We start from the raw sequence: 115,343 nt of genomic DNA, 5'->3' as shown, positions 1-115,343 counted from the left end.
CTGACGTTGCAGCCTGCCGACGGCGCGCGCACGTATATCCCGGGCAAGGACCTGCCGCTGGAGCAGACGATCGCGAACATGTCGGCCCTGCTGGCGGGGCTCGGCATCAAGATCGAGATCGCGTCCTGGCGCAATATCGTTCCCAACGTGTGGTCGCTGCACATCCGCGATGCGCACTCGCCGATGTGTTTTACGAACGGCAAGGGCGCGACCAAGGAAAGCGCGCTGGCGTCCGCGCTGGGCGAATACATCGAGCGCCTGAGCTGCAACCACTTCTATGCCGGCGCGTACTGGGGCGAGGAGATCGCCAACGGCCCGTTCGTCCATTACCCGAACGAGCGCTGGTTCCAGCCCGGCCCCGACGGCGCGCTGCCGGCCGGCATCCTCGACGACTACTGCCTGGCGATCTACGACCCCGACGGCGAACTGCAAGGGGCGCATCTCTATGACACCAACTCCGGCAACGTGGCGCGCGGCATCTGTTCGCTGCCGTTCGTGCGGCATTCCGACGGTGAAACCGTGTATTTCCCGTCCAACCTCATCGAAAACCTGTACGCCAGCAATGGCATGAGTGCCGGCAATACGCTGGCCGAAGCGCAGGTGCAATGCCTGTCCGAGATCTTCGAGCGGGCGGTCAAGCGTGAAATCCTGGAAGGCGAACTCGCCTTGCCCGACGTCCCGCAGGACGTGCTGGCGAAATACCCGGGCATCGTGGCCGGCATCCAGGCCCTGGAAGAGCAGGGGTTCCCGGTGCTGGTCAAGGATGCGTCGCTGGGCGGCATGTATCCGGTAATGTGCGTGACGTTGATGAATCCGCGCACCGGCGGCGTCTTCGCCTCGTTCGGCGCGCACCCGAGCTTCGAGGTGGCGCTGGAACGCAGCCTGACGGAATTGCTGCAGGGGCGCAGTTTCGAAGGCTTGAACGATTTGCCGCAGCCCACCTTCGCAAGCCATGCGGTGACCGAGCCCAACAACTTCGTCGAGCACTTCATCGATTCGAGCGGCATCGTGTCGTGGCGCTTCTTCAGTGCCAGGGCCGACCACGATTTCGTCGAGTGGGATTTTTCCGCGCAGGGCGACGACGCCAACGCCGAGGAAGCCGCGACCCTGCTCGGCATTCTCGAAGAGCTGGGCAAGGAAGTGTACATGGCGGAGTACGACCAGCTCGGCGCCGTTGCCTGCCGCATCCTGGTGCCCGGCTATTCCGAGATCTACCCGGTGGAGGACCTGGTCTGGGACAACACGAACAAGGCATTGCTGTTCCGCGCCGACATCCTGAACCTGCACGGCCTGGACGATGCCGCCCTGGCCGCGCTGCTCGACCGCCTGGAGAACAACGAGCTGGACGAGTACTCCGACATCGCCACGCTGATCGGCATCGAATTCGACGAGAACACGGAGTGGGGCCAGTTGACGGTCCTCGAGCTGAAGCTCTTGATCCACCTCGCCCTGCAGCAACTGGAGGAGGCGCACGAGCTGGTGGGTGCCTTCCTGCAGTACAACGACAACACCGTCGAGCGCCGCCTGTTCTACCAGGCACTGAACGTGGTGTTGGAAGTGCTGCTCGCGGACGACCTGGAACTGGACGACTACGTGGTCAATTTCCGCCGGATGTATGGCGACGCGCGCATGGACGCGGTGCTGGGATCGGTGGACGGCACCGTGCGCTTCCACGGGCTGACGCCGACCGGCATGGCCCTGGAGGGGCTCGACCGGCACCAGCGCCTGCTCGACAGCTACAAGAAACTGCTCAAGGCGCGGGCGAAGGCCGTTCAGCCGCTGTGACGGCGGCAGCGGGGCGGCTCGCGCGGTCCCGTGCGCCATCCGCCGTGCGTATTCGTTATATTTAATTCAACAGCCGGCAGCCGCCGGACGACTGTCTGGATGAATGTAGCGAGGACATGAGGGTATCGAACGACTGGTACGCGCGCCGGCGCCTGCACGCGGCGCTGCTGCTGCCGCTGCTGCTGGCGGCCGGCGCCGCCGGGGCCGCGCCGGCCGCCGCCGACGATCCGCTGGGTACAAAAGTGCCGGCCAGGAGCGACGGCGACCGTCCGTACGAGAGCTATGGCGCGGCCGCGCTGGAGATCGTCGCTTTCCAGGCCGCGTTGAACCGTGTCGACCATGCGTTCGTCCGTCCGGACGACTATGGCGTGAGCGTGGGATCGGTCCGCCGCAACCTGCGCAGCAGCTGGGTGGTCGACCGCGACCCGTTCGAGATCAACCAGCTGGGCCATCCGTACCAGGGTTCCATGTATTTCGGCCTCGGGCGCAGCAACGGGCTCACGTTCTGGGAATCGCTGGGCGCCGCGTTTGCCGGCAGCGCGGTGTGGGAGCTCGCCGGCGAGACGACGCCGCCGTCGCGCAACGACCAGATCACCACCAGCTTCGGCGGCAGCTTCCTGGGCGAATCGCTGTACCGCATGGCGAACCTGGTGCTGGAGCAGGGTTACGGCCTGGCGCCGCCATGGCGCGAAGCCGCGGCGGCGGTCGTCTCGCCGCCGCTGGGATTCAACCGCTACGTCCGCCCGGGGCACGGGTCCGGCATCTGGAACAGCAACGACCCGGCCGTGTACGCGCGGCTGCAGCTGGGCCTGGGCGGCATCTCGCGCCGCATCGTGGGGCCGTCGCTGGCCCCGCGGCGCAACGAGGTCGCGGCCGACTTCGCGCTCGACTACGGCCTGCCCGGCAAGTCCGGCTATACCTATCGCCGGCCTTTCGATTATTTCCTGTTCCGGCTCAGGCTGTCGAACGTCCAGGGCGTCGAAAGCCTGGCGTCGCGCGGCCTGCTGTTCGGCGCCCCGTATGCGGCCAGCCGCGACCTGCGCGGCATCGTCGGGTTGTACGGCAGCTACGACTATCTGGCGCCGGAGGTGTTCCGGGTCGCCAGCACGGGCCTGTCCCTGGGCAGCAATGCGCAGCTGTGGCTGGCCGACGGCGTCGCGCTGCTGGGGCACGCGTCGGCCGGCGTCGGCTATACGTCGACCGGCACCGTCCGCGCCAGCACGGGCGGGCAATACAATTACGGCTTCGCGCCGCAGGCGATGGCGACGCTGCGCCTGACCGGCGGCGACAGGATCGCGCTCGACCTGGCCGCGCGCGAGTTCTTCGACGGCAAGCTGACCAGTCCCGAGACCGCCGGCACCGACCGCGTGTTCCGGGGCGACGCCTCGCTGACGTACCGGCTGGCCGGCCGCCATGCGCTCACGCTCAAGTACATCACGTCGCGCCGGACGCTTGCGTTCACGAACGTCCCGGAACGGCAGCAGCGGCGCGATACGGTCGGCCTTTATTATTCATACCAGCCCACGCGCGGCTTCGGCGCCGTGGACTGGTGAGCATCCCGTCCGGAACGGCGTGCCGGCGCGCATGGGCGCCTATAATGCGGCGATGAAAGACAATCTATGGGAACTGCTGCCGGCGCGCCGGCAGGTCGGGTTGCGCCGCCTCGAGGCGCCGGGTCCGGATGACGCCGCCCTGGCGCGCATCCTGCACGCGGCCGCGCAGGCGCCCGACCATGGCCTGCTGCGGCCGTGGCGCTTCGTGCTGATCCCGCAGGGCAGGCGCGCCGACCTCGGCGCCGCCTTCGAGGAAGCGCTGGCGCGGCGCGATCCCGGCGCCGACGCTGCCGCGCGGGCCGCCGCCCGCGAGAAGGCGCAGCACGCGCCGTGCCTTTTGGTGGCGATCCTCGTCGACGCCCCCGCCACGCCCATCCCGACCGCCGAAAAACTCGTGTCGCTGGGCTGCGCCGTCCAGAACATGCTGCTGGCCGCGCAGGCGCTGGGCCTTGGCAGCGGCCTCGCGAGCGGCGGGGCGCTCGACACGCCGGGCATGCGGCGCCTGCTGCGTCTCGAGGCGCACGAGCAGGCCGTCTGCTTCATCGGCCTCGGCACGGCCGCCGTCACGAAACCGCCGCGGGAACGTCCGCAGCCGGAACAGTTCTTTTCGAGCCTGTGACTTGGCCGCGCGGCCGCGCCGGCGTCGGCCGTGACAAATGTGACATCGCCTGACGGGCGCCGGGCCGCCAAGTGTCTTTGTTATGACACAGTTCCCGCAAATAAGACGAACATTCCGTGCGGCAATGTTTTATAGTCTAAGATGTAGAGCTTGATTTTTCTAAAGCTTCCGTCGAGTATTTCGGGTCACTGCCATGAATGCAGCCAAATCACAACATGCCGCGTCCGCGGACCACGGTAGCGCGTACCGGTCGGCCAGGTCCGGCGCGGTTGTCGTGCCGCCTTGCCCCGAGGGTTACGTGGCACTGGAATGGCTCGAACATGCGCCGGGCTTCGTCGCCTGCCTCGTCGGTCCGGATCTCGTGTTCGCCCATGCGAACGACGCCTACAAGCGCCTGGTGGGGCGCGAGGAACTGGTCGGCCTGCCGTTCCACGTCGCGCTGCCGGACGTGGCCGAGCAGGGCGTGTTGCCGCTGTTGAAGTCGGCCCTGGCGACGGGCGAACGGCTGATCCAGTCCGCCCGCCCGGTGCGCCTGGCCAGTTTTGGCGGTGGCACGCAGCTGCGTTACGTCGATTTCGTGGCCCAGCCGATTCCGCACGTCGAGGGCGGCGGCGGCCTGCTGATCCTGGGCAGCGACGTGACGATGGAAACGGTGTCGCAGCGCGACCTGCAGTTCAGCCTGACGCATGACGTGCTCACGGGGCTGCCGAATCACGCGCTGTTTCGCGACCGGCTCGAACACGCGCTGCGGCGCGCCGCACGCGCGCAACGGCCGTTGCAGGTGGCGGCCCTTCACCTCGACCTGTTCAAGCGCGTCAACGCGCTGGTCGGCCACGAGGGTGGCGAGCGCATCCTGCGCGAGATCGCGGGCCGCATCGAACGCGCCGCCGGGCCGGACGTGACGGTCGCGCGCGACAGCGGCGACAAGTTCCTGTTGCTGCTGGAAGGCGACCCGCAGCCGAACGCGGCGGCCAGGATCCAGGACGTGGTCCGGGCCGTGGCGGAACCGTTCGAGCATGCCGAACATGCCATCTACGTGACCTGTTGCGTGGGCGGCGCGGCATTCCCCCTGAGCGGCCAGACGGCCGACAGCCTGTTGCTGGCGGCCGACCGCGCGCTGGCCTGCGCGCAGGAAGCGGGCGCCGGCATGCAGCGCTGGGACGATACCTTGCCCGACGACGCCGGGCTCACGCGGCTCCAGCTGGGCTTCGCGTTGCGCGAAGCGCTGGCGGGCGGCGGCCTGTCCGTGCATTACCAGCCCCGGGTCGACCTCGTCAGCGGCGAGATCTGCGCCGTCGAGGCGTCGGTGTGCCTGGACGGGGAGGGCGCGGCCGTATCGTCCGCCATGTTGAACGGCATCGCGGAAGAATGCGGCTTGAGCGCGGAACTGGGCGACTGGGTGCTGCGCGCCGCTGCCGCGCAAGGCGCGCGCTGGCACGCGATGGGCTATACCGGATTGCGGGTCGCCGTCAACCTGTCGGCGCGCCAGTTCGGCATGCGCGACCTGGAAGGGGCGATCGTGCGTGCGCTGGCCGATGCGGGCCTGCCGGCGTCCTGCCTGGATCTCGGGCTGACCGAGAACCTGCTGGTGGAAGACGTCGACCGCGTGGTCGAAGGCCTGCACGCGCTGCGGCACCTCGGCATCCGCCTGTGCCTCGACGATTTCGGGACCGGCGCCTCCAGCCTCGTCAACCTGCAGCGCCTGCCGGTGGACGTGCTCAAGATCGACGGTTCGTTCCTGCGCCGCGTGCCCGACGACGACGGCGCAGCGGCAGTCGTCGATGCGATCGTCACGATGGGCCACAGCCTGGGCATGCGCGTCGTGGCCGACGGCGTCGAGCGCGAGGGCCAGTGCGAATTCCTGGCGCGCCACATGTGCGACGAGGTGCAGGGCGACTTCGTGTCGCAGCCGGTCCCGTTCGAGGCCATGGCCGCCCTGCTGCAGGCCGGGCCGGGGCTGGCGCCGCGGCTGCTGCGCTTCAACCGCACGCAGCCCACGCTGCTGCTGGTGGACGACGAACCGAGCATCCTGTCGTCGCTGCGCCGCCTGTTGCGCGGCGAAGGCTACCGCATCCTGACGGCGAACAGCGGCAGCGAGGGCTTGCAGGTGCTGTCCGAACATACCGTCGACGTGATCGTGTCCGACCAGCGCATGCCGGAGATGACCGGGGTCGAATTCCTGCGCACCGTGCGCCAGTCGTATCCGGACACCGTGCGCATCGTCCTGTCCGGCTTCACCGAACTGCAGACGGTGACGGACGCCGTGAACGCCGGGGCGATCTACAAATTCCTGACCAAGCCCTGGGACGACGAACAGCTGCGCAGCCACATCCAGGAAGCCGTGGCCTATGGCGCGATGGCCAACGAGAACCACCTGCTGACGCTGGAGGTGCGCACGGCGAACCAGAAGCTCGCCGCCGTGAACCGCCAGCTCGAGTCGGTGCTGGCGCGCCAGCAAAGCGAAATCGAACGGGGCGAGATCAGCCTGGACATCGTGCACGAGGCGCTCGACAACGTGCCCGTGCCGGTGCTCGCGAGCGACGACCTCGGCATGATCGTGCTGGCCAACCGGGCCGCGCTGACCCTGTTCGCCGGACGGGGACAGGTGCTGGGCTGCGACGTCCGGCAACTGTTCCCCGGCCTGCCGGACCGGTTGCCCGCGGGCGAGGTGTTGTCGTTCGAGCACCATGTGGGCGGCAAGCGGTTCGCGGCCGACCTGCGGCCGATGGGCAGCGGCAGCCAGTCGCGCGGCTGGCTGATCGCCTTCGCCGCGCCCGAGAGCGATGGCGGCGCCGCGCAGCCGGCGGCGTGAACTTCCGATCGATCCATAGAACAGAGAGCGTCAGAATCCATGAAACGTTTCCGTGTAGTTCCCATCGACGAGGCCCGCGAGGGCGTCCTGCTGTCCGATGACGTCCGGGACGACGACGGCAACATCGTGCTTCCCCGGGCGACGGCGCTGAGCGGGGCGATGATCCGGACCCTGGCGCGGCGCGGCATCGGGGCGGTGCGGATCGTCGACGAAGCGCTGACGGAGGAACAGCTGGGCGCCGAGCGCCTGCGCGTGCAGGCGCGGCTGTCCTGGCTGTGCCGCCACGCGGGCGACGGCCGGGCGATCGGCCTGTTGCGCACCGTGGTCGAACAATACCGGATGGCGGGGCTGGCATGACGGCGGTCGACCTCGCCCCGGTGGTGACGAGCCTGCGCGACCTGCCGGTGCTGCCGTCCATCGTCCTCGACCTGATCCATTCCTTCGAGCGCGACGACGTCGACGTGACGACCCTGGCGGAAAAGATGTCGCGCGACCAGGCCCTGGCCGCGAAGCTGCTGCGCCTGGCGAATTCGTCGTTCTACGGCCTGGCCGCGAAGGTCAAGACGGTCAAGCAGGCGATCGTCGTGCTCGGCTTCGACAGCGCGCGGGCGCTGGCCGTGGCCAGCCGCATCATCGACGGCTTCAGCGGCAGCGGCTGCCCGCGGGTCGACGTGGCGGATTTCTGGCGCCATTCGATCGCGACCGCGCTGTGCGCGAAAAACCTCGCGCGCCAGGCCGGCCTCGACCAGGACGCCGCGTTCATCGCCGGCCTGTTGCACGACATCGGCCGGCTGGTGCTGGCGATCAGTTTCCCTGACCGGTATGCGGAGGTGCTCGACGACTGCGAGCGCAACGACGCGACCATCTACGCGGCCGAGCTGCGCGTGTTCGGCCTGGACCACCAGCGCGCCGGCCAGATGCTGGCCGAAGCGTGGAAGTTCCCGCCCCTGATCCAGCGCGCGATCGGCCAGCATCATGCGCCGGCCGGCGCCGACCTGGGCGATCTGCCCGGCGTCGTGCACGCGGCCAACGCAATGGTCCACGCGCTCGAGCTGGGCGGGGGACGGCATGTCGCCGTGCCGCGCCTGCTCGACACGGCCTGGGACAGCCTCGGCCTGACGCCGGAGCACCTGCTGGCCGTCTGCCGCGAGACGGAAGGGCAGTTCGACGAAGCATGCCGGCTTTTAATGTAGGACCAGATCATGAACGACAACGTCGATATGGTGGCGATGAACCGCGAATCGGTCGAGGCGGAACTGCTGCGCCGCAACCAGGAACTCACCGAGCTGAACGAGAAGCTCTCGATGGCGCAGGCGCAACTGCTGCAGTCGGAAAAGCTGGCGTCCATCGGCCAGCTCGCGGCCGGCGTCGCGCACGAGATCAACAACCCGATCAGCTTCGTGTTTTCCAACTTCGGTACGCTGGAAACCTATGTCGACAACCTGTTGCGCGTGCTGGTCCGCTACGAACAGGCCGAGCGCTTCATCGCCGATCCCGGCGTGCTCAAGGACATCGCCGCCCTGCGCGAGCAGGTCGACCTCGATTTCCTGCAGGACGACATCCTGGTCCTGATGTCGGAATCGCGCGAGGGCATCGACCGGGTGCGCAAGATCGTCCAGGACCTCAAGGATTTCTCGCGCGTGGACGCGCACCAGGAATGGCAATGGGCCGATCTCCATCACGGCATCGACTCGACGCTCAACATCGTCAATAATGAAGTCAAGTACAAGGCCGACATCGTCAAGGAATACGGGGCCATCCCCGAGGTCGAGTGTCTGCCGTCCCAGATCAACCAGGTCATCATGAACATCGTCGTCAACGGCGCCCAGGCCATCGACGGGCCGCGCGGGCGCATCACGATCCGCACCGGCACCGTCGAAGATCACGTGTGGATCGAGATCGCCGACAACGGCAGCGGCATCCCGCCGGCGATCCGGTCGCGCATCTTCGATCCGTTCTTCACGACCAAGCCCATCGGGACCGGGACGGGCCTCGGCCTCTCGCTGTCGTACGGCATCATACAAAAACACCGCGGCCGCATCGACGTGCAGAGCGAGGAAGGCGCCGGTACGGTCTTCCGCATCGAGCTGCCGATCCGGCACGTCGAGGACGACGACGCGACGGAGGCGCAGCCATGAACATGACCGCTACCATGAGGTCGGACGAGCCCGCGGGCACGATCCTGTGCGTCGACGACGAACCGAACATCCTGGCGTCGCTGCGGCGCCTGTTCCGCCGGGAAAATTACAAGGTCCTGTGCGCGGGCAGCGCGGCGGCCGGCTGGGCCGTGCTGGAAGAGGAACACGTCGACATCGTAATTTCCGACATGCAGATGCCGGAAGTGAACGGCACCGAATTCCTCGAGCGCGTGCGCCAGCGCTGGCCCGGCACCCTGCGCCTGCTGCTGACGGGCCACGCCGACCACGAAGCCACCATCGGCGCGATCAACCGCGGCGAGGTCTACCGCTACATCACGAAGCCGTGGAACGAGGAAGCCATCCTGCTCGTGGTGCGCGACGCGCTGGAACGCCAGGCGTTGCAGCGCGAAAAAGAGCGGCTGGAAGAACTGACCAAGCAGCAGAACGACCAGCTGCGCGACCTGAATGCGACGCTCGAGCAGCGCGTGCGCGACCGGACGGCGGAACTCAGTTCGGCCCAGAAATCCCTCCAGGCATCGCACGAGCGGCTCAAGACCAACTTCCTCACGCTCATCAAGGTGCTGTCGGGCCTGGTCGAGACGCGCGGCGGCGCCGTGCCCGGACACGGCCGCCGGATCGCCGACCTCGGACGCCGCATCGCCCTGCGCATGGGCTTGTCCGCGCGCGAGGCGCAGGACGTGTTCGTGGCCGGCCTGCTGCATGAAATCGGCAAGACCGGGTTTCCCGACACGCTGATCGGCGTGCCGGAATCGGTGCTGAAAGGGGATCACCTGGGGCAGTACCGCAAATATCCCCACCTCGGCGAGCAATTACTCATGCCGCTCGAGGAATTACGCGAACCGGCGCGCATCATCCGCGCCCACCGCGAGCGCTTCGACGGCGCCGGCTTTCCGGAAGGCGTGGCCGGTTTCGACATTCCGCTCGGCGCCCGCATCCTCGCCGTAGCCCACGATTTCGAAGCGCTGCAGCAGGGCGTGCTCGTACAGCGGCGCACGGACGCCGCGGCGGCAACCGAACTCGTGGCGGAAAGCCGCGGCAAGCGGTACGATCCCGCCGTCGTCGAAGCGTTCTACGACATCCGGACGGGACGCAGCGTCGCCGAGGAAATCGCCGACGTCGCCATGGGCGTGGCGCAGCTCAAGCCGGGCATGGTGCTCAGCCGCGACCTGCTGTCGCCGGACGGCGCGCTGCTGCTGTCGGCCGACCATGTCCTCTCCGACCGCATGCTGAAACAGCTCACCGAATTCGAGCGCCGCTCGGGCAATCAATTGCAACTCTTCGTGAAATCAGGAACCGCCGATGCGCCGCATTCTCATTCTTGACGACGAACCCTCCGTGCTGAATGCCCTGCGCCGTACGCTGCGCGTGGCATTTCCGGAGGACGTCGTCATCGAAGCCTTCGACGAGCCGGAAGCGGCCGTCCACCGCGCCGGCGAGCAGGACTTCGACGTCGTCATCTCCGACTACCGCATGCCGGGCCTCAACGGGGCCGACGTGCTCCAGCTGGTCAAGGGACTGCAGCCGGACGCGATCCGCATCGTCGTCAGCGCCACCACCGAAGTCCTCGACGTCCTCAATGCCGTGAACCGCGCCGAAGTGTTCCGCTACCTGGCCAAGCCATGGCTGGAGGAAGAACTGGTCGCGACCGTCACCGAAGCGTTCGCGCGCCGCGACGGGCAGCTGCGCGCGAAGCAGCCGGCGGCCGCGGCGCCGGCGGCCGGCGCGCACGACGACGTGTTGCGCCAGCTCGAACGGGATGAGCCGGGCATCACCCGGGTCGACTGGGACGAACACGGGAACATCCGCCTGTTCTGACCCGACGGCGTCGGCCGGCAGCAGGCCGTTTCTCCGGGCATTGGCATATCAATGTTTCAGGGGTAATATGTGTTGCATCAGGGAATTTTGTTTAAATGCGGCGGAGTGACATCTCATGGGTTTTTTTTCTCGTTTAGTGGGCGGATCGGATGGCGGCGCCAACCAGGCTGCGGCTGCGGCCGCCAGTGCCCAGGAGCAGGAGCAGCAGGCGGAACGCATCAGTCATGACATCGACGCCGCCTACTACCGCTGGCTGACCGGGTCCGCCAGGTTCGACGCGCCCGCCGAGGTGGAGACCGCGATCCTCGACCAGGTCCGCGCGCTGGCCGCGCGTCCGGCCGATGCGGCCGAACTGGTGCCGCGCGTGCCGGAAGTGATTCCCAAGCTGTTGCAGAGCCTGGCCGAGGAAGACGTGTCGGCCTCGGAACTGTCGCGCCTCGTCGTGCAGGACGTCGTGCTCGTGGCGGAAGTGATCCGCGAAGCCAACAGCGCGTATTACCGTCCGATGACGCAGGTGAAAACGGTCGAGGCCGCCATCATGATGCTCGGCCAGAACGGCCTGCGCATGCTGCTGGCCCGCGTCGCGTTCCGGCCCGTCATCAAGATGCAGGCCGAGGGATTCTCGAAACGGGTGGCGCCGCACGTATGGGGCCAGTCCGAGCGCTGCGCGCTGGCCGCGAGCCTCGTCGCGCCCGGCCTCACCGCCGGCGTGTTCGAAGCCTACCTGGCCGGCCTGATGCAGAACGTCGGGCTGATCGTCGCATTCCGCCTCGCCGACCGCCTGTGCCAGAACGGCACCATCCCCGGGTCCACCGACTTCGGCATCGAATTGCTGGCCTGCGGGCGGCAGATGTCGGCCGGGATCGCGCGCCACTGGGAATTTCCGCCAGAGGTCACGGATGCGATCGCGCAGGCGGGCGACCCGGACGGGCCCTACCTCGCGCAGGCGCTCAGCCTGGGCGACCGCATCGCCAAGCTGCGCCTCCTGCTCGACGCCGGCATCGTGGCCGAGGACGACGCGCTCGTGACGGAGGGCCTGGACAGTTTCCAGCGCCGCTGCCTGGGCAAGCTGAGCCACGTGGAAGGCTGAGTCCGGATTGCGCCGGTAACCGCAATTGCGGCCAGGAATGTCAATTTTTCGCAACAATATATCGATAACGTTTGTCGTTTAATTTACGACAAAAACGCCGGTTTTGACGCGCCTCTATGCGCTCATCTGCAATTTATTGTCAGAAATTTCATGAATTCAGCGGATTCTGGCCCCCGCCGGGCGGGCGCGGGCCGTACGTACGCGTGCGGCGCGCACGGACTCGGTGAGACGCGGGCGCCAAGGTCCGCTACGATCAGACTCAGGTGAGACAGTGCCATCGGTCGCATGGCCCTCACGTCGACAGGAGTGCACCATGATTTCCTCCGCTTTTGCGCCCGAAGCGGCCCGGCAACCGGACACGGCCCCGGCAGGACTGCAGGTCCTCGAATTCATTTGCCGGGGACAGCGCTTCGCCGTGCCGCTGGCGTCCGTGCGGCGGGCCGTGCTCAGCGCGCGGCCGGTGCCGCTGCCGGGGGCGGCGGACATCGTGCTCGGCGTGCTCGACGTGGGCGGCGAGACCGTGACCGTCCTCGACTTCGCGCGCCGCGCCTGCGGCCGCCCGACGGCCATCACACCCACGCAACAATTCCTCATCGTCGAGTCGAACGGTTTTCCGTGCGCACTCGTCGTCGACAGCATCGTCGGCCCGGGCACGGCGCCAGCGGCGGCCGCCTGGCCGGCCGCCGCGGGTTCGGCCGGCTTCGTCGACGGCGCGCTCCACTTGCCCGACGGCCTGTGCCTGGTGATCGAACCGGCGCGCTTCCTGTTCGACCACGAACGGGCGCAACTGGCCCAGGCGCTGGCAGGAGCCGCCGGTGAACGCCACTGAACACGCCGTCCCCATGGCGGGCGTCCCGGCGGCGGGCGCGCCCGTGGCCGGCGTGCTGGACCTGGCCGCGCAGCGGGTCGAGGCCGAGACGGGCCTGGCCTTCGCCGGCGCCAAGCGCAGGCAGTTCGACGCCGCGCTGGGCCGGATGGCCGAGGCGCTCGGCCTGCCGGGCGCGCCGGCGTGCGCATCGTGGCTGCTGGCCGGTCCGTGGGACGACGCCCGCAGCGCCCTGTGCGCGCGCTTCCTCACCGTCGGCGAAACCTATTTCTTCCGCGAGCCCCGCGCCCTCGACCTGGTCTGCGACTACGCGCTGGCGCACCTCGCGCGCGCCGAGGCCAGGCCCCTGCGTATCTGGAGCGCCGGCTGCTGCACCGGCGAGGAACCGTATTCGATCGCGATGACGCTGCGGCGCCGCGTGCCGCGGCTTCCGCCCGCCGACGTGACGATCCTCGCCACCGACCTGAACGAGGCGTTCCTCGACTTCGCGCGCGAAGGCAAGTACCGGCGCTGGTCGTTCCGCCGCAGCGACCCGGCCGACCTGGCGGCATTTTTCCGGCCGCTCGCCGACGGCCGCTTCGAGATCGACCCGCAACTGCGCGAGCAGATCCGCTTCGCCGGCCTGAATCTCGCCACCGGCGCGTATCCGTCCGCCGCCACCGGAACGCTGGCGATGGACGTCATCTTTTGCCGCAATGTGCTCATGTATTTCGGGCCGGAGCAGGTCAAGCGCGTGATCGAGCGCCTGCGCGACTGCCTCGTCGACGGCGGCTGGCTCGTGGTCAATGCGAGCGAGGCGTCGACCCAGTTGTTCGCCGGTTTTACGCCGGTGTACCACGAGGATGCGGTGTTCTTCCGCAAGGGTGCGCCGCCCGCGCCGGTGCCGTCCACGGTCGCGGCGCCGGCGGCGCCGGTTTTCACGCCGCCCGTCGCGGCGCCCGCCGCGGCACAAAGGCCGCATCCTGCACAGCCATCCGCGCCGCTGATCGCGCCGGTCGTGGCGGCGCCCGATTCCGCCATGGCGCGCGTGCGGGCGCTGGCCGACGCGGGCCGGCGCGAGGAAGCGCTGCAATGCCTGCGCCGCGCCGTCGAGGCGGAGGCGTCGTCGGCCCCGCTGCAGCAGGACGCGGCGCTGTTCGCGCTCGAACACGGCGACCGCACGCTGGCGCGGCATTGCCTGCGGCGCCTGCTGTACCTCGAACCGGACAGCGCCATCGGCCATTACCTGGCCGCGCTGATCGAAGACGCCGCGGGCCGGCGGCCGCGCGCACGCAGCCTGCTGCGCGATTGCGGCCGGCTGGCGGCCGACGCCGACCTGCGCGGCGCCGTCCAGCATTGGCTGGAGCGCCTGTCATGACCGATATGCCGAACGACATCCCTGCCTTCGACTGGGCCGCCTTGTCGCGCCGGCTCGAGGCGGCGGCCGCCGCGCTGGCCGCGCTCGACCGCGCCGATCCGGCCGCCCAGGAACGCCTGCTCGCCGACCGCGCCGCCGCGCTGGCCGCCATCGCCGCCGCGCCGGCGCAGGAACCGGCCGGCGGCGTGGAGGTGCTGGCATTCCGCTGCGGCGGCGAGCGCTATGCGTTCGACACCGCGTGGGTCGCACGCGTGCTGCCGTTGCTGCCCCTGACCCTGCTGCCCGGCGTTCCGGATCACGTGGCCGGCATCACGATGTGGGAGGGCGAGGTGCTGGCCGTGCTCGACCTGCGCGTGCTGCTTGCCCTGCCGTTGTCCGAACTGGCCGAACCCGGCGCCCTCATCGTGCTGCGCGGCGAGGACAACCGGTTCGCCGTGCTGGCCGACGCGATCGACGGCGCCCGCCGTTTCGCCCCCGAAGACATGGGCCACAGCCTGCCGATGCTGGCCGACCCGGACGCCAGCTACCTGCTGGGCGTCGCCCGAGACCGCACCGCGCTGCTCGACGCGCGGCGCCTGCTTGCCGATACCACCCTGGTCGTGAATGCGGACCACTGATACTGGAGATTTTTCATGCCCACGCTTGCCGACCTGTCCACCCGCGCGAAACTGATGCTCGGTTTCGGCCTGCTCGTCGTGGCGATGGCGCTGACCAGCGCCTCGTCCTACGCCGGCCTCGCGCGCCAGCGCGCGGCGCAGCAACAGCTGTTCAATGACGACCTGGCGATCGTGCTCAAGGTGCTGGAACTGCGCGGCGCGATCAACCGCGAGCGCGTGGCCCTGTTGTCGACGCTGGTCGCCGGCAGCACCACGCAGGCGGGCTTCGGGCGCCAGCTGGAAGCGGAAGAGGCCACGATCCGCGGCCTGCTGGGCGACCTGGCCGCATTCACGCAGACGGACCAGGGTTTTGCCGCCGACTATGCGCGCCTGGCCGGCGCGTACAAGGACTACGGCGCCGTGCGCGACAGCGACGTGCTGGCGGCCGTCAAGGCGGGCCAGCGCGCCACCGCCGGGGAAGCGGCGACGGGCCGGCTCCAGAACACGTTCGACCGGCTCAAGGGCATCGCCGACGACATCGGCGCGAAGCAGCTGGCGCAGGCGCAGGAGCGCATGCGCGACGGCGCGGCGCTCGTGGAGAACGCGGGCGCCACGCTGATCGCCGTGAACCTGGCGGCCGTGCTGCTGGCGATCGTCCTGGCGTACTGGCTCAACCGCGCGATCGCGACGCCGCTGCGCCAGGCGACGGTGGTGGCCGCGCGCATCGCGACCGGCGACCTGCGTGTCGACGTGCCGGCCAACGGCAGCCGCGACGAGGTGGGACAGTTGCTGCGTGCGCTGGACGGCATGGTCCGGTCGTGGCGCGGCCTGGCCGCCGAGACCACCAGCGGCGTCGCCACGCTGACCGGCGCCGCGAGCGAGATCATGTCCAGCAGCGCGCAGGCGGCGGCCAGCACGGCCGAGACGGCGGCCGCCGTCAGCGAGACCACGGCCACGGTCGAGGAGGTCAAGCAGACGTCGCTGCTGGCGTCCGAAAAGTCGCGCGCCGTGTCCGACGCGGCGCAGCAGGCGGCGCGCACGGCCGCCGACGGCCGCCGCGCGCTGGAGGAGAGCATGAAGGGCATGCAGACCATCCAGGAAAAAATGGAAGCGATCGCCGGCACGGTCGTGCGCCTGTCCGAACGCAGCCACGCGATCGGCGAAATCACCGCGACCGTCGCCAGCCTGGCCGAGCAGTCGAACCTGCTGGCCGTGAACGCGGCGATCGAGGCCGCCAAGGCCGGCGAGCACGGCAAGGGGTTCGCCGTCGTGGCGCAGGAAGTCAAGAGCCTGGCGGAGCAGTCGCGCCAGGCCACGCGCCAGGTGCGCGAGATCCTCGGCGAGATCCAGAAGAGCGTGGGCGCGGCCGTGATGATCACGGAGCAGGGCGCCAAGACGGTGGCGCAGGGCGTCGAGCAGACGACCCAGGCCGGGCAGGCGATCCGCGGGCTGACGGACAACATGACGGAGGCCGCGCAGGCGGCCGTGCAGATCGCCGTGTCGAGCCAGCAGCAGCTGGCCGGCATGGACCAGGTGGCGCTGGCGATGGAGAACATCCAGCAGGCCAGCGCGGAAAATGCGGCCGGCTCGCGCCAGGCGGAGGCGTCGGCCCGCAACCTGCATGCGCTGGGGCTGTCGCTGCGCCAGACCATGGACCGCTTCCAGCTGTGACCGCGCGATGACCGACGAGCAGTTCCAGCAGCGGTTGCGCGGCATCTTCACCGAAGAGGCGCGCGAGCACCTGGCGCAGATCGACGTCGGGCTGGTCGCGCTCGAGCAGGCGCCCGAGCCCCAGCGCGCCGCGCTGCACGAGCGCGTCCTCAAGGTGCTGCACACGCTCAAGGGCGCGGCGCGCACCGTCGACGAGCTCGAACTGGAGCGGCTGTGCCACGCGCTGGAAGGCGTGCTGGCGGCGGCGCGCGAGACCGGCGCGCACGCGACGGCCGAACAGTTCGACCTGCTGCACAAGGCCGCCGCCGCCGCGCGCCAGGTCGTCGATGCGCCGGGCCTGCGCAGCCGCAAGGTGGCGGGTCTGCTGGCGGCGCAGGTCGATGCCGCCGCGCGCGCGCTGCCGGCGCAGGCGTCCGCCCGGCCGGCGCCGGCCGACGCGCCGCTGCCCGCTGCCGCCGCCGGCGTGCCCGTGCCGGCGGCGGCGCCGGACCACGGTGCGGACGACGAACCGGACGACGAACCGGACGCCGGCACCGCCGACGCGGCCGACGACGACCCGGGCGAACGCATCCGCGTCGACGGCCGCTGCATCGATTCGATCCGCGCGCACGCCGAGGCGCTGCTGCCGGTCGAACTCAAGCTGCGCCACCACGTCGAGGAATTGCGCGGGATCGCGGCCGGGATCGCGACCCGGCGGCGCGAAGGCCCGGCCGCCATCGGCGCCGACGACGGCGCGGACCTGGAACTCGCGTGCACCCGGCTGGCCGCGCGACTGGAACACACGGGCAAGGAGCTGCACGGCGTGCGCGCGCGCCTGTTCGACGCCGCGCTGGAAACGGCGCTGGTGCCGTCCGCCGCGGCGCTGAACGAGCTGCCGGCGCTCGTGCGCAACCTGGCGCGCGGGCACGGCAAGGAGGTCCGGCTCGAGACCCGGGGCGCCGACGTGGACATCGACCGGCGCGTGCTGGGCGTCGTGCGCGAAGCGCTGATCCATCTCGTCACCAATGCGGTCGACCACGGGATCGAGACGCCCGCGCAGCGCACCGGGGCCGGCAAGGACCCGGTGGGCCGCATCGAGATCGTCGTCGCCCAGCGCGACGCGCGGATGGTGTCGGTGCGGGTCGCCGACGACGGCGCCGGAATCGATATCGAGGCCGTCGCGCAGGCGGCCGCCCGGCGCGCGGGGCTGACGGACGCCGAGCTGGCGCAGATGAGCGAGCAGCAGCGCGTGCACCTGGCGCTGCGCGCCGGCGTGTCGACCCGCGCCGAGGTCACGCCCGTGTCCGGACGGGGCGTGGGGCTGGCGATCGTGGCCGACAAGGTGGCGGCCAGCGGCGGCCAGCTCGTGGTCGCGACGGCGCCCGGCGCCGGCGCGTCGTTCGAACTGCTGCTGCCGGTGGGCGTGGCGAGCCTGCGCGCGCTCGTCGTCGACGTCGCCGGCGCGCGCTACGCCGTGCCGCTGGCGGGCCTCGAAGCGGTGCGCAGCGAGGCGCAGGCCGAGATCCGCACGGTCGAGGGCAGGGAAACCGTGCTGGCGGGGACGCGGGTGCTGCCGCTCGTGCGGCTCGCCGCGCTGTTCGGGACGGCCCGGCCCGGGCAGGAGGAGGGCCGTGGCGTCGTGATCGTCGCGACGGCGGGCGGCCAGTCGTTCGGCATGCTGGCCGACGCCATCGTCGCCGAGCAGGACCTGCTGCCCAAGAGCTTCGGCCCGCTGTTGCGCCGCGTGCGTTATTTCAGCGGGGCGGCGCAACTGGGGGACGGCATGCTGGCGCCCGTGATCGCGCTGGACGACGTCGCCGCGCGCGGGCTGACCGGCACGTCCGGCGCGCCGGCGGCGGCGGCGCCGGTGGCCGGGCCGCGGCGCGTGCTCGTCGTCGAGGATTCCGTCACGTCGCGCCTGCTGCTCAAGCACATCCTGGAAGGCGCCGGATGCGGCGTCGACACGGCGGTCGACGGCCTGGACGCGTTGTCGCGGCTGCGCGCCGGCAATTACGACGCGGTCGTCAGCGACGTCGAGATGCCGAACATGGACGGCCTGGCGCTCACCGCCGCGATCCGGGCCAATCCGGCCACGGCCGAGCTGCCGGTGATCCTGGTGACGTCGCTGCAGACGCCGGAACAGCGCGAGGCGGGTCTGCGCGCCGGCGCGGACGCCTATTTCACCAAGGGCAGCTTCGACCAGGACCGCCTGCTGGCGACCGTGCGCCGGGTCGCGGGGATGGAGGCGCCATGATCCGGGTCCTCGTCGTCGACGATTCGAATTCGGTGCGCGAACTGCTCGTGCACATCCTCGGCACGGCGCCCGGCCTGGCGGTGGTGGGCTGCGCCGCCGACGGCGAGGAGGCGCTGCGGATGGCGCACGAACTCAGTCCGGACGTGATCACGATGGACCTGCAGATGCCGCGCATGGACGGCTACGAGGCGATCCGCCGCATCATGCAGGCGTGCCCCACGCGCATCGTCGTCGTCAGCGGCAGCGACGACCGGGCCGAGGTCGACGCCAGCTTCCGTGCGATCGAGGCGGGCGCGCTGGTGCTGGTGCGGCGTCCGTACGGCGTCGGCAATCCGGCGCATGCCGACAGCGCCCGCGCGCTCGTGCGCACCGTGAAGGCGATGGCCGAGGTGCGGGTGGTGCGGCGCTGGGGCGATGCGCGGCGCGCGGCGCGGCCGCTGCACGGATCGGCGCGGCGGCTGGTCGCCATCGGCGCGTCGACCGGCGGACCGACCGTCCTGCGCGACATCCTGGCCGAACTGCCGGCCGGCTTTCCGCTGCCCGTGGTGATGGTCCAGCACCTCGCACCCGGCTTCATGGACGGCCTGGCCGCGTGGCTGGCCGACGCCGCCGGCTATCCGGTGGAGGTGATCCAGGACGGCATGCCGCTGGCCGGCGGACGGGCCTACCTCGTGCCCGAAAGCTGGCAGGCGGCCATCGGTCCGGGACTCGTGTGCCGGCTGCTGCAGGCGCCGCCGGAACACGGCATGTGCCCGTCCGTGTCCTACCTGTTCCGCAACATCGATGCCGAACTGCGCCCGGCCACCGCGGCCGTCCTCCTGACCGGCATGGGCAAGGACGGGGCGGCGGAACTCAAGCAGCTGCGCGAGCAGGGCGCGCTGACGATCGCCCAGGACCGCGCCAGCTCCGTCGTGTACGGCATGCCCGGCGAAGCCTTGCGCCTCGACGCCGCGATGCTGGTGCTCGAGCCGGCGGAAATCGGCAAGGTGCTGGCGCGCCTGCCCGCCGAGCCGTTTCCGTCCACCGTTTTTCCAACGAATGGAGACCCCCCATGAACCCGTCTCCCGACAACGCGCAGGACATCGAGATCCTGGTGGTGGAGGACAGCGCCACCCAGGCCCGCCAGCTGGCGCAACTGCTGGCCAAGGCCGGCTTTCGCGTGCGCGTGGCCGTCGACGGCCGCGCGGGCCTGGAGGCCGCGCGCGAGCGTGCGCCCACGCTGATCGTGACCGACATCGCGATGCCGCGCATGGACGGCTTCGAGATGTGCCAGGCGATCAAGAAGGACGAGGCGCTGCGCGACATCCCGGTGATCCTGCTCACGTCCCTCTCCAGCCTGTACGACGTGATCAAGGGCCTGGACTGCGGCGCCGACAACTTCATCCGCAAGCCGTTCGAGGCCGACTACCTGCTGGGCCGCATCCGCTTCATCCTGGCCAACCGCGCGCTGCGCTCCAACGAGCGGGTGCAGCTGGGGATGAAGATCAGCCTGGGCGGCCAGACCCATTTCATCACCGCGGAACGCCAGCAGATCTTCGACCTCCTGATCTCGACGTACGAAGAAGCGATCCACATGACGGAGCAGCTGCGTACCCAGCAGGAACGCATCAAGCATTCCTACCAGTCGCTCGAAGGGCTGTACCGCGTCGCCGAGGCGATCAACCCGGTGCTGTCGGAACAGGACGTGGCCGAGCGCGCGCTCGACCGCGTGCTGGACCTGCCGGGCGTGACGGGTGCGACGATCCGGCTGCTGGGTGTCGACGGCCGGCCCGCGTTCGCCGTCGCCCGCGACGCCACCGGCGCCGCGGTGGCGCCATGCGAGTGCACGGTCGTGCCGGGCCAGCCGGCCGGCGTGGCGCGCGCCACGTGCCGCGGGGAGCCCAGCCTGCGCGTGCCGCTCACCACCGGCGTGCGCAATCGCGGGATGATGTGCCTGACCCTCGGCGACGGGGCGCTCGCCGACGACGACCGCCAGGTGCTGGAGACGGTCGGCAGCCAGATCGCCGTCGCGATCGAACGCGCGCACCTGTACGGGAACATGGAACGGCTGGTGGACGAACGCACGGCGGCGCTGGAGTCGGAGCGCGCGCTGCTGTCGGCCGTCGTGAACCTGTCCGGGGCCCTCGTCTGCGTGTTCGACGGCGACGGCAATATCCGCCTGTTCAACCCGGCCTGCGAACAGAGTTCTGGCTGGCGCGCGGACGAGGTGCTGGGCCGGCCGTTCCGCGACCTGTTCCGCCGCGCCGACAACGCGCCCGTGGAATTCAACGCGTCGCCGGCCGGCGCCGTTCCCGTGCAGCAGAGCGGCGAATGGCTCGCGCGCGACGGCAGCGTGCGTTCCGTGATCTGGTCCTCGACGATGCTGCGCCGCGCCGACGGCTCGGTGCAATACGTGGTCACGACCGGGATGGACGTGACGGAGCTGCGCCGCGCCGAGGAAAAGCTGCGCTACCTTTCCAACTTCGACCGCGAGACCGGCCTGCCGAACGACGTGCTGCTGCGCGACCGCGTGCGCCAGATGCAGGCGCGCGTCGCCGACGGCAAGCCGCTGCTGGGCTACATGCTGCTGCGGATGACGCGCCTGCAGGTGATCCGCGCCAGCCTGGGACTGGAGGCCGAACAGGCGCTGCTGCGCCAGGCCGCGTCGCGCCTGAGCGAACTGGCGCACGGCGATCTGACGGTCGCGCGCACGGGCGAGCGCACGTTCGCGCTCGCCGCGCTGCGCACGAACGAGGCGGAGCTGGCCGCGCTGGCGCGCCAGGTGCTGGAGACGATGGACGGGATCTACGTCTACGGGGACGAAGAGCTGCACCTCGATCCGTGCGTCGGCATCGCGCTGTTCCCGAACGACGCCGACGACTACGACGGCCTCAACCAGGACGCCGAGGCGGCGCTGCAGCGCGCGCTGGCCAGCAAGGACGAGCGCTACGCCTTCTATCGTCCGGAACTGAACGACGGCGTGTATGAGCGCTTCCGCTTCGAAAACGCCTTGCGGCGCGCGCTCGAACGCGGCGAGCTGACCGTGTACTACCAGCCGCAGGCGAGCCTCTCCACGGGGCGGATCGTCGGCTTCGAGGCGCTGCTGCGCTGGCAGCATCCGGAACAGGGGCTGATCCCGCCGGGGCGCTTCATCGCGCTGGCGGAAGAGACGGGCCTGATCCTGGCCATCGGCGAGCGCGTGCTGCGCCAGGCCTGCGAACAATGCCGCGCGTGGCAGCGCGACGGGCTGCGCGCGGTGCCGGTCTCGGTCAACCTGTCGGCGCGCCAGTTCTCGGAACGGATCGTGGACACGGTCGGCCGCATCCTCGCGGAGACGGGGCTGGAGCCCCGGCTGCTCGAACTGGAGCTGACCGAAAGCGCGTCGATGGAAGATCCGCAGAAGACCGTGGACATCCTGTGCAAGCTGAAGGACATGGGCGTGCGCCTCGCGATCGACGATTTCGGCACCGGCTACTCGAACCTGAATTACCTCAAGCGCTTCCCGGTCGACCGGCTCAAGCTCGACCAGTCGTTCGTGCGCGACCTGACCTCCGATCCGGACGACCTGGCGATCTCGCGCGCCGTGATCGCCATGGGACACGGCCTGCGGCTCGACGTGATCGCGGAAGGCGTGGAGACGGAAGGGCAGCTGGCGCTGCTGGCGCAGAACGGCTGCGACGAGATCCAGGGTTATCTGTTCGGACGCCCCGCGCCCGCGGACGACTGCGCGCGCATGCTGCGCGAGGACAAGGCGCTCGCGCTGGACGCCCTGCAGCCGCAGCCCTACCATCGCACGCTCCTGTACGTGGACGACGAGGTCAACCTGCTGGCCGCGATCCGGCGCGCCATGCGCCACAGCGGCTACCGCGTGCTGGTGGCGGCCAGCGCGCGCGAGGCGTTCGAGCTGCTTGCCACCACCGAGGTCGGGGTGATCGTGTGCGACCAGCGCATGCGCGGCATGAGCGGCACCGAATTCCTCGCGCGCGTGAAGCAGATGTATCCGCACGCGGTGCGCATGGTGCTGTCCGGGTACACGGACCTGCAGTCGGTCACGGATGCGGTGAACCGGGGCGCGATCTTCAAGTTCCTGACCAAGCCGTGGATCGACGAGGAGCTGGACGAGGCGGTGCGCGAGGCGTTCGCCGAATTCGAAGCGAAACGGGGGACGGCGCCGGCCCATCCGTGAGGCGGCGGGGCGTGCTATCGCGCTTTTGGATACCGGCCCGGCCAATTCATATAGCTGGGCGCGGGAGGGCTGGCCCATACTAGGGGTTTCCCTTTCGACATCCTCGACAACGACCGATCTCGTGACCATGACGCTCATTCCCCGTTCCCTCTCCATCATCGCGTGCGGCGTGGCGCTGCTGTGCGGCGCCGCACAGGCGGCCGACATGCCCGTGCGCGAACGCCTCTCGTTCGACGCCGGCTGGCGCTTCGCGAAAGGCGATCCGGCCGGCAGCGGCCAGCTCGACGACGCCAGGCTCAAGGACCCGGCGACGGCCATTCCCGCCGCGCAGCCGGGTTTCGACGACGCCGCGTGGCGCAAGCTCGACCTGCCCCACGACTGGGGCATCGAGGGACCGTTCAAGCAGGCATACCCGGGCGAGACGGGCAAGCTGCCGTGGTGGGGCGTGGGCTGGTACCGCAAGCACTTCACCCTGCCGGCGGGCGACGCCGGCCGCCGCGTCTACCTGGACATCGATGGCGCCATGTCGCACGCCGCCGTCTGGGTCAACGGGCACTACGTCGGCGGCTGGCCGTACGGCTATGCGTCGTGGCGCGTGGACCTGACGCCGTATGCGAAGCCGGGCAGCGACAACGTCGTGGCGATCCGGCTCGACAACCCGCCGGATTCGTCGCGCTGGTATCCGGGCGGCGGCATCTACCGCAACGTCTGGCTCGTCAAGACGGCGCCCGTGCACGTGGCGCAGTACGGCACGTTCGTGACGACGCCGCAGGTGACCAGGGACGCGGCCACCGTCGCCGTGCAGACGACGGTGGAGAGCGACGGCCAGGCCGCGCAGGTGCAGGTCGCGACCGAAATCTATCTGCTCGACGCCGCCGGCAAGCGCGGCGCGGCGCCGGTCGCGCGCCAGACGGCGTCGGCGCCGGCCAAGGTCGTGGCGGACCGCGAGGCCCAGCTCACGCAGACCTTGACGGTCCCGCAGCCGCGCCTGTGGAGCATCGCGACCCCGCAGCGCTACGTGGCCGTCACCACCGTCACCGACAACGGCAAGGTGACGGACGTCGTCGAGACCCCGTTCGGCATCCGCACCGCCGTGTTCGACGCGGTGCGCGGCTTCATCCTGAACGGCAAGCGCGTGCCGCTGCAGGGCGTGTGCATGCACCACGACATGGGCGCGCTGGGCACCGCGGTCAATGTGCGCGCGCTGGAACGCCAGCTGGAACTGCTGCGCGAGATGGGGACGAACGCGATCCGCACCAGCCACAACCCGCCGGCGCCCGAGCTGCTGGACCTGGCCGACCGCATGGGCTTCGTCGTGCTCGACGAAGCGTTCGACATGTGGCAGATCCCCAAGAAGCCGAACGACTACCACCTGTTGTTCGACGAATGGCACGAGAAGGACTTGCGCGCGCAGATCCGGCGCGACCGCAGCCACCCGAGCGTGATCGCCTGGAGCATCGGCAACGAGATCCCGGAGCAGGGCAAGCCGGAAGGCTGGAAGCTGGCCGCGCGACTGGCCGAGATCGCGCGCGGCGAAGACCGCACGCGCCCCGTCACGATGGCGGACAACCACGTCGATTCGGCATATAACGGCTTCCAGAACGTCGTCGACCTGTTCGGCTACAACTACAAGCCGGGCCTGTACGGCAAGGTGCATGCGGCCGCGCCTTACCTGCCGCTGTTCGGCAGCGAGACGGCATCGACGATCAGCTCGCGCGGCGAATACTTCTTCCCCGTCAGCGACGACAAATCGAAAGGTGCGGCCAACTTCCAGGTCAGCAGCTACGACCTGACGGCGCCGCCGTGGGCCACGACGCCCGACGCCGAATTCAAGGGCCAGGACGACAACCCGTTCGTGGCCGGCGAATTCGTGTGGACCGGCTTCGACTACCTGGGCGAGCCGACGCCGTACAACGACGACGCGTCGAACCTGCTGAACTTCACCGACCCCGCCCAGCAGGCGCGGGCCGCGCAGGAACTGGCGACGATGAAGAAGATCGCGATGCCGTCGCGCAGCTCCTACTTCGGCATCATCGACCTGGCCGGCTTCAAGAAGGACCGCTTCTACCTGTACCAGGCCCGCTGGCGCCCGGACCTGCCGATGGCGCACCTGCTGCCGCACTGGAACTGGCCGGAGCGCGTGGGCCAGGTGACGCCGGTGCACCTGTACACGTCCGGCGACGAGGCGGAGCTGTTCCTGAATGGTAAATCGCTCGGCCGCAAGAAGCGCGGCCCGCGCGACTACCGCCTGCGCTGGGACGACGTCGTGTACCAGCCGGGTACGCTGAAAGCCGTCGTCTACAAGCACGGCAAGCGCTGGGCCGAGGACACCGTCGCCACGACCGGCAAGCCGGCCAGGCTGCTGCTGTCGGCCGACCGCGCCAGGCTCGCGGCGGACGGTAAGGACCTGGCGTTCGTGACGGTCACCGTCGCCGACAAGGACGGCCACCAGGTGCCGCGCTCGCACGACCGCATCACCTTCACGCTGTCCGGGCCGGGCGAGATCGTCGCGACCGACAACGGCGACGCGACGAACCTGGAGCCGTTCCAGTCGCATGAGCGCAACGCGTTCAACGGCCTGGCGCTGGCGATCGTGAAGACGCGCGCCGGGGAGGGCGGCAAGCTGACCCTGACGGCCAGCGCCGACGGCCTGGCACCGACCCAGGTGACGCTGGACAGCCAGCCGCAGTAAAGGCGGGAGCGTGCGCGGACGCCCATTCATGCGGCGTCCGCGCTCGGGTTTGGCTACAATCGTATTCGATCGCGAGGAGAGAGCCATGCCACGACAGCACGATCAGCACGATGATTTCGACGCCTTCATGCGCCGGCGCATCCAGGCGTCCGACGCGTTCGTGAACGGCGACTACGGCCCGCTCGGCGCCATGGCGGCGGACAAGCCACCCGCCACCCTCTTCGGTCCGAAGGGCGATTGCGTCGCGGGGCCCGACGCCGTGAATGCCGCGAACCGCGAGGGTGCCGCGCATTTCGGTCCCGGCAGCGACAACCGCTTCGAGGTCATGCACAGCGCGGCCGATGGCGATCTCGCGTACTGGACGGGCATCCAGCGCTCGGTCGTCAACGTCAAGGGCCAGGCGCAGCCCGTGCCCATGGATTTGCGCGTGACCGAGATTTTCCGGCGCGAGGACGGCGCCTGGAAGCTGATCCACCGGCATGCCGACCGCCTGGGCGGCGACAAGCCCGGCTGACGCCGTCGATCCGGCGCGAGTGTTGTAATCCGGAGATAGTGACTGAAACTCTTGCATATAAGAGTTTCAACAAAGCACCATTTGTTGGCGTTTCCTCCGGATAATGTAATCTCCCGCCATACGTCGAGCCACCGCCATGGAATTTGAAGTTTTCGAATCGTTGACGTCGAGCCCCGCCCCGGGCGACGCCACTTCGCCGCTGGTCCGGCTCCAATATCTGATCGACAACACGCCGGGCATCATCTACGCGACCGTGCCGAGCGGCGACTTCAAGATGACGTTCGTGAGCAACAACGCGTACCACGTCCTGGGCTATCGCCCGGAAGAGATGCTGGCGGATCCGAACTTCTGGTTCGACCATATCCATCCGGACGATGCCCCGAGCATCTTTTCGAGCCTGGCCCAGCTGTTCGTGGAAGGCGAGAAAACCTATGAATACCGGTTCCGTACGGCGAGCGGCGAATTCCTGTGGATGCACGACCGCCTGCGCCTGATCTACGACGACCGCGGCACGCCGGTCGAGGTGATCGGTTCGCTGACCGACATCACCCAGCGCAAGCGCATGGAACAGAAGCAGGAGCAGTTGATCGCGCGCCTCAGCGAGGCCCACGACCAGCTGCTGCAATCGGAAAAGATGGCGTCGATCGGCCAGCTGGCGGCGGGCGTGGCGCACGAGATCAACAATCCGATTGGCTTCGTGAATTCGAACATGGGGACGTTGCGGCACTACGTGGGCACCTTGCTGTCGGTGGTCGACGCGTACGGCGAGGCCGTGCAAAAAGCGGCGCCCGGCTCGGCGCTGGCCGCGGAGATCGAAGCGATCAGCCGCAAGGCCGACCTCGGCTACCTGAAGGACGACATCGCCGACCTGGTGAGCGAGTCGATGGACGGGCTCAAGCGGGTGAAGGATATCGTCCAGGCGCTGAAGGACTTTTCCCACGTCGGCCAGAGCGACTGGCAGTATGCGGACGTGCACGCGGGACTCGACACGACGCTGAACATCGTCGCCAACGAAATCAAGTACAAGGCCACGGTCGAGAAGCACTACGGCAAGCTCCCGGAAATCAAGTGCCTCGCGTCGCAGCTGAACCAGGTGTTCATGAACCTGCTCGTCAACGCCGCCCAGGCCATCCAGAGCCGCGGCGTGATCACGATCGCCACCGGCGCCCAGGACGGCTGGGTGTGGGTGAAGATCAGCGACAACGGCTGCGGCATTCCGCAGGAAAACCTGAAACGTGTGTTCGAACCGTTCTTCACGACCAAGCCGGTCGGCAGCGGCACGGGCCTGGGCCTGTCCCTGTCGTACAGCATCGTCAACAAGCACGGCGGCCGCATCGACGTCGCCTCGAAGCCGGGCGTCGGCACCGTCTTCACGATCCGGCTGCCGCTCGTTCCACCGGCGTCGACGGCGCCGGCGGAGCAAGCTTGAATACGCCCCGGGAATCCGTTCGAAATTAGATTCCTCATCGCACGTTTCAGTGCTGCACAGAAATTTTACGCACAAGCCCTTGGTTTCCAGGGGCTTTTTTATTGCATCCTCACGTGCCACCAAGCAAGAGTTTTATTAGCATCAAACCGATGGAATGCAAGGTCGTTAGCATTGTTCGTTATTCGTTATTCGTTGTTCGTTGTTCGCATTGGCACGCAGTGCACTAATCACTATCGATGAGGAGATTTGCATGAACCTCAAGGATTTGACCGAGATATTTGGCGGCCTGTCCGAAGCAAATCGCCCGATACGATTGCGGTTGTCCATGGCACATCAGGCGATTGAAGACGTCCTGCTCGTCAAGCGCGTCTCGGGCAATGAAACGATGTGTGGCGAATTCGAATACCGCCTTCTGTGCGTGTCGACGCGCTCCGACCTGCCGTTAAAGGGATTCAAAGGAATATTCCGCCAAACTGGTTACGAGCATCAATCCAGTTACAAGAATTCAGCAGCGATTGCGTCGACGCTGTACAGCATCGTGCGTATCGCTCAAACGGCAACGTGGAAGTGTTAAAAATGTTCGGGATCATGATTAAACTGCGACGCACTTGTCTGATTCCTTTGGTCGCGATATTCTTGCTGAGCGCGTGCGGCCGCAATCCGAAAGAATGGGAAACCCCAAATATGACCGCACTTACGCCACGCCTGCAAACAGTATTCGAAAAGACAAAAACTGTCTGCTTTGGGCGTTTTCTGGTTGATGTGCCGGAATCGACGGATGTCGTGTGGGGAAAGACTATAGTTCCGTTGGACGTAAGCGTCTACCCGAACGGCGCAGATAAGGTAAAGGGATTGGCACAAAAATTAATTGATGATTTAAAAAACGAAAAGGCAATTAATCACGATTATGTTCCACTGTTGATATCAGTCGACGACTTAACGCAGCCTGAAGGAACGTTGATCACTGGATATGAAGATTTCCAGGCGATTAACGGCTTGAAGATGAGTGGATATTTTAAATTAAACAACGATGGTGTGGTGATTAATGCGCGTCCTTTGAGAGCAGCCAAGGATCGGACTGTGGCTCTCATTAATGGCATTGCGCGGCGCTTGCGGCACCGTGCTGGCCATGAGGTGCCGGCGGAACCAGGTAATTGTATTGAGTCCGCTTTCCTGATGGATACGCCGAATCCTACGGAAGAGGACCTTCTTGAGCACATCAGTATCGGACTCCGCTTGAAAGAATTTTCAGACGCGCATTTCTCGATTCACGTTGCTCCTTCAAATCCCGACAATCCGGAAGGCGACTCTCTCGAAACCCAGTTCAAGCGCACCTTTGCAGACATGACGAGCCCCGAAGAGAAAAAAGTACTTGCCAATACAAAAATCTTCCGCCAAAGCGCACGTCAGATTCATGATTGGAAAACCGGTTTCGAAGTATTGATGCGCACACCGGATGAGGATGGGTCCTTTTCCCACCACGATTTTCGGATGAAATTTGTCGGCGTGCCACACGATGCGTTCAAACCTTATGCCGATATCCAGTTTCAAACCGGTGTCAGCGATAACGCGGCCGGTCGAACCAAAGCGAGTCTGACCGACGAGGAGGCGCTCGCGGTATGGGACAAAATCACGAGTACGATACGCCTGCGCCCGACACGTGCCGCGCCGGCCAGGACAGCCGACGCGGATTCCGGACCCCGCCGTCCACTCGGGGAACTCGCGGCGACCGGTCGCGTATGTCCGCAGACCGGGACGTGGGAGTCTGTCGATACGGTACAAGATATCGAAGGAGGCATGCGCCTGCATATCCGAGCCGGCGAGCGGATGCCGCATGCGATATCGCATGGCGAGTCGTCCCTGTGGCAAAAGCTCAAGGGGGAACGGTCCGTTTATCGTGCGGCGACGATGTGGAAACTCGTGGATTACGATGACGCCCCGCCTTCCCGGGACATTGCCGCGAAAGATTCCGCCGACGCCGACGCCGGCGATGGCAACCGGACCTCGCCGAAGAAGGAAGGGTGACCAATGCGTAATGTGATTCGAATCGGCGACCCCACGTCCCACGGCGGCAAGGTCGAGAAAGTCAACGCAACGCATTTTACGGTCGACGGCAAGGCAGTTGCCTGTGTCGGCGATCTATGCAGTTGTCCGATCAACGGGCATGACAACTGTACGATTGCTGAAGGCGATCCGCATCACGTCATCAACGGCGTTGCAGTTGCCTACGACGGGCATAAAACCTCGTGCGGTGCCGCGCTGATTGCTACGACGGGAACGTTCGGCGGACAGTGAACACGTCGTCGTCCGAACGCGATCAAGTCGGCTGACTCCTCGTGCAGGGCAATTATCTGCTTTTCGTTCTCCGACCTGTCAGCCAGCCCCGGCGCAATGCGCGCTGAAGGCGGTCCTGCCGTGCTGGATCCGGCCTCCGACCAAAATCGACGCTGTCAGGCACAGTACGATTTCCATGTGGTCCACGCGCTTACACCTCCTGTGCGGCAAACGCGACTTAGCCCGGTGCGCGGTCGGGTCCCTTGTTCGCTTTCAGGGGGCGCTTGACGATATTCACGGATGGATTGTCGTCGGGTGAATACTATCCAGCGGATTTTCAAGCGAAATATCGAACATGTTGAGAGACAATGAATGCACCGTCATGCCCGTCTGAATGTCGTGCATATGCTACAGATTGATACATTGTGATAGAATTTCCGTGCAGAAACATGTAGTGTTGGCCCATGCGCCGCCTGCGGCGATGCGCGCCACGAGGTTCATCATGTCTTACCGTATGCTCAAGTCCCGCCCGCGCGGCTTTACCCTGGTCGAACTGCTGGCCGTCGTCGCCATCGTCGGCATCCTGTCCGCGATCGCCTATCCCGCCTATGGGGCCTACCTGGTGCGCGGCAATCGCTCGGCCGCGCAGGGTTACCTGCTGACCCTGGCACAAGCGCAGGCGCAATATTTTGCCGACGCGCACAGTTATGCGGCCACGCCGGACGCGCTCAGCCTGCCCGTGCCGGACCAGGTCGCGTCAAACTACGACATCACCATCGATGCGCCCGACGTCGCGCCGCCGTCGTTCACCATCACGGCCAGGCCGAAGGGGACGCGCCAGACCGGCGACAGCGTGCTCACCATCGACAACAGCGGCGCCCGCACGCCGTCCACCGTATGGTAAGCCGGCGCCGCGGCCGCGGGTTCACGCTGATCGAGCTGCTGACCGTCGTGGCCATCACCTCGATCCTCTCGGCCATGGCCGCGCCCGCGTTCAAGAGCATGGTGGCGGGGCAGCGCGCGCGCGTCGCCGGCACCGAGCTGTACGCGGCCCTCGTGCTCGCGCGCAGCGAAGCGATCAAGCGCGACACCCAGGTGACGTTGCAACCGGTCACCGGCGGCTGGCAGGCCGGCTGGCGCATTCCGAATCCGTCCGATACCGGCCACCCGGTCGCGAACCACGGCCCGGTGACGGACGCCACCATTACCGGACCGGACTCGGTCGTGTACCTGCCCAACGGCCGGGTGGCCAGCGATACGGCGCCGTCGTTCGACATCGCCGTCGACGGCGCGTCCAGCCACCGCTGCGTGCTGGTCGACCTCAGCGGGCGTCCGCGCATGCCCGCCACGGGGTGCTGACATGAAGCGCATGCCGCGACGCCACGCCAGCGCGGGCCTGAGCCTCGTCGAGGTGCTCGTCACGGTCATCGTGCTCGCCTTCGGCCTGCTGGGCATCGCCGCGTTGCAGGCCAAGGTGCAGGTCGGGTCGATCGAATCGTACCAGCGCGCCCAGGCCGTCGTGCTGCTGGACGACCTGCGCGCGCGCATGCTCGGCAACGCCGCCCATGCGGCCGACTACGTGACGGCCACGCCGCTCGGCCCCGCCGACGGCCAGCCGGCCGACTGCACCACACTCGCCATCGGCAGCGCGCGCGACCTGTGCGAATGGAGCCAGGAACTCAACGGCGCGGCCGAGCAGACCGCCGCCGGCGCGGCCAACGGGGCGATGGTCGGCGCGCGCGGCTGCGTCGAGCAGTTGCAGGCGCCCGACCCGACGGCCGGCATCTGCCAGCCCGGCATCTACCGCCTCAGCGTCGCATGGCAGGGCCTGCATGCGACGCGGGCGTCGTCGCTGACGTGCGGCGCCAACCAGTATGGCCCGGACGCCAACCGGCGCGCGATCGCCGTGCAGGTCGCGATCGGCCTGCCCGACTGCAGTTAGGACCCATGATGGCCGCCCAACCCTTGCTTCACCGCCGCACCGCCGGCTTTTCCCTGCCCGAACTGCTCGTGTCCGTCACGATGGGCCTGTTGATCGTGATTGCCATGGTCACGCTGTTCTTCCACAACAGCCGCGCCCAGGCCGAGATCGAGCGCGCCAACCGCCAGATCGAAAGCGGGCGCTACGCCGTCGACCTGCTGTCCAACGACCTGCGCAACGCCGGCTTCTACGGCGAATTCGATCCGACCCTGCTGCCCGACCCGGCCGCCGTGCCCGATCCGTGCGCCGCGACGCTGGCCGCCCTCAAGGCCATGCTGCCGCTGCACGTGCAGGGTTTCGACGACGACGACGCGCGGCCGTCCTGCGTGTCCGACGTGCGCCCGGGGACCGCGCTGATCGTCGTGCGCCACACGCGCGCCTGCGTCAGCGGCGATCCGAACTGCAGCGCCAACGATCCCGCGGGCCCGCTGTTCCAGGCTTCGCTGTGCGACAACGCGAGCGAGCTGGGGTCGGCCAATCCGGCCGACTGGTATGCGCTGGACGTCGACCCGGCACAACTCACGCGCCACCAGCGCGACTGCACGACCGCGGCCGGCAGCGGCACGCTGGCGGTGACGCGCCGCTTCCAGACCCACATCTATTTTGTCGCCAACAACGACGTGGCGGGCGACGGCATCCCGACGCTGAAACGCGCCGAGCTGCGCTACACGGACGGCCAGCTCGACTTCGGGACGATCGTGCCGCTGGTCGAGGGCGTCGAGAACCTGCAGTTCGAATACGGCATCGACACCCATGGCGACGGCACCGTCGGCCTGTACACGAGCGCCCCGGCGAGCGCGAACGGCTGCGCCGCGCCGGCCTGCGCGGCCGCCAACTGGCGCAACGTGGTGGCCGTGCGCCTGCACGTGCTGGCGCGCAGCCCGAGCGCGACGCCGGGCTATGTCGATACGAAGACGTACAGCCTCGGCACGGCCGCCGACGGCAGCGCGCGCACGGCCGGGCCGTTCAACAACGGCTACAAGCGCCACGTGTTCCAGACGCTCGTCACACTGGCGAACCCGGTCGGAAGGAAACAGCCATGACGTACCCACGCCGCCAGCAGGGCATCACGCTGGTGACCGCCCTGATCATGCTGCTCCTGCTTACGATGCTGGCGCTGGCCAGCGTCAACCTGGGCAACTCGAACCTGCAGGTGGTCGGCAACATGCAGCGCCGCGACCAGGCGCTCGCCGCCGCCCACGCCGTGCTGGAGGAGACGATCAGTTCGCCCCGGTTCACGACGACGCCCGGCAGCGCGCTGTCCAATCCGTGCGACGGCCCGAACCAGCGCTGCGTCGACACGGACGGCGACGGCAAGACCGACGTCAAGGTCACGCTCAGCCCGCCGCCCAGCTGCGTGAAGGTCCAGGCGATCAAGAATTCCGACCTCGACCTGAACAACAGCGAGGACGCCGGCTGCGCCGTCGGCGCCGGCCAGAACTTCGGCGTCGCCGGCGCGTCCGACGGCAATTCCGATTGCGAGAACAGTGTCTGGGACGTCAGCGCCGTCGCCACCGACACCGCGACGCAGGCCTCCGTCAAGGTCGTCCAGGGCGTCGCCGTGCGCATCGCCAAGGACGACGTCGCCACCAACTGTCCGCAACCCGGAGCAAGCCCATGACCCGTTCCCGTCCCGCCGCCGCCCTCGCGCTGGCGCTGTCCGCGAGCCTCGCCGGCCTGCCGATCCGTGCGGCCGCCGACGACATCGACATCTTCACCGGCGCGTCTGGCGGCAGCGCCGTCAATCCGCGCATCCTGATCGTGCTCGACAACACGTCGAACTGGTCGCGCCAGAGCCAGAAATGGCCGGGCGGCCTGCAGCAGGGCCAGTCGGAGGCGCGTGCGATCAGCAACCTGCTGCCCACGCTGGGCAGCACCGTCAGCATGGGCCTGATGGAATTCGTCACCGGCGGCAACGCCAACATGGACGGCGGCTTCATCCGCTCCGCCATCCGCCCGCTGGACAGCACGGCCAAGGCCAGCTTCGCGAGCCAGCTGGGGACCATCTACGGCAACGTCACGTCGCCGGACGAGAAACGCAACTCGAACACGCCGTACGGCGATTTGATGTACGACGTGTACAACTACTTCGCGGGCGCCGACGCGTATTCGCCGGGCGGCGTCATCGCCAGCATCGCGGACAGCGGAGGCTACACGACGCCGTACTCGACGTTTCGCTCGCCGCTGACGGCCGCGAACACCTGCGGCAAGAGCTTCGTCATCTTCATCGGCAACCCGAACTCCAGCGGCCCGTCCAGCGACAGCGCCGCCAATACGGCGGCCCTCAACGCGCTCAACGGCACGCCGACGACGCAACTGGGGTTGCCGAACTTCACGAGCCAGAACGCGACGAGCACCAGCAACCTGGGCGTCACCGGCGCGTGCTACGCCAGCCCGACGGCCGCGGCGGCCGAGTTGAATGCGTACGCGACGCAGTGCGCCAACTTCACCGAAGGCTGCTCGATCGGTGCCGCGACGGCCAACGTGCAACCGGTCGCGTGCCCGGCCGGGAGCCTGTCGTACACCGTGACGCAATCCGTCTACCACCCGGCCACGACGAGTCCGGGCCAGCCCGTGCAGGGCACCGTCACGACGTCGACCGGCACCACGTCCGGCTATTACGCGACGGCCGGCGACGTGCCGGCGAGCGACCACGGCAACCTCACGTGCCCGTCGTCGTCGACCGCCACCAGCGGCACCACGACGACGGAAACGAGCTACAGCTGCACCTATTCCGTCGGCGCCGCGATCGGCACGGCGGGCACCACGACGGACAGCGCCACGGCAAGCCAGAATCCGAACCACAAGGGCGCGGGCTGCTATACCGGCGTCGGCACCGCGTCGGGCAACTGGAATCCGGCGACGACGAGCGACTTCGGCGGCCTGTCCTGCCCGGCCAACAGCAGCTGCACGTATGCGGGCAGCCTGGCCGGCAATGCCAGCGGCTGCACGGGCAACGGCTACCGCCAGGTGACCGTGACCCAGACCGCCACGAGCAAGCGCCAATACACGATCACGCAGACGGTGACGCCGACCACGGTCAGCAACGCCACCACGCCGGGCTCCACGACGACCACGAACCTCGGCATGACGTCGCAGTGCTATGCCAGCGCGCCGGCGTCGACGTCCGATTACGCGTCGTCGTGCACCGGCACGAACATCAGCTGCACGTACAACAATGCGCCGACCAGCAGCACGCTGGCGTCGTGCCCGGCGGGCACGAGCGCCTACAACATCGTCGGCACGAACATCGTGCTGACCGACGTCCCGACCGGCACCACGACGCCCGACACGGGCCCGCGCAACGCCGACGAGTGGGCGCGCCTGCTGCACGACCGGGGCGTGCCCGTCACCGGAACAACGGTGCGCTCGCCGGTGACGACGTACACGATCGACGTCTACAACGCCCAGCCGAACGCCACGCAGACGGCACTCCTGATGAGCATGGCCAAGGCCGGCGGCGGCAAGTATTTCGCCGCCAGGAACGAGCAGGCGATCCTCGACGCGCTGCGCCAGATCATCATCGAGATCCAGGCCGTGAACACGACGTTCGCGTCGACCAGCCTGCCGGTCAATGCGACGAACCGTTCGCAGAACGAGAACCAGGTGTTCATCGGCATGTTCCGTCCCGATCCGGACGCCCGCCCCCGCTGGTTCGGCAACCTCAAGCGCTACCAGCTGATCAGCAGCGGCGCGGACATCGAACTGGGCGACGTCAACGGCCACGTCGCCGTCAACACGCTCACCGGCTTCGTCACGCCGTGCGCGGCCAGTTACTGGACGTCGGATTCGGGCAGCTACTGGAGCGGCCTCGGCATCAATCCCGATCCGGCCGGCGCCTGCGCCCCGGACGGCGCGAGCCCGTATTCGGACTTGCCGGACGGTCCGCAGGTCGAGAAGGGCGGCGCCGCCGAGATCCTGCGCCAGGGTAACGTCGCCGGCGCGTGGAGCGGCGCACAAGCCGTCAACCGCAACATGCTGACCTTGTCCGGGACCGCGCTGACGGCCTTCAACACGGCCAGCACGGGCCTCGCCGCGGACGTCGTGAACTTCATCCAGGGTGCGGACGTCGACAACGAAAAGGGCACCGGCAGCACGACGACGACGCGCCCGTCCATCCACGGCGACGTGATCCACTCGCGCCCGCTGCCCGTCAATTTCGGCGGCACGACGGGCGTGCGCGTGTTCTACGGCGCCAACGACGGCGCCTTGCATGCCGTGAACGCCAGCAACGGCACCGAGAGCTGGTCCTTCGTCGCCCCCGAGTTCTTCGGCCGCCTGCAGCGGCTGATGGACAACACGCCGCTCGTGAGCTATCCGAACATGAGCGCATCGATCACGCCGGCGCCGGCGCGCAAGGATTATTTCTTCGACGGCTCGATCGGCCTGTACCAGAACGCCGACGACTCCAAGGTCTGGATCTTCCCGGCCATGCGCCGCGGCGGACGCATGCTGTACGGGCTGGACGTGAGCAATCCGGACAGCCCCGTGTTCAAGTGGAAGGCCGGCTGTCCGAACCTGGGCGACGACACCGGCTGCACGGCCGGCATGTCCGGCATCGGCCAGACCTGGTCGACGCCGAACGTCGCCTTCGTCAAAGGCTATTCGACCACGACGCCGGTACTGGTCGTGGGCGGCGGGTACGACGCCTGCGAGGACGCCGACACGGCGGCGCCCGCGTGCGGCAGCGGCAAGGGCGGCTTCGTGTACGTGCTGGATGCGAACACGGGCACCGTGCTGCGCGCCTTCCCGACCGACCGCGCGGTGGCGGCCGACGTGGCCCTCGTCGACGTCGACAACGACGGCTATCCCGACTACGCCTACGCGGCCGACACGGGCGGCGGCATCTACCGGATCGACTTCGTGGGCAGCTACGCGGGACGCGTGCCCGCCGCGCCCGACGCCTGGACCTCGCGCAAGGTCGCGTACACGACGGGCGGCGGCCGCAAGTTCCTGTTCGCGCCGGCGCTGCTGGCGACCCAGGGCAAGGTCTATGTGGCGCTCGGCAGCGGCGACCGCGAACATCCGCTGCAGGCGCAATACCCCTACAGCGGCGTGACGAACCGTTTCTACGTCTACCTGGACGACCTGGCGGCGGCCACCGGCACGCCGGCCACGAACCTCGATGCGATGACGGACTACAGCACGGCCACCGACTGCGCGACCGCGAAAATCCTGCCCAACGCGGGCGTGAAGGGCTGGTACATGGACCTGAACCAGTACGGCCAGGGCGAGCAGGTGGTCACGTCCGCGCTGATCGCCAGCGGCATGATCACGTTCAGCACCAACCGTCCGGTCCCGCCCGACGGGGCGAGCTGCTCGACGTCGCTCGGCGAGGCGCGCGGCTACTGGGTCAACCTGCTGAACGGCTCGGGCGCGATCAACGTGCCGGGCCTGTGCGGCGGGACGCGCTCGTCGATCTTCGTCGGGGGCGGACTGCCGCCGTCGCCGGTCAAGGCCAGCAGCGTGCCGATCGGGGGCAAGGCGGTGTCCGTCGTGCTGGGCGCCGTGCAGAAGGGCAGCAACGGTTCCTCCGGGGCCAGCGTGGCGATCTCGCCGCAGCGCATCCGGCCGGCCATCGCGTCCAAGCGCAAGCGCGTCTACACCTATACGGCTGGGGATTGATGAACACGCTTCATAACGTCATTGAACGACCGCGGGGTATTCGGCCGGGCGAGCGACCGTTATATTGGGTCCTTTACCGAAAGGACTCCCATGGAACTCAAGCGCCCCGGCTCCCAGCCGTCGATCAAAGGCCCGGAGCAATATTTCACTGGCACAGTCCGCATCGATCCGCTGAACGCGCCGCCCGCGCCGGCGCGCGTGTCGGTGGCGAGCGTGACGTTCGAACCGGGCGCGCGCTCGGCCTGGCATACGCATCCGCTCGGCCAGACGCTCGTCGTGACGGCCGGCTGCGGCTGGACGCGGTGCGAGGGCGGGCCGAAAGTGGAGATCCGTGCCGGCGACGTCATCTGGTGCCCGCCCGGCCACAAGCACTGGCACGGCGCGACGGCGACGACCGCCATGACCCACATCGCCATCCAGGAAGCGCTGGACGGTGTGAACGTCGTGTGGATGGACAAGGTCGGCGACGAGGATTACCTGGGCCAGTGAGGTTGCGCGCGGATTTGGCCGCAACGCCCACCCACGTTGTTCCCGCGCAGGCGGGAACGACGGGATGCCCAGTGGCCTGGGTCAGGCCTGCGCGGGGACGACGGGAGGCCGGGCGGTATTCTTGCCCTCAGCCCGTCTTTTCCACGGCCTTGACCATGCACTTCGACAGCTTGTCGAAGTGGGCCAGCGCGGCCTGCGTGAGCGTGACCTGCTTGCGCCGCGTGTCCTCGGTGTCCGTCAACATGATCCAGCCCTTCTCGCGCATCGACGTCAGGCGGCTGTGCACGGTCGCGGGCGCGCCGAGCTCCTTCTTGGCCATCATGTCGCGCACGCACAGCCGCTGGCCGTTCTGCATGGCGCGCGCGACGGTGCCGAGGATGCGTTCTTCCAGCGGATCGAGGGAAGGCAGGGACGGCAGCCCGCGCAAGGCTTCGGCAAGTTGCAGAAAGCGCAGATAGATGTCGGCGGGCCGGGTAGATTTGCTCATGCGCAGATTATAATGCGAGTGCCCACCGAACTCCATCCATCGTCGACGATCCCGCCATGCCTATCCCAACTGCTCCACGCAACGATGTCGTGCAGGGCGTGGCCGAACGGGCCGGGATCGCGTGTGCCGGCGTGATCGGATCGGCCGTGTTCTACGTGGCGCTGGCGCGCTTGCAGGACTGGGTGTTCCCGCACGTCGAATTCGTCCGCGGCGTCGGCTGGCTCTATCTGCCGGCGGGCGCGCGGCTGCTGTGTCCGCTGCTGCTGGGCCTGCCCGGCGCCATCGGCGTGCTGGTCGGGTCGTGGTGCGAGTGCTTCTTCCACCTGTACCCGGACGACCCCGTGCGCTCGCTGGCCGGCGGCATCAGCTCGGCCCTGGCCCCTTACCTCGTGTACCTGTTCGCGCTGCGCGTGCTGGGCATGCAGGCGTCGCTCTCGAACCTGACGTCGCGCCGGCTGCTGCTGCTCGTGCCGCTGTTCGGCGTCGCCAGTCCGCTGATGCACCATCTGTGGTTCTGGCTCCACGGCGACCCCGTCAACCTGGCGCAGGGCTTCACGGTCATGGCCGTCGGGGACATGGTCGGTGCGCTGCTCGTCCTGTACGCCCTCAAGGCCATGCTGGTCCTGCTGCCGGCGCCGCCACGCCGCCGCTGACCCGTTTCATGACGCGGCGGGCATGATTCCACCGCCGATACATGAACGGCATTCATAAGGTCAAGCAATCCCGACCGGGTTATCCGCCCGGCGTTTGCCGTTACCATCGTCGACCATCGATGCAACGACCAACGTCACGAAAGGATCGCACCCATGACCGTCAAAGCCTATGGCGCACATGCCGCCGACAAGCCGCTCGAATCCCTGACCATCGCCCGCCGCGCGCCGGGCCCGCACGACGTCCAGATCGAGATCGCCTATTGCGGCGTGTGCCACTCCGACCTGCACACGGTGAAGGCCGAATGGGCCGGCACCCTGTATCCGTGCGTGCCGGGCCATGAGATCGTCGGCCGCGTGTCCGCCGTCGGCGCGCACGTGACGGGCTTCCGGACCGGCGACCTCGTCGGCGTCGGCTGCATGGTCGACAGCTGCCGGCACTGCGCCGATTGCGAGGCCGGCCTCGAAAACTATTGCGACGCCATGGTCGGCACCTACAACGGCGCCACCGGCGACGCGCCGGGCCATACGCTGGGCGGCTACGCCGAACGCATCGTCGTGCACGAGCGCTACGTGCTGCGGGTGCGCCATCCGGAACACCAGCTGGCGGCCGTCGCGCCGCTGCTGTGCGCCGGCATCACGACGTATTCGCCGCTGCGCCACTGGCACGCGGGTCCGGGCAAGACGGTCGGCATCGTCGGCATCGGCGGCCTGGGCCACATGGGCATCAAGCTGGCGCGTGCCATGGGCGCCCACGTCGTCGCCTTCACGACCTCCGAATCGAAGCGCCGCGACGCCGAGGCGCTCGGTGCACACGAGGTCGTCGTGTCGCGCGACGCCGCCGCGCTGGCCGCGCGGGCGCGCAGCCTGGACCTGATCGTCGACACGGTCGCCGCCCCGCACGACCTCGACGCCTATCTCACCCTGCTGAAGCGCGACGGCACGCTGGTGCTGGTCGGCGCGCCGGCCACACCGCACCCGTCGCCGCAGGTGTTCGACCTGATCATGAAGCGCCGCGCGCTGGCCGGCTCGATGATCGGCGGCATTCCGGAAACCCAGGAGATGCTCGATTTCTGCGCGGCGCACGGCATCGTCGCGGACATCGAGCTGATCCGGGCCGACGGGATCAACGCCGCGTACGAGCGCATGCTGGCGGGCGACGTCAAGTACCGCTTCGTGATCGACAACGCCACGCTGGCGGCCTGATTCATGCAGCCACAAGTGTCATCGATCGACGCCGGCGCGGCGCCGCATGTGCCCGCCGCGCCCGCGGCCTGGGGCGCCGTGTTCGCGCTGGCGCTCGCCGCGTTCGCGCTGGTCGCGTCCGAGTTCATGCCCGTCAGCCTGCTCACGCCGATCGCCGCCGACCTGCACATCAGCGAGGGACAGGCGGGGCAGGCCATCGCCGTCTCGGGCGCGTTCGCGCTCGTGACCAGCCTCGCGATCGCGCGGCTGGCCGGCCGGCTCGACCGCAAGATCCTGCTGCTGGGCCTGTGCCTGACGATGATCGTGTCGGGCACGATCGCCGCGTTCGCGCCGAACTACACCGTGTTCATGGTGGGGCGGGCGTTCATCGGCGTCGCGATCGGCGGGTTCTGGTCGATGTCGGCGGCGACCGCGATGCGGCTCGTGCCGGATCACCTCGTGCCGCGCGCGCTGGCGATCGTCAACGGCGGCAATGCGCTGGCGACCGTCGTCGCGGCGCCCGCCGGCAGCTTCCTCGGCGCGCTGGTCGGCTGGCGCGGCGCGTTTTTCTGCGTCGTGCCCGTCGCGGCGCTGGCATTCGCCTGGAAGTTCGTCAGCCTGCCGCCGCTGGCCGCCGCGCCGGGGGCGCGGTCCGGCAACGTGTTCGCGCTGCTGAAGCGGCCCGCCGTCGCGTACGGCATGGCGGCCGTCAGCGTGTTCTTCATGGGCCAGTTCGCGCTGTTCACGTACCTGCGGCCATTCCTCGAAACGGTCACCCACGTGAGCGTGAACACATTGACGGGCATGCTGCTGGCGATCGGCGTGGCCGGCTTCGTCGGCACGACGGCCATCGGGGCGTTCCTCGACAAGCACCTGTACCGCACGCTGGTCGTCATCCCGCTGGCGATGGCCGTGCTGGCCGTCGCGCTCGTCGCGTGGGGCGGCTCGGCGCCCGTCGTCGCCGTGCTGCTGGCCGCGTGGGGCCTCGTCGGGACGGCGGCCCCCGTCGGGTGGTGGACCTGGCTCGCGCGCACGCTGCCGCAGGACGCCGAGGCGGGCGGCGGCCTGATCGTGGCCGTCGTCCAGCTGGCGATCGGCCTCGGCGCGACCCTGGGCGGGGTCTTGTTCGATGCCTGGGGCTACCGCGCCACGTTCGGGCTGGGCGCGCTGCTGCTCGTCGTCGCCGCGGTGCTGGCCGGCAAGGCCGCGCGGGCTTAGAATCAGGGGATGGCACGCGATAACCTCAGCGACATCCTCGTCTTCCTCGCCGTCGCGCGCGAGCGCAGCTTCACGCGCGCGGCCGCCAAGCTCGGCATGACGCAGTCGGCGCTCAGCCACACGATCCGCGCGCTGGAAAGCCGGCTCGGCGTACGCCTGCTGACGCGCACCACCCGGAGCGTGTCGCCCACCGAGGCCGGCGAGCGCCTGTTGCAGAACGTGGGGCCGCGGCTGGAAGAGATCGACGCCGAGATCGCCGCCGTCAGCGAACTGGGCGACACGCCGTCCGGCACCGTGCGCATCACGGCCACGGACCACGTGATCGACAACGTCCTGTGGCCGCGGCTGGCCGCCGTGCTGCCGCGATACCCGGACATCCAGGTCGAGATCAGCGCCGAATACCGCATGGTGGACGTGGCCGCCGAACGCTTCGACATCGGCGTGCGCTGGGGCGACCAGGTCGAGAAGGACATGATCGCCGTGAGGCTGACGCCCGACACGCAGACGATGATCGTCGCCGCGCCCGCGTATTTCGCGCACCGTCCGGTGCCCAGGTGCGCGCAGGACCTCATGAAGCACGACTGCATCCGGCTGCGCCTCGCCGGCGGCGGCCTGTACGCGTGGGAGCTGCGCCATGACGGCGCGGACGTCGAAACGCGCGTGCGCGGCCAGTTCATCTTCAACGGCGTCTACCAGATGGTCGGCGCGGCCCTCGCCGGCTGCGGCATCGCGTTCGTCACCGAGGACATGGCGTTGGCGCATGTGCGCGCGGGACGGCTGGTGAGCGTGATGGCCGACTGGTGCCCCAAGTTTCCCGGCCTGCATGCGTATTACCCGAGCCGGCGGCATGCGTCGCGCGCGCTGGCCGTTGTGCTGGATGCGATCCGCCACAACGGGTGACGGCGGTGCCGGCGTGGCTTGATTTCTGCGTGGCTTTTTCGTGCTTACCATGTCTCCGCAGAGGGTGGCGCACGGTTGAATCGCATGCCTGAACGGATGGCCCGGATGTTCTAGAATGGTTCGCCTGCGGTGCCTTCGCACGCCGCATGGAGGACCGCATGGACCTGCTCGAGGCAATCGACGATCCGGCCGCATTGCGCGCGCTGCCCCGCGCGCACCTGCAGCCGCTGGCGCAGCAGCTGCGCCGCTTCCTGCTCGACACGGTGGCGCGCACGGGCGGCCATCTCGCGTCGAACCTGGGAACGGTGGAACTGACGATCGCGCTGCACTACGTGTTCGACACGCCGCGCGACCGCATCGTGTGGGACGTCGGCCACCAGAGCTATGGCCACAAGGTGCTGACGGGGCGCCGCGCGCAGATGCACACCTTGCGCCAGGCGGGCGGCCTGTCCGGCTTTCCGCGCCGCTGCGAGAGCGTGCACGACACGTTCGGCACGGCGCATTCGTCGACGGCCATCTCCGCCGCGCTCGGCATGGCGCGGGCCGCGCTGCTGCAGGGCGACGGCCGCCACGCGGTGGCCGTCTGCGGCGACGGGGCGCTCTCCGCCGGCATCGCGTTCGAAGCCCTGAACAACGCCGGCGCCGGTCCCGGCCTGCGCCTGCTCGTCGTCCTCAACGACAACGGCATGTCCATTTCGCCGGCCGTCGGTGCACTGAGCCGCCATCTCGCCGACCTCGCGGCCGGCCGCATCGGACCGGGCGCGTCGCTGTTCGATGCGCTGGGCTGTGCCTACGCGGGGCCCGTCGACGGCCACGACCTCGACGCGCTGGTGCCCGCGCTCGACGCGGCCCGGCGCCGCACGGGCCCGCAGGTGCTGCACGTCGTCACGCGCAAGGGCAAGGGGTATGCGCCGGCGGAAGCGGCGCCCACGCTGTACCACGGCACGGGGCGCTTCGATCCGGCCCGCGGCCTGCCCGACACCGTGCGCGGGCGGCCCGCCTACACGGACGTCTTCGGCGACTGGCTGTGCGACATGGCGGCGCACGACGTCCGCCTGGTCGGCATCACGCCCGCCATGCGCGAAGGCTCCGGGCTCGTGCGCTTCGCCGAGCGCTTCCCCGACCGCTACGTGGACGTGGGCATCGCCGAGCAGCACGCGCTGACGTTCGCGGGCGGCCTCGCCGTCGAAGGCATGAAGCCGGTCGTCGCGATCTATTCGACATTCCTGCAGCGTGCCTATGACCAGTTGATCCACGACGTGGCGCGGCAAAACCTGGACGTGACGTTCGCGCTCGACCGCGCCGGCCTCGTCGGGGCGGACGGCGCCACGCATGCGGGCAACTACGACATCGCCTACCTGCGCTGCGTGCCGAACATGGTGTTGATGGCGGCGTCCGACGAAGCCGAGTGCCGGCGCATGCTCACCACCGCCTACCGCCATCCGGGACCGGCCGCCGTGCGCTATCCGCGCGGGCCCGGCCCCGGCGCGATCCCTGCGCCCGACCTCGACGCGCTGCCGTTCGGCCGCGGCGAGGTGCGCCGGCACGGGGCCGGCATCGCCATCCTCGCGTTCGGGCCGATGCTGGCGCCGAGCCTGGAAGCGGGCGCGGAACTGGGGGCGACGGTGGCGAACATGCGCTTCGTGAAACCGCTCGACGCGGAACTCGTGGCGGCGCTGGCGCGCGATCATGCGCGGCTCGTGACGGTGGAAGAGGGCGCCGTCATGGGCGGCGCCGGGGCGGCCGTGGCGGAGACGCTGGCAGCGGCCGGCATCCACCGGCCGCTGCTGATGCTGGGCCTGCCCGACCTGTTCATCGAGCACGGCGACCCGGCGGCCCTGCTCGGGGCCGCCGGGCTCGACGCGGCCGGCATCGCGGGCGCCATCCGCCAGCGTTATCCGGTCGACGCGCGGCGGCTCGTCGCCAGCAGCAACTGAATGGCAACCAGGCGCAACCGAAGCGAGGCCCACATGCTTGACGATACGCAGGTGCTCGCCGTGCCGGCCCGGACGCCGGCCAGCTCGTTCGGCATCGCGATGCGCCTGCTGCCGGCGGACCGGCGGGCGGCCATGTTCGGCATCTACGCATTCTGCCGCGCCGTCGACGACATCGCCGACGGGCCCGCGCCGGCCGCCGAGCGGCGCGCCGCCCTCGAGCGGTGGCGCGCCGACGTCGATGCCGGCTACGGCGGGGCGGCGCCGCCGCGCATGCGCGCGCTGGCGCCGCATATCGCGGCGTACGGTCTGGCGCGGGCCGACTTCCACGCCGTCATCGACGGCATGCTGATGGACGCGCAGGACCGCCCCCTCTGCGCGCCGCCGGCGGACACGCTCGACCTGTATTGCGACCGCGTGGCCGCCGCCGTGGGGCGGCTGTCCGTGCGCGTATTCGGCCTGCCGCCCGACGACGGCCTGCTGCTCGCCCACCACCTGGGCCGCGCGCTGCAGCTCACGAACATCCTGCGCGACATCGACGAGGACGCCGCCATCGGCCGCGCCTACCTGCCGCGCGAACTGTTGCTGGCGGCCGGGGTCGAACCCCGCGTGTGCGCGGCGGGCGCCGGCGAGATCGCCGCGCACCCGGCGCTGCCCCGGGCCTGCATCGACCTGGCCGCGCAGGCGCGCCGGCACTACGCGGCGGCCCGCTTCGTCCTGCGCGGCCACCGGGGCGCCGGCGGCCGCGCGCCGCGCCTGATGGGCGCCGTCTACGAAGCGTTGCTCGCGCGGCTGGCGGCGCGCGGCTGGGGCGGTCCGCGCACGCCGGTCCGGCTGGGGCGGCTTGAGCGCATCGGCATCCTGCTCAGGCACACGATCCTGTAGACACGGGAGGTGGACCATGCGTTATGAGACTTTTCGTGCGGCGGCCCAGGCCGGCGCCATCGAAGCGGAACGCACGCGGACGGCGCGCGCGCGCCTGCAGCCCGCCATCGACGCGGCGCTCGCGGCCGTGCTGGCCGAGCAGCGTCCGGACGGTCACTGGGTCTACGAGCTGGAAGCGGACGCCACCATCCCGGCCGAATACGTGCTGATGGTGCACTATCTGGGCGAAACGCCGGACGCGGCGCTGGAGCGCAAGATTGCCCGCTACCTGCGCCGCCGCCAGGGCGGGCACGGCGGCTGGCCGCTGTTCCACGGCGGCGCCTTCGACACGAGCGCCAGCGTGAAGGCCTATTTTGCCCTCAAGCTGACCGGCGATGCGCCCGACGCACCGCACATGGCGCGCGCCCGGGAGGCGATCCGCGCCCACGGCGGCGCCGAACGGAGCAATGTCTTCACGCGCATGCTGCTCGCGCTGTTCGGCGAGATGCCGTGGACGGCCGTGCCCGTGATGCCGGTGGAAATCGCCTTGCTGCCGCGCTGGTCGCCGTTCCACATGTCGAAGGTGTCGTACTGGACGCGCACGGTGCTCACGCCGCTGCTCGTGCTGGGCGCGCTGCGGCCGCGCGCGCGCAACCCGCGCGCCCTGGGCGTGGGCGAATTGTTCGTCGCGCCGCCCGCGAGCCTCGGGCTGGCGCCGCGTGCGCCGCACCAGCACCGCCTGTGGTTCGCGCTGTTCCGGACGCTCGAGGCGCAGTTGCGCCTGCTCGCGCCGCGCCTGCCCGCCCGCCTGCGCCGGCGCGCGATCGAGCACGCGGCCGCGTTCGTGCGCGCGCGCCTGAACGGCGAGCACGGCCTGGGCGCCATCTTCCCTGCGATGGTCAACGCCGTGCAGATGCTCGACGTGCTGGGCCATCCGCCGGACGCGCCCGAGGCCGCCGCCGCGCGCCGCGCCATCGACCGCCTGCTCGTCGACCACGGCGACGAGGCGTATTGCCAGCCCTGCGTGTCGCCCGTGTGGGACACGGCCCTGATGTGCCACGCGCTGCTGGAAACGGGCGTGCCGGCCGCGATCGATGCCGCGCGCCGCGGCCTCGACTGGCTGCTGCCGCTGCAGATCGTCGACCGGCCGGGCGACTGGGCGACGCGCCGGCCGGGCGTGCGGCCGGGCGGCTGGGCTTTCCAGTACGAGAACGCCTGCTATCCGGACGTCGACGACACGGCCGTCGTGGCGATGGCGATGCACCGGGCCTCGCACCTCGAACCGCAGCCGGTGCCGGACCGCTACTCCGATGCCGTCGCGCGCGCCCGCGAGTGGATCGTCGGCATGCAGAGCCGCGGCGGCGGCTGGGGCGCGTTCGAGGCCGACAACACGCACCACTACCTGAACCACATCCCGTTCGCCGACCACGGCGCGCTGCTCGACCCGCCGACTGCCGACGTGTCCGCCCGGTGCCTGTCGATGCTGGCCCAGCTGGAGCCGGGCGCATGCATGCGCCGCCGGGCGCCGGCCGCGCGGGCGCTGGGCTGGCTGCTGCGCCGGCAGGAAGCCAACGGCAGCTGGCACGGACGGTGGGGCGTGAACTATGTCTACGGCACCTGGTGCGCGTTGTGCGCGCTGGCCGCCGCCGGCCTGCCGCCGGATGCGCCGCCCGTCGCGCGGGCCGCCCGCTGGCTCGCGTTCGTACAGAATCCGGACGGCGGCTGGGGCGAGGGCGGCGAGAGCTACCGGCTCGACTACAAAGGCCACGCGTGGGCGCCGTCGACGGCGTCGCAGACGGCGTGGGCGCTGCTGGGCCTGATGGCGGCCGGCGCCGTCGACACCCCGGCCGTGGCGCGCGGCATCGCCTGGCTCGTCGACCGCCAGCGCCCGGACGGCCTGTGGGACGAACCGCAGCACACGGCCACGGGCTTCCCCCGCGTGTTCTACCTGCGCTACCACGGCTACGCCCGCTACTTCCCGCTGTGGGCGCTGGCGCGCTACCGCAACCTGCGTGCGGGCGGCAGCGGCCGGGTGGCGTTCGGGATGTAGATCGTGGATGCGTTGCCGCACGCGTGCGCGCTGGCCGTCTGCGGGATGCCGTTCGAAGCGGCGATCGCGGACGGGCCCTGCGTCGTGACCGTGTGCGGGCCGGGTCCGTGGCGGGTCGCGCACAGGCTGCACGGCGTGCTCGACGTGCCGACGCCGCCGCATGCGGACGGCGCGCCGCGCCCCACCGGCATCATGAGCTTCGGCTGCGCGGGCGGACTCGACCCGGGTCTCGCCTGCGGCACCTGTATCGTGGCGACGGGTGTGCTGACGCCGGACGGCATCGTCGCGGCCGATCCGGGCTGGACGCGCGCGCTGCTGGCCCGCCTGCCCGGCGCCCGGCTCGCGCTGCTGGCCGGGGTCGATGCGCCGCTGGCCACGAGCGCCGCCAAGGCGTCGCTGTGGCGCGCCGGCGGCGCCGTCGCCGCGGACATGGAATCGCACGCCGCCGCGCTGGCCGCGCGCCGCCACGGCATCCCGTTCGCGGCCTGCCGCGTCGTGCTCGATCCCGCCTGGCGCAGCCTGCCGGCGTGCGTGCTGGCCGGCATGGACGGGGACGGCGTCGCCGCGCCCTGGCCCATGCTGCGCGGACTGGCCGCGGCGCCGGCGCAACTCGGGGCCGTGTGCGCGCTGGCCCGCGACGCATGGGTGGCGCGGCGGACGCTGCGGCGCGTGCGTGCATGTCTCGGCGCCGCGCTGGCCCTGCCGCCGCCGTGAGCGCGGCGTCAGCGGTCGTTGCCGTACGCCGGCAGCGGCGTTTCCTTGCCCCGGTCGAGGAGGGAGCGGCGCCGGCCGAGATAGGCGTCGCGCACGAACAGGTAACGGTCGAGGGCGGCCTGCTCCAGCAGGTTCGTCGCATTCAGGTAGCGCGCCCGGGTGCTGACGAAGTCGACGCCCCACAAGGTGTTGCGTACTGCCGGGCGCGTCCGGTTGACGGGCGCCGCGTACTGGTCGACCCCGAAGCCGGCCGCGTCGCGGAACGTGCTCGGCCCGAACAGCGGCAGCACGAGGTAGGGGCCGCCGGGCACGCCGTAGTGGCCCAGCGTGAGGCCGAAGTCCTGGTCGTGCCTGGCGATGCCGGCCGGCGTGGCGATGTCCAGCACGCCGAGCAGGCCGAACGTGCTGTTGACGGCCACGCGCATCAGGTCGTTCATGCCGTCCATCAGGCGCAGCTGGGCGAAATCGTTGAACATCACGGTGACGTCGCCCAGGTTCGAGAAGACGTTGTCGACGCCGGTACGGACGGGCCGCGGCACGACGCGGTTGTACGTGCGCGCGACCGGTTGCGCGATGTGGCGGTCGAGCGCGTCGTTGAAGCGGAAGGTGGCGCGGTTGAGCGGCTCCAGCGGATCGGCCGGATCGCGTTGCGGGCCGGAGGCGCAGCCGCACAGGATCAGGAGCGGCAGAGCGGCCAGGACGCGTCGGCGTGACGGGCAGCGTGGCATGGCGGTCCTCGTTCAGGAAGGTGGGGGCGGCGGGCGAGGCTGCCCCAGCAGGACGGGCTGGAAGAACACGGCGCCGATCAGCGTGCAGACGAGCGCCAGCACCAGCAGCTTGCCCATGCTGGCGGTGCCGGGATGGTGCGACAGCCACAGGCTGCCGAACGCGGTGCCGGTGGTGGCCGCGCTGAGGACGATGGCTTGCGTGAGCGGATGCTCCAGCCGGGCCGGCTGGCCGGCGCGCCACGCCACGATGTAATAGATCTTGAACGCGACGCCGACGCCGAGCAGCAGCGGCAGCGCGATGATGTTCGCGAAATTCAGGTGGATGCCCAGCAGCACGCAGGCCTCGAGCGTGGCCAGGCTCGATACGAGCAGCGGCACCATCGTCAGCAGCACGTCGCCGACCCGGCGGAACGCGAGCAGCAGGAGCAGCGCGATGGTCGCGACCGCGAGCAGCGCCGCCTGCACGAACGCGGCGATGACCAGGTCGGCCGCGTGGCGCACGGAGATCGGGCCGCCGGTGGCGTCCGGCGCGATGCGCAGCACGGCGTCGGCGAAGCGTCCCAGCCGGTTGTCGGCGCCGACACGCGTGCCCGTGGGCCGTTTCGGGCCGATGTCGACGAGCGCGCGGCCGTCCGGTGCGATCCAGGCGCGCCGCATGGCGGCGGGCAGCGCCGCGAGCGTGACCGGCTGCGGCCGCAGCGCGAGGCGCAACGCGTCCAGCGCCAGCCGCAGCGTGCCCGCGAGCGCGTGGTCGGCCCGGTCGCGCGCGGCCGGCGCGGCGCGCGCCAGCGCGGCGAGGGCCCGCGCGAGGCGCTCGGCCGCATCCGCCCCCGGCCCGGGATGGTCGAGCGCGGCATTGCGCAGCGCCAGCGCGGCCGTGCGCACGGCCGCCACGCGCTGCGGGTCCGTCGCCGGCGCGGCCGGAGGCCGGTCCAGCACGGGCAGCAGGCGCGCCGCGGCGGCCGCGATGCGTTCCAGTTTTTCCGGCTGCCGGTCGGGGACGAGGCTCGCCGCCGTCAGCGCGTGCGCCACGTCGGGCAGCTGTTCCAGGCGCGCGGCGAGCGCCGCCGCCTGCGCGACCGATGGGGCCAGCACCTGCACGTTGTCGAGGCCGACGTCGGTGCCCTGCGCGAGGGAGGCCAGCGTCGCCATCGATTCGCTGCCGGGATTTTTCAGGTGCAGCGGATCGAAGTCGAATTCCAGGCGCCACAACAGGGGAATGCCGCCGAGGACGAGCGCCAGCGTGACGGCGAGCACGGTCTTGCGGTGGGCCTGCAGCGCGCGGTCGACGCCCGCCAGCCATGGGTAGCCGGGCGCGCGCGCGCCGGCGGGCGGGTCGGCGAGGCGGATCAGCGCCGGCAGCACCGTCACGCATGCCGGCAGCGCGACGCACAGGATGCCGACGCCGGCGATCTGCCCAAGCTCGGCCACGCCGCGGTAGGCCGTGGGCAGGAACGCGAGGAAGCCGAGGGCGGTCGCCGTCGCCGCGAGGGTGAGCGGCAGCGCGAGTGCGCGCGCCGTCGCCAGCAGCGCCGTGCCGGTGCCGGGCCGCACGCGCCGCAGTTCGCGGAAGCGCATGCCGAACTGGATGCCGAAGTCGATGCCCAGCCCGACGAACAGGATCGCGAACGCGATGGAGATGAGGTTCAGCGCGCCCACCATCATGAGCCCCAGCGCGGCCGTCAGCGCGAGGCCGCCGAGCATCGTCGCGCACAGCGCCAGCACCAGCGGCGCCGAGCGCAGCGCCCGCCACAGCAGCACGAGCACGATCGCGACGGGCACCGCGCCGACGAGCGGCGAACCTTCCTGCAGCGACGCGAATTCGTCGTCGGACAGCGGCACGGGCCCCGTCAGCGCCACGTGCGCCCCGTAGCGTTCGGCCAGGCGCAGGCTTGCCGCGGCCGCGCGGATCGCGTCGCTGGACGCGGCGCCCGGCAGCAGGGCGTGGTAGTCGAGCACCGGCCGGACTTCCACGAGGCCCGCCTCCGCGGCGGCCGGCGCATCGTCCGCGAGATGTTGCCAGGACAGGGCCGCGGGCCGCCCGGCGAGGACCGCCTCGACCGTGGCCGCGCTCTGCGCCAGCAGCGGCGCCATCTGCCGGAGCGTGACCTGGCCCGTCAGCAACGGCGTCCCCAGGGTGACCGACAGCAGGTTCGCCAGGCCGCGCAGCGACGGGTCGCGCGCGAGGGCGTCGAGCAGGGGCCGCGCGGCGGCGAGCCGGTCGGTCAGGACGTGCACCCGGGCGGCGTCGAGGTAGAGCAGGCCGTTGCGCCGGAAAAAATCGTCGCCGGGACCGAGGTCCACCGTGCGGAACAGGGCGGGCTGCCGGCGCAGGCGGTCGGCCAGCTCGCGCGCCGCCCGGGCCGCGAACTCGGGTGCGGGGGCGCGGACGACGGCCAGCGTCGTGTCGCCCCGGTTCGGGAACGCGGCGGCGATGGCGGCGTCGCGCCGGGCCCATGGCGCATTCGCGTCGATCAACTGCCCGACGTCCGTATTGATCGCAAAATGGCGTGCGACATAAAGCCCGGATGCAATTACCAACAGTGCGAACGCCCCGACCACCGCCCACGGATGGCGGCATGACAGGTGGACGAGTCTGGCGATCGGGTTAGTCAGCATGGCGCACCGGGAAGCTGCCTCCATTAGACCGGAGAACGGCGCCGCGGTCCCGTGATCCGGCGCATGTGCGCGCGGATTGGCGCAGCGGCCCGTGTTTCCTGCCGCCGGCGTCGCGCGCAAGGAACAGCGGCGGGAACATGCGCGGCGGATGCATGGTCTTATGCCTGTGCCGAACGGAGACCGTATGAAACCGACCCCATGCCTGCTTGCCCTTGCCTTGTCGATGCCGCCGGCGGCCTTTGCCCGGCAGGTGGACCCGCGCGGACCGGAGCAAATGCTCAAGGGCACGATCGACAAGGTCATGGGCGCCATCCGCAGCGACCCCGGCGCGCGCGCCGGCGACCCCGAGCGGACGCTCGAGATCGTCCGCCGCGACTTCCTGCCGTCCACCGACTTCATGCTCACGACGCAGTACGCGGTGGGCAGCGCATGGACGCACGCGACGCCCGCCCAGCGCGACGCCCTGTTCCGCGAATTCCAGACGCTGCTGGCCCGCACCTACGCCATCCAGTTGACGCAGATGCGGCAGGACGACACGCAATTCCGCTACGCGCCGACCGACCGTCCGGCAGCGGACGCCGACGACGCCGTCGTCAGGACGACCGTGGTGACCGGCGGCGACACCATGGCCATCGATTACCGGATGCGCCGGACGGCGGCGGGCTGGAAGATCTACGACATCGACATGATGGGCGCGTGGCTGATCCAGGTGTACCGCCAGCAATTTGCGGCGCGGCTGGCGTCCGGCGGCATCGACGGCCTGATCAGCTACCTGGCGGCGCATAATCGCGGACCCTGAGGGGACGCCGGCGCAGTTCGAACCACTGCCACGAGACGAGGGCCGGCACCCCGGTCGCGAGCTCGCGCATCCGCTTGACGAGCGCCAGCGACAGCGCGACCTCCCCACCGACGCCGGCCAGCTGGCCGAACAGCAGCACGGCGGCTTCCTGCACGCCCAGGCCCGCTGGCACCATGAAGCCCGCGTGGCGCACGGCCTGCGTCAGCGCCTCGATGGCGAGCGCGGCCTGCACACCGACGGGATGGCCGAGCAGCATCAGGGCATACCACGTCTCGAACGTGCCCAGCGCATACGCCAGCAGCGACCACAGCGCCGCGCGCGCAAGACGGGTTCGTTGCCCGAACAGGCGCTTGACGCCGGCGTCGATGTCCAGGCCGTCCAGGCGCGCCCCGCCGAGCTCGTGCAGCGCGGGCAGGCGCCGCGCCCACCGCGCGATCCGCGCGAACGGCGCGCCCCGCGCCAGCCACCACCACGCGAGCAGCGGCAGCGGCAGCGACAGCAACAAGGCGGCCACGACGACCCCGACCGGGCCCGGACCGGCGGCGAGCCGCAGCATCAGCACGGCGCCGAGACCGCAGAACAGATACAGCACGACGATCGTCAACAGCACCTCCACGACGACGCTGGCGGCGACGCCCGCCTTGTCGGGAATGCGGCGGCACGCGAGCCGCACCCCGACCACTTCACCGCCGATATTCGCCACCGGCAGCAGGCGATTGACTGCCTCGCGCACGAAGGCGACCCACAGCAGGAACAGGGGCCCGGCCGCGCGGGCGCGATCGAACGGTTCGAGCAGCACCCGCCACGCGCGCATGTCGAGCGCCTGCGTGGCGATGCGGGCCGGCACGATCGGCAGCAGCGCCCAGCCGGCGCGTCCGACGGCGGCCGCGATGCCGGACCCGCCCTCCGCATGGATGAGCATGGCAAGCAGCGCGAGTCCGGCCGCCGCCGCCAGCCAGGTCATCGTGCGGGGCCCGCTCATGGCGTGCCCCTGTCCTGGCCGTCGGCGTGTGCCCCGACGGTGCCCGCCGGCGGGCCGGTGGCCCTGGCCGCGCGCGGCGCGGCGTCCGTACCGCCTGTTGCGGGGACGAGGTCGGCAAATCCACCCATGCGCCAGCCGCGCGCACGGAGGGCGTCGCACGTGGCGCGCACGCGCGGCGCGACGAGCGCGGCGAATTCGGCGGCGTGGCGGTAGCCGCGCATCGACGGCGCGATCGCCGCACCCGAGTCGAGCGCGGGGTGCAGGTAGAGTTCGCCGATGCCCGATGCCGGCAGGCCGCGCAGCGCCGCCAGCAGGGCCGGCTCATCGAAGCGGCCCGACTGGCGGATGCCGATCACGTAATCGTTATGGGCGATGCGCGCGGCATCCAGCCGCGCTTCGAGCAGCGCCAGCCATGGACGCAGCCATGCCCCGGACTGCCACGGCGGCCCGGTCTCGCGCGGCAGTCGCACGGCGCGCAGGCCGAACTCGCGGCCGATGCGGATGACGAGCGACAGGATCGTCGGATGCAGGTGAAAATGCTTGTGGGCGTTGACGTGGTCGAGCGCCAGGCCGCTGGCGGCGAACGCGTCGAACTGGGCGCGGATCTCCCGCGCCAGTTGGCGGCGCACGCGCGGCAGGCAAAAGAAGCGCATGCCGGCGCTTGCCATCCGTGTGCCGAAGCGTCCGCTGCCGTCCACCAGATCGGGGATCGCCCGGGGCGGCAGCACGGCCGGTCCGTCGGCGAGGACGAGGTGCAGCCCGACGCGCAGGCCCGGCAGGGCGTGGGCGCGGGCGATCGCGTCGGCGGCCGCGGACGCGCCCACCATCAGGCTGGCGGCCGTCAGGATGCCGTCCCGGTGCGCGCGCTCGACGGCCGCGTTCACGCTCGGGTGCAGGCCGAAGTCGTCGGCCGTGACGATCAGGCCCGGCGAGCGCAGCGCCTGCGGACCTGCCGCCGTGCCGGCCCGGCCGTTCATGACTGCGCGGCGCCGTGGGTGCGCAGGAAGTGAAAGAATTCGATGCCTTCGCGCAGGCGGCGCCGGGTCATGTCCCAGCTGTGCAGCATGTCGCTGACGATCTCCCAGATCTTGGAAGGACGAAAGTAAAAGCTGCGGTAAAACTGTTCCACGCCATGGTAGATCTCGTCGCGCGACAGGTGCGGATAGCTGAGCGCGGCCAGTTGCACGCCGCTGCCGTCGACGAGGGGGATCGTCCTGTGCGGCGGTATCCAGTCGTTTTCCAGTGCCTGTTCGTACAGCCGGGTGCCGGGATACGGGGCCGCCAGCGAGACCTGGATCGTGTGCGGGTTGATTTCCTTGGCGAACGCGATCGATTTCGCGATGGTCTCCCGCGTCTCGCCGGGGAGCCCGAGGATGAACGTGCCGTGCACCATGATGCCGAGCGCGCGGCAATCGGCGGCGAAGCGGCGCGCGATATCGGTGCGCAAACCCTTTTTGATGTTCAGGAGAATCTGGTCGTCGCCGGATTCGTAGCCCACGAGTAGCAGCCGCAGACCATTTTCCTTCATCACCTTGAGAGTCGAATACGGCACGTTCGCCTTCGCATTGCATGACCACGTGACGCCCAGCTCGCCCAGGCCCCGCGCGATGGCCTCGGCGCGGGGGCGGAAGTCGGTGAACGTGTCGTCGTCGAACATGATCTCCTTCACTTCCGGCATGTTCTCCTTGATCCAGCGGACCTCGGCCAGCACGTTTTCCGCCGAGCGGGTGCGGTAGCGGTGTCCGCCGACGGTCTGCGGCCACAGGCAGAACGTGCAGCGCGACCGGCATCCGCGCCCCGTGTACAGCGAGACGTACGGATAGTTCAGGTAGCCGATGAAGTAGTTACGGATGTTCAGGTCGCGCCGGTAGACGGGCGCGACGAACGGCAATGCATCCATGTCTTCGAGGATGGCGCGCGGCGGATTGTGGCGGATTTCGCCGGCGGCGTCGCGCCAGCTGACGCCCGCGATGTCCGCCAGCGGCAGGCCCTGGGCGATGTCGCGGCAGGTAAAGTCGAATTCCTCGCGGGCGACGAAATCGATGACGGGGCCCGCCCGCAGCGAACCGCCGGGATCGACGGCGACCTTGGCGCCCACCATGCCGATGCGTACCGCGGGGTGCGTGGCCTTGAGCATGCCGGCGAAGCGTACGTCGCCGGGAAACGAGGGCGTGCTCGTGTGGATGATCACGAGTTCGTACCGTTGCGCGATCTCCAGCGCCTGCGCGACCGTGAGGCCGTCCGCGGGGGCGTCGAGCAGCCGGCTGCCCGGCACGAGGGCGGCCGGCTGGGCCAGCCACGTCGGATACCAGAACGAGCGGATTTCGCGCTTCGCCTGGTAGCGCGAGCCGGCGCCGCCGTCGAAACCGTCGAACGAAGGCGCCTGCAGGAACAGGGTCTCCAGCATCGCTGTCTTCATGATCGCTGCCTCCATGATCGTTGGCGCCAGGACGGCCGTGCGCCGGGTTCCGCGGCGGGTGCGCGTCCCGTGTCGATGGGCAGGTCGTGCCCGCGCCAGCGTGCCGTCGTACCGGCGAAGCCGCTGAGCCATTCCAGCAACAGCAGGCAGTCGCGCAGCGGCGCGTAGCGGGCATGACCCGGCGCCGGCACGCCGGGGGCGGGCTGGCGCCAGTGCAGGCCGAGGCGCGCGGCGGCGCCGGCGAGGGCCAACGCGCCGTTCCATGCCGTCGGCGCCAGCGCCAGGCCGAGCGCCAGCATCGGCAAGGTGAACGTGATGAAGGAACACGCGTAGCCGGGCGGGTTCAGCGAGCGGATGGTCTGCATCCAGCGCCGTTCCCGTGCCCACAGCGCGCGCAGGCTGTTCTCGGCCACGTCGGTGCCGACGCAGACATCCGACAGGACGGTCGCGAGACCCAGGCCCCGCGTGAGCTCGCCGAGCCGGTAGTCGTCGGCCAGGCGGTTCTTCAGGACCTCGATGCCGCCGATCGCGCGCAGCGTCGCGGCGCGTACGGCGATCGTGGCGCCGAACGCGAAGGCGCGGGTGCCACCGCTGGCCGCGACCTCGACGGACGGCGTGAACCACGTATCGATGAAGAGTGCGCCGATGCGGGGCCAGAATCCGTCCAGCGGGCGCCCGTGGTACAGGCAGGTGACGATGCCGACGGCCGGCTCGGCCAGCGGCGCCGTCACGCGCGCCAGGTAATCGGGCCCGACGGCGATGTCGCTGTCGGCCAGCACGAGCCAGGGATGGCGCGCGGCGCCCATCATGTTGATCAGGTTGCTCACCTTGAGATTGCTGCCGTGGACGCGCGGATCGACGACGAGCCGCATGTCGACGGCGGGGAAGCGGCGCGCCAGCCGCTCGACGACGGCGATGGCCGGATCGTCCGGATCGCGGACGCCGAACACGAGCTGGTAATGCGGATGATGTTGCATGCACAGGCCGGCGAGATTGGCCTCCAGCCGCGGCTCGGCGCCGCACAGGGGCTTGAGTACGGTAACGGGTGCCCGGGCATGCGCCGCATCCGTTCGGGCGCCGCCGCGGCAGAACAGCGCGGCCAGCGCGTACAGCGCCGCCAGCAGCGTCAGCGCCGTGCCGGCAACGGCGGCGAAGGACGGCAGGGCCGGCGCGATCATTGCGCCCCTCCGTTCATCCCGGCCTTGCGGCCCCGGATCTCTTCCAGCCGGATGGCCACCTGGTGCGCATGCACGTGTTGCGCGGGACGCTGGTCGCGCAGCGGAATGTCGGGCGCCATTGCCCCGCTCGTCGCCACGCCCCGCAGCGCGACCCTGGCGGCGGCCAGCGGGTGGGCGAGCGTATCCTCGACGGCGCTGGCTTCGTAGCCGCTGTGCACCATGCAGTCCGCGCATTTTTCGTAGCGGCCCGTGCCGTAGGCATCCCAGTCGGTCTCGTCCATCAGGGCGCGGAACGAGCGGGCATAGCCTTCGCCCAGCAGGTAGCAGGGGCGTTGCCAGCCGAATACCGTGCGCGTCGGGTTGCCCCAGGGCGTGCAGCGGTAGGTCTGGTTCCCGGCGAGGAAGTCGAGAAACAGGCTGGACTGGCTGAACGCCCAGCGGCGTCCGCCGTCGCCGTGCGCCAATATGTCCCGGAACAATTGCTTGGTGCGGCTGCGCGCGAGGAAATGCTGCTGCTCGGGGGCGCGTTCGTAGGCGTACCCGGGCGACACGGTGATGCCGTCCACCTCCATGTCCTTCAGCGTGTCGAAAAAGCCGGCGACACGCTCCGGCCGCGCGTCGTTGAACAGCGTGCAGTTGACGTTGACGCGGAAACCCGCCGCCTTGGCGCGCCGGATCGCGGCGACGGCGCGCCGGTAGACGCCCGGCTGGCAGACGGAGCGGTCGTGCATGTCTTCGTCGCCGTCGAGGTGGACGGACCACGTGAAGAACGGGCCCGGGCGGTACTCGTCGAGCTTTCGTTCCAGCAGCAGGGCATTGGTGCACAGGTAGACGAATTTGCGGCGGGCGACGACGCCGGCGACGATCGCGGGCATGTCCTTGTGCAGCAGCGGCTCGCCGCCGGCGATGGAGACGACGGGCGCGCCGCATTCGTCGACGGCGCCCAGGCATTCGTCCACCGACAGGCGCTGGTCGAGGATCTCGCCCGGATAATCGATCTTGCCGCAGCCCGCGCAGGCCAGGTTGCAGCGGAACAGCGGCTCGAGCATCAGCGCGAGCGGATAGCGGCGCTCGCCGGCCAGGTGCTTGCGCAGTACGTAGGCGCCGACCAGGGCTTTCTGCAGGAACGGGATCGCCATGACGTCTCCTCTCGAGCGGGTCAGCCGGGACCGGGCCGGGCCGGCGCGTCCGCGAGCGCGCGCGGCAGCTTGAATTCGATGTGCTCCTCGATGCCGTCCATCGTCGAGACGTCGACGGGCCCGAGCGCGCGCAGCGCATCGATCACGTGTTCGACCGTGGCTTCGGGCGCGGACGCGCCGGCCGTGATGCCGACGACGCCCGCCTGCGCGACCCAGGCGGGATCGAGCTCGCCGCCATCGGCCAGCAGCCACGTGGGCGTGCCGGTCGCGGCGCCGATCTCGCGCAGGCGGTTCGAGTTCGAGCTGTTCGGCGCGCCGACGACGAGCAGCACGTCGACCTGGCGGCACAGGTCGCGCACGGCGCGCTGGCGGTTCTGGGTGGCATAACAGATGTCGCGCACGTCGGGGCCGACGATGTCCGTGAAGCGCCGCCGCAGCGCGGCGATGACGCCGCGCGTGTCGTCCACGCTGAGCGTCGTCTGCGTCACGTAGGCGAGGGGCGTGTCCGGCGGCAGGTCGAGGGCGTCGGCGTCGCGCTCGTCGCGCACGAGCAGGACGCGGCCGTCGATCCGGCCCATCGTCCCCTCGACCTCGGGGTGGCCCGGGTGGCCGATCAGGATCACGGTCCGGCCGCTCGCGGCGTACTGGCGTCCCTGGAGGTGGACCTTGGCGACGAGCGGACAGGTGGCGTCCAGCACGCGCAGGTCGCGCGCCCGGGCGTCGGACTCGACCGTGCGCGCCACGCCATGCGCGCTGAACACCGTCACCGCCTGCCGCGGCACGTCGCCCAGGTCCTCGACGAAGACGGCGCCCTTGGCGCGCAGCCCGTTCACGACGGCCTGGTTGTGGACGATTTCGTGGCGCACATAAACAGGCGCACCGTACCGCTCGAGCGCGTGCTCGACGATGTCGATGGCCCGGACGACGCCCGCGCAAAACCCGCGCGGCTGGGCAAGGATGACGTGCATGACGGTTCCCGGCGGTGCTTTCCGTTTGGTGCAGGTTGGAGTCGGCGCCGGCCCGCAAGTTCGGTCGGCGCGTTTGATCCAGATGCGTATGCGGATCGCATACCAGACTAGAATGCGACGCAGATGGACGCCGGAAGGAGGCAACGGTGGCGGGCAGGGACCTCGTGCTGGTCACGGGCGCGGCCGGATTCGTCGGCGCCGCCGTGGCGCGCGCGGCGCTGGCGCGGGGCTACGCCGTCCGCGCCCTGGTGCGCGCAAGTAGCCCGCGCCGTAACCTGGCCGGGCTCGAGGCCGAGCTGGCCGAAGGCGACCTGCGCGACCCGGCGGCCGTCGGGCGCGCGCTGGCCGGTGCGCGCTTCCTGCTGCATGTCGCGGCGGATTACCGGCTGTGGGCGCGCGAGCCCGGCGAGATCGTGCGCAACAACCTGGACGGGACCCGGGTCGTGATGCGGGCCGCGCTGGCGGCCGGGGTCGAGCGCGTCGTCGTCACCAGCAGCGTGGCCACGCTGCGCGTCGGCCCGTCGACCGTGGCCGCCACGGAAGACGAGCCGCTGGCGGAACACGACGCCATCGGCGCGTACAAGCGCAGCAAGGTGGCGGCCGAACGGCTGGTCGGGCGCATGGTCGCGCAGGACGGCTTGCCGGCCGTGATCGTCAATCCGTCGACGCCGGTCGGCGCGCGCGACGTGCGTCCGACGCCGACCGGGCGCATCGTCGTCGAGGCAGCCCGCGGACGGATGCCGGCGTTCGTGGAGACGGGCCTGAACGTCGTCGACGTCGAGGACGTCGCGCGCGGGCACCTGCTCGCGCTGGAGTGCGGGCGCGTGGGCGAGCGCTACATCCTCGGCGGGCAGAACGTGATGTTGCGGGACCTGCTGGCCGAGATCGCGCAGGTCGCGGGCCGCGCGCCGCCGCGCCTGAGGCTGCCGGCCGCGCCGCTGGTGCCGCTGGCGTACGCGGCCGAGGCCCTCGCGCGCCTGCGCGGGCGGGAGCCGTTCCTGACCGTGGACGGCTTGCGGATGTCGCGCAACCGGATGTTCTATTCGTCCGCGAAGGCGGAGCGGGAACTCGGCTACCGGCCCGGACCGTACTGCGCCGGCGTGCGGGAGGCGGTCGCGTGGTTCGGGCGCGAGGGCTATCTCGACTAGCTCAGCGCCGGCGGCCGAACGGCCTGGACGGACGCGGCACGAAACGTGGCACAAACCGCAGGACAAAACGCAGCACAAGACGCGCCAGGCGCGGCATGGTCGCTGGCCGCAACAGCCGTTCGTCGTAGCCGGCGAAGCGCCGGTCGTTTTCCTCGAGGCACAGTGCGACCAGGTCGCGGAGCCGGATGCCGTCGTCCGCCACCGACTGGGCGCCGTGCAGCGTGAAGTTATTGTCCGGTTCGCGCGCGCCGCCGCGCGGGTCGACGGCGCGCGCGAGGCCGATCCGCTCCCACGCGAGGAAGCACCAGACGGCGGCGACCCTCGCTTCGAAGCGCACGCGGCGCCGGAAGGGCAGACGGGCGCGGTGCCAGGCGGCCCAGTTGGCGAAGAACAGGATGTGGCGGCACTCTTCCTGCATCACGGGTTCGAACGTGTCGACGAGCGCCGGCGGGAACAGTCCGGAACGCCGCGCCAGTTCGAACAGGCCGAAGGCGAAAAAGCTGTCGATGCATTCGCTGTAGCCCGTGACGAGATAGGCCCATTCCCGGTCGCGGGGCAGGGGCGGCGCCGGCTCGGGCGCCAGTTCGATGCCGTACGCCGCGGCCATGCGCGACAGGACTTCCTTGTGGCGCTGTTCTTCCCACGCGTTCAGCGCGAGCGCGTCGCGCATGCCGGGCTCGTCGAGCGTGCCGGCATAGGCCGCCATGCGCAGGCGCGCCTTGCCTTCCGTCTGGACGGCGATGTCCCAGATCGGCAGTGCCACGATGCGCGCGCGGATTGCCGGGGCCAGGACGGGCCAGTCCAGCACGGCGGGACGATAAGGATTGAAGGTCTCGCGAAACATGCGGCAGCTTGCGTCCGCGTGCCGGTCCGAGCCGGGCACGAGCGGACCGTCGGCGGGATAGCGCCAATGCCGCATGCGGGCATCCGCCGCGGCCAGCCGGGCGGCCGCGCCGGGCAGCGATGCGTCGGCCGGATCCGGTTGCGGTGGCGGGCGGAAGCCCGGCACCAGCGTGGCGACGTCGAACGTGTCCGTGGCGTGGTCGTGCATGCTGCCCCCGTCGGTCGGCAATGATGCGCAAGGCATCCCTTCATCTCTGGACAGGTTTCGACCCGGAAGGTTCGCGTTCCGACGCATTCGCTTGCGCCGGAACGCGGCGCTCGACGATGGCGGTCACCTCATCCGTCGGCCAGGCAAACCATCTTGATCTCCATCTGCAAGGCCACCAGCAACGTGGTCTGAACGAAGCTGAGCTCACCCCTGACGGGATGCCTGAATTGCCGTTCGCCGCCCTCGCGATGCAGCACGTCCTGCTTGTCCCAGCACTGCGCAAAGGGTTCGCTGTCCCGGCGCAATTGCTCGACGAGCGCCTGCATGTCCGCGTCCGCCGGCCGCCGGTGGAAGTCGGCGCGGAACTCGGCCGCCAGGCGCCGCGCCCGCGTGTCCCAGTCCACGATGAGTTCGCGTGCGGCGGGATGCAGGAAGACGTAGCGGAGCAGGTTGCGGTCGGTTGCGTCCGGGGCCAGCCAGCCGACGAACAGGGCGGCCGCGGCGTCGTTCCAGGCGCGCGCCGTCCAGGTGTGATCGAGCAGGTAGGCCGGCGCGGACATCAGCCCCGGCAGCGCCAGCAGGGCGGGCGGCAGGTCGTCGGCGTGCTCGGCGCCCGCGCGCGGGTCTTTCTTGCCGGCGAGGTCGAACAGTGAGGCGCGCTCGGCCGCGGACAGCTGCAGCGCGTCGGCCAGGCGCGCCAGCGCGGCCACGGACGGCTGGACGTCGCGGCCCTGTTCCAGCCACGTGATCCACGTGACGCCCAGGCCGGCCGCGTCGGCCAGCTCTTCGCGCCGCAGGCCTGGCGTGCGGCGCCGGCTGCCGGGCCTGGCAGGCGTCAGGCGTGCGCGATGGGCGCGGATGAATGCGCCGAGCAGCCGGCGCTGGTGAGAGTCGGTCATGGTGGTCGAAATACCAGTATAAACAGGCTCCTTGTAACAGGAAAACCTGTGGCCCACAATGGGTTTTTCACGTTCAAAGGAGCAAGCATGACGACCGCCACCCACGATGCAACCGTTCTCGAACAATACGATTCCCGCGCGCAGGCCTATCTGGCGAGCGCCGTGCATGCCAGCGGCGCCGACCTGGAACGCATGGCCGCCGTGATCGGCAGCCGTCCGCACGCCGTCGCACTGGACATGGGATGCGGCGGCGGCCATGTGGCGTTCCGCATGGCCGGCCTCGTCGGGAAGGTCGTCGCTTACGACCTGTCGGCCGCGATGCTGGAGACGGTCGCCGCCGAGGCCCGCAAGCGGGGCCTGGACAACATCGTCACGAAGCGGGGCGCGGCCGAGGCGCTGCCTTGTCCGTCCGGGTCGTTCGACGTCGTCGCCACCCGCTACAGCGCGCACCACTGGGGCGCGTTCACGGACGGCCTGGCGCAGATGCGGCGGGTGGTCAAGCCGGACGGCCTGGCGCTGTTCATGGACGTCGTCTCGCCCGGCGTCCCGTTGCTCGACACCTGGCTGCAGTCGCTGGAACTGCTGCGCGATCCGTCGCACGTGCGGAACGGCACGCTGGCCGAGTGGAAGGCGGCGCTGGCGTCCCTCGGCTTCGCGGTCGGGGAGGTGGCGACGTACAAGCTGCGGCTCGACTTCGGCGCGTGGATCGAACGGATGCAAACGCCCGACGTGCACGTCGCCGCGATCCGGTCGCTGCAGCGGCGCGCGTCGGCCGAGGTGAAGGACTATTTCGCGCTCGAGGACGACGGCAGCTTCACGATCGACTCGGCCCTGATCGTCGCGCGCCCGGTCTAGGCCTGCAGGCGGTCGACGCGCAGCCGCTGGCGGCCGTCGCTCAGCGCGCGCACGGCCAGCAGGGCCGCGCCGCTCGCCGCCAGGCCGCTCGCGCCGGCCAGCAGGAACATCAGCAGGATCTGGTACTTGACGGCGTCCATCGGGTCCATGCCGGCCAGCAGCTGGCCCGTCATGATGCCCGGCAGGGTGATGATGCCGGCGGCCGACATCTGGTTGGCGACGGGGATCATGCCGCGCCGCGTCGCGCTGCGGACCAGTGGGGCGATGGCGTCGCGGAACGGGGTGCCGAGGGCCAGTCGCGCTTCGATGCGGGCGCGCTCGCGCACGACGCCGTCGAGGATGCCGTCCAGTGCGAGGCTGGCGGCGTTCAGCACGCTGCCGAGCACGATGCCCATCAGCGGAATCGCGTAGCGCGGTTCGTACCACGGCGTCGGGCGCACGGCCGTCGTCAGGGCCAGCAGCACCGTCGCGAAGCCGGCGCACGACACGACGGCGGCGCTGATCCGGTAATTCATGTGGCGCCCGAGGCGCTGCCTCGGCCGCGTCGCGACCTCGCGCGCGGCGGCGGCGATCATGAACACGACGACGGCCAGCGTCGCCGCCGCGGACGCCGTCGCGAACACGTGGCGCAGCACGACGCCGACGATCGTCAGTTGCGCCGTCATACGCACGGCCGCGACGAGGATCTGGCGGTGCAGCCCGAGGCGCAGCGCCAGCGACAGCGCGGCATCCAGCACGATCAACGTCGCGGCCGCGAGCAGGTCCCAGGCGCCGAGGTGGATGGCGTTCATGGCGCGACGAGCTGCCCCTGTTCGAGGCGGAAGATGCGGTGCGCGAGGCGGCGCGCCTGTTCGCCGGCGTGCGTCGCGATCAGCACGGCCATGCCGCGCGCGAGGCCGTCGCGCAGCAGCGCTTCCACGCGCGCGACGGCGTCCGGGTCGAGGGCCGCCGTCGGTTCGTCGAGCAGCAGCACGCGCGGGCGCCGGGCCAGCGAGCGGACGAGGGCGAGGCGCTGGCGTTCGCCCGTCGACAGGCGGTCGAGCTCCGCGTCCAGCAGCCGGGCCGGCAGTCCCAATGCCGCGAGCGCGGCGTCGACGGCATCCTGGTCGCAAGCCGTGAAGTGCGCACTGGCCGTCGCCTCCCACCATGCCGGCTCGGCCGCCTGGTAGACGACGGCGGCGCGCCAGGCCGGGGCCGGCATCGACGCGGCGGGGCAGCCGTCGAGCAGGGCGGCGCCGTCGTGCGGGTCGAGGTCGGCCAGCATGCGCAGCAGGACGCTCTTGCCGGCGCCGGACGGGCCCTGGATGGCGATGCATTCGCCCGCGCGCACGTCGAACGTGAACGGACCGCCGAACGGCGAACGCAGGCCGCGTGCGGACAGCAGCACGGGCGCGGCGGTGCGGGCGGCGGCGTCGGTCACGAGCGTGCGGCGGCCCGGATCATGTCGAACGGAGAGGCGTCGGGCACGGACGAGCGCGAATTCAGCAGGCTGCTGTCGAAGTGGCCGAACCCGCCCGCGGCGCTCTGCCGGTCGTGCCAGTGGCGCAGGGGCGTGTCGTCGCCGCCGGACTGCGCTTCCGCTTCCAGCTGCTGCACGCGGGCCGTCAGCGTGGCGACGGTGTTGCGCAGCTCGGCCAGTTCGTGCTCGCGCTCGCGCAGCGCGGCGTCGTGGGCGGCGCGCAGCAGGCGCACGCGCTCGTCGAAGTCGGCGTGCAGGCGGTCGGCCAGCTCGTCGACGAGGGCGTGCAGGGCGCGGCCCGTGTCTTCGCGCCCGATGCCGGGGGCGGCTTGCGCGGCCCCTTCTTCGCTGCGCAGCTCCTTGAGGTATTTGTGGATGGTCGACTTGGAGCCGCTGTCGCCCAGCGCGTGGCGCAGCGCGTCGACGGACGGGTGGCGCCCCGCCGCCAGCAGGCGGTCGCGGGCTTCCCTGACCTGTGATTTCGTGAGTCCGCTGCGCGCCATATCGTCTCCGTGTCGTCGTGCCGGATCAGAAACCGGCGTGGTTCACCCGTCCGCGGTGCCGCACGCGATGCCATTGCCCACGCGCGGCGGGGACGGTCAGCATTGTACTGCCGACGGCGATCGTCGTGCTTCCCTGGTGTTCGCAGGTCGCCTGTGGCATCAGGTAACGATGCGATGGCCGGCACGCGGCCGTAGCGGCAGTTGAACATTTGAAAAGGAATGCCTGCCTGCCGTGCGCGGACGTTTGCCGGACTGGCAAGCATCTGCCGCCACGGCGCGACACTCTGGCGCCGGTCGCAAAAAAATCCGCCCGCGCCGCCCGTCCGCCGCGCCGCTATGCTCTACAATAGGTGCTCGGTCGCGTGGCGAATGGCGTTCGTGCCAGGCGCGCGCAAGCATCAGGAACACGGATCAATGCTTCACCTGCACAACTCGTGGCGCCGCAAGGCGCTGGTGGTCGCCGGCCTGGCCCTGGCCGCGGCGGTCCACGCGTCGGCGGCACCTGCCGCGGCCGACCGCGCCGGCCCCGGCGTGTATATCGAAGAGATGACGTCGCCGGAACTGCGCGACCGCATCGCGGCCGGCGCCACGACGGCCCTCGTGCCCATCGGCGGCACCGAGCAGAGCGGCCCGCACATCGTCCTCGGCAAGCACAACGTGCGCGCCCGCGTGCTGGCGGGGCGGATCGCCGCGCGGCTGGGCGATGCCGTCGTCGCGCCCGTCGTCGCCTATGTGCCGGAAGGGTCGATCACGCCCCCGGCCGCGCACATGCGGTTCGCGGGCACCCTGTCGATTCCCGATGCCGCGTTCGAATCCCTGCTCGAATCCACCGCGCTGAGCCTGTGCCGGCACGGCATCCGCGACGTGTTCTTCCTGGGCGACCACGGCGGCTACCAGCGCAACGAAGACAAGGCCGCCGCGCGCGTGAACCGGGCCGGCGGTTGCCGCGCCCATGCCCTGGGCGCGTATTACGAGGCCGCGACGACCACGTTCAACGCCGACCTGAAGCAGCGCGGCTTCGCCGACGCCGAGATCGGCACGCACGCGGGCCTGGCCGACACGGCGCTGTCGCTGGCCGTCGACCCCGCGCTCGTGCGTCCCGCGCAGGTGGCCGTGGGCGCCCGCGGCGGCGTGCGCGCGGGCGTGCACGGCGATCCGACCCGCGCGACCGCGGAACTGGGCCGCATCGGCGTCGAGCGCATCGTCGACGCGTCCGTGGCCGCGATCCGCGCCGCCCGCCAGGGCGCGCCAGACCAGAATCCGAATCCTTCCCATCGAAAGTAAAGAAGCCATCGTGTCATCCAAAACTACCGTTGGTGCCGTCCTGGCCCTGTCCGTCCTGGCCGGCGGCGTCGTCGCGTCGCGTGTCGTCGCTGCGTCCGCCCCGATCCCCGTCCCGGCAACGGCGACCGCCGCCGTCGCGACCGTGCCGGGCATGCCGCCCGTCGTCGATCCGCGCAATGTGTACAGCGAGATCGGCCCCACGCACCTGAGCCCCGTCGTGAAAGGCGATCTGGAACGCGTGTACGTGCCGAACCTGCGTTCGAACGACGTCAGTGTCATCGATCCCGCGACGATGAAGGTCGTGGACACCTTCAAGGTCGGCCGCAGCCCGCAGCACGTGATCCCGTCGTGGGACCTGCGCACGCTGTGGGTGGCGAACAATGCCGAGCGGCGCGGCGACGGCAGCCTGACGCCCATCGACCCGCGCACCGGCAAGCCGGGGCCGAACGTGACCGTCGACGACCCGTACAATATGTATTTCACGCCGGACGGCAAGTCGGCGATCGTCGTGGCCGAGGCGCGCCACCGCCTCGACTTCCGCGACCCGCACACGATGGCGATGCAGTACGCCATCGAGGTGCCGCAGTGCGGCGGCATCAACCACGCGGAATTCTCGATCGACGGCCGCTACGCGCTGTTCACGTGCGAATTCGACGGCAGCCTCGCGAAGATCGACATGGTCAACCGCAAGGTGCTCGGCTACCTGAAACTGTCGATGCCGTCGACGCGCTTCCGCGAAGGCGTCGACCCGACGGCGCCGGGCGCCAGCGAGATCTGCACGGCCAAGAAGGGCATGCCGCAGGACGTGCGCATCTCGCCCGACGGCAAGCGCTTCTACGTGGCCGACATGGATGCGGACGGCGTGCACGTCGTCGACGGCGACAACCTGAAGCAGATCGGCTTCGTCCCCGTCGGGATCGGCACGCACGGCCTGTATCCGAGCCGCGACGGCAAATACCTGTACATCTCGAGCCGCGGCACGCACCGCATCCACGGCAAGCGCAAGGGACCGGGCAGCGTGGCCGTGCTGGACTTCGCGACCGGGAAGATCATCGCCAACTGGCCCGTGCCGGGCGGCGGCAGTCCGGACATGGGCAACGTCAGCGCGGACGGCAAGTGGCTGTGGCTGTCGGGCCGCTTCGACGACGTCGTCTACCGCATCGACACGAAGACGGGCGACATGCAGAAGGTGAAGGTCGGCGGCGAGCCGCACGGCCTGACCGTGTGGCCGCAACCGGGCCGCTATTCGCTCGGGCACACGGGCAACCTGCGCTGACCGCGCGGGGCGCCGGCCCCGCCGCTCAGTGAATCGACCCGGCGGCGCGCGCCGCACGCGGGCGCCGCATGCCGGCCGGCGGCGCGCGCGGCGCGTCCGTGCCGGCATCCCACGGCAGCGACAACACGGCCCCCAGCGCATCCGCGACCTGGCGGCCCAGCACGACGTCGCCCCCTTCGATCTGCGGCAGCGTGCGGTGCAGCGCGCACAGCACGACGGCGTAGTCGGCGCGGCGCGGATGCAGGCAGGCGTCGCCGAGCCGCTCGAGCAGCGCCTCCTCGCGCCGGAAATCCGCTTCGACCGTCGCCACGACGGCGGGAAAATCCTGTACGAAGATGTCGTCCGATTGCGCCTGCAGGGCGGCGATGCGGGCGCACAGGCGTTCGCGGCTGTCGCGCACGGCTGCGCAGGCGGCGTGCGGGTCCGCGTCGGGTTGGTGGAAGTGCATGATCTGCCTCAATCTCGTCGATGATGAGGAGCAGTGTCTTTGGTGCGCTTGGTTTGTTGTTTGATTTATCGCAAACGCGGCGGATTCCGTCGCTCAGTGTGCGAGCAATAGCGGCACGCGGGCCCGTTCCAGCAGTTCGCGCGTGACGCCGCCGAGCATCCATTCGCGGTAGCGGCCGTGGCCGTAGGCGCCCGTCACCATCAGGCCGGCGCGGCAGTCGTGCGCCAGGCCCATCAACGCGTCGCCGACGGTGGCGCGGGTGCGTTCGACGACCACGTCGACCCGCGCCCCGTGCCGGGCCAGGTACAGCGCCATGTCGGCGCCGGGCTGCTCGCCGTGCAGGTCTCCGGAGGCCTCCGGATTGACGAGGGCCAGCCGCACGATGTCCGCACGCACGAGCAGCGGCAGGGCGGCGGCGATCGCGGCGATGGCCTGCATGCTGCCGTCCCAGCCGACGACGGCGGTGCCGGGCAGCGGCGCGTCCGCATGATCCGGCGGCACCACCAGCACCGGACGGGCGCCGTGCAGCGCCATGTGATCCGGCAGGGCGCGCGCCCGTACCGGCGGCGCGGGATCGGCCTGGGTGCCGCGGCTCAGCACGACGAGGTCGGCATAGCGCGACTGCAGCAGCAGCGCGTAGCGGGCCTCGTCCTCGATCAGGCGGGCTTCGAAGGAGGCCACGCCCAGGCGGCGCGCCGCGTCCTCGAAGCTGTCCAGGCGCGCGCGGGCGCCGGCGCGCAGGTTCTCGAAATCGGGGCCGGCCGTCGTCGCGGCCACCGCGCCCGTCAGCAGCGCGTAGTCGAGCCAGCCGATGCCCGTGTCGGCGCTGCCGACGAGGTGGGCGTCGAAGGTGTTGGCGAGCAGGGCGGCGGCGCGCAGGCGGCTGTCCTGCGCGGGGCCGCCGTCGACATGCACGAGGATGGTCTTGATCATGGCGCCGCTCCCGGGACGGGTATGCGGTGAGTGTAGGCCGGGGCAGCGGGGACGTCAGGAATTCGTTTGATTCGCGTCAAGCCGAATGCAGATAACGTCGTATCGTTTGCCAGACCAGAACTTTTCAGTTTATGTCAGCACGACAGAATGGCAAATTGATTCCGCCAATCTCATCGGTCCGCGCGATCAGAAAAATCATCGGCGGAGCGTCTTGCATGAGCATATGCTTGAAACGTATATACATATACGGAGACAACGATGAAATTCGGAATCGCGCCCGCCCGCATGAAGGCTCATCTGCACCTGTCGCACGTCCACCGGCCGCACTTCCACATGCCGCACGTCCACCGCGACTGGCATGCGTTCGAACCCGTGCTGCGCGTCTGCCAGATTATCCTGCTGGTCCTCCTGGCCCTGCCGTTCGCGCAGTTCGTGGCCAAGACCATCGTGTGGGCGTTCAAATCGCTGTTCGGCTGAATCGATCAGCGGATTGATCCGCGCCGGCGGCGCGGGTGCTTTAGCATGAACCGGATCCCGACTTCCGATCCGGAACATCATGCCTGTGCCTTTTTCGTCCCGCCGCCGCGTCGTCCTGTCGTTGTTGTCCCTCCCTGCCTGGCACCTTGCGGCCCGTGCCGCGGCGCCCGCAAGCAAACGCCTGTCCATTCTTGACGCCGGCGCCGTGGCCGATGGCGCCACGGTCAATACGCGCGCCATCCAGGCCGCCGTCGACCGACTGGCGGCGCAGGGCGGCGGCACGGTCGTCGTGCCGGCCGGCGTGTTCGTCAGCGGCGCGTTGTTTCTCAAGCCGGACGTCCATCTGCACCTCGACCGGGGCGCCGTCCTCCGGTGTTCGACGGACATGCGGCATTTCCCCGTCCAGCGCACGCGCATCGAAGGCCACTTCGAAGAGCGCTTCAATCCGGGCCTGATCAATGCCGCGGGCTGCGACGGCCTGCAGATCACGGGCGAAGGCACGCTGGACGGCGCCGGCCGGCCGATCTGGGACCGGTTCTGGGCGTTGCGCAAGGCGGCCAGGGACAAGGGGAGCTTCCGCAACCTCGACCTGCCGCGCGCCCGGCTGGCCGTGATCGAGGCGTCGCGCGGCGTGACGATAGACGGGATCACGTTCAAGGATTCGCAGTTCTGGAACCTGCACCTGTACCGCTGCCGCGACGTGGTGGTGCGCAATACGAGCTTCCAGGTGCCGGACGATTACGTGCAGGCGCCCAGCACGGACGGCATCGACATCGACAGCTGCCAGGACGTCCTCGTCGACGGCTGCCATTTTTCCGTGACGGACGACTGCATCGCGGCCAAGGGCTCGAAGGGCCCGCGCGCGCTGGAGGACAAGGACAGCCCGCCGGTGGAGCGCATCCGCGTGCGCAACTGCGTGTTCCGGCGCGGCCACGCGATGTTCACGCTGGGGAGCGAGGCGACGGTCGTGCGCGACGTCGTCGTCGAACATTGCCGCGTGCAGGACGTGGGCAGTGTCGCCCACCTTAAGTTGCGGCCGGACACGCCGCAGCGCTACGAAGACATCCACTTCCGCGACCTGGTGCTCGATTCGGACAAGGGCGAGATCGTGTCGGTCCGGCCGTGGAGCCAGTACTTCGACCTGAAAGGCGAGGCGCCGCCGCATTCCACCGTGCGCGGCGTCACGCTGGAAGGCATCCGCGGCCGTTTCGGCGCCTTCGGCACCATCGCGCCGAATCCGGGCCAGACCGACATCGCGGCCATCGTGCTGAGGAACATCGATGTGCAACTAACCGACACGCGGCTGCGGGTCAAGGGCGCGGCCGCGCCGGTGCTGGAGAACGTCGTCGTCAACGGCAAGCCCTACGCGGCGGACGCGCAGGGCTGAGCCGTTCGTTTGCCTGCCGGGGATCAGCGCACCAGGCAGGGACGCTTGTTGTCGAACTTCCAGTTCGGCACCAGGAACTGCATCGCGACGGCGTCGTCGCGCGCGCCCAGCCCCATGTTCCTGTAGGCCTGGTGCGCTTTTTCCAGTTCGGCTTCATCGAGCTCGATGCCGAGGCCCGGTTTCGCCGGGACGTGCACGAGCCCGCCTTCGATCTTCAGCGGCTCTTTCGTGACGCGCTGGCCGTCCTGCCAGATCCAGTGGGTGTCGATCGCGGTGACCTTGCCCGGCGCCGCCGCGCCCACGTGCGTGAACATGGCGAGCGAGATGTCGAAGTGGTTGTTCGAGTGCGAACCCCACGTCAGGCCGAACATCTGGCACAGCTGCGCCACCCGCACGGAACCCTGCATCGTCCAGAAGTGCGGGTCGGCGAGCGGGATGTCGACGGATTGCAGCTGGATCGAATGGGCCATCTGGCGCCAGTCGGTGGCGATCATGTTGGTCGCCGTCGGCAGGCCGGTGGCGCGGCGGAATTCGGCCATCACTTCGCGGCCCGAAAAACCGTTCTCGGCGCCGCACGGGTCTTCCGCATACGCGAGGATGCCGTGCTTGTCGCGGCACACGCGGATCGCTTCCTGCAGCGACCAGGCGCCGTTCGGGTCCAGCGTGATGCGCGCGTCCGGGAAGCGCTCGTGCATCGCGACGATCGCTTCCATCTCTTCGTCGGCGGACAGCACGCCGCCTTTCAGCTTGAAGTCGTTGAAGCCGTAGCGCTCGCGCGCGGCCTCGCACAGGCGCACGACGGCTTCCGGCGTCAGCGCCTCCTCGTTGCGCAGGCGGAGCCAGGCGTCGGCGGCGTCCGGCTCGCTGCGGTAGGCCAGCGGCGTCTTCCTGCGGTCGCCCACGTAGAACAGGTAGCCCAGTATCTCGACGGCACTACGCTGCATGCCTTCGCCCAGCAGCGCCGCGACGGGCACGTTCATGAACTGGCCCAGCAGGTCGAGCAGCGCGGATTCCACGGCCGTGACGGCGTGGATGGTCGTGCGCAGGTCGAACGTCTGCTGGCCGCGCCCGCCCGCATCGCGGTCGGCGAAGGCGCCGCGCATCGCGTTCAGGACGTTGTTGTACTCACCCAGCGTCTTGCCGACGACGAGGGGCCGCGCATCCTCGATGGTCTGGCGGATCTTCTCGCCGCCCGGCACCTCGCCCAGGCCCGTGTTGCCGGCGCTGTCCTTGAGGATGACGATGTTGCGGGTGAACCAGGGACCGTGCGCGCCGGAGAGGTTGAGCAGCATGCTGTCCTGGCCGGCGACGGGGACGACGCGCAGTTCGGTGACGACGGGGGCTTTGGTGCCGATAGTGTTCATGGTGAAAGACGTTGGGTGGGATGAATGGAAGAGTCTACTGGTTCACGAGCGACTTCACGAGCTTGACGCGCTTGATGTCGCCGACGATGAACAGGTAGCACACGATGGCCAGCGCCGCGTTGGCGCCGACGAAGAGCAGGGCGCCGGCGAACGAGCCGGTGTTCTGGACGATGTAGCCGATGACGATGGGCGTCGTGATGCCGGCCGTGTTGCCGAAGGTATTGAACAGGGCGCCGGACAGGCCGCCCGCTTCCTTCGACGACGTGTCCGACACGACGGCCCAGCCCAGCGCGCCGACGCCCTTGCCGAAGAACGCGAGCGACATGGCGGCGACGACGAGCGTATCCGCTTCGATGTAGTTACACGCGATCATGGTCATCGACATCAGCATGCCCAGCACGATCGGCACCTTGCGCGACACCGACAGCGAATAGCCGGCGCGGCTCAGGCGGTCCGAGATCCAGCCGCCGGTGATGCCGCCGAGGAAGCCGGCGATGGCGGGCAGCGACGCGACGAAGCCGGCCTTCAGGATCGTCATGTGGCGTTCCTGCACGAGGTAGACGGGGAACCAGGTCAGGAAGAAATAGGTCAGCGTCGTGATGCAGTACTGGCCGATGTACACGCCCAGCAGCATGCGGTTGCCCAGCAATTCCTTGATGCAGGCGAACGTGTCCACCTGGCTCGGCTGGGCCGTGCGGCTGCCGCTGTCCAGGTCGACGAGCGCGCCGCCGTCCTGGATGTATTTCAGTTCGCCGGCGCTGACCGACGGGTGGTCCTTGGGACCGTAGATGGTCTTGAGCCAGACGAAGGCCATCACGATGCCCAGGCCGCCCATCACGTAGAACACGCTGTGCCAGCCGTAGCTGTGCACGAGCCAGCCCATGATCGGCGCGAACAGCACGGTGGCGAAGTATTGCGCCGAATTGAACACGGCGGCGGCCAGGCCCCGTTCGTGCGTGGGGAACCACGCCGACGCGATGCGGCTGTTGCCCGGGAACGAAGGCGCTTCCGCCGCCCCGACGAGCAGGCGCAGCGTGAACAGCGTGGCAACCGCGGCGCCGCCCGCCACGAATCCCACCGTCCCGGTCAGCATGGTGAAGACGGACCACAGGAAGATGCTGCAGAAGTAGGTGATCTTGGAGCCGAAGCGGTCCAGCAGCCAGCCGCCGGGCAGCTGGGCGATGACGTAGGACCAGGCGAACGCGGAAAACACGAAGCCCATCTGGACCGCGTCCAGGCCGAGTTCCTTCTTGATGCCGGGTGCCGCGATCGAGATCGTCGCGCGGTCGGCGTAGTTGATGGTCGTGATCGCGAACAGCATCGCGAGGATCATCCAGCGCGTCCTGGTCTGGACCTTGGCCGCTGCCGCGGCATTGACGGATCGGGATTGTTCCACGGTAGTCTCCGGTTGTCGGTTATCGTTGGTCATGGAGGTCAGGACGTGTGGCGGATGCCGAGGTCGTAGCCGGTGCTGCCGGTGCCGGATTCGGTATTGTTGGCCACCGTGTAGCCGGCGCCGGCGGCGAGCGCGGCGAGGAGGGCTGCTGTTTTGTTCATAATCTCTTCCATTGTTGCGTTAAAGAAGAGAGACATGCTGTTACCTGGCCGGCCGACCGCAGTGAGAGTGTCTCCTGATGCTACCCGGATCGATGGTCCGGGTGGCTTGTGTTCTGCAAATGATCATATGTCTTGATCGATTCACGAACAAGCCAAACTGTGATGCGTAACATTCAGGAATTGAATCAATCAGCGATGGAAGGTCGGCAGGACCTCGCGCAGGAACAGCCGCAGGACGGGATTCTCGTTGTCGCGCCGGAACGTGCAGATCATCTCGACGGGCTCCGTCGCCATCTCGCGCATGACGATCCCGTCGAATTTCAGGTTGGCGGCGCCGGCCGCGATGAGGGCGGCGCCGACGCCGGCCCGGACCAGCGCCAGCATCGTGTGCACCTGCCCGATGTGCTCGACGACGTCGGGCACGACGCCGGCGCGGGCGAAGCGTTCGCTCAGCATCTGGTAGAACGGGCGCGCTTCGTACGGGGAGTACATCACGAACGGCCGGCCGTGCAGGTCGGCGAGCGTGGGCGCCAGGGGCCAGCGGTCGGCATCGTCCGCATGGACCGCGAGCATCAGCGGTTCGGTCAGCAGCGGCCGGCTTTCGAGTTCGCCGTTGATCGTGTGGGGCCGCATCAGCCCCAGGTCCAGTTCGCCCGAGTTGAGCGCCTCCACCTGCGCGGTGCTGACGAGTTCCTTGAGGTTGAGCGAGACGCCCGGCGCGCGCTCGCGCAGCCGCCGCACGACTTCCGGCAGCAGGCTGTAGCCCGAGGCCGACGTGAAGCCGATGGCCAGCGTCCCTTGCTCGCCCTTGGCGGCGCGGCGCGCGGTGAACGTGGCTTCCTCGGCGATGCGCAGGATGCGCGCCGCCTCCGGAAAGAACGCCTTGCCGGCCGCGGTCAGCCTGACGGTGCGGCTGTTGCGTTCCAGCAGGCGGGCGCCGACGTGGTGTTCGAGCAGGCGGATCTGCCGGCTCAGCGGCGGCTGCGTCATGTTCAGGCGCTCCGCCGCGCGGCTGAAATGCAATTCCTCGGCGACGGCCACGAAGCAGCGGAGCTGGCTGATCTCGAACATGATGGTTTTTCCTGTGACGATCGGGTGGCGACGAGCGCGATTATGACCCATGCGCCGGGGCCGCGGGCACCGTGCTATCGTTGGGCTCGAGCCTAATGCGAAGGAGACCCCATGAGATTCGACCAGCGCATCGCCATCGTCACCGGCGCCGCCGGCGGCATCGGCCTGGCCACGGCGCGCCGCCTGCTGGGCGAGGGCGCCAGCGTGATGCTGGCCGGCCACCACCAGGACACCGTCGACGCCGCCGCCGCCGGACTGGCGCGGGAAGCGGATGCCGCGCGCATCGCGACCATCGCCTGCGACGTGGCGCGCGAAGACCAGGTGATCGCCACGGTGGACGCCACGATCAAGCGCTTCGGCGGCTGGGACCTGGCCGTCAACAATGCGGGCACGATGTCGTTCAAGCCCATCGAGCAGCAGACGGAACAGGACTGGCGCGCCATCCTCGACGTCGACCTGCTCGGCGCCTTCTTCTTCACCAAGCAGGCCTTCCTGCGCATGCGCCGGGGCGGGGCCATCGTCAACGTGTCGAGCGTGCATGCGGTCGAGACCGAGCCGCTCGTCGCGCCGTATGCGGCCGCGAAGGCGGCGCTGCTGTCGCTCACGCGGTCGGCGGCGCTGGAGGGCAAGGCCAAGGGCATCCGCGTGAACGCCGTGCTGCCCGGCGCCGTCGACACGCCCATGCTGTGGGATAACCCGAACGTGAAGGCCGGCGTCGAAGTGATCGACAAGGCCGACGTCGGCGCCGCGGAAGACCTGGCCGCGGCCATCGCCTTCCTGCTCGCGGACGAAGCCCGCTTCGTCGACGGCACCTCGCTGCGGGTCGACGGCGCGCGGCTGGCGCGCCTGTAGCACCACACGCCGTCGCCTGCCCCGTAGGGTGGGCACCCCGTGCCCACGATTGCGTTCGAAGGACGCATACGCCTGGTGGGCGGAGGCCGCCCACCCTACCGTCGCGCACGCCGCCGTAGGGTGGGCAACCCTTGCCCACGCGGACGTTCGCGTCGCGTCGCCGTCCGGTCGCGTTGCCGTCCGGGTCACGTCACCGTCCGCGTCGGCTCGCCGGAATACGCCCTCAGTGCCAGCGCACCGGCATCAGCATCTTCGAGCGGAACCAGCGCGCCAGCAGGTTGCCGCACATCCGCACCGGCCCGAGGTGGCCCATCACGTGGCGCTGGTACGTGAGGCCGTACATCGCCAGCGCGAACGGGCCCTTGACGTGCAGGTGGCGGTTGCCGATCGCGCGGCGCAGGATGCCGACCGCGCCCGCCCGCCCCAGCGACACGAGCGTGCCGTAGTCGCGGTACTGGAAGCCCGGCAGCGTGTCCGGCGCCTTGTGCGCCAGCAGCTTCGCGAGATAGACGGCCTGCTGGCGCGCCGCCTGGGCGCTGGGCGGCGCCATCGCCGTCTTGTCCGGATTGAGCAGCGTGCAGCAATCGCCCATCGCGTGGATGTCCGGGTCGGTCACGCTGCGTAAGCGCGCGTCGACCACGACCTGGTCGTTGCGGTTCAGCGCCACGTTGAGGCCCGTGCTGAATTGCGGGCCTTTCACGCCGGCCGCCCACACGGTGATCTCGGCGGGGAACACGCGGCCGTCCGTCGTTTCGACTTCGTCCGCGCGCACCTCGGCGATCGCCGTGCCGGTGCAGATCTCGATGCCCATCGCGCCCAGCTTGCGCACGGCCAGCCCGGACGCTTCCGCATCCAGCGACGGCAGCACCTGCGGGCCGCGTTCGACGATGCGGATGTGTACCTGGTGCGGCGATTCCAGCCCGGCGAGGCCGTAATGGGCGAGCGTGTCGACCGTGTGGCGCAGGTCGGCCGCCAGTTCGATGCCGGTCGGGCCGGCGCCCACGATGACGATGTCGAGCAGCGGCGCGCCGGCGTCCGTGCGGGCATTGCGGCGCCGTCCCGCCTGGGCGCACAGGCCGAGGAAGCGCTGGCGGAAGGCTTCGGCGCCCTTCACGCTGTCGAGCGCCAGGCAGTGTTCCTGCGCGCCGGGGATGCCGAAGAAATTCGTCACGGAGCCGTAGGCCAGCACCACGCGGTCGTAGGCGATGACGGTGTGCGCGTCCGGCGCGTCGCTCATGTCGTACGTGCGGCTGCGCACCGTGAGCGTGCGGCGGGCGCGGTCGACGTCGACGACTTCGCCGCACACGAACGTGAAGTGGTTGTCGATGGCCTGGCGCGCGTAGTCGATCATGTGGTCGGCCGGATCGATGGTGCCGGCGGCGACGGCGTGCAGCAGGGGTTTCCAGAAGTGCATGGGTGCGCTGTCGATGAGGATCACGCGATCCTTGTGGCTGCTGCCCAGGCGGCGTCCGAGCCGGGTGGCGAGTTCGAGGCCGGCGACGCCGCCTCCGACGATGACGATGGACTGCATGGTGTGCTCCCTTCTTTTTCGAATCGATGTGGGCGAGGGCGACCCGGCCGAGCGGGACTCCCGGCTTCGCTGCGTTCGCGCATCCGCCGGGAGCAGCGCCCGCGGATGCCGGGAAGACTGCTCAGTGTGTCGTGGTGGGCATGCTTACCTTGCGCACGTCCTTGCGCATGACGACCGCTTTCGGTGTCTGTACGCCGATGTGCGCGGTGCGGGCCGCGGCGATGGCGCGCGGCGAGGTCGTCACGGCCAGCGCGCTGTCGGGCGGCACGCCCAGCTGGCCCAGTACGACGGAGTACGGCGCCTTGTGGCCGCGCGCGCCGAAGTCGGCGCCGGTCAGCACGACGGAAAAGATGTGGTGGGCGGTGTCGCCGAAGCGGCGGCGCAGCTGTTCGCCGGCCTGTTCGTGCGGCAGTTCGGAGATCAGGGCGCATGGCAGGCCGTTCTCGATCGCCTGGTCCAGCAGGCGCACGGCGTCCGCAGCCGGCACATTCGCCGCGGTCTCGGCCGCTCGTGTGCTCGGGAATGCGGATAAGTCGAAGATGAACGCTTGTGCCGTCATGATGATCTCCTTTTGTGGGCCGTTGTCGCTTGAATTATCTTTACTATACGGCTGGGACGGATAAAATAAAAATAAATAATTTTTAAAATCCGATAAGGAATCACTTATGTATCCAGCCAGCTTCAAACAGCTGCAGGCCGTGATGCTCGTGGCGCGCCACCAGAGCGTCTCGCGCGCCGCCGAGGCGATGCACGTGACGCAGCCCGCGGTGTCGCTGCACCTCAAGCTGCTGGAGGAGGCGGCCGGTGTGCCGCTCACGCGCCGCCAGGGCCGCAACATCCAGATGACGGCGGCGGGCGAGCTGCTGGTGAGTTACGCGGAGCGCATCCTCGGCCTGTGGGAAGAGGCGGGCGACGAGATCGCGGCGCTGAAGGGCGTGACGTCCGGCACGCTGCGCATCGGCGCCGTGATGACGGCGGAGCACCTGCTGCCGCCGATGCTCGTGCGCTTCACGACCGGACGGCCGCACGTGCGCATCAAGCTGCAGGTGGGCTCGCGCCCGGAGGTGATCGGCATGCTCAGTCGCGACGAGATCGACCTGGCCATCATGGGCACGCCGCCGCGCGAATTCCCGACCAGCGCCAGCCGCTTCGCGCGCCACCCGATGGCCTTCTTCGTCGCGCCCGGCCATCCGCTGCTGGCCATGGAGGCGGTGACCCTGGCCGACATCGCCGCCCACAACCTCCTCGTGCGCGAGCGCGGATCGGGCACGCGCGCGGCGATCGAACGCCGTTACGAGGAAGAGGGCGTGGCGCTCGCGATCGGGTCGGAGTTGTCGAGCAACGAGGCGATCAAGCAGATGACGGCGGCGGGCCTGGGCGTCGCCTTCCTGTCGGTGCACGCCTGCACGCTGGAGGTGCGCAACCAGCTATTGAGCGTGCTGCCGGTGCCGGGCGTCGTCGTGCAGGGCGAGTGGCACGTGATGCACAAGGCGGCGCGCGCGATTCCGACCGTGGCCGCGTCGTTCCACGAGTTCATGGTGGAGCATGGGCAGCAGGTCATTTCGGACGAGCTGGAAAGTATCGCCTGGAGATGACCAACGTGCGCTCGACGACCGAACGCCATCGGCCGAGCCTTTCGCGCGACTCCACGCCGTATCGCGAAGGGCGATCGGCCGTCGCGGTCTTTCGGCAGCGCGCGGCGACACCAGGTTGTCACTCAACCGCATCTTCGCCCCGGTTCCCGTCATCCTGCGAAGGTGGAATCAACGAGGCTTCGCCGGCGCCAGGTCGACGCGGGTGAATTGCAGGCTCCATGCCCTGTCGGTGCTGAGTGAGAACCCCGTGCAGCCGGACGTTGGGCTGCATTGATAGTCGAGGTTGACGCCCCCGAAGCGGAAACTGGCGCCGAATTCGTCCTTGCCCTTGGCATCGAGGGGAGCCGTGCCGCGCGGGTAAGTCAGAGTCAAGCCGTCCTTTCCTAACGCGACCGTGTACAGCACGTGCAGTTCATCGCTGTAAAACTCGCCCTCGAACCTGGCCAGCGTTTCCGCCGGCGGAGTTTGACGCGCCACCCGCGGCGCGGGAATATCATGTCCGCCCTGGTGGAGGACACCGCCTGCGACGATGCCATCCTTGCCCGGTGCATCGAAGGTGAACTGGGCATTGATCGCCTTCGCAAAGAAACTGCGTTGACCATAAGGGAATACAGGAATCCGGGGCTGGCCCGTTCCTTGTGCCCACAGATGGCCATCTTCTTTTGTGAAATGGACGCCTTGGACGCCTGCTTGCGGCGACAGCGCGTAATAGCCGACCAGCGCATCCAGACCTGCCGGGTCGAATGCGACTTCCCTGAACATTTTGTCTGGCGACATCGGTGCGGCAGGCGCTGCAGGCACTTCGTGGTCCAGGTAGATGTCGGCGACTTTGCGCACCAGCTCGTCTTTGTCGAGGTCGGGCGAGTTGGCCAGCACCACGACGGAGAAATGCTGGTCGGGAAAGCGTGTCAGCTGGGTGTGAAAGCCGCTGATGTCGCCGCCATGCTCGACGATGCGCCGGCCCCGGTAGGAATCGATCAGCAGACCGGACGCGTAGTTGTTGGGATGGCCGTTGCCGAGTGTGCCGGGCACTTGCATTTGCGCGAGCAGGTCCATGCCGCCGACCCGGCCGTCATAAAAATTCCTGTCCCATCGTGCCAGATCGCCGGCTGTCGTGACGGCCCCGCCTGCGCCATCGGCCGCCTCGCAGACGGCCACATAGTCGTAGCCTCCAGCTCCGGACGGCAGATAGGAACGAACACGCTGCGGCACGAGCGTGCCGTAGCCATTCAGGAATTGCGTGTGCTTCATCCCGAGTGGTTCGAAGATGCGCATTCGTGCGAACTCGGCCAGCGGCATTCCAGACACACGCTGGACGATCTGCCCCAGCAGCAGATAGCCCGTGTTGGAGTATAAAAATTGCTGGCCGGGCGCGAAGTTCAGCGCGCGCTGACGTTTCACTAGAGCGAACACGTCTTCCTGCGTAACGACCTCGTCGATGCGCGCTCCCTTCAAGAACATCAGGTCGAAGTAGTCGCGCAGGCCGCTGGTATGGTGCAGCAATTGGCGGATCGTGATGGTCTTCCCGAAATCCGGCACTTCCGGCAAGTACTTCCGGACGTCATCGTCCAGCGCCAGCTTGCCGTCTTGCGCCAGCAGGTAGATCGACAACGCGGTGAACTGTTTGGAATTCGAACCGATGGTGAAGCTCGCGGCTGGCGTCATCGGTACGTTGTGCTCCAGATCGGCGTACCCGTAGCCCTTGCTCAGCACGACCTTGCCCTCACGGATCACCTCGACCACCGCGCCCGGCATGCCTGGCCGATTCCAGGCTGCGAACAGCGAGTCAACCGCTCGCTCCGGCGCTTCACCCGGTTGGGCGCTCGTCGCAGGCGCTGCACCAGCCATGGCTGACGGCGCCAGGACGGCCATCATGGCCGCAAGCAGGGCGATATGCTTCATCGTGATGTCCTTTCGGTAGCTCGATGGTAGCAGTATGGCAGAGTTATTGAAGAAATATGTAATTTATAAGGAAATTATTTTTTCCATGCAATGGTAGATATGAGTTCCTTCAAATGGCACTCCGGGTGCCGCATCAGGGGGGCGGACGGCGCCACGTTCGGAACCTTCATCAGTTAATCCGGGCCATGCTCCGGCGACGACTTTTTCCATGGTCTAGTGAAGCCATTTGAGACCGAATTAGTGCATGTTTGCCAATTGGGGAGCGCAGTGATGCAGCAAGTGGGTCCGCTTCTTGCGCCGGTAGCGGACGGTCTGCACAGATCAGTGTAGCCGGCTGTTGTCTACTGAGCAACTAGAGGGTTTTGTTAGGCGTACGGTGATCAGAGACCATTTTCCGGCGAAGCTGTTCACTGGTTCTTTCGACATCCTTCTCTTCCTCGCCTCTTTGATCAGCATATGAGGCTCGGCCACATTCTCGATCGGAACACCCGCCCATCCTTTCGACCGGCGACGGCTTCGCGAACCTGTGCGGTCGCCGCATCCGGAAAGGCCTGATCGGTCGCTCCCCGGGACGGCATCTGTCCTCTCAAACCAGCATCGATTGCTGGGCGAAGATACCCGCCATCGCGCCCTGCGATGATGCCTGGGTGACCGACGGCAAGAAGGGCGTGGCGAGGTCGCCGGCGGCGTAGATGCCCGGCATGCTGGTTTGGCGGCGCTCGTCGACTTTGAGGGCGATGCCGACGGGCGTATCCATCGTGGCGAGGCCCAGTGATTCATGCAGCCTTGCGGACGGCTTGTTGCGCGGATGGGCGAACAGGATGTCGACCGCGATTTTGCGGCCTGTATCGAGATCGACGGTTGTGATATGGCCCTTGTGATGGGCGATCTCGACGATCCGGCCATCGACCACAGGGATGTTGCGGTGCGCCAGATCGGCCTGGATATCGGGCGGAATGTCATGACCATCGGCGAAGACAGTCAACTTGTCAGTCCAATCGTGGAACAGCTTGACCGACTGGTGCGACTGCGGGCCGGACCAGACGAGGCCCCAATGCTGGCCGGCGACTTCAAAGCCGTCGCAATAGGGGCAGGGGACGATGGACGTACCCCAGCATTCGGCAAAGCCGGGAACATCAGGCATCTGGTCGGCGACGCCATAACTCAGGATCAGGCGGCGCGCCCGAAGGCTTTCGCCATCGCCGGTGAGGACGGAGAAATCGTCGATGGCGCCGGAGACACTGTCGGCCCGGGCGTTGACCAGGCTGATCGTGGGATAACGCGCCAACTGCTGCCGCGCCTGGGCCAGGATGTCCAGCGGTGGCTTGTGATCGTGGCCGAGCAGGCCATGCGAGTGGCCGGCGAAGCGATTGCGCGGCAGGCCGGTATCGAGAACGGTGACCTTGCGGCGGGCACGGCCGAGCTGCAGCGCGGCGGCGAGGCCGGCAAAGCTGCCGCCGATGATGATGACGTCATTCATGGTAATGAACTCCGTGTCGTGGATGGATGGGGCTGGGCCTGGTGCATTGGCTTGCACATTTCAAATACTACGTGGTATCGTAATACCTGAATTTGAATACTGTCAAGTACTGGAATTATCGTGACCGAAAACAACCAGGGCCGGCGCGGCCGGCCCGCCAATGACGCGCTGGGCCAAACGATAGTCGACGCCGCATGCGAACTCTTTGTGGAATTGGGTTTTCAAGCCACGACAATGGACAAGGTCGCCCAGCGGGCGAAGATATCCAAGCTAAGCATCTATCGGCACTTTGAGAATAAAGAAGCGCTGTTCAGCGCGGCCATCGCGGCCCGCTGCCATCAGTTTGCGCCACAGGCCCTCTTTGAAGGCGTCGATGGTTCGGCCGAAGAGCAGCTCATGGCGGTGGGATCATCCCTGCTTCGCACGCTATTGAGCCCGGACGTCAGCGGTGTCGAAGCCATGATCATGGCCGACAAGACGAATCAAAAGTCGTTAAGCAGGCTCCATTACGAAGCCGGACCCGCGCATGTCATTGCGCAAATCGAGACCCTGTTGCGTCAGTTGCACGCGAAGGCCGTTCTGAACGTGCCCGATCCTCTCGGGTCCGCCCGATTGTTTGCCGCGCTTTTCAAAGGATCCGATCTCCTGGCTATCGCACGTTTCGATGAAGCGAGAGCAGAGGACAACAACGAAATCGAATCCTATTGCCGGTCGGCCGTCGCCATGTTCATCGGCGCGCACGGTGGCAACGACCGACGACACGCGACGATGTGATCGCTTTATTCGATCGGATCGAGATCCTGTGGAAGCTTGCCAAGCATTTCTGGCGTCGCTTCGTTGCCAGGAACGGCGCAGATTTGCTCGACGCGTTCAATCCTTGATGAGAGGTTGCGGCAGCAAGTTCACGATAAATTTTGCCTGATGAGTTAGCTGATATATAATCCGTATACGTTCTATATATGGAGTATATGATGGGCATCGTTAACATCGAAGACGAGCTGCACGACCAGATTCGCAAGGCGAGCACCGTATCGTGCCGATCCATCAACGCGCAGGCCGCGTTCTGGGTCCGCATCGGCATGCTGTGCGAACTGCATCCGACCCAGAGCTTCAACGAGATCATGGCGCGCGAACTGCGGGCGGCGGGCGTCGTCCCGCAAGCCATCAAGGTGGCGTCATGACGAAGCGGCCGGAAGAAATCGCGCTGATGGCGGCAGCGGGCAAGCTGCTGGCGGAGGTGTTCGGCCACCTCGACCGCCTGGACCTGATCGGCATGACGACCATGCAGGTGAACGACGTGGTCGACGACTTCATCGTGCACACGCTGGACGCGCGCCCCGCCAGCAAGGGGCAGTACGGCTTCGCCTACGCCATGAACACGTCGCGCAACGACGTCGTGTGCCACGGCGTGCCGTCGGCGGCGGAGGTCCTGCGCAGCGGCGACATCGTCAATTTCGACATCACGCTCGAAAAAGACGGCTACATCGCCGACTCCAGCAAGACCTATCTCGTGGGCGACGTGGCGGCGGAGGCACGGCGGCTCGTGCAGGTGACGTACGAGGCGATGTGGAAGGGCATCCGCGCGGTCCGTCCCGGCGCGCGGCTGGGCGACGTGGGGCATGCGATCGAACGGCATGCGCGGCGCCACGGGTATGCCGTCGTGCGCGAATACTGCGGGCACGGGATCGGGCGCGAGATGCACGAACCGCCGCAGGTGCTGCACTGGGGCCGTCCGCGCACGGGCCTCATGCTGCGCGAAGGGATGGTGTTCACCATCGAGCCGATGCTCAACGCGGGCCGGAACGCCGTGCGCACCGAGGACGACGGCTGGACGGTGGTGACGTGCGACGGGGCGTTGTCGGCGCAGTTCGAGCACACGGTGGCCGTCACGGGCAGCGGCGTGCGCGTGCTGACCTTGCGGGCCGGCGAAAAGATGCCGAACTAATACGTTTCCGTGGGTCAATTAATACGTCACAACTTGATTTGTGGAATCTGACGTTTCCCGGTGTTACTATTTGGGGCTACGTTTGGAGGAAGCATGGTTGTACGCCGGTTATTGTTGGGCCTGCTGCTCGTCTGCCAGGCGGCCGTGGCCCAGCCCGGCGATCCGCATGCGGACTTCACCCGCGAACTGACCGCGATCCGGGAAGAGGCCTACGTCACGCCGCGGGCGGCGCTGCGCCGGCTCGACGTCCTGAGGCAGGGCCACACGGGCCGCGAACTGGGCCAGGTGCTGGTCGTGACGAGCGGCGCCTATTGGTGGCTCAAGGACATGAACCGGGCCGTCGACGCCGCCCTCGGCGCGGAACGCCTCGGCCGCGAACTGCATGACGACGACCTGCTGGCCCAGGCGATGCTGCACCATGCGTATGCGCTGTCCAAGTATGTGCACGACCAGGAAGCGGCCCGCCGCCTGGTCCAGGGCGCCGCGCGGCTCGCGGACGACACGGCCGACCCCTATCTGAAAACCGAGGCGCTCGTCACGCAGGGCATGCTGGCCGAAGAGGATGGCGACACGCCCGGCGGCATCGAACTCGTGACCCGCGCGGTGGACGTCGCCCGGGCCGGCAACGATCCGGACGCGTTGCAGATGGCGTTGCGCGAACAGGCGCGCCTGCTGGCCGGCGTCGGCAAATTCACCGAGGCGCTGGCGCGCACCGACGAGATGATCGCCGCCGCGCGCGCGCGCGGCATTCCCGGCCAGCTCGCGCACGCGCGCCTGGCCGAGTACGCGACGGCCGCGCGCGCGGGCAATCCGAAGCGGGCGGAAAGCGCGCTGCGGGCCGCGGTCGACCTGCTCGAGAAGCTCGATGCGCAGGAGCGGCTCGCGGTGCCGCTGGCGAACCTCTCCGAACTCTACATGCAGGGCCGGCGCTACGGCGAAGCGGAGCGGGCGGCCACGAAGGCGCTGCGCATCTCGCGCGCGGTCGGCGACGACTACGGCATCCGCCTCGCCACGTTCGAACTCGGGCTCACGCAGATCTATTTCCGCAACATCGCCGAAGGCAGGGCCATGGCGGACAAGGCGCTCGAGGCCCTGAAGAACGACGACCAGTACGTCCGCATGCTGCTCAATTACGGCCATGCGCTGGGCCAGGTCGGCTTCGGCGAGGCGGCCCTGACGATCTACGAGAAGGCCGGTTCCGTGTCCCTCGCCGCGTGGCGCAAGGAAAAGGAGCTGTCGTACGAGGCGCTGCAGCGCGCGCGCGACAACCAGAAGAAGCAGTCGGAGCTCGCCGCGCTCCACCACGAGAGCGTATTGAAAGCCGCGGAATTGAAGGGCGCGCGGCGCCAGCGCAGCCTGTGGGTGGCCCTCAGCGCCACGACGTGCGTCGCCGTCGTCCTGATCGCCTTCCTGTACGGGCGCGTGGCCAAGGCCAACAAGGCGCTGAAGCAGAAGAACGAGCAGCTGTTCATGCAGAGCACGCGCGATTCGCTGACGGGGCTCTTCAACCGCCACTATTTTTACGAGCAGGTCGTGCCGCGCCATCACCGCCAGGCCGGCGCCGCATCGGACCGGCGCGCCGGTGGCGAGGGCCGCACGGGCGGCGTGTTCCTGCTGATGGACATCGACCGCTTCAAGTCGATCAACGACACGCTGGGCCATGGCGCGGGCGACGTCGTGCTGAAGAACGTCGCGGCGCGGCTGGCCGCCACCTTGCGCGAACAGGATGTGCTGATCCGCTGGGGCGGCGAGGAATTCCTGGCCTACCTGCCCGGCATCGGCACGGAGGAGGCGCGCCAGGTCTGCGCCCGCGTTCTGGCGGCCGTGGGCGGCACGCCGATCGCGCTCGACGACCGCGAACTCACGGCGACGATCTCGATCGGCTTCTGCCCGAAAGCCCTGCATCCGGACGCCCACGATCCGGACTGGGAACAACTGGTGCACCTGGCCGACCTGTGCCTGTACGCAGCCAAGACGGGCGGCCGCAACCAGGCGGTCGGCATCCTCGACGCCGGCGTGCTGGCGCCGCACGTGATCGCCGCGGCCGATGCGGACCTGAAGCGCTCGGCCGCCGATGGCCACCTCGCGCTGCTGACCGTCAGGGGACCGGCCGCCGTGCCGGCCCGGGCGGCCGCCTGACCATCGTCATCCCACGCCGAGCTGCCGTTCCCAATACCCGGGCGTGTTGTACACCGCCTTGAGGTGATCGATGAAATGCCGGATCTTCGCCGGCAGGTAGCGCTGCTGCGGGAACACGGCCTGGATCGGGTAATTGCCGACCGCGTACTCGTCCAGCACCGTCACCAGTTCGCCCCGTTTCAGCTCGGCCTGGATCTCCCACGTGGAGCGCCAGCCGATGCCCAGTCCCTGCTTGACCCAGTCGAACAGCAGCTCGCCGTCGTTGCAGGCGAGGTCGCCGTCCACGCGCACGGCGAACAGCCTGCCGTCGCGCCGGAACGTCCAGCCGCGCTGCTGGCCGCCCTGCAGGTTGAAGGCCAGGCAGTTGTGCTGCGCGAGGTCTTCCGGCGTGCGCGGCACGCCGTTGCGCTCGAAGTAGTCGGGCGTGCCGCAGACCACGCGCCGGTTCGGGAACAGCGGGATCGCGACGTAGTTCGGGTCCGTGACTTCGCCGATGCGGATCGCCATGTCGTAGCCTTCCCGCACCAGGTCGACGACGCTGTCCGTGAAGTTGAACGACATCTTGAGTTCCGTGTGGATGGCGCGAAAAGGCGGTGCCTGCGGCGCCACATGCTTGCGCCCGAACGCCGCCGGGGCCGACACGACGAGGTGGCCGCGCACCGTGCTGCGGCCCGCGCTGATGCTGTTTTCCGTGATGTCGAAATCGCGCAGCAGCTGGCGGCATGGTTCGATGAACTGTTCGCCCAGCGCCGTGAGCGTGAGGCCGCGTGTCGAGCGGTGCATGAGGCGCACGCCGAGGCGCTGTTCGAGGGCGTCCAGGCGCCGGCCCATGACGACGGGCGTCACGCCTTCCGCGAGGGCCGCGCCGGCGAAACTCCCTTTTTCCGTGATGAGGACAAAACTCCGTATTTCGGTGTAGCGATCCATGCTGTCTTTCTCATTCAATACTTAAAGTATCGACAGTGCCGATAATAGCAGCAATTCATCTTGTGCTGGGTAATCGATATGCTGGGTCGTCAGTCAAAACCAACCAATGAAACGGAGGAGAACATGGCCCGAATGAGAGCGATCGACGCCGCAGCGGAAGTGCTGCGCAAGGAAGGTGTGAGCACGGTGTTCGGCGTGCCCGGCGCCGCGATCAACCCGTTTTACTCGGCAATGAAGAAAAACGGCGGCTTCGAGCACGTGCTCGCCCGCCACGTGGAAGGCGCCTCGCACATGGCCGAGGGCTACACCCGCGCCAAGGCCGGCAACATCGGCGTCTGCATCGGCACCTCGGGTCCGGCCGGCACCGACATGATCACGGGCCTGTACTCCGCCCTGGCCGATTCGATACCTATCCTATGCATCACGGGCCAGGCACCGCGTGCCCGCCTGTACAAGGAAGACTTCCAGGCCGTCGACATCGAGTCGATCGCCAAGCCGGTCACCAAGTGGGCCGTCACCGTGCGCGAGCCGGACCTCGTCCCGCGCGTGTTCCAGCAAGCTTTCCACATCATGCGTTCCGGCCGCCCCGGCCCGGTGCTGATCGACCTGCCGTTCGACGTGCAGGTGGCCGAGATCGAATTCGACATCGAGACCTATGAGCCGCTGCCGGTCTACAAGCCCGCGGCGACCCGCGCCCAGGCCGAGAAGGCCCTGGCCATGCTGAACGCGGCCGAGCGTCCGCTGATCGTCTGCGGCGGCGGCGTGTACAACGCGGATGCCGCGGCCCGCCTGCAGGAATTCGCCGAGATCGTCGGCGTGCCCGTGATCCCGACCCTGATGGGCTGGGGCGCGATTCCCGACGACCACCCGCTGATGGCCGGCATGGTCGGCCTGCAGACGTCGCACCGCTACGGCAACGCGACGATGCTGGAATCCGACTTCGTCATCGGCATCGGCAACCGCTGGGCGAACCGCCACACCGGCTCCGTCGACGTGTACAAGAAGGGCCGCAAGTTCGTCCACATCGACATCGAACCCACGCAGATCGGCCGCGTGTTCGGCCCGGACTACGGCATCGTCTCCGACGCCGGCGCCGCGCTGGACCTGATGATCGACGTCGCCCGCGGCATGAAATCCATCGGCGGCCTGCCGGACCGCAGCGCCTGGGCCGCGCAATGCCAGGAACGCAAGCGCACCATGCTGCGCAAGACGCACTTCGAGAACGCGCCGATCAAGCCGCAGCGCGTGTACGAAGAAATGAACCGCGCGTTCGGCAAGGACACGACGTACGTCAGCACGATCGGCCTGTCGCAGATCGCCGCCGCGCAGTTCCTGCACGTGTACAAGCCGCGCAACTGGATCAACTGCGGCCAGGCCGGCCCGCTGGGCTGGACCGTGCCCGCCGCGCTGGGCGTCGTCGCTTCGGGCGCCAAGACCGACGTCGTCGCGATCTCGGGCGACTACGACTTCCAGTTCATGATCGAGGAACTGGCCGTCGGCGCGCAATTCAAGCTGCCGTACCTGCACGTCGTCGTGAACAACGCGTACCTCGGCCTGATCCGCCAGTCGCAGCGCGGCTTCGACATGGATTACTGCGTCCAGCTGGCGTTCGAGAACATCAACGCGCCGGACCTCGGTGCCTACGGCGTCGACCACGTGGCGGTCGCCGAAGGCCTCGGCTGCAAGGCGATCCGGGTGCGCAACGTCGACGACATCCAGCCGGCGTTCGCCGAAGCGAAGGCCCTGATGGCCCGGCACCGCGTGCCGGTGATCGTCGAGATCATCCTGGAGCGCGTGACCAACATCTCGATGGGCACGGAGATCGACGCCGTCAACGAGTTCGAGGCGCTGGCCGAACAACCGGGCGACGCACCGACCGCCATCCGCGCCTGAACGCGGCCGGCACTGAAAGAGTAGGAGACAAACATGCCAAGATTTGCAGCCAACCTGACGATGCTGTTCAACGAACTGCCGTTCCTCGACCGCTTCGAGGCCGCGCACGACGCGGGATTCAAGGGCGTCGAGTATCTGTTCCCGTACGGCTTCGAGAAGGAAGCGCTGGCGGAACGCCTGCAGCAGTTCGGCCTGACGCAGGTCCTGCACAACCTGCCGGCCGGCGACTGGGACAAGGGTGAGCGCGGCATCGCCGTGCTGCCCGGCCGCGAGGCCGAGTTCCGCGAGGGCGTGGCCCGCGCCATCGAGTACGCCAAGGCGCTCAACTGCCGCCAGGTGAACTGCCTGGTCGGCATCGCCCCGGCGGGTGTCGATGCGGGCACCTTGCGCCGCACCGTCATCGAGAACCTGCGCTACGCGGCGACGCAACTGAAGCAGGCCGGCATCCGCCTGCTGATCGAGCCGATCAACACGTACGACATCCCGGGCTTCTACCTGAACACGACGCAGCAGGCGCTGGACCTGATCGAGTCGGTCGGCGCGGACAACCTGTTCGTCCAGTACGACGTCTACCACGCCCAGCGCACGGAAGGCGAACTGGCGAAGACGGTCGAACGCCACCTGGCCAAAATCGCGCACATCCAGGTCGCCGACAACCCGGGCCGCAACGAGCCGGGCACGGGCGAGATCAACTACCCGTGGCTGTTCAAGCACCTGGACCGCATCGGCTACGACGGCTGGATCGGCTGCGAATACAAGCCGGCCGCCGACACCCGCGCGGGCCTGGACTGGATCGCCAGGCTGGCCGCGCAGTAAGCCCTGTCACTAAAAAACTGAAGGAGAATCATCATGGCAAACATCGGATTCATCGGCCTGGGCATCATGGGTGCCCCGATGGCGGGTCACCTCATCAACGACGGCCACACGCTGTTCACGAACACCGTCGGCCCGACCCCGTCGGCCCTCGTCGAAGCGGGCGCCCGCGTGTGCCTGAACGGCGCCGAAGTGGCATCGCAGTCGGACATCATCTTCATCATGGTCCCGGACACCCCGCAGGTGGACGAGGTCCTGTTCGGCAAGGACGGCGTCGCCTCAAGCCTGAAGGCCGGCAAGATCGTCGTCGACATGAGCTCGATCTCCCCGGTCGCCACCAAGGACTTCGCCAAACGCGTCAATGCGCTGGGCTGCGAATACCTGGACGCGCCGGTGTCGGGCGGCGAAGTGGGCGCCAAGGCCGCGAGCCTGACCATCATGGTTGGCGGCAGCGAGGCGGCCTTCGCGAAAGTGAAGCCCCTGTTCGACAAGATGGGCAAGAACATCACCCTCGTCGGCGGCAACGGCGACGGCCAGATCACCAAGGTCGCCAACCAGATCATCGTCGCGCTGACCATCGAAGCGGTGGGCGAGGCGCTGCTGCTGGCCGCCAAGGCCGGCGCCGATCCGGCCCGCGTGCGCGAAGCGCTGATGGGCGGTTTCGCCAACTCGCGCATCCTCGAAGTGCACGGCGAACGGATGGTCAAGCGTACGTTCGCGCCGGGCTTCCGCATCGACCTGCACCGCAAGGACCTGAACCTGGCGCTGACCACCGGCCGCCAGCTCGGCGTGCCGCTGCCGAACACCGCCACCGCGCAGGAACTGTTCAACACCTGCGCCGCGCACGACGGCGGCAGCTGGGACCACTCGGCCATGGTGCGCGCGCTCGAGATCATGGCGAACTTCGAGATCGGCCAGAAGCAGTAACGCCAACACAACGCCAACGTGCGCGTGGGCTCGGGGAGCCCACCCTACGGACGTGACAAACCGTAGGGTGGGCACCCCGTGCCCACCAGGCGAAAGCCGCCCATCTCGAGGCTGCACCGGGAACCACATGGAGACTTTGATGACTACGATGAATCCGCGCGAACTGCTCGCCAGCATGTTCACCGCCGCCGTGGATGCGGCCCAGCCTTCGCTGTGCATTCCGCGCAACCTGCCGGCGCCGCCCAGGGGCCGCACGGTCGTGATCGGCGCCGGCAAGGCGTCGGCCGCGATGGCCCAGGCGCTGGAGCGGAGCTGGCCCGGGCCGCTGTCGGGCCTCGTCGTCACGCGCTACGGCTATGCCGTGCCGTGCGAGCGCATCGAGATCGTCGAAGCCGCCCACCCGGTGCCGGACGCCGCCGGCCGCGAAGCCGCCCAGCGCATGCTGCGCACGGTGCGCGGCCTGTCGGCGGACGACCTCGTGCTCTGCCTGATCTCCGGCGGCGGCTCGTCGCTGCTGCCGCTGCCGGGCGAGGGCGTCACGCTGGAAGACAAGCAGGCGATCAACCGCGCGCTGCTCGCGTCCGGCGCCAGCATCACCGAAATGAACTGCGTGCGCCGGCACCTGTCGGCCATCAAGGGCGGCCGGCTGGCCGCGGCCTGCCACCCGGCGCGCGTGGTCAACCTCCTGATTTCCGATGTCCCGGGCGACAACCCGATGGACATCGCGTCCGGCCCCACCGTGGCCGACCCGACCACCTGCGCGGACGCGCTGGAAGTCGTGCGCCGCTACGGCATCGACTTGCCCGAGGGCGCGCGCCGCCTGCTGGAATCCGGCGCAGGCGAGACGGTCAAGCCGGGTGCGCGCCGCCTGGAATACGTCGAAACGCATATCGTCGCCTCGCCGCAGATGGCGCTGGAAGCGGCGGCGGAAGTCGCCCGCAAGGCCGGCGTCACGCCGCTGATCCTCGGCGACAGCATCGAAGGCGAAGCGCGCGACGTGGCCAAGGTCATGGCCGGCATCGCCCTGCAGGCCAAACGCCACGGCCAGCCGGTGGCGGGACCGTGCGTGCTGCTGTCCGGCGGCGAGACGACCGTCACCATCCGCGGCGACGGCCGCGGCGGGCGCAACGTCGAATTCCTGCTGGCGCTCGCCGTCGCGCTGGACGGTGCTGCCGGCATCCACGCGCTGGCGGGGGACACCGACGGCGTCGACGGCGCCGAGGAAATCGCCGGCGCGTTCGTCACGCCCGACACGCTGGCTCGCGGCTGGGAGCGCGGCATGCCGCCGCGCGCGAGCCTCGAGAACAACGATGCGCACACGTTCTTCCGTGCGCTGGGCGATTCCCTCATCACGGGTCCCACGCTGACGAACGTGAACGATTTCCGCGCGATCTACGTGGCCTAGACCACGTTCGCGCACCCGAGACTTCCCTTTAGCGGGTACGCCGCGGCGGCGGCGTACCCGTTTTTTTTATTCCAAGACTAGGACTGATCCCATGCTACGCCAACGCCGCGCCCGCATCCTGGCCACCCTCGGCCCCTCCAGTTCCACCCCCGACCAAATCTACGCGCTGGCATTGGCCGGCGCCGACGTCTTCCGCCTCAACTTCAGCCACGGCAGCCACGACGACCACGCCGCGCGCTTCAACACGATCCGCGCCGTCGAGCGCGACATCGGCCGGCCGATCGGCATCCTGATGGACCTGCAGGGACCCAAGCTGCGCGTCGGCCGCATGGCCGGCGGCAAGGCGATGCTGGAGACGGGCAGCCGCTTCCGCCTCGACCTCGACACCGCCGAGGGCACGGCGGCCCGCGCCGGCATGCCGCACCCGGAAATCTTCGCCGCGCTGCGCCCCGGCACCGACCTGCTGCTGGACGACGGCAAGCTGCGCCTGTGCGTGGACGCCTGCGGCCCGGACTTCGCCGAGACGACCGTGATGGCCGGCGGCGCGCTGTCCGACCGCAAGGGCGTCAACGTGCCGGGCGTCGTGCTGCCGATCTCGCCGTTGACACACAAGGACCGCGCCGACCTGGCGTTCGGCCTGGCGCTGGGCGTGGACTGGGTCGCGCTGTCGTTCGTGCAGCGCCCCGAAGACATCGTCGAGGCGCGCGCCCTGATCGGCGACCGCGCGTGGATCATGGCCAAGCTGGAAAAGCCGGCGGCGATCGATGCGCTGGACGGTATCGTCGCGCTGGCCGACGGCATCATGGTGGCGCGCGGCGACCTGGGCGTGGAACTCCCGCCGCAACAGGTGCCCGTGCTGCAGCGCCGGATCGTGCATGCCGCGCGCGCCGCCGGCCGTCCCGTCGTCGTCGCCACGCAGATGCTGGAATCGATGACGTCCGCGCCGGTGCCGACGCGCGCCGAAGTGTCCGACGTCGCCACCGCGATCTACGAGGGCGCCGACGCCGTCATGCTGTCGGCCGAATCGGCGTCGGGCCAGTATCCGGTGCAATCGGTCACCGTGATGGACAATGTGATCCGCGAAGTGGAGCAGGACCCGCGCTGGCGCGACGGCCTGGACGCGAGCCACAAGCCGGCCGACAGGACGACGGCCGACGCCATCTGCTGCGCGCTGCGCCGCGTGACCAACCTGCTGGCGCCCGCCGCGACGGTCACGTACACGGCCAGCGGCGCGACGTGCCTGCGCGCGAGCCGCGAGCGGCCGTCCGCGACTATCCTCGCGCTGACGCCGCGCGCCGAGATCGCACGCCGCCTGGCGCTCGTGTGGGGCGTGCATCCGGTGCCGTTCCAGGAAGCGGAGGGGTTCGAGCGCATGGTGGCGGACGGCGTGGCGGCCGCGCAGCAGCACGGCCTGGCCGACGTGGGCGACGACGTCGTGGTGGTGGCGGGCTTCCCGTCCGGCCGTCCGGGCCGCACGAACCTGCTGCACGTCGTGCGCGTGGGCGAGGAACCCGGCATGTGACATTCCGCGCATCTTCCCGCGTGGCGTGTCTGGTAACGTAGCATTCCACCACCGACAGGAGATGCGCACCATGGAGCACATGAAGACCCAGTTGGAAAAAGCGCAGGCGTTCGTCGACCTGCACCGGCGCGGTAACTGCTTCGTCATCCCGAACCCGTGGGACGCGGGATCGGCGAAGCTGCTGCGGCACCTGGGTGTGCCGGCGCTCGCCGGCACCAGCGCCGGCTTCGCGTTCTCGCAAGGGAAGACGGATCCGACCATCACCGTGCAGGACATGCTGCCGCACCTGGCCCAACTGGCCGCGGCGACGGACCTGCCGCTGTCCGCCGACCTGCAGTCGGGCTTCGGCCCATCCGCCGACGATGCGGCCCGTACGATCATCGAAGCGGCGGCGACGGGCATCGTGGGCGGCTCCATCGAGGATGCGACCGGCGATCCGGACGACCCGCTGTACGACATCGGCCTTGCCACCGATCGCATCCGCGCGGCGGCCGAGGCGGCACGCTCGCTCGGCTTCAAGTTCGTGCTGACGGGCCGCGCCGAAAACTTCCGCGTCGGCAGGCCGGATCTCGGCGACACCATCCGCCGCCTGCAGGCCTACCAGGAGGCCGGCGCGGACGTGCTGTTCGCACCGGGCCTGCGCACCGCGGACGAGATCGCGGAAGTCGTGCGGTCGGTCGACCGGCCGGTCAACATCATGATGGGCATGCCCGGCATGCCGCTCACGGTTCCCGAACTGGCCCGTCTCGGCGTCACGCGCGTGAGCCTGGGCGCGTCGCTCGCGCGCGCCGCGTACGGGGCGCTCGTGCGCGCCGCGCGCGAAGTCCTGGAGCAGGGGACCTTCGCCTACGCCGACGATGCGCTCGACGCCGCGACGCTGAATCGCATCTTCGCGCCGGCCTGAGTTGTACCGGAACGGAACACCCGGGTGATCCGAAGTGGCGCAGTGGCGTGCGTGCGGCCGTCGATGTCGTAGCGCCTGGCCCTGGAATGGTTCCTGCAGTGATAGCAGCGACAAACTATCACGGAGACAGGGACCCCACCGACCATGGCACAACGTACGAACCTGCGCGCGGCCGTGCTGGCGGCCGCCGTCGCGGCCCTCTGGCATGGAGGCGCTGCAGCCGATCCATTGCCGGCCGTCGTCGAAATCGTCGGCACGACGCCGCTGCCGGGCCTGGGCGTCGCGCGCGAACGGGTCGCCGCGAACGTGCAGACCCTGGACGGCGCCGCCGTCAACGCGAAGGACGGCGCCACGCTGCCGGACGCGTTGAACCGCCGGCTGGGCAGCGTCTTCGTCAACGAAATCCAGGGCAATCCACTCCAGCCGGACGTCAACTACCGCGGCTTCACGGCGTCGCCGCTGCTCGGCACGCCGCAGGGACTGTCGGTGTACATGGACGGCGTGCGCATGAACCAGCCGTTCGGCGACGTCGTCGGCTGGGACCTGATCCCGCGCGCCGCCATCGCGTCGCTGACCCTGATGCCGGGCTCGAATCCGCTGTTCGGACTGAACACGCTGGGCGGCGCGCTCGTCGTCCGGACCAAGGATGGCGAGCACGATCCCGGCACGGTGCTGGATGTGCAGACGGGCGGCTACGGACGCGCGGAGACCGGATTCGAACACGGCGGCCATGACGGGCGCGGCCTGCACTGGTACGTCACCGGCACCGCGTTTCGCGACCACGGCTGGCGCGACGATTCGCCCACGCGCCTCGGCCAGTTGTTCGGCAAGGCCGGATGGCGCGGCGGGTCGAGCGACGTGGCGCTGAGTGCCGCATTCTCGTCCAGCCGCCTTGCCGGCAACGGCTTGCAGGAGGAGCGGCTGCTCGCGCGGGACGCCGCCAGCGTCTACACGAAGCCGGACGTGACCAGGAACCGCGCCGCGCTGCTGAATCTGACGGCCAGCCGCGACGTCGGCGCCGGCGTCCTGCTGTCCGGGAACGCCTACTACCGCCGCATCCGCGCGTCGACCGTCAACGGGGACCTGAACGACGATGCGCTCGTGGACGACGTACCGAATGGACTCGTCAACCGCACGGCCAGCACGCAGGCGAGTGCGGGATTGAGCGGACAGGCGTCGCTGCCCAAGGGGCTGACGGCCGGCGCGGCGTTCGACGCGAGCCGCGTGGACTTCCGCCAGAGCGTGCAATTCGGCGCCGTGAATCCAGACCGCGGCATCGCGCCGGTCGGCGTGTTCGACGACGACAGGGCGGTCGACCTCGACGGCCGCGCGCGCACGTGGAGCGTGTATGCGATGGACACGCTGCGCCTGCGCGACGGCCTGCACGTGACCCTGTCCGGCCGCTACAACCGCACGGCCGTCCACAACCGCGACCGCATCCATCCCGGCGGCGGCAGCGGTTCGCTGGACGGCGACCATCGCTACGGCCGCTTCAATCCCGCGGCCGGCATGACGTGGTCGCCGTCGCGGCAACTGAATGCCTATGCCGGCTACGACGAAGGCAGCCGCACGCCGACCGCGGTGGAACTGGGCTGCGCCGATCCGGCGAATCCGTGCAAGCTGCCGAATGCGATGGCGGGCGATCCGCCGCTGCGGCAGGTCGTCACGCGCACGTGGGAAGCGGGCGTGCGCGGGACGATCCGCGGCGTGCACTGGAGCGCCGGCGTGTTCCGCGCGACGAACCACGACGACATCCTGTTCGTCGCCGACGACGCGGCGGGCTTCGGCTATTTCCGCAACGTCGGCCGCACGCGCCGCCAGGGCGTCGAGCTGGGCGCCGACGGCCATGCCGGCACGGTGGAGATGTCCGTGCACTACACGTACCTGGCCGCGACGTTCGAAAGCGCGGAGACCATCAACGGTGCCGGCAACAGCAGCGCCGATGCGGACGGCAATATCGCGGTCCGCCCCGGCGATCGCCTGCCCCTGATGCCGCGCCACGTAGGCAAGGCGCGCGCCGGGTGGCAGGTCACGCCCGCGTGGTCGGCGGAACTGGGCGTGCAGGCCGTATCGGATTCGACGGCGCGCGGCAACGAGAACGGCCTGCATCGTCCGGACGGCACGGGGTTCCTGGGCAGCGGCAGGACGGCGGGCCATGCCGTGTTCGACCTCGGGACGACCTTTGCGCCGGCGCCGCGCCTGCGCCTGTTCGCCCAGGTCGACAACCTGTTCGACCGGCGCTACGCGACGGCGGCGCAGCTCGGCGCCACCGGCTTCTCGACGGACGGCACGTTCATGGCACGGGGCGGCGATGCGCGCGTCGTGCACTCGACCTTTTACGCGCCCGGCGCCCCGCGCACGATCCGCTTCGGCGTGCGCTGCACGTTCGACTGAGCCTGCACGCGCTTCACACCCACAGCCGGTACATCCAGAACGACTCGTCGTCGGCGAAGCGGCGCGCGAATTCCGCCGGCGCGAAGCCGGTGATGCGGCGCACGGCGCGCGTCATGTGGGCCTGGTCGGCGAAGCCTTCGTCCAGCGCCATCGCGGCCCAGTCGAGCCGCTGGCCGGCATCGTGGCGGTCGCGCGCGGCGAAGAACAGGCCTTCGGTGCGCACGATCGCCTGCCATTCGCGCAGCGAGCGGCCGCTGAACGACTTGATGCGGCGCTCGACGTGGCGCGGGCTGTGTTCGCGCCGCCACTCGTGCGCCTGCCACGCGAGGCGTTCGACCCAGTGCCGGCCGAGCTGGCGCAGCGACGCCTGGCCGGAATCGCGCCCGCGCAGCGCCTGCCAGCGGCGCGCGAGGTGGCGCGCCAGCACGTCGATCAGATCCTCGTCGGCGCTGGTGCGCAGCGCGTCCCAGAACGGCGTCCATTCGGCGCCCATGACGTCTTCGGCCGGCACGAAACGGTCCTGGATGCGCGCGAGATCCAGCCCGAACAGGGCTTGCGCGGCGTCGGCGCGGAACAGCGCCATGCAGCCGTGTCCCGTCGTCGGCGCCCAGGTCGTGCAGGGATCGGCCTGCGTGCCCGAGACGACGCAGGGTGAGCCGAACGGTTGCCATTCCAGGCCGTGCGCGCCTTGCCTGACCTGGCCGACGTCGACGTCGCGGAACCACGACAGCGTGACGAGCGGCGACGACGGGAAATGCGACAGGCGCTGGACGTTGTCGAGCTGCAGGCCGCGGGTGTCGCGCCCGGCCAGCGCGACGAGCGCGCCCTGCAGCGACGGCGGGGGCAGGCGCAGCCAGTCGGTCGGCCGGCCGGACGGCGCGGCGCGCGGCGCGCGCGCGAGCGGGTCGGGGCAGGTCAGGGGTTGGGTCGGCATCATGGCGTGCAAGTATAGCAACGATGTCATTTCGTTCACAGGACTGCCCGCAGCCATGCCATGGCCCGTGTGCACGCTTTTTATATGGATTCAAGCTTGCGGATTAATAAATTCAATCTTGAACCGAATTAAGTTTTCGTTACCTGGTTTCTCGATGTGTGTAAATTATTGTATCAATCGGCTGCGGCTCGACGTAAACCGGCCATCAATAAAAGAACTTGATCCTGGAAACAAAGACGGGATTAGACCGTGCGGAAGTGCACGCCATGCGAACGTCGACCTGAAAGGACACATCATGGTTTCCATCACAGGCCAGCTGTTGAGGGAAAAGCTGCCGCAATGTCAGGATCCGGACGGTTGGGCCGAAACACTCAACCAGGTCATGCCCGAATTCGACATCACGACCCCGTCCCGGGCGGCGGCTTTCATTGCACAAACCGGCATCGAGTCGGCCGGCTTCAGTGTATTGGAGGAAAATCTTTTCTTTACCACGGCGCTACGACTGGGCAAGGTCTGGCCCAGCCGCTTTCCCGGCGGCGCAAACGCCGCCGCTTATCTGCGCAACCCCGAGGCGCTGGGAAATTTCGTGTACGCGAACCGGATGGGAAACGGCGACGTGACATCCGGCGACGGTTTTCGCTTCCGCGGACGTGGCCTGCTGCAGATTACCGGGCGAACCAATTATGGCCAGGTCGCGAAGCAGATCGGCCTGCCATTGCAGGACAAACCCGAAATGCTGGGAGAACGCGCCAATGCCGCACGCAGCGCAGCGTACTTTTGGCAGGCGCATCATTTGAATGCCCTGGCGGATTCCGGTGCGGGCCATCCCAGGGAGGAAGACTTCGTTCGGATGACCATGATCATCAACGGTGGAAAACAGGCGCTGGCGCAGCGCGAGGCGCTGTTTGCGCGATTGAGCGCGGCATTGGGCGCCTGACGTATGGAAAATCCCCCGCAGGTCGACCGCTTGCTGGTCGAACGGTTTGTACGCGGCAACGGCACGATCTTCGTCGGTGCGGGGGTGTCGCTTGCTTCCCGGCTGCCCACCTGGAAAAAGCTGATGGCTCCCCTGAAAGAGGAACTCGGTCCCGATGCCGACGACCTCGATCTGTTACAGGTCGCCGAGCTGTATGAAGTCAAGCATGGGCGCAGTGCACTGGTCCAGCACTTGAAAGAACAGTTGGGCCACGTGAAATTCCGGGTCAATAAAACCCACGAGCTGCTCGTGTCGCTGCCGGTTCAACGCATCTATACGACCAATTTCGATAACCTCCTCGAACAGGCGTCCCAGAAAAAACAGATCAACCGGCACGTCATCTACAACGCGTCGCACGTCGGTTTGTCCGACACGTCCATGCTGTCGATCATCAAGCTCCACGGGGACCTGGCCGATCCGAATTCCATCGTGCTGACGGCGCGCGACTTCTACAGCTATGCGGCCAAGAACCCGGCGGTGGCGGACCTGTTGAAAGTCGAACTGCAGACGCGGACCGTCCTGTTCATCGGCTACAGCTTCAGCGATCCGAACCTGGCAATGATTCTCGGAAATGCGGTCTTCCAGACCGGCACGACCCCGCCATTGATTTATGCGATCCAGTTTCAACCGACGGAATTGTCCATCCTCGCCATGAAGGCGCGCGGGGTCACGGTGATCCCGATCGACGCAAAGCCCGGGACGTCCGACGCGGAAAAGAAGATCGAAGAATGGCTGCAGCAATTCAGCAGGTCGCTGAACAGCATGGAACGCCGACGCCAGCAGGTACTCGGGACAAGGAAATTTCCAGCGAGCAGTCCCTTGCTGATGAGACACCCGTATTCCGTGAGGAGCGAGCGCGTGACCGATCGGATCAGGAGCGGGCTGTCGTCCGAATTCCGTGTCATCGTGGTGAGAGGGGAAGCCGGCGTCGGTAAAACGCATCTGGTGGCCGACGCCGCCAAGAAGAAACTCCAGCCCAGCAATCGCTCGCTCTGGATAGAGGGTTTCGAACAAATCATCTGGATCCGCCCGGTCTTGCGGAAGAACGGCGGCTTCCACACGCTGGACCAGATCTTCAGTTCGATTACATCCCAGCTGGACGGCAACGTACAGTTGGACGACAGCGAATCGGAACGGCTGCGTCACAAGATCGAGGCGCTGCTGCAGGAGCGCCGTGTGCTGATCGTGATCGAAGATCTCGACGATCCTCGCGCCGATCAACATCAATCCCGGGCGGAGGAGCAGCGCGACGCGGAGGCCACGCGCTTCGACGATATCAAGGCCTGGCTGGAAGACATCGGGAATTTCTCCTATGCCCGCAGCAGAATCGTCGTGACGACGCGAACCGCCGTCGTGGCGGGATTCATGGTCGAGGTGACGCGGCTCGGCGGCGCCGATGCGGTCAAAATGGTGCACGAACACGCGCGCGCCATCATGCTGCGCCGCCATTTCGATGCGCTCGCCACCGTCGAGAAAAAGGTGGTCGATCTCACGATGGGGAATCCCCAGGCGATCCGATTGGCGCTGGGCCTGATCAACGGGGCGCCGAAGGACGATTGGCTCGACGCGGCAATCGAGCGTTCCCGCGCCGGCGGGAGCCAGGGAATCGAACCGGTCTTCGATTCGATCACGGCCGCGATCTGGGAAAAACTGCCGGTGGACGGGGAAGCGCGCCGCGTGGTCGAAGCGATGGCGGCGTTTCCCGCCGAAGAATGGGTGCCGTCGGCATTGTTGAAATGCGCGGCGAAAACCGCGGACGACAATGTGCTCCAGCAGGCCCTGCAGACTTGCCTGCGATTCGGCCTGCTCGGCTATGACGCACTGTACGACAACTATTTCATGCACCGGACGATCAAGGAGGCGCTCAGCCGTCAAAATCTGATCGACCAGGTGCAGCTGAATCATGCCCGCACCGAGCTCGCCCGCCATCTTCTCGCCTTCCTGAGCGCGGACGGCGTCGTTTGCCGGCCCGAGATTCCCGAACGATACTGGAATGCGCTCGTCCGGGAAGAGTTCGTAAAGATCGATCCGTATTGGCCCATCATCGAAAGCCTGATGTGGTGGGCCGAAGATCAGCCGATCATCGTGGACTTCCTGCTTCTGCTGGTCCACTACATGGACAGCCGTTTCCTGAACGGTCACCGGCTGTATTTCGTCAATAAGGCGATGGCGATGGCCAGCGACCTGGACAAACGCACGCGGGCGCTGCTGAACATCGATGCACTGGGCTGGACATATATCGAAGAGGGCTCGGACATCCAGGCCATGAAATACATCGACCAGGGTTTGCAGTTGCTGACGGACCAGGACAACGATCTGCGGGCGCTTGCCAGTGCCTGGAAAGCGCGGATCTGCGCGAAGCAGGACCGTATCTTCGAGGCCCGGATCCACATCGGTAACGCCAAGCGGTTCGTGAAATCCTGTCCGAGGAAATTCTGGATCAAGGCCCGCGTGTGCATGATGGCGGGCGACGTGAAACTGATGGAGAAGAAGCCGAATGCGGCGGAGAAGCAGTATCTCGATGCGGAAGCGAACGAAGAACGGTATGGCGGCGAACTCGGCTATCAAACGGATCCCCGCATCGGTTTCGCATTGTTGCGTAAAGCCGATGCGGAGCCGAAGAACGCCGGTCCCGTCATCGACAAGGCGAGGCAGCGGTTCACGCGGCTTGCCGAAAACGAACACGTCCCGACCGGCCGCCTGTATGGGGAATATGGTCTGGCATTGATCGCTTCTCGAGAAAATTCGACCGACGACGCGCTCCTACAACTGAGAAAAATCCTCAAGGAGATTTCGGCCCGCCAGGGCGAAAATAACGTGCTGTTGAAACTGGCAAAAGAAAGTTATGAAAGCCTTGCCAGCTCGAAAGTGCTATCGCATTGAAACGCAGGGCACGCGCTCGCGTTCGAACGAGACGCCATTTTCAAATACCGTTGCCGTATCGAGCCATGTCGTTTCCGTTCAATACCGCGCCGCGCCCCCGGCCGACAATGCATGGCATGAAAACGACCACGCCCCCATCCTGCCCCTTCCATGCCGGCGCGACGCATGCGGCCCCGGCATCCCATCCACCCGGCACCTGGCCTCCCGGCCCGCCGGCCGGCCTGACGGGCTGGCGCTTCCTGCGCCAGATGTCGGGCGACATGCTCGGCACCTTGTCGGGCTGGCGGCGCGAGTACGGCGACATGGTGCACCTGCCCATCTGGCCCGAGCACCAGGTCATCGTCACCCATCCGCAACTGGTGCGCGATCTGCTCGTCGACCAGCACGACGCGCTGGTCCGCTGGGAACGCGGCATCGAGGTATTCGCGCAGGTGCACGGCCACAGCACGCTCACGTCCGAGGGCGCCGCGTGGCGCACGAAACGCCAGGCGCTGCAGCCCGCGTTCAGCCCCAGGGCCGTGCAGGCGTTCATGCCCGCCATCGCGTCCGCCGCCGACGCCGCGTTCGCGCACTGGCCGCGGGCGGACGACGCATGGCCGATCGAGAGCGCGTTCACGTCGCTGGGCATGGAGGTGATCGTGCGGATGATGTTCTCCAGCGGGATCGCGGCCGACGCGCGCGAGGCCGAGTGGGCCGTGCACGTGTGCTCCGTCGCCGGCAATGCCGAGATGTATTGGCCCGCCAGCTGGCCGGACTGGATGCCGTGGAAGCGCACCAAACGCCGCGCCCGCGCCACGCTCGACCGCCTGATCGCCGGCCAGGTCGACGCGCGCATGAAGATGGCGCGGGAGGGCTGGCCGCAGGACCTGCTCACCCGCTTGTTGACCTTGCACGTCGAGGACCCGGCGGCGTGGCCGCTCAAGGCCGTGCGCGACGAGTGCATGACGGCGTTCCTGGCCGGCCACGAGACGACGGCCGCGACCCTGACGTGGTGGTCCTGGTGCATGGCCGCGCATCCGGACGCGCAGGCGGCCGCGCGCGCGGAGGTCGACGCCGTGCTGCAGGGCAGGGCGCCCACGGCCGCGGATCTGCCGGCGCTGGATTACCTGGGGCGCACCCTGCAGGAGACGCTGCGCCTGTATCCGGCCGCGCCGGTCCTGATCTCGCGGCGCGCGCTGCGGCCCGTCACGCTGGGCGGCTGGCAGCTCCCGGCGCGGACGATTTTCGCGGTGCCGCTGCACCTGATGCACCACGACGCGCGCTGGTTCCCGGAGCCGCAGGCGTTCCGCCCCGAGCGCTTCGCGGAAGGCGCCCCGGCCATCCCGCGCGGCGCGTTCATGCCGTTCGGGACGGGGCCGCGCGTGTGCCTGGGCCAGCATCTCGCGCTGGCCGAGATGACGCTGCTCGCGGCCATGTTCCTGCAGCGCTACTCGGTCGCCGTGCCAAGCGGGATGGCGCCGCCGCGGCCCGTCTTCAACATCACCCTGCGGCCGGAGACGCCGCTGACGCTGCGCCTGACGGCCCGGTAGGGTGGGCACCCCGTGCCCACGCGCAGCCGGCCCCGGCACGGACGGACCCCGGTCATTCACGCGTCGGTTGAACGCGTGGGCGGGGGCCGCCCACCCTACGACATCGTGCGCATATGTGACGTTCGCGTGCCGCATGCGTGCGCGTGGGCTGGGGCCGCCCACCCTACGACATCGTGCATGCGCCCGTAGGGTGGGCACCCCGTGCCCACGCGCAGCCGGCTCCGACATGGACGGGCACGCCGGTTATTCATGCACCGGCTGAACGCGTGGGCGGCGCGACAATGAAAACGGGCGCCGGAGCGCCCGCTGCCGCGAGGGCGGAGGAAGCCTTAGTCGAGCAGGTCGAACAGCGTGCGCGCGACGACCTTGGTCGCGCGGCGCAGGTCTTCCAGGTCGATGTGCTCGTCGGCGCGCTTGGCGTTGCTCTCGCCGACCGTGCGCGGACCGCAGCCGTACAGCACGGCCGGGACGCCCGCCTCGCCGAACAGGCGCGCATCCGTGTACAGCGGCGTGCCGGCCGCGCCGATCTCCTCGCCGAACACGCTGGTGGCGTGGCGCGACAGGGCGTCGACCAGCGGCTGGTTGCCGTCCAGCGGCTTCAATGCGTTCGCCAGCAGCATGCGCTTGATCTCGATGGTGATGCCGGGGCAGTCGGCGACGGCGTCCTGGATCACCTTGTGCAGCGTCGCTTCGACCTCGAGCGGGTTCTCTTCCGGGATCATGCGGCGGTCGAGCTTCAGCACGACCTTGCCCGGCACGACGTTGGTATTGGTGCCGCCTTCGATCAGGCCCACGTTCAGGTAAGGATGGTTGATGCCCTTGACCTGGCTCTTGACCTGCTTGTACTGCGTGTTCTGGTCGTACAGCGCGACGAGGATGCGGGTCGCGGCCTGCAGCGCGTCGACGCCCGTTTCCGGCACGGCCGCATGGCCCATCTTGCCGTTGACCGTCACTTCCATCTGCAGGCAGCCGTTGTGCGCGGTGACGACCTGGTAGCTGAAGCCCGCGGCGATCAGGAGGTCGGGCTTGACGAGGCCTTGCTGCAGCAGCCAGCCCGGGCCCAGTTCGCCGCCGAATTCCTCGTCGTAGGTGAAGTACAGTTCGACGCCGCCCTTGAGCGGGGCGCCCAGCGCTTCCAGGGCGCGGGTCGCGAACGTGAAGGTCGCGAAATCGCACTTGCTGACGGCGGCGGCGCGGCCGAACAGTTGGCCGTCGACGACTTCGCCGCCGTACGGATCATGGCTCCAGCCGTCGCCCGGCGGCACCACGTCGCCGTGCGCGTTCATCGCGACGGTGCGGCCCGCGCCGTATTTGCGGCGCACGACCAGGTTCGTGATCGTCTCCAGGCCGGCCGCCTTGACGGTCGGCGCCGGCACCGGGTGCTTCTCGGCGTCGAAGCCGAATTCGCGCAGCAGGTCGGCCGCGCGCTCGGCGTGCGGGGCGTTGTTGCCCGGCGGGGTGTCGGTCGGCACGCGCACGAGCTCCTGCAGGAAGCGCACTTCCTCGTCGAAATGGGCGTCGATCCAGGCGTCCAGCGCTTCGTAGGGGGCGGCGGTGTTGTTGGTAGCGGTCGTGGTCATGTCAGAAGTCCGATGCGAGTTGGTCGAGAAGGGCTTGGTACGCCTGGACGCACAGTTCGGCGTCGTCGTTGGTGATGGATTCGAGCGGGTTGTGGCTGATGCCCGCGTTCAGCCCGCGCAGGAACAGCATGGCCTGCGGCATGATGTCGTGCAGTTTCATCGCGTCGTGGCCGGCGCCGCTGGGCATGCGGAATACGGGCAGGCCGAGCGTTTCGACGGCGCGCTCCCAGCGCTGGCGCCAATCGGCGGCGCACGGGGCGGCGGCCGCGCGCATCGTTTCCTCGAGCGTGTACTGCAGCCCGCGGCGCTCGCAGATGGCCGCCAGTTCCGCCTGGATGTCGGCGGCCGCGGCGTCGCGCACCTCATTGGTCGTGGCGCGCACGTCCAGCGAGAAGCGGCAGCGGCCCGGCACGACGTTGATCGAGCCGTTCGGCACCTCCAGCATGCCGACGGTGGCGACGAGGTCGGCGACCGCGCCGCCGCGCTTCTCGGCGAACAGCACCAGTTCGGCCGCCGCGGCCGCGGCATCGCGGCGCATCGTCATCGGCGTGGTGCCGGCGTGGCTGGCGACGCCGACGATCTCGCCGACGAAACGCACGCTGCCGTTGATCGATGTGACGACGCCCAGCGGCAGGTCGAGGTCGTTCAGCACCGGCCCCTGTTCGATGTGCGTCTCGACGAAGCCGAGGTAGCGCGCCGGATCGCGTTTCAGCGCGGCGATGTCGTCGACCTTCAGGCCGGCGTGCTCGATCGCGGCGCGCATCGTGATGCCGTCGGCGTCCTTCTGATCGAGCCAGTTCGCGTCGAACGACCCGGTGAGGGCGCCCGAGCCGAGGAACACGGCTTTGTAGCGCTGGCCTTCCTCTTCGGCGAAGCCGACGACTTCGATGCCGTAGGCGAGGCGCTTGCCCTGGCGGTGCAGTTCGCGCACGCAGGCCATCGGCACGAGGATGCCCAGGCGGCCGTCGTACTTGCCGCCGTTGCGGACGGTGTCGTAGTGAGAGCCGGTCAGCAGGCGTTTGGCGGCGGGATCGGCACCGTGATAGATGCCGACGACGTTGCCGACGGCGTCGATGGTCACGTCGTCGAAGCCGCATTCCTCGCGCATCCACTGCGCCAGGTGCAGCGCCGTGGCGCGGTGCGCATCGGTCAGGTAGGTCACGCACAGCTCGCCGCGCTCGGCGTAGCCGGGTTCGGTGTGGGCGGCCAGCTGTTCGTGCCAGTCCCACACGTCGTTGCCGAGCGCCGGGTGCTGGTCGAACTTGTCGTCCAGGCGGATCTCGGCGATGCGGTGGATGTTGCGCAGCGCTTCGGCGAACTCGAAGTCCGGCCCGTTGCCCAGGCGGCGCGCGAAGGTGGCGATGATCTCGGCCTTCTGCAGGCCGAGGCCGCGCGGGCCGCGCACCGCGAGGATGAACGGGAAGCCGAACTTGGCGTTGTAGTCGGCGTTCAGCTTCTGGATCGTCGCGAATTCCTCCGGCGTGCAATTCGTCAGGCCGGCCTTGTTCTGTTCATTCGTCGATTCCGCCGTCAGCGATTTGCTGACCATCGCCTTGCCCGCGAGCTCCGGGTGGGCGCGGATCAGGCCCAGTTGTTCGTCGCGAGAGGCGTCGCGCACGGCTTCGACGAGGCCGCGCTTCAGTTGCGCGAGCGTCGCGAACGGGCGCCTGGCCCAGGCGCGGCCGGCGATCCACGGCGAATGCTCGTAGACGCCGTCCAGCAGCGCGGTGAAATGCGCCTCGTCGGCGGCGTTGAGTGTCTCCAGCGTTAACATTGTCATTACTCCCACGCGAATGCGGTGTCGGGGTTGTAGGGGTGCACGTTCTTCCAGTGGCGCGCGATGTCGATGCGGCGCGCGACCCACACGCGATCGTGCTGTTCGATGTAGTCCAGGAAGCGCTGCAGCGCGCGGAAGCGTCCCGGCCGGCCCAGCAGGCGGCAGTGCATGCCGATCGACAGGATCGACGGGCGGTCGCCGCCTTCCTGGTAATGGACGTCGAACGCGTCGCGCAGATACGCCAGGAACGGATCGCCGTGCGAAAAACCCTGGGGCAGCGCGAACCGCATGTCGTTCGTGTCCAGCGTGTACGGCACGACCAGTTGCGGCGCCTGGGTGCCGTCCGTCTTGCGCACCTTGAGCCAGAACGGCAGGTCGTCGCCGTAGTAGTCGCTGTCGTATTCGAAGCCGCCGTAATCGGCGACGAGGCGGCGCGTGTTCGGGCTGTCGCGGCCCGTGTACCAGCCCAGCGCGCGTTCGCCGGTCAGGCGTTCGATGGCGTCCATGCCGCGCGCCATGTCGGCGCGCTCCGCCGCTTCGTCCATGTTCTGGTAGCTGATCCAGCGCCAGCCATGGCAGGCGATCTCGTGGCCGAGTTCCTTGAACGCGCTCGTCACGTCCGGGGAGCGTTCCAGCGCCATGCCGACGCCGAAGATCGTCAGCGGCAGGCCGCGCTTTTCGAATTCGCGCAGGATGCGCCAGACGCCGACTCGCGAGCCGTATTCGTAGATGCTCTCCATCGACAGGTGACGGGTCGGGAACGACGCCGGGTTGAACATCTCGGACAGGAATTGTTCGCTGCCGGCGTCGCCGTGCAGCACGCTGTTCTCGCCGCCTTCTTCGTAGTTCAGGACGAACTGCACGGCGACGCGGGCGCGTCCCGGCCAGTCGGCGTACGGCTGTTCGCGGCCGTAGCCGGCGAGGTCACGTGGGTAGTGTTGGGTCATGATGGCTCGTTCGTGGTTCACGGATGAAGGATGTCGGCCAGGTCCACGCGCTGCGGATCGAGGTGCAGGTTGTGCTGCACGTTGGCCAGGTGTTTCGAGACGAGGCGCATGGCCGCCTTGACGTCGCGCTTTTCGAAGGCGTCGACGATGGCCACGTGCTCGTCCAGCGATTCCTCCGCCGACTGCGACGACTGGCGCATCAGCGCGATCAGCGAGGAGCGCGTCAACAGCTCGGACAGCATCTGCACCAGCACCTGGTTGCCGAGCATCTGCGCCAGCACGAGGTGGAAGTCGCCCAGCAGGCGGGTGCGGCCCGGGACTTCGGCGTTGGCGACGGCGGCCTGTTCCAGCTGCAGGTGTTCGCGCAACTGCTTGATCTGGGCGTCGGTGATCGTCGCGCACAACTGCTTCGTCACGGCCGTCTCGAGGATAGTGCGCACTTCGAACACGTCGTTCGCTTCCTCGGCCGTGGGCGTGGCGACGAACGCGCCGCGCGCCGGTTCCAGCACCACGAGGCGGTCGCGCGACAACTGGTTGAACGCCTGGCGCACGACGGTGCGCGACACCTTGAAGATGTCGCCGATCTTCTGTTCGGACAGTTTGGTGCCCGGCATCAGGCGGCGCTCGGCGATCGCGGTGGTGATGGCGTCGACGATGCGCTGCGTGGCGCCGCCGGCCGGCGCGCCCGCGGGCGTATCATGGGTCAACGGGACGATCTTCAGGGGCGTTCGGGCTCGGCTCATGGTCGCTTTAAACAATAAGTGATTGACATCGTGCTTGGAGTGTATACACTTTTCCAAAAAAAGAAAACACAAAGTGTATGCAATTTTTTCGCCAACCAAGAAAGGAAAACAGATGGGACACCTCAGCACCCACGTGCTCGACACCATGAACGGCTGCCCGGCGGCCGGCATGCGCGTGACGCTCGAAGCGCTCGACGGCAACGGCGCGCGCACGATCAGGACGCTCACGCTCAACAGCGACGGCCGCAACGACGGCGGTCCGCTGCTGAACGCGGAAACGATGGCGGTCGGCCGCTATCGCCTGACGTTCGCCGTCGCGGCGTACTTCCGCGAGAAGGGCGTGAGCCTGCCCGAGCCGGCCTTCCTCGACGTCGTGCCGCTGGAGTTCGGGATTTCGGACGCGGCCGGCCACTATCACGTGCCGCTGCTGGTCAGCCCGTGGTCGTATTCGACCTACCGTGGCTCGTAAGCATCAAGCCTTGTTCTTGTCATAAAAAATCTCCCCATTTTCGACAAGATCGTATACAGTTGTAGATGTCGCCGCGGAGCACATCGGCAGAAGGGCCCAGCCCGACGCCGGTGGTTGCGATGATTTGCCCCTCACAGAGCCCGCTGTGGTGATGGGACAGTACGTGCAGTCGTTCATGCCGTACTTCCTTTCGTAAGAGGCTCTATGGAATCCTATCTGCTCGACTGGGCCAACCTGCTGTTGCGCTGGACCCACGTCATCACGGCGATCGCCTGGATCGGCGCATCGTTCTACTTCGTCTTCCTCGACAATTCGCTGACCAGGCCGACCTCTCCCGACCTCGTGGAGAAGGGCGTCGACGGCGAGCTGTGGGCCGTGCACGGCGGCGGCTTCTACCACCCGCAAAAATACCTCGTGGCGCCGAAGTCGATGCCCGAAGGCCTGCACTGGTTCTACTGGGAGAGCTACGCCACGTGGCTGTCCGGTTTCGGCCTGTTCACGGTGCTGTACCTGTTCAATGCCGGCACCTTCATGGTCGACAAGCAGGTGCACGACTGGACGCCGGGCGCCGCCGTCGGCACCGCGCTGGGCTTCCTCGTCGCGTTCTGGCTCGTGTACGACACGATCTGCCGCACGTTCGGCCGCAAGAAGAACGGCGACGCCATCGTCGGCGGGATCGTCTTCGTGTTCGTCGTGTTCGCCGCCTGGCTGGCCTGCCAGCTGTACGCGGGCCGCGCCGCCTTCCTGCTGGTGGGCGCCATGCTGGCCACGTCGATGAGCGCGAACGTGTTCTTCTGGATCATCCCGGGCCAGCGCAAGGTCGTCGCCCAGCTCAAGGCCGGCCAGCCGGTCGACCCGATCTACGGCTGGCGCGCCAAGCAGCGCAGCGTCCATAACACTTATTTCACGCTGCCGGTGCTGTTCGCGATGTTGTCGAACCACTACGGCTGGCTCTATTCGGGCGACAACAACTGGGTCGTTCTGGTACTGATGATGCTGACGGGCGCCCTGATCCGCCAGAGCTTCGTCGCGCGCCACAAGGCCATGGTCCACGGCAAGCGCGTGCCGTGGGAATTCGCCGGCTTCGGCGTCGCCGCCCTGATGGGTCTCATCGTCTACCTGGTCCCGAAACCCGAGATCGATGTGCCGGCCATCGCGTCCGCCGCGCCCACCGCTGCCGTCGCCAACAGCGGCGCCGCCGCCGGCGCCAGCGCGCAGAACGTCAGCTTCGAACAGGTGAAAGGCGTCGTCGCCCAGCGTTGCTCGATGTGCCACTCGGCCGCCATGGCGTCGAAAGGCATCTCGTTCGATTCGCCCGAATCGATCAAGCGCCACGCCCAGGAGATGTACCAGCAGGCCGTCGTGCTCAAGCAGATGCCGCTGAATAACGCGACCCAGATCACACCCGACGAGCGCAACCTGATCAAGCGCTGGTACGAGGAGGGCGCCCCGGTCAACTGATCACCAGGGGCCCCGTGCCCCGGCCGGCCGCGTCACGAGCGCGGCCGGCGCCCGGCGGGCAGCATGCATCCTTCGTTTCGAACGCAGTAACGCAGTACGCAGTACGCAGTACACGCAGTACACGCAGTACGGCAGCACCGGCAGTTCTAAAACCAAAGGGGGACCACCCCCGACCAGGAGACAAGCATGACCCAAACTTCCCGCCATCCCGTGGATGAGCGATTGCCCCTCGGGCGCCTGACCGCGCTCGGCCTGCAGCACGTCCTCGTCATGTACGCCGGCGCCATCGCCGTGCCGCTGATCGTCGGACGCGCCCTCAAGCTTCCCCCTGAACAGGTCAGCATGCTGATCTCGGCCGACCTGTTCTGCTGCGGAATCGTGACGCTCATCCAGTCCCTCGGGCTGACATCCTGGTTCGGCATCCGCCTGCCGGTGATGATGGGCGTGACCTTCGCGGCCGTCGGCCCGATGGTCGCCATCGCGAACGCGGTGCCCGGCGTCGACGGGGCGCGCGCGATCTTCGGCGCCGGCATCGGCGCCGGTGCCGTGGCGCTGCTCATCGCGCCGTTGATGAGTCGCCTGCTGCGCTTCTTCCCGCCCGTCGTCACGGGCACCATCATCCTGATCATCGGCGTGACCCTGATGCGCGTCGGCGTGGGCTGGGCCATGGGCGGTCCGGACAACACGGCGCAGAGCGTCGACACGGTCAAGCTGGCCGCGATGGTCGACGCGGCGCGCGCCGGCGCGGCGCAGGCGGCAAGCGCGCTGCCGCCGGGCGGTGCGGCGCCCGCCCTGAAGCTGGCCGGCCCCGTGCCGATGACGCCGAACCCGAACTACGGCGCGCTGGACCACCTGGGCATCGCCGCCTTCGTGCTGGCCGTCGTGCTGTGCCTCGTGCGTTATACCCGTGGCTTCCTCGCCAATATTTCCGTCCTGCTGGGCATCGTCGCCGGCTGCATCGTGACGTTCGCGTTCGGCGAGATGAGCTTCGCCAAGGTCGGCCAGGCCGCCTGGTTCCGGCTCGTGACGCCGCTGGCGTTCGGCGCCCCCACGTTCGATCTCGTCATGATCGTCACGTTCGCCGTCGTCATGATCGTCGTGATGATCGAGTCGGCCGGCATGTTCCTCGCGTTGTCCGAACTGACGGGCAAGGACCTCGACCGCAAGCAGCTCGCGGCCGGCCTGCGCACGGACGGCCTGGGCACGCTGATCGGCGGCCTGCTGAACACCTTTCCGCACACGAGCTTTTCGCAGAACGTGGGCCTGGTCGCCGTCACCGGCGTCAAGAGCCGCTGGGTGTGCGTGGCCGGCGGCTGCATCATGATCGTGCTGGGCATGCTGCCGAAAATGGCGGCGCTGGTGGAGGCGATCCCGCAGTTCGTGCTGGGCGGCGCAGGCCTCGTCATGTTCGGCATGGTTGCCGCGGCAGGCATCCGCATCCTGACCCGCGTCGACTTCCGGAGCAACCGCTACAACCTGTATATTGTCGCCCTGTCGATCGGCTTCGGCCTGATCCCGCTGGTGGCGCCGCGCTGGGCCCAACAGATGGCCCACAGCCTGCATCCGTTGCTGGAGTCGGGCATCCTGCTGACCGCCGTCGCCGCGGTCGCGCTGAACCTCTTCTTTAACGGAACCCGCGACATCCCCGCCGAGAGCCACGGGGATGCGGGCGCCACCAACAACCACCAATCAATCGTCCAAGGGAGCAAAGCATGAAAAAAACCGTCCTGACCATGGCGCTGTGCGCGTGCGCGGCAACGTCCGTCCAGGCCGCCGAGTGGAGCGACACCTCGATCGGCTACCGCACCGGCGGCCGTTTCCGCGAGCCGTTCAACGGCGCCGACATCCACAAGGACATCCTCGACATCAACCACGTGAGCGGTTATGCCTACGGCACCAACTTCTTCAACCTGGATGTCCTGCTGTCGAACAAGACCGACCCGTCGGCGCCGGGCGCGAGCTCGGGCGCGCAGGAGTTCTACCTCCTGTACCGCAACACCGTTTCGCTGACCAAGGCAACCGGCAATCCGTTCGCCTACGGCCCCGTGACCGACGTCGGCATGACCTTCGGTTTCGACGTCAACACGAAGGACGACGCCGGCTACAACTCGAAGAAGCGCATGCTGGTCGTCGGCCCGACCTTCTCGTTCAAGGCGCCGGGCCTGCTGAACGTGGGCATCTACGGCCTGTGGGAGAGCAACGCGCCGACCAACGAGTTCTCGGGCGTCTCGACCCCGCGCTACCGCTACGACACGCACCCGATGCTGGGCGCCGTGTGGGCGTTCCCGGTGGGCGCGACGGGCTGGTCGTGGGAAGGTTTCGCCAACTGGATCGCCTCGAAGGGCAAGGACGAATTCGGCAACCAGACGGCGCCGGAAACGAACATCGACATGCAGCTGCTGTACGACGTCGGCCCGCTGCTGGGCGCCAAGCCGAAGACCTTCCGCGCCGGTTTCGAGTACCAGTACTGGCACAACAAGTTCGGCAACGACAGCAAGCACGTGCCGGGCGCATCGGCCAGCACGCCGATGGTGAAGGCCGAATACCACTTCTGATTTCCGAGTAGGACGGGACGGCACGGCGGTGCCGGCCTGTCGTTGCCACCGGCGCGCTTGCCTTCGGGCGGCGCGCCGTTTTTTTTGCCACCGGGGTCAGAGCCCGGTTTGGATCAATGTCCCGATGCGCAACGACCGCCAACGTCGGCGCCCGCACGAACTTACGCGGAAGCACTTGCACCAAAACGTGCTCTGACCCCGAATTGTCGACTCCGAATTGTCGCCTCGTTTGCGGGCATGCGTGCCATCGGTATTTACCACGCTGGTGCGGCCTTGCACCAGCAGACGGCGCGGGCACGAAAGCAGTGCGCCGGTGCCCGATCGGCCGGCGCTTCGCCGGCCCGGCCGCCATCCCGGCAGCGGGCCCGTTTCTTGCATGACTCCCTTCGACGGCGCGACCGACGCCGGATCACCGATCAATCCATGCCGCCTCAGCGCGGCCCCTAGGGAGAAGTTTCATGGCGTACCTGGTGCCTTCAGAATTCGTGACCAAGATGGTCGACGCGGGCGAATCCAAAATCTATATGTCCACGCGCGATGCGCTGATCCGCGCCTACATGGCGGGCGCCATCCTCGCGCTGGGGGCGGTGTTCGCCGTCAGCAGCTCGGTGGCGACGGGCGTGCCGCTGATCGGCGCGCTGCTGTTCCCGGCCGGCTTCTGCATCCTGTACCTGCTCGGTTTCGACCTGCTGACCGGCGTGTTCGTCCTCACGCCGCTGGCGCTGATCGACAAGCGTCCCGGCGTCACGCTGCCGCGCGTGATCAAGCACTGGGGCATCGTCTTCCTCGGTAACTTCCTCGGCGCGTTCACCGTGGCCGTGCTGATGTCGTACATCTTCACGTTCGGCTTCCACACGGACGGCGGCGTGCTGGCCAAGACGATCGGTTCGATCGGCGAGAAGCGCACCCTCGGCTATGCGGAATACGGCTTCGCCGGCATGGTCACGCTGTTCATCCGCGGCATGCTGTGCAACTGGATGGTGTCGACCGGCGTCGTCGGCGCCATGATCTCGACGACCGTCGGCGGCAAGGTCATCGCCATGTGGATGCCGGTGACGCTGTTCTTCGCGATGGCGTTCGAGCACTCGGTGGTCAACATGTTCCTGTTCCCGTTCGGGATCCTGACCGGCGCCCACTTCACCTTCCTCGACTACCTGCTGTGGAACGAGATCCCGACCGTGCTCGGCAACCTCGTCGGCGGTCTCGCCTTCACGGGTTTGACCCTGTATTCGACGCACGTGAAGACGGCGCCCAAGCGTTCGTTCAACTGAGCGGCGCGGCGCAAGGGCCGGCGTCCATGTCGCAACCATTGACCCTGTCCGTCGGCCAGCACACGGACCGGGGCCGCAAACCGTCCAACCAGGATTGCCACGGCGCGGTGATGCCGCGCGCGCCGCTGCGCGCGACCAAGGGCGCGGCGCTCGCGCTGGCGGACGGCATCGGCAGCAGCGCCGTGAGCCACGTCGCCAGCGCCACCGCCGTCGCGTCCTTCCTCGAGGATTACTACGCCACGCCGGACGCGTGGTCGGTCCGGACCTCCGCCGAGCGCGTGCTGGCCGCGGCCAACGCCTGGCTGTACGCGCAGACGCGCCAAAGCCAGGAGCGGTACGACCAGGACCGCGGCTATGTCTGCACCTTTTCGGCGCTGGTCATCAAGTCGAACACGGCCCACCTGTTCCACGTCGGCGACGCGCGCATCCATCGCATCCACCTCGGGGAGCAGGGCGCCAGCCTCGAACAGCTGACGACGGATCATCGGGTCTGGGTGTCGCCCGAGCGCAGCTACCTGAGCCGCGCGCTGGGCGTGCAGGACCGGATCGACATCGATTACCGCGCCGTGGCGCTGGAGGCGGGCGACCTGTTCATGCTGGCCACGGACGGCGTGTACGAGCATCTGACCGGCGCCGACGTGCACGCCGCGCTGCACGGCGCGCCGGACCTGGACGAGGCGGCGCGCCGCCTGGTGGCGCGCGCGCTGGACAACGGCAGCGCCGACAATCTCACCGTGCAGCTGGTGCGCATCGAATCGCTGCAGGCGCGCGAAGCGTCCGAGCTGCTGCGCCAGATGGCCGGGCTGCCGCTGGCGCCGCTGCTGGCGCCGCGCGCGGAACTCGACGGCTACCGCATCGTGCGCGAGGTGCACGGCAGCAGCCGCAGCCACGTCTACCTCGCGCTCGACCCGGACAGCGGCGCGCACGTGATCCTCAAGGTGCCGTCGATCGACCTCGCCGCCGACCGCGCCCACATGGAACGGTTCGTGATGGAGGAGTGGATCATGGGGCGCGTGCACAGCGCCCACGTGGTCAAGCCCGCGCTGCCGGCGCGCCCGCGCAGCTGCGTCTACGTCGCCACCGGGTACATCGAGGGCGTCACGCTGGCGCAGTGGCTGCGCGACCATCCGCGCCCCGGCCTGGATGCCGTGCGGCGCATCGTCGACCAGGTGGCGAAAGGCTTGCGCGCCTTGCACCGGCTCGAGATGCTGCACCAGGACGTCCGTCCGGACAACGTCATGATCGACGCCGACGGCACCGTCACGATCATCGACCTGGGTTCGGTGAGCGTGGCCGGCGTCATCGAGATGGCGCCGCACGCGCCCGACTGGACCCTGCAGGGCGCCGCCCTGTATGCCGCGCCCGAGTACTTCCTGGGCGAACGCGGCACCGTGCGCTCCGACGTGTTCGCGCTGGGCGTGCTGACCTACTGGATGCTGACGGGCGCGCTGCCGTACGGCGTCGGGATTCCACGCGCGGCCGGGCGCGCCGCGCAGCGCAAGCTCGCGTACACGTCCGCGCGCGAGCACGAGCCGGCGCTGCCGGCCTGGGTCGACGCGGCGCTGGCGAAGGCGCTGCGGATCGACCCGCGCCGGCGCTACGAGGACGTGGCCGAATTCGTGTACGACCTGCACCACCCGAACCGCGCCTTCCTCGAGCGCACCCGTGCGCCCCTGATCGAACGCAGTCCGCTCCTGTTCTGGAAGGCGCTGTCGTTCGCGCTGGTGCTGGTGCTGCTGGCGGACCTGGCGTTGCGGC

At 68.7% G+C, this 115,343-nt stretch carries 97 protein-coding genes (1 of these 97 cut by a window edge); 67 read left to right on the top strand and 30 right to left on the bottom strand.

Annotation, left to right across the window (positions count from 1 at the left end; all coding sequences use genetic code 11):
* The 30 genes from ASC93_RS08800 to ASC93_RS08660 all read left to right on the top strand — a co-directional run.
* Positions 1-1,785: the 3' portion of an OsmC domain/YcaO domain-containing protein gene (locus ASC93_RS08800; protein WP_056440165.1), read on the top strand. It extends 417 nt beyond the left edge of the window; the window shows 1,785 of its 2,202 coding nt (coding positions 418-2,202); the start codon falls outside the window, past its left edge; the stop codon is at positions 1,783-1,785.
* 116 nt (positions 1,786-1,901) lie between these two features.
* Entirely contained in the window at positions 1,902-3,338 is a 1,437-nt protein-coding gene (locus ASC93_RS08795) for a DUF3943 domain-containing protein (RefSeq protein WP_056440163.1), read from the top strand.
* Between the two features lie 52 nt (positions 3,339-3,390).
* The gene (locus ASC93_RS08790; RefSeq protein ID WP_229412652.1) at positions 3,391-3,957 is read left to right on the top strand and encodes a nitroreductase family protein; all 567 of its coding nucleotides are present in this window, start codon (positions 3,391-3,393) and stop codon (positions 3,955-3,957) included.
* A 298-nt stretch (positions 3,958-4,255) separates the two neighbouring features.
* Positions 4,256-6,769, top strand: coding sequence for an EAL domain-containing protein (locus ASC93_RS08785; protein ID WP_056440160.1), 2,514 nt, complete (start codon positions 4,256-4,258; stop codon positions 6,767-6,769).
* Between the two features lie 39 nt (positions 6,770-6,808).
* A complete protein-coding gene (locus tag ASC93_RS08780; RefSeq protein ID WP_056440158.1) occupies positions 6,809-7,126 on the top strand; it encodes a hypothetical protein in 318 nt (105 codons plus the stop codon).
* Entirely contained in the window at positions 7,123-7,962 is an 840-nt protein-coding gene (locus tag ASC93_RS08775; RefSeq protein ID WP_056440156.1) for an HDOD domain-containing protein, read from the top strand. Before ASC93_RS08780 ends, ASC93_RS08775 begins: the two co-directional genes overlap by 4 nt.
* A gap of 9 nt (positions 7,963-7,971) precedes the next feature.
* Complete coding sequence (locus ASC93_RS32585; protein WP_056440154.1) at positions 7,972-8,907, top strand: ATP-binding protein; 936 nt, start codon at positions 7,972-7,974, stop codon at positions 8,905-8,907.
* Positions 8,904-10,250 (top strand): HD domain-containing phosphohydrolase, encoded by a 1,347-nt coding sequence (locus ASC93_RS08765; protein ID WP_056440152.1) that lies wholly within the window; start codon positions 8,904-8,906, stop codon positions 10,248-10,250. The genes ASC93_RS32585 and ASC93_RS08765 overlap by 4 nt, the downstream gene beginning before the upstream one ends.
* A complete protein-coding gene (locus ASC93_RS08760) occupies positions 10,228-10,743 on the top strand; it encodes a response regulator (RefSeq protein ID WP_056440150.1) in 516 nt (171 codons plus the stop codon). The genes ASC93_RS08765 and ASC93_RS08760 overlap by 23 nt, the downstream gene beginning before the upstream one ends.
* A gap of 115 nt (positions 10,744-10,858) precedes the next feature.
* Positions 10,859-11,833: an HDOD domain-containing protein gene (locus ASC93_RS08755; RefSeq protein ID WP_056440148.1), complete on the top strand. Its 975-nt coding sequence runs from the start codon at positions 10,859-10,861 to the stop codon at positions 11,831-11,833.
* Between the two features lie 313 nt (positions 11,834-12,146).
* On the top strand, positions 12,147-12,662 hold the full coding sequence (locus tag ASC93_RS08750) for a chemotaxis protein CheW (protein ID WP_056440146.1): 516 nt from the start codon (positions 12,147-12,149) through the stop codon (positions 12,660-12,662).
* Complete coding sequence (locus ASC93_RS08745) at positions 12,649-14,016, top strand: protein-glutamate O-methyltransferase CheR (RefSeq protein WP_157201807.1); 1,368 nt, start codon at positions 12,649-12,651, stop codon at positions 14,014-14,016. The genes ASC93_RS08750 and ASC93_RS08745 overlap by 14 nt, the downstream gene beginning before the upstream one ends.
* Entirely contained in the window at positions 14,013-14,633 is a 621-nt protein-coding gene (locus ASC93_RS08740; RefSeq protein ID WP_056440142.1) for a chemotaxis protein CheW, read from the top strand. The genes ASC93_RS08745 and ASC93_RS08740 overlap by 4 nt, the downstream gene beginning before the upstream one ends.
* A gap of 15 nt (positions 14,634-14,648) precedes the next feature.
* The gene (locus ASC93_RS08735; RefSeq protein WP_056440140.1) at positions 14,649-16,283 is read left to right on the top strand and encodes a methyl-accepting chemotaxis protein; all 1,635 of its coding nucleotides are present in this window, start codon (positions 14,649-14,651) and stop codon (positions 16,281-16,283) included.
* Between the two features lie 7 nt (positions 16,284-16,290).
* Positions 16,291-18,516 carry a response regulator gene (locus ASC93_RS08730; protein ID WP_056440138.1) on the top strand — a complete coding sequence of 742 codons (2,226 nt, stop codon included), beginning with the start codon at positions 16,291-16,293 and terminating at the stop codon, positions 18,514-18,516.
* Complete coding sequence (locus tag ASC93_RS08725; protein ID WP_082547870.1) at positions 18,513-19,571, top strand: chemotaxis protein CheB; 1,059 nt, start codon at positions 18,513-18,515, stop codon at positions 19,569-19,571. Before ASC93_RS08730 ends, ASC93_RS08725 begins: the two co-directional genes overlap by 4 nt.
* Entirely contained in the window at positions 19,568-22,681 is a 3,114-nt protein-coding gene (locus ASC93_RS08720; RefSeq protein WP_056440136.1) for an EAL domain-containing protein, read from the top strand. The genes ASC93_RS08725 and ASC93_RS08720 overlap by 4 nt, the downstream gene beginning before the upstream one ends.
* A 127-nt stretch (positions 22,682-22,808) precedes the next feature.
* Positions 22,809-25,373, top strand: a complete 2,565-nt coding sequence (galB, locus tag ASC93_RS08715; RefSeq protein ID WP_056440134.1) for a beta-galactosidase GalB — start codon at positions 22,809-22,811, stop codon at positions 25,371-25,373.
* Between the two features lie 85 nt (positions 25,374-25,458).
* Entirely contained in the window at positions 25,459-25,887 is a 429-nt protein-coding gene (locus tag ASC93_RS08710; protein WP_056440132.1) for a DUF4440 domain-containing protein, read from the top strand.
* A gap of 136 nt (positions 25,888-26,023) precedes the next feature.
* The gene (locus ASC93_RS08705; RefSeq protein WP_056440130.1) at positions 26,024-27,316 is read left to right on the top strand and encodes an ATP-binding protein; all 1,293 of its coding nucleotides are present in this window, start codon (positions 26,024-26,026) and stop codon (positions 27,314-27,316) included.
* Positions 27,317-27,566: 250 nt separating this feature from the next.
* Positions 27,567-27,890 carry a hypothetical protein gene (locus ASC93_RS08700; protein ID WP_056440127.1) on the top strand — a complete coding sequence of 108 codons (324 nt, stop codon included), beginning with the start codon at positions 27,567-27,569 and terminating at the stop codon, positions 27,888-27,890.
* 2 nt (positions 27,891-27,892) lie between these two features.
* Positions 27,893-29,341: a T6SS immunity protein Tli4 family protein gene (locus ASC93_RS30550; protein WP_157201806.1), complete on the top strand. Its 1,449-nt coding sequence runs from the start codon at positions 27,893-27,895 to the stop codon at positions 29,339-29,341.
* A 3-nt stretch (positions 29,342-29,344) separates the two neighbouring features.
* Positions 29,345-29,611, top strand: a complete 267-nt coding sequence (locus tag ASC93_RS29585; RefSeq protein ID WP_082547869.1) for a PAAR domain-containing protein — start codon at positions 29,345-29,347, stop codon at positions 29,609-29,611.
* A gap of 481 nt (positions 29,612-30,092) precedes the next feature.
* The gene (locus ASC93_RS08690; RefSeq protein ID WP_056440269.1) at positions 30,093-30,494 is read left to right on the top strand and encodes a type IV pilin protein; all 402 of its coding nucleotides are present in this window, start codon (positions 30,093-30,095) and stop codon (positions 30,492-30,494) included.
* Positions 30,488-30,949: a GspH/FimT family pseudopilin gene (locus ASC93_RS31945; protein WP_056440123.1), complete on the top strand. Its 462-nt coding sequence runs from the start codon at positions 30,488-30,490 to the stop codon at positions 30,947-30,949. The genes ASC93_RS08690 and ASC93_RS31945 overlap by 7 nt, the downstream gene beginning before the upstream one ends.
* A gap of 10 nt (positions 30,950-30,959) precedes the next feature.
* On the top strand, positions 30,960-31,532 hold the full coding sequence (locus ASC93_RS08680) for a hypothetical protein (protein WP_056440267.1): 573 nt from the start codon (positions 30,960-30,962) through the stop codon (positions 31,530-31,532).
* Between the two features lie 8 nt (positions 31,533-31,540).
* Entirely contained in the window at positions 31,541-32,614 is a 1,074-nt protein-coding gene (locus ASC93_RS08675; RefSeq protein ID WP_056440121.1) for a PilW family protein, read from the top strand.
* Positions 32,611-33,192 carry a PilX N-terminal domain-containing pilus assembly protein gene (locus ASC93_RS08670; RefSeq protein ID WP_056440119.1) on the top strand — a complete coding sequence of 194 codons (582 nt, stop codon included), beginning with the start codon at positions 32,611-32,613 and terminating at the stop codon, positions 33,190-33,192. The genes ASC93_RS08675 and ASC93_RS08670 overlap by 4 nt, the downstream gene beginning before the upstream one ends.
* Positions 33,189-37,196 (top strand): pilus assembly protein, encoded by a 4,008-nt coding sequence (locus tag ASC93_RS08665; protein WP_056440116.1) that lies wholly within the window; start codon positions 33,189-33,191, stop codon positions 37,194-37,196. The genes ASC93_RS08670 and ASC93_RS08665 overlap by 4 nt, the downstream gene beginning before the upstream one ends.
* A gap of 90 nt (positions 37,197-37,286) precedes the next feature.
* Entirely contained in the window at positions 37,287-37,685 is a 399-nt protein-coding gene (locus tag ASC93_RS08660; RefSeq protein WP_056440114.1) for a cupin domain-containing protein, read from the top strand.
* 127 nt (positions 37,686-37,812) lie between these two features.
* On the opposite strand, the gene ASC93_RS08655 is transcribed toward ASC93_RS08660, so the two are convergent.
* The gene (locus tag ASC93_RS08655) at positions 37,813-38,172 is read right to left on the bottom strand and encodes a hypothetical protein (protein WP_056440112.1); all 360 of its coding nucleotides are present in this window, start codon (positions 38,170-38,172) and stop codon (positions 37,813-37,815) included.
* Positions 38,173-38,228: 56 nt separating this feature from the next.
* Between ASC93_RS08655 and ASC93_RS08650 the strand changes: the two genes are divergently transcribed.
* The 8 genes from ASC93_RS08650 to ASC93_RS08615 all read left to right on the top strand — a co-directional run bounded on the left by ASC93_RS08650 (position 38,229) and on the right by ASC93_RS08615 (position 47,687).
* The gene (locus ASC93_RS08650; RefSeq protein ID WP_229412651.1) at positions 38,229-38,825 is read left to right on the top strand and encodes a hypothetical protein; all 597 of its coding nucleotides are present in this window, start codon (positions 38,229-38,231) and stop codon (positions 38,823-38,825) included.
* 153 nt (positions 38,826-38,978) lie between these two features.
* Positions 38,979-40,028, top strand: coding sequence for an NAD(P)-dependent alcohol dehydrogenase (locus ASC93_RS08645; protein ID WP_056440110.1), 1,050 nt, complete (start codon positions 38,979-38,981; stop codon positions 40,026-40,028).
* 3 nt (positions 40,029-40,031) lie between these two features.
* Positions 40,032-41,225, top strand: coding sequence for an MFS transporter (locus tag ASC93_RS08640; protein WP_056440108.1), 1,194 nt, complete (start codon positions 40,032-40,034; stop codon positions 41,223-41,225).
* Positions 41,226-41,234: 9 nt separating this feature from the next.
* A complete protein-coding gene (locus tag ASC93_RS08635) occupies positions 41,235-42,125 on the top strand; it encodes a LysR family transcriptional regulator (protein ID WP_056440106.1) in 891 nt (296 codons plus the stop codon).
* A 158-nt stretch (positions 42,126-42,283) separates the two neighbouring features.
* The gene (dxs, locus tag ASC93_RS08630; RefSeq protein ID WP_056440104.1) at positions 42,284-44,062 is read left to right on the top strand and encodes a 1-deoxy-D-xylulose-5-phosphate synthase; all 1,779 of its coding nucleotides are present in this window, start codon (positions 42,284-42,286) and stop codon (positions 44,060-44,062) included.
* A gap of 33 nt (positions 44,063-44,095) precedes the next feature.
* Positions 44,096-44,944, top strand: a complete 849-nt coding sequence (gene hpnD / locus ASC93_RS08625) for a presqualene diphosphate synthase HpnD (RefSeq protein ID WP_056440102.1) — start codon at positions 44,096-44,098, stop codon at positions 44,942-44,944.
* A gap of 16 nt (positions 44,945-44,960) precedes the next feature.
* Entirely contained in the window at positions 44,961-46,973 is a 2,013-nt protein-coding gene (gene shc, locus ASC93_RS08620) for a squalene--hopene cyclase (RefSeq protein ID WP_056440100.1), read from the top strand.
* Between the two features lie 3 nt (positions 46,974-46,976).
* Positions 46,977-47,687 (top strand): squalene--hopene cyclase, encoded by a 711-nt coding sequence (locus tag ASC93_RS08615; RefSeq protein WP_229412650.1) that lies wholly within the window; start codon positions 46,977-46,979, stop codon positions 47,685-47,687.
* An 8-nt stretch (positions 47,688-47,695) separates the two neighbouring features.
* On the opposite strand, the gene ASC93_RS08610 is transcribed toward ASC93_RS08615, so the two are convergent.
* Both ASC93_RS08610 and ASC93_RS08605 read right to left on the bottom strand, forming a co-directional pair.
* The gene (locus ASC93_RS08610) at positions 47,696-48,415 is read right to left on the bottom strand and encodes a VacJ family lipoprotein (RefSeq protein ID WP_056440096.1); all 720 of its coding nucleotides are present in this window, start codon (positions 48,413-48,415) and stop codon (positions 47,696-47,698) included.
* Positions 48,416-48,427: 12 nt separating this feature from the next.
* A complete protein-coding gene (locus tag ASC93_RS08605; RefSeq protein WP_056440094.1) occupies positions 48,428-51,034 on the bottom strand; it encodes an MMPL family transporter in 2,607 nt (868 codons plus the stop codon).
* 184 nt (positions 51,035-51,218) lie between these two features.
* Between ASC93_RS08605 and ASC93_RS08600 the strand changes: the two genes are divergently transcribed.
* The gene (locus tag ASC93_RS08600; protein WP_056440092.1) at positions 51,219-51,833 is read left to right on the top strand and encodes a phospholipid-binding protein MlaC; all 615 of its coding nucleotides are present in this window, start codon (positions 51,219-51,221) and stop codon (positions 51,831-51,833) included.
* On the opposite strand, the gene ASC93_RS08595 is transcribed toward ASC93_RS08600, so the two are convergent.
* From ASC93_RS08595 to ispH, 6 genes are read right to left on the bottom strand one after another with little or no spacing between them, the layout of a single operon-like run.
* The gene (locus tag ASC93_RS08595; RefSeq protein WP_200958286.1) at positions 51,799-52,815 is read right to left on the bottom strand and encodes a lysylphosphatidylglycerol synthase domain-containing protein; all 1,017 of its coding nucleotides are present in this window, start codon (positions 52,813-52,815) and stop codon (positions 51,799-51,801) included. The two genes, ASC93_RS08600 and ASC93_RS08595, sit on opposite strands and share 35 nt — an antisense overlap.
* Positions 52,812-53,792, bottom strand: a complete 981-nt coding sequence (gene hpnK / locus ASC93_RS08590) for a hopanoid biosynthesis-associated protein HpnK (protein ID WP_056440086.1) — start codon at positions 53,790-53,792, stop codon at positions 52,812-52,814. Before hpnK ends, ASC93_RS08595 begins: the two co-directional genes overlap by 4 nt.
* Positions 53,789-55,222 (bottom strand): hopanoid biosynthesis associated radical SAM protein HpnJ, encoded by a 1,434-nt coding sequence (gene hpnJ / locus ASC93_RS08585; RefSeq protein WP_056440084.1) that lies wholly within the window; start codon positions 55,220-55,222, stop codon positions 53,789-53,791. Before hpnJ ends, hpnK begins: the two co-directional genes overlap by 4 nt.
* Before the next feature lie 8 nt (positions 55,223-55,230).
* A complete protein-coding gene (gene hpnI, locus ASC93_RS08580) occupies positions 55,231-56,412 on the bottom strand; it encodes a bacteriohopanetetrol glucosamine biosynthesis glycosyltransferase HpnI (RefSeq protein ID WP_056440082.1) in 1,182 nt (393 codons plus the stop codon).
* A complete protein-coding gene (hpnH, locus tag ASC93_RS08575; RefSeq protein ID WP_056440080.1) occupies positions 56,409-57,551 on the bottom strand; it encodes an adenosyl-hopene transferase HpnH in 1,143 nt (380 codons plus the stop codon). The genes hpnI and hpnH overlap by 4 nt, the downstream gene beginning before the upstream one ends.
* 20 nt (positions 57,552-57,571) lie before the next feature.
* Positions 57,572-58,519: a 4-hydroxy-3-methylbut-2-enyl diphosphate reductase gene (gene ispH, locus ASC93_RS08570; protein WP_056440078.1), complete on the bottom strand. Its 948-nt coding sequence runs from the start codon at positions 58,517-58,519 to the stop codon at positions 57,572-57,574.
* 146 nt (positions 58,520-58,665) lie between these two features.
* Here ispH and hpnA point away from each other — a divergent pair, with 146 nt between their 5' ends.
* Complete coding sequence (gene hpnA / locus ASC93_RS08565) at positions 58,666-59,667, top strand: hopanoid-associated sugar epimerase (RefSeq protein WP_056440076.1); 1,002 nt, start codon at positions 58,666-58,668, stop codon at positions 59,665-59,667.
* Between the two features lies 1 nt (position 59,668).
* Here the strand turns inward: hpnA and ASC93_RS08560 are convergent, their stop codons facing one another.
* Both ASC93_RS08560 and ASC93_RS08555 read right to left on the bottom strand, forming a co-directional pair.
* Complete coding sequence (locus tag ASC93_RS08560; RefSeq protein ID WP_056440263.1) at positions 59,669-60,718, bottom strand: hypothetical protein; 1,050 nt, start codon at positions 60,716-60,718, stop codon at positions 59,669-59,671.
* Between the two features lie 128 nt (positions 60,719-60,846).
* Entirely contained in the window at positions 60,847-61,617 is a 771-nt protein-coding gene (locus tag ASC93_RS08555; protein ID WP_056440074.1) for a helix-turn-helix domain-containing protein, read from the bottom strand.
* Positions 61,618-61,704: 87 nt separating this feature from the next.
* Here ASC93_RS08555 and ASC93_RS08550 point away from each other — a divergent pair, with 87 nt between their 5' ends.
* Entirely contained in the window at positions 61,705-62,472 is a 768-nt protein-coding gene (locus tag ASC93_RS08550; RefSeq protein ID WP_056440072.1) for a class I SAM-dependent methyltransferase, read from the top strand.
* Here ASC93_RS08550 and fetB read toward each other — a convergent pair.
* The 3 genes from fetB to ASC93_RS08535 are packed head-to-tail and all read right to left on the bottom strand — an operon-like array spanning position 62,469 to position 64,434.
* Positions 62,469-63,263 carry an iron export ABC transporter permease subunit FetB gene (gene fetB / locus ASC93_RS08545; RefSeq protein ID WP_056440070.1) on the bottom strand — a complete coding sequence of 265 codons (795 nt, stop codon included), beginning with the start codon at positions 63,261-63,263 and terminating at the stop codon, positions 62,469-62,471. The genes ASC93_RS08550 and fetB overlap by 4 nt on opposite strands.
* Positions 63,260-63,892, bottom strand: a complete 633-nt coding sequence (locus ASC93_RS08540; RefSeq protein ID WP_229412649.1) for an ATP-binding cassette domain-containing protein — start codon at positions 63,890-63,892, stop codon at positions 63,260-63,262. The genes fetB and ASC93_RS08540 overlap by 4 nt, the downstream gene beginning before the upstream one ends.
* The gene (locus tag ASC93_RS08535) at positions 63,889-64,434 is read right to left on the bottom strand and encodes a DNA-binding protein (RefSeq protein WP_056440068.1); all 546 of its coding nucleotides are present in this window, start codon (positions 64,432-64,434) and stop codon (positions 63,889-63,891) included. Before ASC93_RS08535 ends, ASC93_RS08540 begins: the two co-directional genes overlap by 4 nt.
* A gap of 414 nt (positions 64,435-64,848) precedes the next feature.
* On the opposite strand from ASC93_RS08535, the gene ASC93_RS08530 reads away from it, so the two are divergent.
* Positions 64,849-65,718, top strand: a complete 870-nt coding sequence (locus ASC93_RS08530; RefSeq protein ID WP_056440066.1) for a creatininase family protein — start codon at positions 64,849-64,851, stop codon at positions 65,716-65,718.
* 151 nt (positions 65,719-65,869) lie between these two features.
* Complete coding sequence (locus ASC93_RS08525) at positions 65,870-66,994, top strand: YncE family protein (protein ID WP_082547885.1); 1,125 nt, start codon at positions 65,870-65,872, stop codon at positions 66,992-66,994.
* A 25-nt stretch (positions 66,995-67,019) separates the two neighbouring features.
* On the opposite strand, the gene ASC93_RS08520 is transcribed toward ASC93_RS08525, so the two are convergent.
* Positions 67,020-67,442 carry a hypothetical protein gene (locus ASC93_RS08520; protein ID WP_056440062.1) on the bottom strand — a complete coding sequence of 141 codons (423 nt, stop codon included), beginning with the start codon at positions 67,440-67,442 and terminating at the stop codon, positions 67,020-67,022.
* A gap of 93 nt (positions 67,443-67,535) precedes the next feature.
* On the bottom strand, positions 67,536-68,375 hold the full coding sequence (locus ASC93_RS08515; protein ID WP_056440060.1) for a universal stress protein: 840 nt from the start codon (positions 68,373-68,375) through the stop codon (positions 67,536-67,538).
* A 258-nt stretch (positions 68,376-68,633) separates the two neighbouring features.
* On the opposite strand from ASC93_RS08515, the gene ASC93_RS08510 reads away from it, so the two are divergent.
* Positions 68,634-68,852, top strand: a complete 219-nt coding sequence (locus ASC93_RS08510) for a hypothetical protein (RefSeq protein WP_056440058.1) — start codon at positions 68,634-68,636, stop codon at positions 68,850-68,852.
* A 79-nt stretch (positions 68,853-68,931) separates the two neighbouring features.
* A complete protein-coding gene (locus tag ASC93_RS08505; protein ID WP_056440056.1) occupies positions 68,932-70,239 on the top strand; it encodes a glycoside hydrolase family 28 protein in 1,308 nt (435 codons plus the stop codon).
* Between the two features lie 23 nt (positions 70,240-70,262).
* On the opposite strand, the gene gudD is transcribed toward ASC93_RS08505, so the two are convergent.
* The 4 genes from gudD to ASC93_RS08490 all read right to left on the bottom strand — a co-directional run bounded on the left by gudD (position 70,263) and on the right by ASC93_RS08490 (position 74,231).
* Positions 70,263-71,603 (bottom strand): glucarate dehydratase, encoded by a 1,341-nt coding sequence (gene gudD, locus ASC93_RS08500; RefSeq protein WP_056440054.1) that lies wholly within the window; start codon positions 71,601-71,603, stop codon positions 70,263-70,265.
* Positions 71,604-71,637: 34 nt separating this feature from the next.
* Positions 71,638-73,032, bottom strand: coding sequence for an MFS transporter (locus ASC93_RS08495; protein ID WP_082547865.1), 1,395 nt, complete (start codon positions 73,030-73,032; stop codon positions 71,638-71,640).
* 5 nt (positions 73,033-73,037) lie between these two features.
* Entirely contained in the window at positions 73,038-73,160 is a 123-nt protein-coding gene (locus ASC93_RS32495) for a hypothetical protein (protein ID WP_267874934.1), read from the bottom strand.
* 189 nt (positions 73,161-73,349) lie between these two features.
* On the bottom strand, positions 73,350-74,231 hold the full coding sequence (locus tag ASC93_RS08490; RefSeq protein WP_056440050.1) for a LysR substrate-binding domain-containing protein: 882 nt from the start codon (positions 74,229-74,231) through the stop codon (positions 73,350-73,352).
* Positions 74,232-74,342: 111 nt separating this feature from the next.
* Here ASC93_RS08490 and ASC93_RS08485 point away from each other — a divergent pair, with 111 nt between their 5' ends.
* A complete protein-coding gene (locus ASC93_RS08485) occupies positions 74,343-75,083 on the top strand; it encodes an SDR family NAD(P)-dependent oxidoreductase (RefSeq protein ID WP_056440047.1) in 741 nt (246 codons plus the stop codon).
* 223 nt (positions 75,084-75,306) lie between these two features.
* Here ASC93_RS08485 and ASC93_RS08480 read toward each other — a convergent pair whose 3' ends face one another.
* Positions 75,307-76,614, bottom strand: a complete 1,308-nt coding sequence (locus tag ASC93_RS08480; protein ID WP_056440045.1) for an NAD(P)/FAD-dependent oxidoreductase — start codon at positions 76,612-76,614, stop codon at positions 75,307-75,309.
* A 121-nt stretch (positions 76,615-76,735) separates the two neighbouring features.
* Positions 76,736-77,173: a hypothetical protein gene (locus tag ASC93_RS08475; RefSeq protein WP_056440043.1), complete on the bottom strand. Its 438-nt coding sequence runs from the start codon at positions 77,171-77,173 to the stop codon at positions 76,736-76,738.
* Positions 77,174-77,279: 106 nt separating this feature from the next.
* Between ASC93_RS08475 and ASC93_RS08470 the strand changes: the two genes are divergently transcribed.
* Positions 77,280-78,209, top strand: coding sequence for a LysR family transcriptional regulator (locus tag ASC93_RS08470; protein ID WP_056440041.1), 930 nt, complete (start codon positions 77,280-77,282; stop codon positions 78,207-78,209).
* A 168-nt stretch (positions 78,210-78,377) separates the two neighbouring features.
* Here the strand turns inward: ASC93_RS08470 and ASC93_RS08465 are convergent, their stop codons facing one another.
* Both ASC93_RS08465 and ASC93_RS08460 read right to left on the bottom strand, forming a co-directional pair.
* Positions 78,378-80,111 carry a serine hydrolase gene (locus ASC93_RS08465; protein WP_082547864.1) on the bottom strand — a complete coding sequence of 578 codons (1,734 nt, stop codon included), beginning with the start codon at positions 80,109-80,111 and terminating at the stop codon, positions 78,378-78,380.
* A gap of 586 nt (positions 80,112-80,697) precedes the next feature.
* Positions 80,698-81,591 (bottom strand): NAD(P)/FAD-dependent oxidoreductase, encoded by an 894-nt coding sequence (locus tag ASC93_RS08460; RefSeq protein ID WP_056440037.1) that lies wholly within the window; start codon positions 81,589-81,591, stop codon positions 80,698-80,700.
* A 120-nt stretch (positions 81,592-81,711) separates the two neighbouring features.
* On the opposite strand from ASC93_RS08460, the gene ASC93_RS08455 reads away from it, so the two are divergent.
* The 4 genes from ASC93_RS08455 (at position 81,712) to ASC93_RS08440 (ending at position 85,675) form a co-directional block, all read left to right on the top strand.
* Positions 81,712-82,365: a TetR/AcrR family transcriptional regulator gene (locus ASC93_RS08455; protein WP_056440034.1), complete on the top strand. Its 654-nt coding sequence runs from the start codon at positions 81,712-81,714 to the stop codon at positions 82,363-82,365.
* Positions 82,366-82,562: 197 nt separating this feature from the next.
* Positions 82,563-82,772, top strand: a complete 210-nt coding sequence (locus tag ASC93_RS08450) for a ParD-like family protein (protein WP_056440032.1) — start codon at positions 82,563-82,565, stop codon at positions 82,770-82,772.
* Positions 82,769-83,536, top strand: a complete 768-nt coding sequence (map, locus tag ASC93_RS08445) for a type I methionyl aminopeptidase (RefSeq protein ID WP_056440030.1) — start codon at positions 82,769-82,771, stop codon at positions 83,534-83,536. Before ASC93_RS08450 ends, map begins: the two co-directional genes overlap by 4 nt.
* A gap of 93 nt (positions 83,537-83,629) precedes the next feature.
* Positions 83,630-85,675: a diguanylate cyclase gene (locus tag ASC93_RS08440; protein ID WP_082547863.1), complete on the top strand. Its 2,046-nt coding sequence runs from the start codon at positions 83,630-83,632 to the stop codon at positions 85,673-85,675.
* Between the two features lie 6 nt (positions 85,676-85,681).
* Here ASC93_RS08440 and ASC93_RS08435 read toward each other — a convergent pair whose 3' ends face one another.
* Positions 85,682-86,602 carry a LysR family transcriptional regulator gene (locus ASC93_RS08435; RefSeq protein WP_056440026.1) on the bottom strand — a complete coding sequence of 307 codons (921 nt, stop codon included), beginning with the start codon at positions 86,600-86,602 and terminating at the stop codon, positions 85,682-85,684.
* 123 nt (positions 86,603-86,725) lie between these two features.
* Here ASC93_RS08435 and gcl point away from each other — a divergent pair, with 123 nt between their 5' ends.
* The 7 genes from gcl to ASC93_RS08400 all read left to right on the top strand — a co-directional run bounded on the left by gcl (position 86,726) and on the right by ASC93_RS08400 (position 96,460).
* Complete coding sequence (gene gcl / locus ASC93_RS08430; RefSeq protein WP_056440024.1) at positions 86,726-88,495, top strand: glyoxylate carboligase; 1,770 nt, start codon at positions 86,726-86,728, stop codon at positions 88,493-88,495.
* A gap of 33 nt (positions 88,496-88,528) precedes the next feature.
* Positions 88,529-89,311, top strand: a complete 783-nt coding sequence (gene hyi, locus ASC93_RS08425) for a hydroxypyruvate isomerase (RefSeq protein WP_056440022.1) — start codon at positions 88,529-88,531, stop codon at positions 89,309-89,311.
* Positions 89,312-89,344: 33 nt separating this feature from the next.
* The gene (locus ASC93_RS08420; RefSeq protein WP_056440020.1) at positions 89,345-90,235 is read left to right on the top strand and encodes a 2-hydroxy-3-oxopropionate reductase; all 891 of its coding nucleotides are present in this window, start codon (positions 89,345-89,347) and stop codon (positions 90,233-90,235) included.
* Positions 90,236-90,374: 139 nt separating this feature from the next.
* On the top strand, positions 90,375-91,640 hold the full coding sequence (locus tag ASC93_RS08415) for a glycerate kinase (RefSeq protein WP_056440018.1): 1,266 nt from the start codon (positions 90,375-90,377) through the stop codon (positions 91,638-91,640).
* A 91-nt stretch (positions 91,641-91,731) separates the two neighbouring features.
* The gene (gene pyk, locus ASC93_RS08410; RefSeq protein ID WP_056440016.1) at positions 91,732-93,162 is read left to right on the top strand and encodes a pyruvate kinase; all 1,431 of its coding nucleotides are present in this window, start codon (positions 91,732-91,734) and stop codon (positions 93,160-93,162) included.
* Between the two features lie 79 nt (positions 93,163-93,241).
* Positions 93,242-94,066, top strand: coding sequence for an isocitrate lyase/phosphoenolpyruvate mutase family protein (locus tag ASC93_RS08405; RefSeq protein WP_056440259.1), 825 nt, complete (start codon positions 93,242-93,244; stop codon positions 94,064-94,066).
* Positions 94,067-94,210: 144 nt separating this feature from the next.
* Positions 94,211-96,460: a TonB-dependent receptor gene (locus ASC93_RS08400; RefSeq protein WP_056440014.1), complete on the top strand. Its 2,250-nt coding sequence runs from the start codon at positions 94,211-94,213 to the stop codon at positions 96,458-96,460.
* Between the two features lie 13 nt (positions 96,461-96,473).
* On the opposite strand, the gene ASC93_RS08395 is transcribed toward ASC93_RS08400, so the two are convergent.
* A complete protein-coding gene (locus ASC93_RS08395) occupies positions 96,474-97,394 on the bottom strand; it encodes an AraC family transcriptional regulator (RefSeq protein ID WP_056440257.1) in 921 nt (306 codons plus the stop codon).
* 295 nt (positions 97,395-97,689) lie between these two features.
* Between ASC93_RS08395 and ASC93_RS08390 the strand changes: the two genes are divergently transcribed.
* The 3 genes from ASC93_RS08390 (at position 97,690) to ASC93_RS08380 (ending at position 102,782) form a co-directional block, all read left to right on the top strand.
* The gene (locus ASC93_RS08390; protein WP_056440012.1) at positions 97,690-98,331 is read left to right on the top strand and encodes a glycoside hydrolase family 19 protein; all 642 of its coding nucleotides are present in this window, start codon (positions 97,690-97,692) and stop codon (positions 98,329-98,331) included.
* A 3-nt stretch (positions 98,332-98,334) separates the two neighbouring features.
* Entirely contained in the window at positions 98,335-101,253 is a 2,919-nt protein-coding gene (locus ASC93_RS08385) for an SIR2 family protein (RefSeq protein WP_056440010.1), read from the top strand.
* Positions 101,254-101,369: 116 nt separating this feature from the next.
* Positions 101,370-102,782: a cytochrome P450 gene (locus tag ASC93_RS08380; protein ID WP_056440009.1), complete on the top strand. Its 1,413-nt coding sequence runs from the start codon at positions 101,370-101,372 to the stop codon at positions 102,780-102,782.
* A 329-nt stretch (positions 102,783-103,111) separates the two neighbouring features.
* On the opposite strand, the gene ASC93_RS08375 is transcribed toward ASC93_RS08380, so the two are convergent.
* The 4 genes from ASC93_RS08375 to ASC93_RS08360 are packed head-to-tail and all read right to left on the bottom strand — an operon-like array spanning position 103,112 to position 107,829.
* The gene (locus ASC93_RS08375) at positions 103,112-104,362 is read right to left on the bottom strand and encodes an ArgE/DapE family deacylase (protein ID WP_056440007.1); all 1,251 of its coding nucleotides are present in this window, start codon (positions 104,360-104,362) and stop codon (positions 103,112-103,114) included.
* Position 104,363: 1 nt separating this feature from the next.
* Positions 104,364-106,142 carry a 2-oxo-4-hydroxy-4-carboxy-5-ureidoimidazoline decarboxylase gene (uraD, locus tag ASC93_RS08370; RefSeq protein WP_056440005.1) on the bottom strand — a complete coding sequence of 593 codons (1,779 nt, stop codon included), beginning with the start codon at positions 106,140-106,142 and terminating at the stop codon, positions 104,364-104,366.
* Positions 106,142-107,086: an allantoinase PuuE gene (gene puuE, locus ASC93_RS08365; RefSeq protein WP_056440003.1), complete on the bottom strand. Its 945-nt coding sequence runs from the start codon at positions 107,084-107,086 to the stop codon at positions 106,142-106,144. The genes uraD and puuE overlap by 1 nt, the downstream gene beginning before the upstream one ends.
* 17 nt (positions 107,087-107,103) lie before the next feature.
* Entirely contained in the window at positions 107,104-107,829 is a 726-nt protein-coding gene (locus ASC93_RS08360; protein WP_082547862.1) for a GntR family transcriptional regulator, read from the bottom strand.
* A gap of 112 nt (positions 107,830-107,941) precedes the next feature.
* On the opposite strand from ASC93_RS08360, the gene uraH reads away from it, so the two are divergent.
* From uraH to ASC93_RS08330, 6 genes are all read left to right on the top strand, one after another.
* The gene (uraH, locus tag ASC93_RS08355) at positions 107,942-108,298 is read left to right on the top strand and encodes a hydroxyisourate hydrolase (RefSeq protein ID WP_056439999.1); all 357 of its coding nucleotides are present in this window, start codon (positions 107,942-107,944) and stop codon (positions 108,296-108,298) included.
* Positions 108,299-108,502: 204 nt separating this feature from the next.
* A complete protein-coding gene (locus ASC93_RS08350; RefSeq protein WP_056439997.1) occupies positions 108,503-109,759 on the top strand; it encodes a urate hydroxylase PuuD in 1,257 nt (418 codons plus the stop codon).
* 186 nt (positions 109,760-109,945) lie between these two features.
* Positions 109,946-111,475 carry a nucleobase:cation symporter-2 family protein gene (locus ASC93_RS08345; RefSeq protein WP_056439995.1) on the top strand — a complete coding sequence of 510 codons (1,530 nt, stop codon included), beginning with the start codon at positions 109,946-109,948 and terminating at the stop codon, positions 111,473-111,475.
* Positions 111,472-112,314, top strand: coding sequence for a hypothetical protein (locus tag ASC93_RS08340; protein ID WP_056439993.1), 843 nt, complete (start codon positions 111,472-111,474; stop codon positions 112,312-112,314). The genes ASC93_RS08345 and ASC93_RS08340 overlap by 4 nt, the downstream gene beginning before the upstream one ends.
* A gap of 458 nt (positions 112,315-112,772) precedes the next feature.
* The gene (locus ASC93_RS08335) at positions 112,773-113,585 is read left to right on the top strand and encodes a formate/nitrite transporter family protein (protein ID WP_056439991.1); all 813 of its coding nucleotides are present in this window, start codon (positions 112,773-112,775) and stop codon (positions 113,583-113,585) included.
* A 26-nt stretch (positions 113,586-113,611) separates the two neighbouring features.
* A partial coding sequence (locus tag ASC93_RS08330; protein ID WP_056440255.1) for a bifunctional protein-serine/threonine kinase/phosphatase occupies positions 113,612-115,343 on the top strand: 1,732 nt, incomplete at its 3' end.

The sequence above is a fragment of the Massilia sp. Root335 genome (assembly GCF_001425685.1).
Lineage (GTDB): Bacteria > Pseudomonadota > Gammaproteobacteria > Burkholderiales > Burkholderiaceae_D > Telluria > Telluria luteola.
This window is presented reverse-complemented; position numbering and strand designations above follow the sequence as displayed.

What these genes read in the sequence shown, in the direction of transcription:
- ASC93_RS08795 (WP_056440163.1), top strand. Translation starts at nt 1,902, where the DNA reads ATGAGGGTATCGAACGACTGGTACGCGCGCCGGCGCCTGCACGCGGCG.
- ASC93_RS08790 (WP_229412652.1), top strand. Translation starts at nt 3,391, where the DNA reads ATGAAAGACAATCTATGGGAACTGCTGCCGGCGCGCCGGCAGGTCGGG.
- ASC93_RS08780 (WP_056440158.1), top strand. Translation starts at nt 6,809, where the DNA reads ATGAAACGTTTCCGTGTAGTTCCCATCGACGAGGCCCGCGAGGGCGTC.
- ASC93_RS08775 (WP_056440156.1), top strand. Translation starts at nt 7,123, where the DNA reads ATGACGGCGGTCGACCTCGCCCCGGTGGTGACGAGCCTGCGCGACCTG.
- ASC93_RS32585 (WP_056440154.1), top strand. Translation starts at nt 7,972, where the DNA reads ATGAACGACAACGTCGATATGGTGGCGATGAACCGCGAATCGGTCGAG.
- ASC93_RS08765 (WP_056440152.1), top strand. Translation starts at nt 8,904, where the DNA reads ATGAACATGACCGCTACCATGAGGTCGGACGAGCCCGCGGGCACGATC.
- ASC93_RS08760 (WP_056440150.1), top strand. Translation starts at nt 10,228, where the DNA reads ATGCGCCGCATTCTCATTCTTGACGACGAACCCTCCGTGCTGAATGCC.
- ASC93_RS08755 (WP_056440148.1), top strand. Translation starts at nt 10,859, where the DNA reads ATGGGTTTTTTTTCTCGTTTAGTGGGCGGATCGGATGGCGGCGCCAAC.
- ASC93_RS08750 (WP_056440146.1), top strand. Translation starts at nt 12,147, where the DNA reads ATGATTTCCTCCGCTTTTGCGCCCGAAGCGGCCCGGCAACCGGACACG.
- ASC93_RS08740 (WP_056440142.1), top strand. Translation starts at nt 14,013, where the DNA reads ATGACCGATATGCCGAACGACATCCCTGCCTTCGACTGGGCCGCCTTG.
- ASC93_RS08735 (WP_056440140.1), top strand. Translation starts at nt 14,649, where the DNA reads ATGCCCACGCTTGCCGACCTGTCCACCCGCGCGAAACTGATGCTCGGT.
- ASC93_RS08730 (WP_056440138.1), top strand. Translation starts at nt 16,291, where the DNA reads ATGACCGACGAGCAGTTCCAGCAGCGGTTGCGCGGCATCTTCACCGAA.
- ASC93_RS08725 (WP_082547870.1), top strand. Translation starts at nt 18,513, where the DNA reads ATGATCCGGGTCCTCGTCGTCGACGATTCGAATTCGGTGCGCGAACTG.
- ASC93_RS08720 (WP_056440136.1), top strand. Translation starts at nt 19,568, where the DNA reads ATGAACCCGTCTCCCGACAACGCGCAGGACATCGAGATCCTGGTGGTG.
- galB (WP_056440134.1), top strand. Translation starts at nt 22,809, where the DNA reads ATGACGCTCATTCCCCGTTCCCTCTCCATCATCGCGTGCGGCGTGGCG.
- ASC93_RS08710 (WP_056440132.1), top strand. Translation starts at nt 25,459, where the DNA reads ATGCCACGACAGCACGATCAGCACGATGATTTCGACGCCTTCATGCGC.
- ASC93_RS08705 (WP_056440130.1), top strand. Translation starts at nt 26,024, where the DNA reads ATGGAATTTGAAGTTTTCGAATCGTTGACGTCGAGCCCCGCCCCGGGC.
- ASC93_RS08700 (WP_056440127.1), top strand. Translation starts at nt 27,567, where the DNA reads ATGAACCTCAAGGATTTGACCGAGATATTTGGCGGCCTGTCCGAAGCA.
- ASC93_RS30550 (WP_157201806.1), top strand. Translation starts at nt 27,893, where the DNA reads ATGTTCGGGATCATGATTAAACTGCGACGCACTTGTCTGATTCCTTTG.
- ASC93_RS29585 (WP_082547869.1), top strand. Translation starts at nt 29,345, where the DNA reads ATGCGTAATGTGATTCGAATCGGCGACCCCACGTCCCACGGCGGCAAG.
- ASC93_RS08690 (WP_056440269.1), top strand. Translation starts at nt 30,093, where the DNA reads ATGTCTTACCGTATGCTCAAGTCCCGCCCGCGCGGCTTTACCCTGGTC.
- ASC93_RS31945 (WP_056440123.1), top strand. Translation starts at nt 30,488, where the DNA reads ATGGTAAGCCGGCGCCGCGGCCGCGGGTTCACGCTGATCGAGCTGCTG.
- ASC93_RS08680 (WP_056440267.1), top strand. Translation starts at nt 30,960, where the DNA reads ATGCCGCGACGCCACGCCAGCGCGGGCCTGAGCCTCGTCGAGGTGCTC.
- ASC93_RS08675 (WP_056440121.1), top strand. Translation starts at nt 31,541, where the DNA reads ATGGCCGCCCAACCCTTGCTTCACCGCCGCACCGCCGGCTTTTCCCTG.
- ASC93_RS08670 (WP_056440119.1), top strand. Translation starts at nt 32,611, where the DNA reads ATGACGTACCCACGCCGCCAGCAGGGCATCACGCTGGTGACCGCCCTG.
- ASC93_RS08665 (WP_056440116.1), top strand. Translation starts at nt 33,189, where the DNA reads ATGACCCGTTCCCGTCCCGCCGCCGCCCTCGCGCTGGCGCTGTCCGCG.
- ASC93_RS08660 (WP_056440114.1), top strand. Translation starts at nt 37,287, where the DNA reads ATGGAACTCAAGCGCCCCGGCTCCCAGCCGTCGATCAAAGGCCCGGAG.
- ASC93_RS08655 (WP_056440112.1), bottom strand. Translation starts at nt 38,172, where the DNA reads ATGAGCAAATCTACCCGGCCCGCCGACATCTATCTGCGCTTTCTGCAA.
- ASC93_RS08650 (WP_229412651.1), top strand. Translation starts at nt 38,229, where the DNA reads ATGCCTATCCCAACTGCTCCACGCAACGATGTCGTGCAGGGCGTGGCC.
- ASC93_RS08645 (WP_056440110.1), top strand. Translation starts at nt 38,979, where the DNA reads ATGACCGTCAAAGCCTATGGCGCACATGCCGCCGACAAGCCGCTCGAA.
- ASC93_RS08640 (WP_056440108.1), top strand. Translation starts at nt 40,032, where the DNA reads ATGCAGCCACAAGTGTCATCGATCGACGCCGGCGCGGCGCCGCATGTG.
- ASC93_RS08635 (WP_056440106.1), top strand. Translation starts at nt 41,235, where the DNA reads ATGGCACGCGATAACCTCAGCGACATCCTCGTCTTCCTCGCCGTCGCG.
- dxs (WP_056440104.1), top strand. Translation starts at nt 42,284, where the DNA reads ATGGACCTGCTCGAGGCAATCGACGATCCGGCCGCATTGCGCGCGCTG.
- hpnD (WP_056440102.1), top strand. Translation starts at nt 44,096, where the DNA reads ATGCTTGACGATACGCAGGTGCTCGCCGTGCCGGCCCGGACGCCGGCC.
- shc (WP_056440100.1), top strand. Translation starts at nt 44,961, where the DNA reads ATGCGTTATGAGACTTTTCGTGCGGCGGCCCAGGCCGGCGCCATCGAA.
- ASC93_RS08610 (WP_056440096.1), bottom strand. Translation starts at nt 48,415, where the DNA reads ATGCCACGCTGCCCGTCACGCCGACGCGTCCTGGCCGCTCTGCCGCTC.
- ASC93_RS08605 (WP_056440094.1), bottom strand. Translation starts at nt 51,034, where the DNA reads ATGCTGACTAACCCGATCGCCAGACTCGTCCACCTGTCATGCCGCCAT.
- ASC93_RS08600 (WP_056440092.1), top strand. Translation starts at nt 51,219, where the DNA reads ATGAAACCGACCCCATGCCTGCTTGCCCTTGCCTTGTCGATGCCGCCG.
- ASC93_RS08595 (WP_200958286.1), bottom strand. Translation starts at nt 52,815, where the DNA reads ATGAGCGGGCCCCGCACGATGACCTGGCTGGCGGCGGCGGCCGGACTC.
- hpnK (WP_056440086.1), bottom strand. Translation starts at nt 53,792, where the DNA reads ATGAACGGCCGGGCCGGCACGGCGGCAGGTCCGCAGGCGCTGCGCTCG.
- hpnJ (WP_056440084.1), bottom strand. Translation starts at nt 55,222, where the DNA reads ATGCTGGAGACCCTGTTCCTGCAGGCGCCTTCGTTCGACGGTTTCGAC.
- hpnI (WP_056440082.1), bottom strand. Translation starts at nt 56,412, where the DNA reads ATGATCGCGCCGGCCCTGCCGTCCTTCGCCGCCGTTGCCGGCACGGCG.
- hpnH (WP_056440080.1), bottom strand. Translation starts at nt 57,551, where the DNA reads ATGGCGATCCCGTTCCTGCAGAAAGCCCTGGTCGGCGCCTACGTACTG.
- ispH (WP_056440078.1), bottom strand. Translation starts at nt 58,519, where the DNA reads ATGCACGTCATCCTTGCCCAGCCGCGCGGGTTTTGCGCGGGCGTCGTC.
- ASC93_RS08560 (WP_056440263.1), bottom strand. Translation starts at nt 60,718, where the DNA reads ATGCACGACCACGCCACGGACACGTTCGACGTCGCCACGCTGGTGCCG.
- ASC93_RS08555 (WP_056440074.1), bottom strand. Translation starts at nt 61,617, where the DNA reads ATGACCGACTCTCACCAGCGCCGGCTGCTCGGCGCATTCATCCGCGCC.
- ASC93_RS08550 (WP_056440072.1), top strand. Translation starts at nt 61,705, where the DNA reads ATGACGACCGCCACCCACGATGCAACCGTTCTCGAACAATACGATTCC.
- fetB (WP_056440070.1), bottom strand. Translation starts at nt 63,263, where the DNA reads ATGAACGCCATCCACCTCGGCGCCTGGGACCTGCTCGCGGCCGCGACG.
- ASC93_RS08535 (WP_056440068.1), bottom strand. Translation starts at nt 64,434, where the DNA reads ATGGCGCGCAGCGGACTCACGAAATCACAGGTCAGGGAAGCCCGCGAC.
- ASC93_RS08530 (WP_056440066.1), top strand. Translation starts at nt 64,849, where the DNA reads ATGCTTCACCTGCACAACTCGTGGCGCCGCAAGGCGCTGGTGGTCGCC.
- ASC93_RS08525 (WP_082547885.1), top strand. Translation starts at nt 65,870, where the DNA reads ATGCCGCCCGTCGTCGATCCGCGCAATGTGTACAGCGAGATCGGCCCC.
- ASC93_RS08520 (WP_056440062.1), bottom strand. Translation starts at nt 67,442, where the DNA reads ATGCACTTCCACCAACCCGACGCGGACCCGCACGCCGCCTGCGCAGCC.
- ASC93_RS08515 (WP_056440060.1), bottom strand. Translation starts at nt 68,375, where the DNA reads ATGATCAAGACCATCCTCGTGCATGTCGACGGCGGCCCCGCGCAGGAC.
- ASC93_RS08510 (WP_056440058.1), top strand. Translation starts at nt 68,634, where the DNA reads ATGAAATTCGGAATCGCGCCCGCCCGCATGAAGGCTCATCTGCACCTG.
- ASC93_RS08505 (WP_056440056.1), top strand. Translation starts at nt 68,932, where the DNA reads ATGCCTGTGCCTTTTTCGTCCCGCCGCCGCGTCGTCCTGTCGTTGTTG.
- gudD (WP_056440054.1), bottom strand. Translation starts at nt 71,603, where the DNA reads ATGAACACTATCGGCACCAAAGCCCCCGTCGTCACCGAACTGCGCGTC.
- ASC93_RS08495 (WP_082547865.1), bottom strand. Translation starts at nt 73,032, where the DNA reads ATGACCAACGATAACCGACAACCGGAGACTACCGTGGAACAATCCCGA.
- ASC93_RS32495 (WP_267874934.1), bottom strand. Translation starts at nt 73,160, where the DNA reads ATGAACAAAACAGCAGCCCTCCTCGCCGCGCTCGCCGCCGGCGCCGGC.
- ASC93_RS08490 (WP_056440050.1), bottom strand. Translation starts at nt 74,231, where the DNA reads ATGTTCGAGATCAGCCAGCTCCGCTGCTTCGTGGCCGTCGCCGAGGAA.
- ASC93_RS08485 (WP_056440047.1), top strand. Translation starts at nt 74,343, where the DNA reads ATGAGATTCGACCAGCGCATCGCCATCGTCACCGGCGCCGCCGGCGGC.
- ASC93_RS08480 (WP_056440045.1), bottom strand. Translation starts at nt 76,614, where the DNA reads ATGCAGTCCATCGTCATCGTCGGAGGCGGCGTCGCCGGCCTCGAACTC.
- ASC93_RS08475 (WP_056440043.1), bottom strand. Translation starts at nt 77,173, where the DNA reads ATGACGGCACAAGCGTTCATCTTCGACTTATCCGCATTCCCGAGCACA.
- ASC93_RS08470 (WP_056440041.1), top strand. Translation starts at nt 77,280, where the DNA reads ATGTATCCAGCCAGCTTCAAACAGCTGCAGGCCGTGATGCTCGTGGCG.
- ASC93_RS08465 (WP_082547864.1), bottom strand. Translation starts at nt 80,111, where the DNA reads ATGAAGCATATCGCCCTGCTTGCGGCCATGATGGCCGTCCTGGCGCCG.
- ASC93_RS08460 (WP_056440037.1), bottom strand. Translation starts at nt 81,591, where the DNA reads ATGAATGACGTCATCATCATCGGCGGCAGCTTTGCCGGCCTCGCCGCC.
- ASC93_RS08450 (WP_056440032.1), top strand. Translation starts at nt 82,563, where the DNA reads ATGGGCATCGTTAACATCGAAGACGAGCTGCACGACCAGATTCGCAAG.
- map (WP_056440030.1), top strand. Translation starts at nt 82,769, where the DNA reads ATGACGAAGCGGCCGGAAGAAATCGCGCTGATGGCGGCAGCGGGCAAG.
- ASC93_RS08440 (WP_082547863.1), top strand. Translation starts at nt 83,630, where the DNA reads ATGGTTGTACGCCGGTTATTGTTGGGCCTGCTGCTCGTCTGCCAGGCG.
- ASC93_RS08435 (WP_056440026.1), bottom strand. Translation starts at nt 86,602, where the DNA reads ATGGATCGCTACACCGAAATACGGAGTTTTGTCCTCATCACGGAAAAA.
- gcl (WP_056440024.1), top strand. Translation starts at nt 86,726, where the DNA reads ATGGCCCGAATGAGAGCGATCGACGCCGCAGCGGAAGTGCTGCGCAAG.
- hyi (WP_056440022.1), top strand. Translation starts at nt 88,529, where the DNA reads ATGCCAAGATTTGCAGCCAACCTGACGATGCTGTTCAACGAACTGCCG.
- ASC93_RS08420 (WP_056440020.1), top strand. Translation starts at nt 89,345, where the DNA reads ATGGCAAACATCGGATTCATCGGCCTGGGCATCATGGGTGCCCCGATG.
- ASC93_RS08415 (WP_056440018.1), top strand. Translation starts at nt 90,375, where the DNA reads ATGACTACGATGAATCCGCGCGAACTGCTCGCCAGCATGTTCACCGCC.
- pyk (WP_056440016.1), top strand. Translation starts at nt 91,732, where the DNA reads ATGCTACGCCAACGCCGCGCCCGCATCCTGGCCACCCTCGGCCCCTCC.
- ASC93_RS08405 (WP_056440259.1), top strand. Translation starts at nt 93,242, where the DNA reads ATGAAGACCCAGTTGGAAAAAGCGCAGGCGTTCGTCGACCTGCACCGG.
- ASC93_RS08400 (WP_056440014.1), top strand. Translation starts at nt 94,211, where the DNA reads ATGGCACAACGTACGAACCTGCGCGCGGCCGTGCTGGCGGCCGCCGTC.
- ASC93_RS08395 (WP_056440257.1), bottom strand. Translation starts at nt 97,394, where the DNA reads ATGCCGACCCAACCCCTGACCTGCCCCGACCCGCTCGCGCGCGCGCCG.
- ASC93_RS08390 (WP_056440012.1), top strand. Translation starts at nt 97,690, where the DNA reads ATGGTTTCCATCACAGGCCAGCTGTTGAGGGAAAAGCTGCCGCAATGT.
- ASC93_RS08385 (WP_056440010.1), top strand. Translation starts at nt 98,335, where the DNA reads ATGGAAAATCCCCCGCAGGTCGACCGCTTGCTGGTCGAACGGTTTGTA.
- ASC93_RS08380 (WP_056440009.1), top strand. Translation starts at nt 101,370, where the DNA reads ATGAAAACGACCACGCCCCCATCCTGCCCCTTCCATGCCGGCGCGACG.
- ASC93_RS08375 (WP_056440007.1), bottom strand. Translation starts at nt 104,362, where the DNA reads ATGACCACGACCGCTACCAACAACACCGCCGCCCCCTACGAAGCGCTG.
- uraD (WP_056440005.1), bottom strand. Translation starts at nt 106,142, where the DNA reads ATGACAATGTTAACGCTGGAGACACTCAACGCCGCCGACGAGGCGCAT.
- puuE (WP_056440003.1), bottom strand. Translation starts at nt 107,086, where the DNA reads ATGACCCAACACTACCCACGTGACCTCGCCGGCTACGGCCGCGAACAG.
- ASC93_RS08360 (WP_082547862.1), bottom strand. Translation starts at nt 107,829, where the DNA reads ATGAGCCGAGCCCGAACGCCCCTGAAGATCGTCCCGTTGACCCATGAT.
- uraH (WP_056439999.1), top strand. Translation starts at nt 107,942, where the DNA reads ATGGGACACCTCAGCACCCACGTGCTCGACACCATGAACGGCTGCCCG.
- ASC93_RS08350 (WP_056439997.1), top strand. Translation starts at nt 108,503, where the DNA reads ATGGAATCCTATCTGCTCGACTGGGCCAACCTGCTGTTGCGCTGGACC.
- ASC93_RS08345 (WP_056439995.1), top strand. Translation starts at nt 109,946, where the DNA reads ATGACCCAAACTTCCCGCCATCCCGTGGATGAGCGATTGCCCCTCGGG.
- ASC93_RS08340 (WP_056439993.1), top strand. Translation starts at nt 111,472, where the DNA reads ATGAAAAAAACCGTCCTGACCATGGCGCTGTGCGCGTGCGCGGCAACG.
- ASC93_RS08335 (WP_056439991.1), top strand. Translation starts at nt 112,773, where the DNA reads ATGGCGTACCTGGTGCCTTCAGAATTCGTGACCAAGATGGTCGACGCG.